Raw genomic sequence first — 115,343 nt, 5'->3', positions numbered from 1 at the left:
TCCGGTTCCTCAACGACCTCCCAGCCTTCGGTAGGCGCCTTTATAGAAGTCTACAAAGCAGTGCTGGCTGAAGGCTATGACGAGATTATAAGTATTCACCTGTCCGAAAAGATCAGCGGTACTTATGCCTCAGCCATCATGGCCAAAGATTTGCTGGAAAACCCGCATATCCATATTTTTGATTCAGGTTCTTCAGCCTTAGGATTAGGCTTGCTGACCTGGGCGGCTGCTGATTGGGCCGGGGAAGGGCTTGATGCCCAGGAGATTTTGGGAAAACTGGAAACATTGCGCCCCCTCTGTGAGCTTTATTTCATTGTCGACACATTGGAATACCTGCACCGGGGAGGGAGAATTGGCGGGGCTTCAGCCCTTTTCGGCACCTTGCTGCAAATAAAGCCTATTCTCTATTTTAATACTGAAGGTATTATTGATGTCTTTGATAAAGTTCGTTCAAAAAACAGGGCCTTGCAAAGAGTTTATAAAGAGCTGGAACGAGCCTTAGCTTCACATAAGCCCCACCGGATTGCGGTGATGCATGTTGACGCCGAGGCTGAAGCGGCCAGCATAGCCGAAGAACTGTCCCAGAAATACCAGGGTCAGGATATTCGGATTTTTGAGGCAGGTCCTGTTATTGCTACTCATGTAGGCCCGGGGGCAGTCGGCCTGGTTTTTCACCCCTGGCCGCACTGATCTTGAATGAGGCTGCTGGCAATGATCAAGGGTGAACTGGTTGACTTGAATGGAAATTGACAGTATATTGCCAATACTTTAAGTCAAGTATAGGCAGAATAATTGGTGGGAAGATAGAGGCAGGAACCTTTTGTGGAGGTGTTAACCCATGCTTAAAATCCCGCGCCGCTTGTTTTTTCAGGTTCAATCTCCGGCAAGACCCTGTGAACCCTTTGCTCCTGCAGAATCCGGTGATTTTTATGATGAGGAGATACCTCTGACATCTTTAGATGATATCGAATGGGCAACCAATGTTTTAGAACCGGAACAGCAGCGGGGGCCGTCGGAAAATCCCTGAACTATGGCTTTTCTGCTCGCTTTAGAATGACAGTAATTAAGTCTCAGCCCGTTCTTGGGCTGAGACTTTGTATATATTGCGGATTTCTGAATATTTAAATTTTAGTTATTTCTATATTTTGAGAAGGAGTTATTGAAAATATAGGGAATATTATAATCATTAGAGCTTTATTTCACAATTTAAAAATATTTGTTAAAAAAATAACTAATCCATTTAATAAAATTTTCTGAATTTTTGAAGGAATTCAGTAAATTACGAAGAATACACTCTATACAGTTGTTGTATCATATTTAAATTAACAACAGTCATATAGTGGGAACATGTAGTAGGAAAAATTATTGTGAAACTATGCACAGAACCAGATGAAATAGGAGATGAAGTCAATGAAGATTGCGATTTCAGGCAAAGGCGGGGTCGGCAAGACAACATTTGCAGCTAATTTGGCGCATTATTTGTCCGAACGGGGGATGAGAGTCCTGGCGGTTGATGCGGATCCGGACGCCAGCTTAGGAACGGTCTTAGGTATTGCGGAGGACGATTTGAACCGTTTACGCCCCATTGTTGACATGAAAGAGCTCATCGAACAACGCATGGGCGGAAGCGGTGCCTTTTATCCTTTGAACCCCCAAGTGGATGACATTTTGGATGATTACTCCGTTCAAGTGGGTCCCATCCGCTTTTTCCGCATGGGCAATGTCAAAGGGGGAGGTACAGCCTGCTATTGCAAAGAGAACAGTTTTTTGCATGCTTTGGTCAACTCCTTAATTCTCTCTGAACAGGATACCGTCATTTTGGATATGGGTGCCGGCATCGAACAGCTTACCCGAGGAACTGCCCAGGGAGTTGATGTTTTAGTCATTGTCACAGAAGCCAGTACAGTGAGCGCTCATACTGTCCGGGTCATTCAGAAGCTTGCCCAGGAATTGGGGATTCCTAAAGTCTCTGTCATCGGCAACAAAATCCGCTCCACCAAAGACGAGGATTTTCTCAAAGCACAATTTACGGAAGATGAGTTGCTCGGCTTGATTCCTTTTAGCGAGGAATTACTCGATATGTCTATTCATACGGATAATTCTTCTTTTCCCAAGGGTGCTCCAGGTTCCCAATTAGAATCTGTCTATAGAAAACTAATGGAGGGGAGGGACATCTAAAACCTAAAGGTGAGCACAGTTGCATGGTGGAAATCTACAGGTCAAAAAGAGGAGGTTAAACAATGCCAAGATATCGGGATTTGACACACACCTCACGGCCTTCCAACGCGCCCCGTGTGGTGGAACCCAAAAATCCATTGCGCACAACAGATCCAGGCACCATAGAGATGCTGAAAGTTGCGCAGGAAAACAAACTTGAGACAGTATTTGATCGCTTTGTCGCCCAGCAGCCCCAATGCGGCTTCGGGTATAAAGGCATCTGCTGTCGTATTTGTCTTGCCGGACCCTGCCGGGTCAAAGCAGAGGATGGACCGGCCAGCAGAGGTATTTGCGGTGCAACCGCCTATACCATTGTCTCCAGAAACCTTGTTCGTATGATCGCAGGAGGAGCAGCGTCTCACTCCGAGCATGCCAGACATGTGCTGCACACTGCCCATGAACTTGTGGAAGGAAAGACTAAAGACTATGAAATCAAATCCCCGGAAAAACTTCATAAACTAGCCGAAAAACTGGGAATCGAGACGTTAAACAGAGATAATATGGAGATTCTTGGCGACGTAACCGAATTAGCTTATGAAGATTTCGGCAGATATAAAGATCGTCCGGCAGCATTCCTTGACTCTTTCCTAATTGAGCAGCGTCATAACAAGTTTTTAAATACGAATATTATGCCGCGTAATATTGATGGTACGGTAACGGAACTTATGGCGCAGACCGCTCAAGGGGTGGATGCTGATCCTGTTAATATAATTTTCGGTGGCCTAAAAGGCTCCCTCGCCGACTTAGTGGGAGAATATATCGGCACCAACCTCAGTGACGTTTTATTTGGGATTCCGGAGCCCATTGTTTCTGAAGCGAACCTGGGAGTTATTGAAGAGAAGATGGTCAATATCGCCGTTCATGGACATAACCCCGTTCTTTCCGAAATGGTGGTAGGGGCTGCCCGTGAGTTAAAGGCAGAAGCTCAAAAAGCAGGAGCAGAAGGGGTCAATATCGTCGGTATCTGTTGTACCGGTAATGAACTCTTGATGCGTGAAGGGGTCTATCTGGCCACATCATCCGCCTCTCAGGAAATGGCCATTTTGACCGGTGTCCTTGATGCGATGGTTGTTGACATTCAATGTATTTATCCATCCCTCACCCAATTGTGCGATTGCTACCATACCAAGATGATCACTACGGAAGCCATTATGAAGGTTCCCGGTGCGCAACATTTAGCGTTTAATTCAGAAACTGCCATGGAAGACGCTAAAAAATTAGTGAGAATAGCCATTGAAGCTTACAAGAGAAGAGATCCCAAAAAGATCGCTCTCTCCAAGACGCGCAACTCCCTTGTGGCAGGATTCAGTATCGAAGCCTTGACCGATATTTTCGGCAAGATCAATCCTGAGCGCCCCTTCTCCGTTCTGACCGATGCTATTCTGAGCGGACAGATCAAGGGTGTTGTTCAGATGGCCGGCTGCAACAACCTGAAACGTCAGCAGGATGAATCCCATGTCGCCATTCTTAAAGCGCTGGTGAAGAATGATGTCTTTGTTGTAGCGACAGGCTGCTCGGCCGGAGCCTTTGCCAAGATGGGCCTAATGAATTCAGAAGCGGTGGAAGAATATGCCGGAGAAGGCCTGAAGAGCTTTATCAGACAGCTTGAAGAAGCCAATCCTCAATTGTCCACTAAATTACCTTTGGTATTCCACCTCGGATCTTGTGTGGATAACAGCCGCGGTATGGATTTGGTTCAAGCTATGGCCAAAGAACTGGGTGTCGATACACCTAAGGTTCCCTTTGCTGCCTCTGCACCTGAAGCCATGCATGAAAAGGCGGTAGCGATCGGTTCCTACTGCGTTTCCATGGGTATTCCTACTCACGTAGGCACCATGCCTTACCTGGAGGGCAGTGATCTCATCTATGGCATTGCCACCCAAATTGCCCATGATGTCTTCGGCGGCAACTTTATTTTCGAAGTGGATGAGAAAGTAGCTGCCCAAAAAATCTTGAATGCACTTGAATACAGAACATGGAAGCTTAGAATCCATAAGCAAACCGCTGAAAAATTCGATACAGCCATTGCCCAAGGGTGGTAAGGAAAGGAGGAAGTGATTATGTCCATGGAGCAAATTTACGCTGATGCGATCAAGGATCCCTCAAAAGAGCCCAAAAAATTACTTCGTAAGGCCTACGATGGAACGATTACGGCTATGAGTTATGCGGAGATTCTTTTAAACCGTGCCCTTAAAGACTATGGTCCCCAACAAACGGTTGGCTATCCGGACACCGCTTACCACCTTCCGGTTATTACCTGCCTCTCCGGGGATAAGGTAACCACGCTTGGTGAGCTTGTACCGCTTCTTAACCGCGTGCGGAATCAGGTCAAAACAGAATTGACCTTTGAGAACGCCCGCCTCTGGGGGGAATCCGTTCTCTATGCTGCGGAGATTATTGAAATTCTCCACTATTTGCGCAACGACGAGCCCAAGGTAGCCCCTTGGACCGGTTTCCTGGGTGACCCTATTGTGCGTAAGCATGGGATCAAGATGGTGGACTGGACCATCCCAGGTGTTGCCGTTATCTTAGGCCGTGCTAAAGATTCCCCGTCGGCGAAGAAAATTGTCGATAACCTGATGGGCAAAGGCTTCATGCTCTTCCTCTGTGATGAAGTCATTGAGCAGCTGCTGGAAGAAAACGTGAAGATTGGTGAAGACTATATTGCTTTCCCCTTAGGAAACTTTACTCAGGTTATCCATGCAGTGAACTATGCCTTCCGGGCCGGCTTGGCCTTCGGGGGAATTCCTGCCGGACAAAGAGAACAGCATCGTGATTACCAGCATCGCCGGGTACGGGCTTTTGTGCTCCATCTCGGAGAGCTGGATGATGTTAAAGTAGCCGCTGAGATGGGAGCCATTTTCATGGGCTTCCCTGTACTGACGGACCAGGAACTGGGCGAAGATATGCAGATCCCGGATTGGTATCTCTCTGAGCCTGATTATGAAAAGATCGTGCCTCTGGCCCTTGAGGTGCGGGGAATTAAGCTGACCAATATCGAGATTCCTATTCCGGTCAACTTCGGACCTGCCTTTGAAGGGGAAACCATCCGCAAAGGGGATACCTATGTGGAGTTTGGCGGCGGCAGAACTACTGCCTTCGAGCTGGTAAGCATGGTGGGACCTGATGAGGTTGTGGACGGTCAGGTAACCGTCATTGGACCGGAGATCGATACGGTACCGGAAGGAAGTCGGCTTCCCTTGGGAATTAAGGTGGATATCTATGGCCGTAAAATGCAGGAGGACTTTGAAGGGGTTCTGGAGCGCCGGATCCACTACTTTACCAACTATGGTGAAGGAGTCTGGCACGTTGCTCAGCGTGATCTTTGCTGGGTGCGTATTTCCAAGGATGCTCGGGCTAAAGGCTTCCTAATGAAGCATATCGGAGAATTGCTGCTGGCTAAATTCAAGCAGGAATTCCCGGCTATTGTCGACCGGGTCCAGGTTACCATCTATACGGATCAACAAGCCGTCGAGGAAAATCTGGTCAAGGCCCGGGAGCGTTATCGCGCACGGGATGCCCGCTTGAAGAGCCTGACCGACGAGAATGTAGAAGAATTCTATTCTTGCCTCCTCTGTCAGTCCTTTGCTCCCAACCATGTCTGCATCGTCAGTCCGGAGCGGGTTGGTCTCTGCGGTGCTGTCAGCTGGCTTGATGCCAAAGCAGCCTTCGAAATTACCCCAACCGGCCCGAACCAGCCTATTCCTAAGGGTTTGGCCATTGATGAAGTCAAGGGAATGTGGCAGAGTGTCAATGATTATCTGCGGCCTTCTTCCAATAATACTCTTGATGAAGTCAATCTCTATACCTTAATGGATCGCCCCATGACATCCTGCGGTTGCTTCGAGGCGATTATGGCCATTGTTCCTGAGGCCAACGGCCTGATGATCACCACCCGTGAGCATAGTGGTATGACGCCTTGCGGCATGACCTTCTCGACCCTGGCCGGCACCGTTGGCGGTGGCTTGCAGACACCAGGATTTATGGGAATCGGCCGCAGCTATATTATCAGCAAGAAGTTTATTCCGGCTGACGGCGGCATCTCGCGGATTGTCTGGATGCCTAAAGAGCTGAAGGAGTTCTTAAAAGAAGATCTTGTAGCCCGTTCGATTGATGAAGGTTTAGGCGAAGACTTTATCAATAAGATTGCCGATGAGAGCGTTGGCACGACGGTGGAAGAGATCATTCCGTTCCTCGAAGAAAATGGTCACCCATGCTTCAGTCTGGACCCATTAATGTAAGATAAACTGTTGGAGACAGAGCATCATGCTCTGTCTCCGGTGAGAAAAAGTAATGATGGAAAGGGGTCACTGTTATGGCTTTAACAGGCTTAGAAATTTATAAACAACTCCCCAAAAAGAACTGCGGTGAGTGCGGTACTCCTACCTGTCTCGCTTTCGCGATGGCATTGGCTTCCGGTAAAGGATCCTTAGATGCTTGCCCTTATGTTACGAATGAAGCTCGGGAAGCCCTGGATTCCGCATCGGCACCACCGATTAAGGCTATCAAATTCGGCAACGGCTCGATTTTAGGAGATGAAACGGTTCTTTTCCGTCACGATAAAACCTTTTATCATCCTACCACCTTGCTGATTGAGATTGCCGATACGTTATCCGACGAAGAAGTTCAAGCGAAGCTTCAAGAAATCGAAGGCTTGGAATTTGATCGGGTGGGATTGCATTATACCATCGACGGAGTGGCTGTAGTCGAGGCCTCCGGTTCCCCGGAGCAATTTGCTAAAGTGGTCGCTCAGGTGGCCGCAGGAACTGAGCGTTCTTTGCTGCTTTTAAGCGACAACGCAGATGCCCTGAAAGCCGCTTTGCCTGGAGTTGCCAGCCGCAAACCTCTCATCGGCTCGGCTACTGAAGCCAATTATGAGGCGGTTGTCAACTTAGCAAAAGAGCATAATGTTCCCGTTATTATTAAGGCTGAAGGCCTGGACGCTTTAGCAGCCCTAGTGGAAAATGCTCAAAAACTTGGCCATAAAGAATTCGTCCTGGATCCGGGCACCCGGACACCGAGCCAGACTCTTGCTAATCTGACTCACTGCCGCCGCCTGGCGATTAAAAAGAAATTCAGACCGTTCGGCTATCCAGTGATTGCCTTCACCAGCAAAACAGAACCTCTGGCCGAAATCACGGAAGCCTCGGTTTATGTGGCCAAATATGCCAGTGCCATTGTCTTAAAGGCATCGGCTAAGGCTCATATCCTGCCCTTGATGGCACTTCGTCAGAACCTGTATACAGATCCGCAAAAACCCATTCAAGTGGAGCCTATTCTGCATACAGTGGGTGAAGTCAACGAGAACTCACCGATTTATATTACGACGAACTTCTCCTTAACCTATTACAGCGTTGAGGGAGAAGTGGAAGCCAGCAAGATTCCCAGCTATATTCTCCCCATCGATACAGATGGTACTTCTGTGCTTACAGCTTATGCAGCAGGCAAATTTGAGCCTGAAAAGATTGCCGATATATTGGCCAAGAGCGGTGTAGGCGATAAAGTAAACCATCGCAATCTGATCATCCCCGGCTATGTGGCTGTTATCTCCGGAAAATTACAGGAAATTTCCGGCTGGAAAGTCATCGTCGGACCTCGCGAATCCAGCGGGATTGTTTCCTTTACACGGGCAATGTAAGGTTGCAACGGCAAGAGGGTAGAGGAGGATACCATGGAGAAATTCCAGGTAAAATTTATGCCGGATCAGCAAGTGATTGAGGTGGAACAAGGAACATCCCTGCTCAAAGCAGCTTCTCAGGCAGGTATTTTTATAAAATCCAGCTGCGGCGGCAAAGGGACCTGTGGTGCCTGTAAAGTTACGGTGATATCCGGTGAAGCCAAAAGTGAAAGAACGGGAAATTTATCTCCGGAACAACTGAGCCGTGGGGTACGCTTAAGCTGCCATACCTTTGTTGAAGGGGATCTGACCGTTGAGGTCCCACCGGAATCACGCCTGCAAGCGCATCAGGTTCTCCTTGAGGATGCCAATGCAGCATTGCTCACAGAGACCAGTAAAGATCTGTTAACTTATTATGGGTATCATCCCCTGGCCCGCAAGGTCAATATCCGTTGCTCTGAACCTACCCTAACGGATAATGCCGGCGACTGGACTCGTTTGTCCATTGAGTTAAAGCGGGTGCTTCAATCCGATAAACCTTTGACCATTCCCTTATCCGTATTGCAAACTTTGCCGGAAACCTTGCGTCAGGCTCATTGGGACCTATCCGTTATTTTAACGGATTTAGAATCAGGGTACACAGTGCTCCATGTGGAGCCTGCCAATGACCGACCGTGCTATGGTTTGGCAATTGATGTGGGTACCACGACCGTGGTTGTCTACTTGGTCGATCTGGATAGCGGAGAAATAGTGGATAAACAAGGCTCCTACAATAAGCAAGCCCAATTTGGGGATGATGTCATTTCGCGGATTGTCTATGCGGTTGATAGCACGGAGAACATGGCTGAGATTCAAAAGGCCGTAGTGGATACCGTCAATGTCCTCATTGAGGGAATTCTTGAGCGGCAAAGCCTGACCAGCCAGAATATAGCCAGTGCGGTGATCGCCGGCAATACAACCATGTCACAGCTCTTCTTGGGCATCAATCCCCGTTACATTCGGTTAGAACCCTACATCCCAACCGTCAATTCAACACCGGCGGTATCAGCGCGGGAAATAGGGCTTAGACTTCTTCCTGAGGCACTCATTCACACCTATCCTTCGGTGGCCAGTTATGTGGGAGGAGATATCGTTTCCGGTGCTTTAGCCACAGATATGGCCAACTCCGACGAGATTATTTTATTTATCGATATCGGAACCAATGGGGAGATAGTGCTGGGGAATAAGGATTGGCTTGTTTCTTGTGCGTGCTCGGCCGGACCGTGTTTTGAAGGGGGAGGAATTCTCTTTGGCATGAGAGCCATGCCCGGGGCCATTGAGCGGGTGGATATTGATCCGGAAAGCCTTGATGTCAAGCTGAAGGTAGTCGGCAAGATTGCTCCTGTTGGCATCTGCGGCTCGGGATTAGTGGATTGCCTGGCCAAGCTGCGCAAGGCAGGAATTATTGATCGTGCCGGGAATTTCCAGTTGGAACATCCTTCTCAATCGGCGCGGATTCGTGCCACGGAGGATGACAAAGAGTTTGTTTTGGCTTGGGCTCATCAAGCAGGAGGAGATAAGGATATTGTCATTTCCGAAAATGATGTGAAGAATCTGATTCGGGCTAAAGGGGCGATCTATGCAGGGATTCGTTCATTGCTGCAAACAGTGGCCCTGGAAATTGATATGATCGAGCGAATCGTCATTGGGGGTGGCTTCGGCAATTACCTCAATGTTCACGATTCGGTAGAAATAGGCCTGCTTCCTGACCTGCCTCAAGAAAAGTTTGAGTTCATAGGCAATTCTTCTGTTAAAGGGGCACGTCTTGCCTTGCTTTCGCAGAAGGCTTGGAACGAGGCTGCCGATCTTGCCCGCAAGATGACGTATATCGAACTGTCCATTGGCACCACTTTTATGGATGAGTTTGTATCGGCCTTGTTCCTGCCCCATACTGATTTATCGTTATTTCCTTCTGTAGAAGGAACATTTTAGGAAGCATTGGAGGGAAGAATCATGACAAAATATATTGCAGTTGCAGGTAAAGGAGGAGTAGGTAAAACAACCTTCACAGCTCTTTTACTGCGTCAAATGGTCAAAGGATCGCAGAGTAAATCCATCCTGGCGGTGGATGCAGACCCCAATGCCAACTTGAATGAAGCTCTTGGCCTCGAGGTCACAGCAACGATTTCCGAACTTCTCGAAGATACGAAGAATCCCAAGGCCATTCCCACAGGAATGCCCAAGGATGTTTTTGTGGAATACAAACTCCAACAAAGCCTCATTGAATCTCAGGATATTGATTTACTGGTTATGGGGGGCCCCCAGGGTCCCGGCTGTTATTGCTATCCCAACGACCTGCTCAGAAAGTATCTGGAGACCTTAGGCGACAATTATGATTATGTGACAGTGGATACCGAAGCGGGTCTTGAGCATATCAGCAGGAGAACTATTCCCCGTGTGGACGTGATGTTCGTCATCAGCGATTCTTCCGCACGAGGGATTCGTTCGGCGGGGAGAGTCCACGAACTGATTAAAGGGTTGCGCTCTGCGGTGGACGAGGTGTACTTGGTAGTGACGAAAACCACAGAGGGAAGCCTGGATTCTTTATCAGGAGAGATTGAAAAAACCGGTCTGCAACTGATCGGAGATATTCCACTTGATCCTATGGTAGTAACTCATGATTTGGAGGGGCGTCCGCTCTATACTTTGCCGGATGACTCCCTTGCCGTTCAAGCAGTGGAAAAGATTATGAAAAAAGCCTTTAAATGAAACTAGAGAGGAGAGAGGTTCAAATGGCCGTAGCCCTCGTCAAAGAAAGATACCAAAGTAAAGTTGGAGAAGTAGTCATCGGTGCAACCGCTGCGGAAGGTGGCACCCGTACTTCTGTTGTTAAAGTAGGTGGAGACTCCACCTTGCCGTTTCTTCATTTTGAAGGAAAAGTGGAGAATCGTGCTGCTATCGCCTTGGAAGTCACCGATGTTCCTCCCGCATGGAGCGATACTGTCAAGGGTCAATATGGTGATGTCATCAATGATCCTGTAGCTTGGGCCAAGAAATGCGTTGAAGAATACAATGCCGATATGATCTATCTCAAACTGATCGGAGCTAATCCGGAAGGTGAGAATCGCAGTCCTGAAGAATGCGCTAAAGTGGTGAAAGATGTCTTAGCCGCTGTTGGTGTTCCTTTAATCGTTGCTGGGTGCGAAGATCCGGAAAAGGATAATGAAGTATTGGCTGCTGTCGCAGAAGCTACTTCAGGTGAAAATCTTTTAATCGGTATCGCTGAACAAGATAATTACAAATCCATTACCGCAGCCGCCATGGTGCATAAGCATAATCTTATCGCCCGTTCGCCGCTGGACATTAACATTTGTAAGCAGCTGAATATCTTGATCTCAGAAATGGGCCTGCCCCTGAACCGTATCGTGATTGACCCCATGATCGGCGGTCTGGGGTATGGTATTGAGTATGCTTACTCGATCATGGAACGGGCACGGTTAGGATCCTTAGCCAATGATAAGATGCTGTCCATGCCGATGATTTGTACAGTGGGTTATGAAGCAAACCGTGCTAAAGAGGCCAATGCCTCGGCAGAAGAGTTCCCAGGCTGGGGAGATCTGAACGATAGAGCAATCCTCTGGGAAGCTTTAACAGCGGCAGGGCTTTTGCAAGTCGGTGCCAGCATTCTCTTAATGAGAAATCCTGCAGCCGTTAAACTTGTTCAACAGAATATAGCTGATCTCATGGAGATGAATGCCTAATCGGAGTGTCGATCTATCCGGCCGATAGGGATTATCCCTTAAATATGAAAGGATGTGGCTCAATTGATTATTATTGGTGAACGGATTAATGGAATGTTTAAGGATATCGGAGATGCTCTTCGCAATAAGGATGCTAAGCCCCTCCAACATTGGGCGTTGAAACAGGAAGAAGGCGGAGCCCATTACCTTGATGTCAACTCCGGTCCGGCAGTTCCCAAAGAGGAGCGTCCCGAAGCCTATGAGTGGATGGTTAAGATTATTCAAGAAGTCTCTAATTTGCCGCTGTGCCTGGATTCCACGAACTATGATGCTATTGAAGCCGGTTTAAAGCATCTCAAACGCCCTGGCATGATCAATTCAGTTCCTGCCGAGCGTGACAAGATTGAGCGGGTTTTCCCCATGGCTGTCCAATATAATGCATCTTTAATCGGTTTGACCATGGATAAGGTAGGGATTCCCAAAGATGCCGAAAACCGCATTGTTTTCGCCATGGAATTGGTGGCTGCAGCAGATGAATTCGGCTTGCCTACCGATGAACTCTATATTGACCCCCTGATCCTGCCTTGTAATGTTGCCCAAGAGCACGCACCTGAGGTTTTGGAAGCCATCAGAATGGTCAAAACTCTGTCCAATCCAGCCCCGAAAACTGTTCTGGGCCTTTCCAACGTGTCCCAGAAATCCCCGGACCGTCATCTGATCAATCGCACCTATTTGGCCATGGCTATGGCTGCCGGCCTCGATGCGGCGATTATGGATGCTAACGATGACGATTTGGTTGACGTAGCTGCAACTGGTCAAATCCTCTTAAATAAGAGCATCTATGCCGATTCCTATCTGAAGGTTTTCCGCCAGCGCTAGGAAAAGCCTGTGCTTCTTCAATGATGATGCCGTTAGCGCGACATACTCAGGAGAGCTCTCTCACGTTTAAGGTGAGCAGGGCTCTCCTTTGTGTGCGCTATTGGGTTTTTATGTGGTATGGGCGGTATCACTGATTAGTAAAAGACATTGCTCGGGTCGCGTAGCGTTACGCACAACGCGTACTCCATAGCTCCGGGGCTGGTTCACTCGCTTTCTTAACAGCTCCCGCCAAACCTCCTGGTAATACCTGATGTGAACCGTGGCTCCGCTACGTTAAGAAAGCGACCTTCACCTGACCGCCCCTCCGCTAAATCCGTCCGCTTTTGTACGTAAAGCTACGCCTTGCGGGTCTCTTTTAGCACTGCTTTTGGGAATCTTGTGGGCATTTTTGAGGGTCATCTTCAGGGCCTTTCCCAGGCTAGCTGGCCATGCCGCCGCAAGCGGCGCCGGTAAAGACGAAAAAAGCGGCTCAGGTCAGGCAACTTGCTCCACATTTCCCACAACGCCCCGCTTATTCAGACCCGCAAAGCAGCCCAAGGATTTTGCTTTACGATAGGAAGCGAATTTAAGCGAGCGGAGACAAAACTTCGTGAAAAGCCTGCAGCGGAGAAAGGTTGGAAACAGGACGTTTCCAACCGCCCATTGAGCAGGAGCGATTTGGGCGGGCACCTTTCGAAGCGGAGGGCTTTTTGCGTTAGTTTTGTCCGCGCAGCTTATGGAGCGACCGGTGTAAAATCAAAATCCTGGAGACACCTGCCTAAGAGAATCTGCATAAAGTAGCTGTTTTTCCGGCCAAAAATCAGACATACTCTGCCGCCAAACCGCATAGCTATCATGGAAAAGATGTATGCGGAGGTGGACAATCTTGGAAGCCTTTTTCAAAGAGGATCAAGAAATTCGCGAATGGATCGACTTATTCGTGGAAAAATTACTTACTGTGAATCTGTTATCGGGAAACGAAGCTGATGGTGAATTTCATCAAGGCAGGCAGGCCATTGAAAAAATCGCATCATCATTTCAGGAGATGCTCGATCTGCCAAAAGAAGTGCTCATGGATGGGATTCGTCAATTGGTGGAACAGAGATTACCGGACCATCGGGTCATAGAGAATTTTCCTGATTTTTACCGGCTTATGAATGATATGATCAGCGCAGGACTACAAAACGTAGAAACGCAGGAACCGCAGTATTTTCCCCAGCCGCTGGCTCATTTAAGGGTCCTGGGCAGTCAGGCGGAAGGTATCACTGTGCCCAGCTCCAAGGTGCCCCTTAATGGCGGGGGAGCACAAACGCAGGAATTGGATTCCTTTTTTTCGCTTAAGCAGCATGTGTTGAAAACTACGGATTCACCACAAACCCTGAGCCCTAAAGAGCCTCTTAACAAGGGACCGGCGACGAATACAGAGCCCCCTCCCACTTATACTGAGATTGATCAGAAGAAGGAGCTCAAGCAAGAGCTTATGAAGCAAGAGCCTATAGCTCAAGAATTGGGTGAGGATATTAAAAATAAATCAGGTTCGGATGAGCTTGGCCTTAGTCCAAACTCAAACCCAGGCCCAGATCCAGGCGAAATGGCCAAAGGTATCGATGATGCAATCGACGAAGTGATCAGCGAACCCCTCACAGATCCTATTGCCAAATCCCTTCATGAACTCATTGACGAGTCCTTAAAGCAGCTCTTGCTGGAATCACATAGTGTCATTGATGAATATACTTCGGTCTATACCCAACCTCTGGAAAATCTTGAAGCTAAGATAAAGAATGAGGTTCACGAAGAAGCTGTGCCGGCTCTAAGTGTTTTGACCGCCATGCCAAGAGAAAATGAACCCGTGAAAAGTCATGGTGTGCCGCCGGCCAGGGATCCATTTCGCTTTAATGCCAATAAAAAGAAAAATAATCGGGCTGTGATTGAGCCGGCAGTCAAACCTGCAGCTGAGCCCCAGGAAATTCCTCAGAACGGTAAAGCTCTTGCTCAAGTTCTGAAGCATCTCTGCGGAGATTCATCGATTCAATGGAATGTCTCGGTTGATGAATATAGCTTTTTTGCTAAAATAGATAATATACTCATTCGGGTGATACCAGAGGATGACCCGTCTTTAGACGACGGCCTTACGAAAGAGATAACTATAAAAATGAAAAAACAAGGCTATAAGGTCTTTGTTTGCAGTCAGGGGGATTTAATGTATCCGCGGCGTCTAGAACGGGAAATTCGACGCGTACTACGTTAAAAGATTGAATTCAGCACCACTTTTGCTCAAAATTAGTAGGAGATTACAGAAATCATGTCGAATACTACCAAGAGTATTGTGGTGAAGAGAGGGACGAGAGTGGCAGACCGATTGGGTCTCATAATGAGCAACACTTTAAAAGCTATTGAGACAAGCAAAGAAGAGATTTTCTACATAGCAGAAACGACACGTGCAGAAGCCCAGCGGCTTATTCAAGAGCTGGCTCAGCTCAAGGAAGAAATTGTCTATACCATTGCCGAGGTGGATAAATACCAAAAATTAGAGCGCCGGCTCCGTCAACGTTTAATGGAAGTAAGCAGAGAATTTGGTAATCATTCTGAGCAAGAGATGATAAAATCTTATACTGAAACGAAGGATGTCCAAGTTCAGCTTCAACTTCTGCAATCCAAGGAGATGCAATTGCGGGCACGGCGGGATGAAATCGAACGTTCTCTGATACAGATGGAGAAGACTATCGAGCGAGCCGAAAATTTACTTAATCAGGTAACCATGGCGATCAATCTTTTACATGGTGGAATTTCTGAACTGAGTCAAAACAATAATCCTGAACATCGGCAGGAAATTGCCCAAAAGATCATCCGTGCTCAAGATGAAGAACGACGTCGGGTTGCCCGGGAGATTCATGATGGACCGGCCCAAAATCTGGCCAATATTGTTTTGCGCTTAGAAATTGCTGAAAAACTGCTCGCACTGGATCCTACTCGAGTGCGAGCAGAGATCACGGATTTAAAAGGATTGGTCCGTTCAAATCTGCAGGATATTCGACGGATTATTTTTGACCTGCGCCCCATTGCGCTGGACAACCATGGGTTTATTTCTGCTTTGGAAAAGTATCTCATGACGTTTCAGGAAACCTATCATTTAACCTGTGATTTTAAGGTGATCGGCAAAGAGAGACGTTTATTGCCGGCAGTGGAGGTAGCCTTATTCCGTTCCCTTCAGGAGGGATTGACGAATATCGCCAAGCATGCCCGTGCTGATTGGGCCAGGGTCCTTATCGAGTATGAGGAATGTCAAATTAAGGTTCAAATCACGGATCGGGGGATCGGATTCAATGTGGAAGAGGCATTTGCCAATCCCGGTGACCATTTTGGGCTGGTGGGGATGAAAGAGAGAATTGAGATGTTCAATGGCCAAATGAACCTTACCTCAATTCCCAAAAAAGGGACTACGGTAAAGCTCATTGTGCCGAATTATGAGGAGGGATGGGAATGATAAGAGTCGTTATCGCAGATGATCATCCGCTCCTTCGTGAGGGATTAAGACGAATTCTTGAATTTGAAGAAGGAATCCAAGTTGTCTGTGAAGTAGGAGACGGCCAAGGTGCGATTAATGTTTCACGCACCTTGGATTTTGATATTTTATTAATGGACTTAAATATGCCTGGGGTTAATGGTTTGGAAGCCTGTCGTGTCATTCGCCGTGAAAACGAGACGATTGGCATTCTGGTGCTGACTGTGGATGATTCCGATGAAAAAGTATTTCAGGTTCTTCAATTGGGGGTTGCAGGCTATCTGTTGAAAGATGTGGATCCCAAGACTTTGATCGATTCCATTCGCAAAGTCCATGCGGGCCAGCCGATTCTTTCACCTGCAGTTACCGGTAAATTGCTGGGACAGCTTGTTCATCCTACCCAGAACAGGGATACCTGTGGATTAAGTGACAGAGAACTGCAAATCCTAACTTATGTGGTTAAGGGGTCATCCAATCGTGAGATTGGACAGGCCTTATTCATCAGTGAAAAAACCGTCAAAAATCATCTCTCCAGTATTTTTCGCAAATTAGCGGTGGAGGATCGCACCCAAGCCGCTCTCAAAGCAGTGAAACTTAAACTTGTTCAACTGGATTAAGATCCGGATTGAACGTCCATAAAGCAAAGTCAGCTCTGCAACGGGATCGGGGTGAATAATTGCTTTAAAACAGGAGGATTTCATGAAACTATATTTCTATGGAGCCGCTCAAGTCGTCACCGGATCATCTTATCTGGTTGAATCCGAAGGCTATCGAGTCCTGATCGATTGTGGACTCTTTCAAGGCTCAAAAGCCTTGAAAGAGCTGAATTATGGTGGTTTCCCCTATAATCCTGCGGAACTTAATGCCGTGATCCTGACCCATGCTCATACGGATCATTCGGGCTTAATTCCCAAGCTCATCAAATATGGGTTTCAGGGAAAAATTTATGCCACCCCGGAAACCATTAAATTGTGCTCGGTGATGCTCCCGGACAGCGGTCATATTCAAGAGATGGAAGTAGAGCGCAAAAATCGCAAGCTGAAGCGGGCCAGTCAGGATTTGTTAACACCTATTTATACTGCCCAAGATGCCCAGAATTCCCTTAAATTCTTCACACCGGCTCAATATGATCAAAGCACTCAGCTTTCTCCGGAGATAAACTTTATCTTTCACGATGCGGGCCATATCCTGGGTTCAGCATTTGTCCAAATGACAGTCAAGGAAGGTGAACTGGAAAAGACCCTTGTGTTCTCCGGGGATGTGGGGAATTCCGAGCAACCCTTTATTGAGAATCCCCGCATTATTTGCGGCGGAGACATTGTCATTGTTGAAACAACCTATGGGGATCGCCAACATGAGAATAGGGCCAATCGCATTCAGCATTTAGCTGAAATCATTCGCGAGGCTCACCAAGCGGGGGGAAATCTTGTCATCCCGGCTTTTGCTATCGAACGTACGCAAGACCTTTTGTTTTATATACGTAAACTGCAGACTGAAAACGAGATCCCGGTGATGCCTATTTATGTGGATAGTCCCTTGGCTATCGCCGCGACCAAGATTTTTCAGGAAAATCCTCAGAATTTCGATCAGGAGACTCTGGATATGATCCAAAGGGGCGAGCACCCCTTATTAATGCCCAATGTTCATTATAGCTTAACCAGCGAAGATTCCATGGCCATCAACTCTATTCAGGGCGGCGCCATCATCATTGCCGCCAGCGGTATGGCTGACGCTGGGCGGATTAAGTATCATCTCAAATATAATCTATGGCGGGAAAATGCCACCGTATTATTTGTCGGCTACCAAGCTCAGGGAACGTTGGGGCGGAGAATTATTGAAGGGGCCAAAGAGGTAACCATTCATGGGGAAAAGGTGGCTGTTCGTGCGAATATCCGCCGCATGGAAGGTTTATCTGCCCACGCCGATCAGCCTCAGCTCTTGGAATGGTTGTCCTGCCTGGGTGAACAGGCTGAAAATATTATCTTAGTCCACGGTGAACCTGATGTCCAAAAAATCTTTGCCCAGAAAATCCAAGAGAAGTTTGGGAAAATCCCCTGGATTCCCCAGTTGGGCGAAGTATTGGAAATTAAGAACAGGGAAGTTATCCCCTATCCGCCGTCAAAACCCTGGCTGCAGATCATTGAGGCAGAAGCCCAACAAGCCTCAGAAACCAGGCAGGCCATGGCTCATGGCGGTGCGGAAGTAACTCAGCTTCCAACCTTAAGCAGAGGAAAATCCGGTCAGGCTAAGATTACTCAGGCCCAGATTAATAGGGCAATGCAGCGGCTTCGCCATCGCTTGAAGGTTCTGGTGGATAACGGAAGGCGGTCCAATAATCTGGAGCATACCTTAGCTGTGATCGATACGATCACCCGCTGGCTGGACGATATGGACAACAAGAAAAAGAAATAGGGCGATGAACAGCCTATAAATTCACAAATTCAGCAGTTTGTTTCCTGATGCCGGAGAGGAATCTTAAGATCTCCTCTCGGCGTTTTACTGCCAGTCGTTTCCCCGTTTTCGTATAGACCTTATTAGGTAAGGCTTCGGCAAAGGTTCTGGCCCGCTCCAAGGCATCTTCAGGTGTACGGATCAACTCATCCTGGCCGATCAAACTGAATAGTCGGGTGATCCCGATATTGCCCAGGTTATCCAGAATATCCGAATCTCTTAGATAAACGGCTTCATCGCTGCGGCCCGGCTCGGAATAGTACATGTGAGATTCGATAGCTTCCAGGACGATGGGCAGTTTATCGCTGGGAAAGGCCATTCGCTGCAGTATATTGGCGGCAACCCCTTTGGAACGAAGAGAATGGTCCACATTGGCTAAGGCATAGGCGGGATATCTTCCCGTATCATGAAGCATGGCTGAAAAAAAGAGGATGTCATCATCAAGATCTAAATGCTGGGATAGTTCTTTGGCCAGAAGGTAGACCCGGTTGCAGTGCTTTAAACCCCAGGCGGAGTGAGCACCGGATTGATTAATGATATGAACAAGTTCTTTTCTTTGCTCCATATTGATATCGACCTCCTAAAAATTGTATAATTATATATACGCCAGAGAGCCACAGGAGTCCTTCATACTTTTACAAGTAATGGTATTATTTACCTCATATCTTTTCGCGCTCATCAGCTTTATTGCCTTAAATAGGGCAAATATAAGGAAGAACTTTCGATAATTCGTAGCAATAGCTTATATTAATTGCTTAAGGAGTGAATTTCGTGCCTAGAGCCAATGTTTTCGGGAGCTTTGTACAAGCTCTTTTCTTTTCTGGTACGGTAGGAGTACCGAAGTATTTTCTGAATCACTATTCTGAACTGGAGATCAGCCATATCGAGGCCTTATTGATTATTCAAATTATGGGAGAAATCGAGAGCAACCCCTATCCCTCTTCCCAGCTTTTAGCTCAGCGCATGAATCTTGAGGTGACCCGGGTGGAGGAGATGATAGCTCATTTAATAGCACGCAATTATCTTTCGCTTGAGCAACAGTGGGATTCTGCAGCGGGGAAATCTACCTTGGGCTATAGTTTTGTCGGTCTCATCGATGAATTATCAGAACGATGGGCCATTGAGCAAGTGAAGCGCTATGAAGCCGAACAAAGTCAGCAGAAAGAGCGTCTTGGCCAGCAGGAAAGCTTATCCTCTCCTAACACCACCATCGGCCAGATCATCAAAACCTTTGAGCAGGAATTAGGCCGCCCTCTGACTTCGATAGAATGCGAGGTCATCGAGACCTGGATTGCCTCTAAATTCTCTGAAGAACTCATTCTGGCCGCGTTTAAGCGCGGCGTCCTGGCGGGCATTCGCAACTTCCGCTATATTGACTCCATTTTGAGAGAGTGGGAAAAAAAGGGATTAAGAACTTTGCATGAGGTTGAGGCCGATGATGCCTATTTCCAAGCCAAGCATGAGAAATCCCGAGGGAAAAAGACTCCACAGCAACAGCCGGCTCGGAAAGTATCTCCGGGTAAATATGAGGATTTTTACCTTTCCTAGGCTTATGGCCACGATTGAGTAATGAAAGGGGAGAGAGCGCCCATGAAATCCGTTAAACATATTATGCAAGAGAGTTATCTTGACGAACTTAAACATAAACGCGAACAATCTGAGTCGCCTCATGGAACCTTAGCCCAGGATAATTATCAAGTGAATGCAGCTCATAGCGAGCTCAAGCCGTCTGTAAACTGCCCCCTCTGTGAAGACCGGGGGATAATTTTCGATGGGGAATCGGCGCGACCCTGTGCCTGTATGCGGCAAAAACGGATGGAGAATCTGTTCCGCCACGCGCGCATGGCCCGTGGATTGCTTAATTGCCGTTTTGAGGCCTTCAGACAGGAGTATTATCTGAGCCAAGCCAATCCCCAGGACCGGAGTTATCTGGAGGGAGCCTTAACGGCCTTGCATGCTTCAAAGGAGTTTGTGGCCCGTTGCCTTGATGATTATCATGGCTTAGGTTTGATCCTGATCGGGCCGGTGGGAGCAGGGAAAACCTTTCTGGCGGCAGCCATTGCCAATGCCTTAATGGAACAGGAGCATCAAGTCCTTTTCCTGGTTGTTCCGGACCTTTTGGACCAACTGCGCGCCACCTATAAAACCGATGAGAATGAATTGGATCTTTTGGATACGGCTCGGGAAATTCCTATTCTCATTTTGGATGATCTGGGGGCCCATAATTACACCGACTGGACTCGCAATCGTCTTTATTCCATTATCAATTATCGTTTAAACCAGCAGCTGCCGACGGTGATCACCTCCAATTTGTCTTTAGAGGAGATGGAAGAGCATTTGGGGGCGCGAACCACCTCGCGGCTCATTCAATCCTGCCGGATCTTCAGAATGAATGTTGAACAGGATATTCGGCTGCGCCAATATCAGGACAGAGAAAAAGAACGAAAAAAATAATAAATAAGTTTAAGAAAGTATGCATGTCTTCTTCAGGACATGCATACTTTTTCATAGAGAAGAATCCGAATGGAGGTGCCTGAAATGGCCAAAATTATTGCGATTAATCGCAAATACTTTACGTTGATTTTAAGTGCTTTGTTAGTCTGCTTAATCGGGATTGCCGGAGTAACCCTCTGGAAAACGGCACAAGTAAGTGCAAATGGTCCTGTCCCAGAAGTAAAGATGCTGGGGGTTGCCGTCGAACCCGGTTCTTTTACCCAGGATTTAACTTATGGAACCGTCACAATTAAGTCCAGCCAAGTGATCAATGCCAACAAATTCGACCTCATTGCCACGGTTCAAAATACAACAGGCGGGAAGATGGCGAATATACCTGTTGAGCTGGAAGTGTCATTAGTAGGAGATAACGCGCAGAAAGTCAGCAAAATTGGCACACTGCCCTCGCTCGATCCTGGCGCTACGGCAAGAGTAGCCTTCCGGGATATTAAAGCATTAGGGGATGCGGCCGGTAAAAGCGCCACAGCCGGACAGCATAAAATCACCCTGAGAATTAAGCCCAATGCAGAAGGGGGCATTACCCAAGCCACTGAGGCCAGTTTTTTCTTTAATGTAGATTCCACTGTAAAAGCGCCTAACGCAGCGAAATAATGGCATTCTTAGCTGATTTGAGACGACGATATCACAAATGATAAAGATATCATAAATGATAACGGTACTGCAGGTGATAATAGCAGTGATGGTAGTAATGATCGTAATAATGTCAATTTATTTATAAGTGCTAAACATGATAACAATACAAAATAAGATAATAATTATTAAATTCAATATCTGATATCGGATGTGAGACTAATATCAAGTATGATATTGATATTGAAAATGATACTAATATCAAAGGTGATAATAGCATCGAACATGATAATAATTTCTAATATGATTAATAAAAACTGTTGAGGTGCAAAAAATTTGCACCTCTTTTTCTATTTCTTCTCTAATGGGACATAATAGGCATAGAAGTATATTCCTTCAGAAAAACCATCTCCGGCTGCCAAATTTTCGAACAGGACAATAGCAATTACCATATATTGCTAAGGAGAGGAGAGGGTGGCTAAATGAATCTCCATGAATTTCTAATTTCAGATCAATGCGATACTTCGCAAGATGATGGGCTGCAAAATATTATTGCGGGATTTGCACTTCTAACCCGTATCAGCGCTATGCCGGGGAGCCCTGTCTTGTCATTTGTTCAACCTCTCATTATCAGTCGCTTGTTTCAGGCTTCTTGGGTTCTCCTGGGCTCCCAAATTCTCTTGCTTTTGGCAAAACATATTTTTCATCTTGAAAAATTGCCTGTTCTCGATCTGGCCAGAGGACAAAAGCTCCAGATACCTATCGAGGAATTGCAGAATTTAATTCAATATTTAGGCACCAGGCAGAAAGCTGCACCATCCAATCAGGGAGCCGCTTTTAATAACACCCTCAACGGAACCGGCGCACTTGCTTTTCCCACGGAGCTGCCGCCTGACAGCCCGATTTATGCAGCTATTTTTATATCTGTAGATTATGCAAATGAGGTGTACACGCCAACCCTGCTTGTTTATGTACCGATATTAAGTTTTCCTGGCTTAAGAGGGGCATTGCCTTTTCTTATCCTGGCCCTTTTGGCTGTTATCTTGGTGCGCTGCGTCGTTCCCCCGGAGACCACAGGGGCGAAACCGGTTCCAAAACCGAGAACAGGACAGAATCAATCCTTTAATCTCTCCTCAGAGGACGTGATGGCAATTCTAAGGCGTTTTGGCAGGTTTTTTGGCTCTCCGTAATTTGTTCGCTCTGCGAAATTAGTGTAGAATTGAGCCTGGAATAAGAATGTAAATATATTGTTAAGAATGTATGTTAAGAATGTAAATATATTATAAGGAAGTGTATGGCTTCATGGTACAGGATAATAAGCTCGGGCGGGAACGTCTATCCAGCTTGATCATAATTTTTTGTCTATTCCTTACTGTTTTGACTTCAATAGGAGTAAATTATTTGGATGTAAAAGTACTCAATATTGAGCTCATAGATCGTGAACTCTATACAGTAATAACGGAAAAAGGCAATGTGAATATTCATCCGGATAATGTCCTGCGGATTGAACGAACCTATACCAAGGAAGCTTTCACCGGTGAACCGGTGGAATTGGATAAGATTTACACTGACAAAGGCTTTGTTTATCTTTCTTCGCAAGCGCCTTACGCTGAACTTGGTAAGAAATTGATGGATACAGTGGATTATTATGGCCTTCCTCTATGGGAGCGTTCAGGGCTGGACTGGAATTCTTTGAAAAAATACAGCTATGCTGTGGGGACTCCTGCCCAGCAGGTTCCGCTGCTCTTTTTCCTGATTTCGCTTCAGTATGCTGTCTTAACCATAGGCGGGATTGCCTTAATTGTCCTTGTTTTTCCTCTGCGCTTAGGGGAAGAGGAGTGGGAGAGTTCTTCAGCTTTTGCTCAGGGTGAGGAGGAATCAAAGCAGGAGGAACAGGATGAACTTCGGCAGGAAGTTATGAAATCCCTGGCTAAATAATAATTCCTAAAGGGTAAAAAAAAGAGCCTGACGGCTCTTTTCCTTATATCTGGCAACTGACATATTCGACAAGGTCGACGACACGGCAGGAATAACCCCATTCATTATCATACCAAGAGATGACCTTAATAAGGCTATCTTCCATAACCATGGTGGACAGACCATCGACAATGGATGAGGCAGAGCTGCCATTAAAATCGCTGGAAACAAGGGGCAGATCGGTATACTCCAGGATTCCCTTCAGCTTATTTTCGCTGGCGTGGCGCAAGACCCCGTTGAGTTCTTCAATCGTGGTATTCTTCTCAATTTCTGCCACTAAATCAATTACAGAAACATTGGGTGTAGGGACACGCATGGAAAAACCGTTGAGTTTTCCCTTAAGCTCAGGCAGCACAAGCGCTACAGCCCTTGCCGCTCCTGTGGTGGTGGGGATGATGGAAAGTCCCGCCGCCCGGGCCCGGCGTAAATCTTTGTGAGATTGGTCCAAAATTTGCTGGTCATTGGTGTAAGAGTGAACAGTGGTCATTAATCCCCGTTTGAGTCCGAAGTTTTCGTGAATCACTTTGGCTACAGGAGCCAGACAATTGGTTGTACATGAGGCATTGGATATGATATGGTGTTTTTGCGGATCATAGATTTCTTCATTGACACCCATGACAAGGGTAATGTCTTCTTCTTTAGCGGGAGCAGAGATAACAACTTTGCGTGCCCCATTGTTAAGGTGTTTTTGGCAGTCCGGCCCATTATTGAACCTGCCGCTGGATTCAATGACAATGTCTACACCCAATTCACCCCAAGGAATATCTCCGGGATCTGTGTGGGAAACTACTTTAACCAATTGTCCATCCACAGTGAAGCCATCTTCAGTGTGCTGGATCTGAGCAGGGAAGATACCATGTACGGAATCGTATTTTAAGAGATGAGGTAAAATCTCACCTGTCGATCGATTATTCACTGCAACGATTTCAATGTTTTCTCTTCCAAAAGCCGCTCGAAAAACGTTTCGTCCAATTCGACCAAATCCATTAATCCCAATTCGAATTGTCAACTTACCGCACTCCTTTAATCTAAATTCATTATGTCCATGTGATAGTTTAACATCTTTTTCAGTATGACACAATTACTTTTAAGCGGTAAATGTGACATACTTGTGTAACTTAAAGGCAAAAATTATTGGCATATTTTTACTTTGAGGCGTTCTCGTTGTTTACATGCCTATAAAAAAGGAGGTCGTTTAATGCAAGTCACGGTAAGCCATATTAAAGGAATGCACTTTGAAGGAGAAGGCCAGTCCAAGCTAAAGACACAAATAGACAGCAGCGTAACCACAGGGGGGTCAGGGTACGGCTCCAGCCCTATGGAGCTGGTTCTGATGGCCGTGGCAGGCTGCAGCGGCATGGACATTGTCACAATCCTGGAGAAAATGCGGATTACCTATGAACGATTGGAAATCTCGGTAGTAGGAGAGCGGGCGGCAGAGCACCCCCGTATTTTTACCGATGTGGAATTGATATTTAAATTCTGGGGCAGTAACCTACCCCAGGAAAAACTGCTCAGGGCCATTCAATTATCCATGGAGAAATATTGCAGTGTGGCCAATATGATCGATAAAGTTGCCAACCTCACGTACAAATTGGAAACTTATCCAAATTAAAGGGGTCGTTAATAAATAATTAATATTGAGAGAGTTGAACCAATAGTGAGCATTTGCTATACTAATCGTGTTTAGGTTACCATTAAGATAAGCATTCTACTTAAGCCGCATTGAAACTGCGGCTTGTTTTTAGCTGTTCAGAAGGAAATTTCATGGTGCACAAGGGCAACCAAGGACTTCGCCTTTTTGCGATACGTGGAGATAAAACTCGGCGAAGCCGGGTTTTCTTTCACTGTTGAGAAGTGTAATTAATTTTCTTTACACTCTGCCCCAATATGATAAAATAATCGATGCTGAAAGATAGTAATGAAAAAGAACACAATTAAGGAGTGATCAGGGCGCATGATCAAGAAAAAGCGCAGGGTCCGTTGGAAAATGATTGTCGCATTTCTGGTTTTTAATATCATCTTTGCCGGTTGCCTCGTGCCCTTTGTGCTGTTTTGGGGACCCTTTGAAGCTTTAAAAGTTATGGCTGTAGGTGCTGTAGAAACATCACGTCACCCTCAGGTGGTGCGCTTCTTTCTTTCCGAGGAAAAAATCAGTGAGATTATGCACACTTATGATGATCACGGTAACCAAGTGGGCGGGAATATTGACAGACAAACCGATGTTGAGGATACTTCTTCCGGTATTGTCATTGAAGATATACAAGGTAAAAATTTTAAAGGGAAAGTTATGCTGATCAGCGATCCCAAGCGGGTTAAATTAGCTGTTACTCAGGAAATCGGTGTTGCTGGGGAGAGGCTTTCGGATATGGTGAAACATGCAGGCGCCATTGCCGGTATCAACGCCGGAGGCTTCTATGATCCCGATGGATCAGGCAATGGCGCGTTTCCTGACGGAATCACAGTCCAGAATGGGGAAGTCGTCCACAACAATGCCGGGAATAAAGTGGTTGATTTTATCGGAATTGATGCCGAGGGTAAACTGATTATTGGGCCTATGGATGTTAATCAGATCAAAGAAAAGAAGATTCAAGAAGGGGTAAGTTTTTACCCGCCTTTGGTTAAAAAGGGCAAACAGGCTGTCTCTGGGGACGGCGGTTGGGGGATTGCCCCCCGTACCGGAATCGGACAGCGTGCGGATGGGACCATTATTTTTGTAGTGATCGATGGCCGCCAGCCGACCTGGAGTATCGGAGCAACCTTAAGGGATATGATGAATGTCTTTTTGGAGTATGACGCAGTAGAAGCGGTTAATCTGGATGGCGGATCCTCTTCGGAGATGGTCTATAATGGCAAGATCATTAATAAGCTCTGGAATATTTTTGGTGAACGCTATATCCCCACCGGATTTGTGGTGACGCCTTAATGTGGGAAAGAATGAAGGGGGTGGATTCGTGAAACGAAAGACGCGCGCTCTGCTCAGAACAATAACCAGTTGGATTATGGTTTCATTAATGCTGCAGTTTGCTTTTTACTATTTTCTCAATTATAAAGTTGAAGGAATCATGGCACCGGTTAATGCTCAACCCATTGTCGTTAAGAGTTTGGAAACAGAGATACCGGGTACCAATCTGGAGAACCTTCAGATCTCTTATGGCAAAGATTATTTAGCTTACCAGGAGAATGGTGTACTCAAGGTCTATAATCTGCAACAAGAAAAAGTTATCTTTGAGAAGTCTCCCCAGGGGGAGAGTGAATATGATATGGGGCCGATCTATTATCAATGGCTCCCGGACCGTGACACCCTTGTCTACTTCTATGCCCGCAGGAACCCCAATCCTACTACGACTGTGGTCGTTCCTGTCGAAGAGGAGCCCACGGAACAAGGCAGCTCTGGCAGCAATAACACGTCTGCCGAGCCTGATGCCGTGGAGGATCCCAATCAGGCGCCGCCCCAGAATCCCGTCAAAAAGACCCCCAAGACTCGTACAGAAGTCCGCTATAACAATCCGCAAATTACTGAGGTGTATACGTTAGAGCTGCCTCCCAGCGACGAAGAGGAGACAGCACCCGATGATCGGTATAACCGCAGCATTGATAGTTTTCCTGCGGTTGGGCAGATCAAGCAGATGGTGGTATCCACCTTTACTAACCTGCTCTACCTTGCGATTGAGGACAATGGGAAGTTTCAGCTGATGGAAATCGATATTATGAAAAATGTCCGCACCTTAAACCAGGCGGGGGAAGTCATCACCCAAATGGCCGCTTCGGATAAGTTCGGCACCCTGTATGCGAAAAGCACTTCCGGGAAATCAGAGCGAATCATTGCTTTACAAGGCTGGAACAGGGAAGTGGTGTCTGATGATGCTGCTGATGTGATTTTAGGCAACCGGGGAGGCATGCTCTACCTGGGCAATATTAAGGATGATAAGTTGGTAAGCATCCGCAGCGGTGAGGAAAATTCCGAAGAAAAAAGCCTGAAATTCAAAACCATTTGGGAAGGGTCCATACCTTACGATGATGCCAAAGATGTTATTATCGGGGCCAATGGTGAAATTATTGTCTATAACGATTTGACTGCCTATATTATCAAGGAAGGCAGAGATAAAGAAATAAAACTTGATGGGGAAGAAAACTATATCTCTTCCGATGGTGTGGAAGTCATTCAAGTTACACGGGTAGGGATGTCCACCAAAGTAAAACTGCATCCTCTGCAATAAAGAAAACCCGGCTTCGCAGAGCCTTAAACGCATGCTGGCAAATGAGGCGAAGTCGCTGGTTGCACTTATGCTTAGAAAGTATACAGCGCAAGTTTATACTTTCTGATAGTGTAAGCTAAAAGGCGGAAGAATAACATCTTCCGCCTTTGGCAATCATGGGTTGGTTTTCGACTGCTCTGAGTTCACAGAGTCCTCAGAATTAGGTTGAACATCATGAGCATCCTCATCGGCACTTTTACCGTCTTCCACATCCACAGAGTCTCCGGTTATCTTTTTGAATTGCTGCTCCAACTGATTCAGCATTTCCCGTATCTGTTCGATTTGCTTTAAGAGAGCTTGAGTATCCTCCTGCGGGCCGATGGGTTCTTCTGTCTCTCCGGTCTCTTCCGCTTTCAGTTCGGCGTTCATGGGGGAAACTGCTAAGGCAGATACATTAGCCGGAGGAGGAGGAGAGAGCTTCAAACGAACCCCAAAGAGTTGGGCAAGGGCTTCTTCGAAAGTCTCGCTCATCACAATTTTATCCCCATAAGCCACAATAACCCGTTTCATTTCCGGAATGCTGCCGGCTTTTTCTGATTGCAAATAAATCGGCTCAACATATAAAAAATTGCCTGCCAGCGGAAGGACCACAAGATCGCCGCGAATGACACTGGAGCCCTTTTGATCCCATAAAGCCAGCTGTCTTGAGATTTCAGGATCCTGGTCAATTCGTGATTCAACCTGCAGAGGGCCATCCACTTCCGTATTTTTCGGGACTTTATAGAGTCTTAGTTCTCCGTAATGTTCACCATCCATGCGGGCCGCCAGCCAGGCAACCATATTGTTGCGGATATTGTTGGCGTTGGATGAGGGAGTAAAAGGAATCATCAGGACCAACTCGGGCTGTTCGCTGTCAGAGAGACGCATCACGCTGTAATAAGGGGCAATATTCTGAGGCTCGGAACCAAAGAGTTCTTTGGCAATATCCCAAGTGTCTTCCTTATTATAGAATACCGTAGGATCCGTCATGTGAAAATTTTTCAGCATGGTGCTCTGAATCTTAAAAAGGGTCTCCGGATAGCGAAGGTGTGTCTGGAGAGTGTCAGGCATGGCGGATAAATCCTTAAAAACCCCGGGGAATATTTTGCGATAGGTCTGTAAGATCGGATCCTTGGTATCCACGGCGAAGAACTCAACTGTGCCATCATAAGCATCCACGACGACTTTCACTGAGTTGCGGATATAATTGAGCTCCCGTTCGGGGGACATGCTGGAATAAGGAAAGGTCTTGGAAACAGTATAGGCATCAATTATCCATTTGAGTTGTCCTTCATCGACAACCAGATAGGGGTTATCATCATATTGCAGAAAGGGCGCCAGCTTTTCCACACGGTCCATGATGTTGCGATGAAGGAGGATGCGGCTTTGGGAATTGATCTCATTGGCTAAATAAAAGCGCAAGGTGCCATGCTTTAGCGAAAGCATAAGCCGATTGAAGGGAGTCAGTTTAATGCCCGATTTGCCTTCATAGCGTGTTTCCGCATTGGCTTTGCCTTCCGGATAATCGAATTCTTTTAAATCCGTATTGACCACGACCCAGTCATGGGTCATTTCTCCGAAATAAATGCGGGGCTGACTGATTTGAAGCTCCTGGTAATCCGTAGTCGGCGGCACATCCTTAATAGCAAAGGCGGGAAGCCCTTCCGGTGTGACCGCATTGGCGAAGGAGGCCACCACACCAAAGCCATGGGTGTATTTGAAGCGTAAATTAACGAAGGTTTGAGCGGTGTTTTCTAAATCCTGATAGGAGAACTCACGGGGAGCAAGCATGACTTGCCGATATTCCCCATTGATCCGATAGCGATCCATATCGATATTATAGAATTTGTAATAAGGCCGGATGCCCTGTTTCTGCGTATAGGTTCGGAGCAGGGGGTGAGGGTCATTAAGGCGGACATTATTCAAAGTTGGCAGCTCTTTCTGGAGAGTTTCCGGAGTCAGAGGCTGGTCGGCTTGATAGTCTTCTTCGCTGATTTGATCAAGGCCATAAGCAAAGCGGGTTAAAGCGATTTCGTTTTGGATATAGGGTGTTTCTTTCTCCAATTCATTGGGAATGACCACCATGGATTGAAGGACCATCGGCCCGAGACCGGAAAGAAGGGGAGTGCTGATAAAAATTACCAGAATAGGGAGAGTCAGCAAACGCACTTCGTTCTTAAAAAAGGATAAGCCTCCCCCGATAACGCCCAAGGCACATAAAACCATCAAGGCCTTTAAGGCCGGCAAAGTGGCATGGAGATCTGCGTAGCCGGCACCTAAGACTAAGCCATGCTGAGAATACAGTAAGCGGAAGGTATCGAGATAGCAGCCAAATCCTTTGAAGAGAAAAAGCACCGTAATGAGCAGGGCAAGATGGCGTCGTGCAGCAGAATTGATCTCTATGGCCTGTTTCTTCCAAATAAGCAAGGATTTAAAATGAATAACGCCGGCAAAACTATAGAACACTATCGTAAAAAAGGTGAGAAAAAAAAGCGGTCCGAAAAAAGCATTATAAATGGTAAAGAAAAAAGGTAATTGAAACACATAAAAGCCTAAGTCTTTAAAGAAGATAGGATCTCCCTGCCCGAAAGGAGTGGCATTCAAAAAAGTCAGGACCTCAAGCCAACCGGTGAAACCGGTAACGAAACTGACCCCAAAGCTGATCAGGACTGAAATAATAATGAGCCAAAGAGTCATTTTGCGCTGGCTTAAGTGATAAAGAGGACGGTCCATTTCATGGACCAAACGGAGGCGCTTCCGTAATCGTTCATTGACGAAAGTCAAAATTGCGTGACGTATGGAAAAAAGAGTGCCCGCTATGAACGTGAAGAGAATGGTCCCATTGATAATTTGAATGATTCCTTTGCTGATTAAGGGGGTCCAGAAAAGTTGACTATACCCCAGGTCGGAGTACCATAAATAATCTTCGAACAGGCCGCTGAGTGCAATAAAAAGAATTAATCCTATTCCCAGTAACACTAACATGATACGTGCTGTTCGTCTCAATCCCATACCCCCTTTGCACTTGAAATTGTTGCCTAATAGTATTCTGCCCAATCCTAGAAAAACCCTGCACCCCTATCTTCTTATATTCGAAAATTGCTAAAAATAGTTAGGGTTTTTATTTTCTTTGTGATATAATTATCTTTGTTTTTATTAGAATATTTGCTCTTCAGTAATTAAGTTAATTTTTATTATATTCTGTTAATTAAAAAACTTGTCTTTTTTCTCCTGTTGTACTATGCTGTACATGTGAGATTATGTATCTTTATAAGCAAAAAGGGTTAGAGGAGGGAGTTTTTTGCATTTCGTAGTTTGTCTAAAACAAGTTCCGGACTCATCTGAAGTTCGGATTGACCCCAAAACGAACACGCTAATGCGTGAAGGGGTACCGTCTATTATTAATCCATATGATGCCCATGCCCTTGAAGAGGCAATCCGTCTTAAAGAGAAAATGGGTGGGAAAGTTACTATTGTCACAATGGGTCCTCCCCAAGCGAAAGAAGCACTCCGGAAAGCCATGTCCTTTGGGGCGGATCGCGCTATTCTGTTAAGCGATCGGGCCTTCGGTGGTTCAGATTCTTTGGCAACAGCTTACATTATCACTCAAGCCATTCTTAAAATCAATGAAACAGATCCTGTCGATTTGGTATTGGCCGGTAAAGAGGCTATCGACGGGGATACTGCTCAGACTGGCCCTGGCATTGCCTGCCGTTTGGGTTTTCCGCAATTGACTTATGTTATTAAGGTTACCGATATTAATAAAGACACCATAACCGTTCAGCGCAAGCTGGAAACAGGTAAAGAAGTGGTGCAGGCCAAATTACCGGCCCTGCTCACCGTTGAAAAGGAGCTTAACGATCTGCGTTATGCATCCTTGCCCAACATGATGAAGGCCGCTTCTTATGAGCCGGAGATGATCGATTCCAAATCCTTTGAGTTCGATGTGACTCAAATGGGACTTAAGGGATCACCCACCAGCGTGAATAAGATTTTTGCTCCGCCGGCTCGTTCAGGCGGAGAAACATTCGATGGCACCAAAGATCCACAAGGTGTAGCCGCCCAAGTGGTAGAGAAAATGTTCCAGCATAATATTATCATGGTTAATCCCGCTGCGAAGGGAGGCAATCGGTAATGGCAGTTATTATTGGACCTGGTTGTATTAGTTGTGGACTCTGCGTGGGGGAATGCCCCTCTGAGGCCTTAGAATTAGGGGATAGCGGCGTAGTCGTCGATGCCGGAAAATGTACTGAATGCGGAGACTGCGTAAGCGTTTGTCCCAGCAATATCCTCTCTTTACCTGAGGGAGCCGGAAAAAGTGCCGGGGAACCCAAACAAACCTCCGCTGAACCGTCTTCAGCAGCAACTGCGGCAAAGGTGGAGAAGAAAGCAGCGCCGGTTCCCGGCGGCGACGTTTGGAGCGGGGTATGGGTCGTCATCGAATATAACCGTGGCGAAGTAGCCCCTGTTTCCTGGGAACTTTTGGGCGAAGGACGCAAGCTGGCCAATGATATTGGTTGTGAATTAGCCGGTGTCCTGGTTGGGCATGATGTGGAAGCCGTGATTCCGGAAGCCTTTGCTCATGGAGCAGAAAAAGTCTATGTGGTGGATGATCCCGTTCTCAAGGATTATCGGACACAGCCCTATGCTGAAGCAGTTGCCGATCTGGTGCGCAGATATCAGCCGGAGATTATCCTCATGGGTGCTACGGCCATGGGCCGTGATATGTTCCCCGTGGTGGCCACCAAGATGCAAACAGGCTTAACCGCCGATTGCACCGTGTTGAGCATCGATCCTGATTCCAAGCTGTTGCTGCAAACCCGTCCCGCTTTTGGCGGCAATATCATGGCGACGATTCTTTGTAAAACCCGCCGTCCCCAAATGGCCACGGTCCGTCCCCGGGTTATGGCTATGCCTGAACGAGTCGAAGGACGCACAGGGGAAGTGGTTCGCGAAGAACTGGGCATGACGGAAGATCAAGTGCTGACTAAAATCGTCGATTTTATAAAAGGGGATGCGAAGAGTATCTTTTTAGACAAAGCCGAAATCCTTGTGGCGGTCGGCTTAGGTCTTGGTTCTAAGAAAAACATGGTTCTGGCGGAAGAATTAGCCGAAGCCTTGGGCGCGACCCTGGCAGGAACCCGTGGCGCGGTGGAAGCAGGCTGGATTACCCATGACCGGCAAGTCGGTCAAACAGGTGTAACAGTCCGGCCCAAGCTCTATATTGCCATTGGTATCTCCGGAGCCATCCAGCATTTGGTGGGAATGGAAACATCCGACAGCATTATTGCGATCAATAACGATCCCGAGGCAGCAATCTTCCGTGTTGCTACTTATGGAATCGTAGGAGATCTTAATGAGGTCGTACCAGCTTTAACAGCTGAGTTTAAGAAACGCCTACAGCACGGCTTGGCGAAATAAGGAGGGCCAACATGGAAAAGTTTGATGTAATCGTCGTTGGCGGCGGTCCAGCCGGCCTATCTGCTGCCATTAGTGCTGCACAAGCCGGCATGAAGACTGCTGTTATTGAACGGGGAGACTATCCCGGTACTAAAAATGTCATGGGTGGGGTACTCTATACTGAGGCTACCAATGAAGTTGTACCTGATTTTTGGAAAGAAGCTCCGCTGGAGAGACCGGTTATTGAGCAGCGCTATGCTTTCTTAAGCAAAGACGAAATACTCACCGCCGGTTATCGCGATCCGGCCTGGGGACAATCGCCTTACAATGCCCATACCGTATTGAGAGTAAAATTTGACCGCTGGCTGGCCGATCAGGCGGTCAAGGCCGGAGTTATGATCATCACGGAGACGTTGGTTGAGGATCTCCTCTATCACGGTGATGATGTGGTCGGCGTTCGCACCGGTCGTGCTGAAGGAGACCTGGGAGCGCAAGTGGTCATCTTAGCGGAAGGGGCGAATAATTTCCTCGCTTGCAAGGCTGGACTGGCCAAACCTCTGCGCCCTGAGAATATGGCCGTGGTCGTCAAAGAAATTATTGAACTTCCTCCTGAGAAAATCGAAGACCGCTTCTGCCTGGAACCTCATGAAGGGGCAACCATCGAACTTTTCGGTGATTCGACAGATGGCATGATGGGAACATCCTTCATCTATACCAATAAAAACTCCCTTTCCATTGGGGTGGGGGCCATGGTTCACTCCATGTCTGAAAAAGGCTGGTCCCCTAATGATCTCCTGGAAAACCTAAAGGCTAAACCTTATGTCAAAAGATTGCTGCAGGGTGGGGAAACCAAGGAATACCTGGCTCACCTGATCCCGGAAGGCGGTTACAATGCTATACCCAAGCTTTATCGGCAAGGGGTTATGGTCGTTGGTGATACAGCCATGTTCGTTAACGGCTTGAACCGTGAAGGCTCTAACTTAGCTATGATTTCCGGTAAAATTGCCGGAAAAGTAGCTGCTGAAGCCATTCAATCCGGAGATATCAGCGCCCATGGTATGAGTGTCTATGAGAACCGTCTCCGTGACTCTTTTGTGATCAAAGACCTCTACAAGTTCAGAAAGCTCATGCCTTTCATCGAGTCTAATCCCCACTTGCTGGGCCAATATCCGGAAATCCTTAACCAGGCAGCCCGGATGTACTTCACAGCAGATGGCACACCCAAGGCACAAGTGTTCAGCAATATTATGGATATGATGTTTAAGAAGCGGACCAAGACCGGACTTGTCAAAGATATGTTTAATGCTTGGAGGGCACTGAAATGAAATTAGATGATAAATTGTATTTGGTGCGCTTTAACACAGACAAATTAAATCACATCAAAATAATCAACGGCGAGCTTTGTTTAAAGTGCAAAGACAAAGTATGCACCTTTATTTGCCCGGCCCATGTCTATGATTGGGATGAAGAAGAGAATCGCATTGCTGTCGGTTATGAAGGCTGTTTGGAATGCGGTACCTGCCGTGTGGCCTGCCCCCATGGCAATATTCAATGGGATTATCCACGGGGCGGTTTCGGAGTCTCCTGGAAAAACGGCTGAGCAAGCTTCATATTTTTAACGCGTACAAAGAAAGAGGCAGCGGAAATTCCGCTGCCTCTCTACTATTTTGACAAACCCCCCGTCATCCCTATAAAATAAGATCATCAGAGAGAAAGACATTAAATTTTGGTAAAGGAGGGGCTTGTTATCCTCGAGCGCATTATTCAAGGGCTTCATGAGGATCTCTGGTCCATTGAAAAGGATGGGAATCAGTGGATTATTGCTCGTAAAGGGGAAAATGGACTGCTTTTTGCTTTCTTAAGGAAAGGGGCCCCCTTGGAAGGACCGCAGGGTTCATTCTTGGCGGATTCTGCCATAAAGCATTGGGAGGCGATTATCTTATGTCCGGAAGGTTTGTCTTCCCAGGATTTAAAACAGCCTGCCTTAAAAAGCAGCCAAGCCTGGTTCATTGACCTGCAGACGGGTTCTATTTTTGCTGCTCCGGCAACAGACAAACGAGAGCATTTAAATAGGGTGTTATCCTATCTTGAAGTCAATTCTTCCTCATCAGCCTCAGTGTATGAGGCTTCAGAATCCACACCCTCTGCCCGGAGGGGTCAAGGACCTCCCTATCTTACTTACACACTCATCGCCATAAACCTGATTGTCTTTGGCCTGATGACCTTAGCCGGCGGCTCAACCCGAACCGGAGTTCTTATTTTCTTTGGTGCTAAAGTCAATGCCCTGATTATCCAGGGTGAATATTGGCGGTTATTTACCAGCATGTTCCTCCATATTGGTTTTCTTCATCTCGCCTTCAATCTTTATGCTCTCTGGGCCTTAGGAGCTATCGCCGAAGAATTGCTGGGACGGGCTCGCTACATCACGGTTTATATTCTCAGCGGCATCCTGGGTTCGGTGGCCAGCTTCTTCTTTACGGATGCCATTTCGGCCGGGGCTTCCGGAGCAATTTTCGGTATCCTGGGCGCTTTGGTGGTGTATTCCCGCCGCAAGCCCTTCCTCTGGAAATCAGGTTTTGGCAAAAGTCTGGCTGTCGTTGTTTTAATCAATTTAGGTCTGGGCTTTTTTCAAACCGGGATCGATGTCTATGCTCATCTGGGCGGTCTGGTGACCGGCATGCTTTTCACCTGGTTAATTTCCATGAAATAACACTGAATGAACGGTATGCAATGATTGATAAAGGACAAAATAATGACAAAGCTCATGGTTTCTTAGCAAGGTGGTCCTTACAAAACCATCGATAGTTAAGAAAACATGGGCTTTCTTTATAAATAGTTTCTTAACTCTGAGCAAAGAATGATATAATAGTGTTTGCATGAAAATAGGTTAGAGACGGTGGGAAGGGTTATGAAACGCAGCTACTTTGCTCGGGAAAAAGTTCTTTATCTGGTCTTGGTTCTCATGGCGACGGTCATCGTCGGCCGGCTATTTATGCTTCAGGTTATTGACGCCGCCGAACTCAAAGCCAAAGGGATCGAAAGAAGAACCAGCAGTGCCAGTCTGCTGCCTGAACGGGGAAAAATCCTGGATGCCCAAGGCAATGTCTTGGCCCAAAGCATACCTGTCAAAGAAGTCTATGGAGATCCCCGGGCGATCAATGAACTTATAGAGAACAAACAAACGAAGTGGACCAAAGAAGAGATTGCCGCCAAACTTAGTGAAATCTTGTCGATAGAGCAAGAAGTTATTCTGGAAAAACTTAATAGAGACCTGGCTTGGGTAAATATTGCCAACCATGTGGAGCTGGAAAAAGCGGATCAGATCAAGGCCCTCAAACTGCCGGGCATTGGCTTCAGCGATCAGCAGAAACGTGTTTATCCTATGGATAGACTGGCCGCCTCCGTATTGGGTATTGTGAACCTAGCCGGGAATGGTGCTGAAGGGCTGGAAAACTTTTATGATAAGGAACTCTATGGCACCCCGGGCTATTCCTCACAGCAATCTCTCCTCAATCCCTCTCAGCTCAATGAGCCCGCTCTGAAGGGGGCCGATCTCCGGCTTACCTTAGATTCCACCATTCAATATCTTATTGAGCAGCAGTTGGATCAGCTTTTGGAGACGACCCAGGGAAAAAATATCGCCATTTTAGCTATGGATCCCATGACGGGGAAGATCCTGGGAATGGGGTCACGGCCTTCCTATAATCCCAATGATTATCTTACCACTAATGCTGAAGAGCGCCGCAACCTAACTATCGGTATGCCCTATGAACCCGGTTCCACCTTTAAAATCATTACAGGCGCTGCTGCCTTGGAAGAGGGAACGGTGCAGCCGGATGATCTCTTTGAAGATCCGGGTTACATTCAAATCGGTCCCCGCTACATAACCAACTGGGATTCTGATTTCCGGCCCCATGGTAAAGTGACCTTTACTGAGGGCATGATGCTGTCCTCCAATGTGGTCCTGTCTCAAGTGGGGATGAATTTAGGCAAAGAAACCTTCTACACTTATTTAAAAGCTTTTGGCTTCGGCAGCCGAACGGGGATTGATATTACCGGGGAAGACGGCGGTCTTCTTGTACCACAGGATCAGGCCCGGGACATCGATATGGCCACCATGTCCTTCGGGCAGGCCAACCTGGTTACGCCTATTCAGCTGTTGACAGCCATATCCAGTGTTGCCAATGGGGGGACTCTCTACAAACCCTATATCGTTGACAAAATCACCTTTCCAGACGGAACGGTTCAAGAAAAGAAGCCGGAACCTGTCCGCCAGGTTATCTCCAAAGCAACGGCAGAACAGATGACGGCTATTCTGGAAGCGGTGGTTAATGAAGGTACCGGAGGGGCAGCCAAAATTCCCGGTATCCGGGTGGCCGGTAAGACAGGAACCGCCCAAAAAGTGGACTCGACCGGCGGCTATTCCAAAACGGATTTTATTGCTTCCTTCGCAGCCTATGCTCCGGCTGATAATCCGAAGATCGCGCTCTTGATTCTCATCGATACCCCTCAGGGAGAAAGCCATCAGGGGGGAACTTTAGCGGGGCCTGTTGCCAAAACGATTATCGAAGGGACGCTCCAATATTATGGTATTCCTGTGTCTGGTGAGACCCCAAGTGAAGTGAGTGAGATCCCGGAAACAAGCTTTGAGCGTCCGGCACCGGGGGAAGTCGTTCCGGAACGAGCACCTCTGAAGGGTGAGAGCGTTGTTCCCGACTTAACCGGGTTAACCATGCGGCAGGCAGGGGAAAAACTGGCGGCAGCGGAGCTTCATTTTCATTTCTCCGGAACCGGCCTGGTCCGCGGACAAAACCCTCAGCCCGGTAAAGTGGTTAATGCGGGTACCGTGATCAATGTGGAATTTGCTACTTTGGAGGAAATTTTGCAGCAAGGCTCAGAGGCAGAGCCGCCGCCCAATCCTTAAACTTTACTATAATTTCTTGGTTAAAAGGGGTATCCTATCATAAGATGCAGTTTGCATGATTCAATGAAGTGGAGGAAATGACTATGCGCGATGAAAACCTGAACCAACATATTGACGGCCTTAGAGATGAACTGATTAAGGCCGTCCAGGACTGCGTCCAATTTAAAAGTGTCAAAGATATGGACCATGTTTCCCCGGGGGCTCCCTTTGGGCCCGGGATCAGGGATTGTCTGGAATGGACCTTGAGTCTTGGCGAACAGTTAGGATTTGAGGTTAAAAATATTGATGGTTATGCCGGTCAAATTGAGATGGGCAGCGGGGAACTCCTGGGCATCCTGGGGCATTTGGATGTGGTTCCCGAAGGTGATGGCTGGTCTGTCCCGCCTTATAGCGGAACCATTAAGGACAACAGAATATATGGCCGGGGAGCCCTTGACGATAAAGGACCGACGCTGGCAGCACTCTTTGCTATGAAAGCTCTTAAAGATGCCAACATCCCCCTTAAGAAGAAAATCCGCCTGATCCTGGGCACCGACGAGGAATCAGGATGGGAGGATATGGATTATTACAAAACGAAGGAGGATATCCCTGTGCAGGGGTTTGCCCCGGATGCGGAATTCCCCCTGATCCATGCTGAGAAAGGTATCTTTCACCTGGAATTGAGCAAGCAATTCAACTCCTTGCCTCACCTGATCAGGATCCAGGGCGGAGAACGGGCCAATGTGGTTCCCGATTCCTGCCAGGTTGTGCTCAAAGGATTTACCCGGGAGGAACTGGCCCGGAAGCTTTCCCAGTACACTTTCCCGGAAGGTGTCACAGGAAATCTGGAATCCCTTTCCGGAGAAGCAGAGGAGAGTCTGGTCCTGATCTTTAAGGGAGTGGGGGCCCATGGCAGCCTGCCCCAAAAAGGCAAGAATGCCGTACTCTATGCTCTGCAATTTCTTGCCGGCCTGGATCTGAGCCAAGAAGAAACTGAACTCATAGATTGGTTAAATAAAAGGCCGGGTACGGGATATTTCGGGGAAGGCTTTAATATTGCTTTTGCCGATGAGCCCTCAGGAAAGCTGAGTTTAAACTTAGGCATTATGGATCTGAACCCTCAAGGTCTGCGTTTTGTTATTGATATAAGATATCCTGTCACTTTCCAGGGTGATCAGATCCTTAAACCTGTCGAAGCATGCGGGCAAGAGATCGGCTTGGAAATGAAGGCTCTTACCCATCAGAAAGCCCACCATGTCCCCAAGGACAGTCCTTTGGTAACTTCTTTACTGAAAGCCTACTCCGATGTAACCGGTCTGGAAGGGTACGCTTTTGCGATTGGCGGCGGTACCTATGCTAAAGTATTGCCCCAGGGAGTCGCTTTTGGTCCCTTGCTTCCCGGGGAACCGGAAGTTATTCATTGCCCGGATGAATATATGGCCATTGACAGCCTGATCCTGGCGTGCAAGGTTTATGCCCAGGCTATTCTCAATCTGGCAGGGGAGTAAAGACGCTTATCTGGGTCCGAGAGCCGATCTGGGCCGCGTAGCTTTACGCACAACGCGTACTCCATAGCTCCGGGGTTGGCTCACTCGCTTTCTTAACAGCTATCTGCGGCGGATAAGTATGCTATGTAGAATGCCGCCTTGAGCGAAACTGTCCACTGGACACTTTCGTGCCAAACCCCTGGGTAATACCTGATGTGAACCGTGGCTCCGCTAAGTTAAGAAAGCCTCGTTCACCTGACCGCCCCTCCGCTAAATCCGTCCGCTTTTGTACGTAAAGCTACGTCTTGCGGGTCTCTTCTCGTTTTTCCTTAGGGTCCTGAGGCTTAAAGCTTTCTATGGGGAATTACTGGAGTCAACTTTGGGGATCTTCAGAGCCTTTCCCAAAGAGCCGGCCCTGCCGCCCCAAGCGGCGCCGGTAAAGACGGAAAAAGCAGCTTGGGTCAATCACTTGCCCCACATTTCCTGCAATCTTACAACCTTACAACGCCCTGCATGCAAGCCAGAAAAGCAGCCCAAGGATTTTGATTTACACAAGGGAAGCGACTTTAAGCGAGCGGAAACAAAACTTCGCGAAAAGCCTGCAGCGGAGAAAGGTTGGAAACAGGACGTTTCCAACCCGCCATTGAGCAGGAGCGATTTGGCGGGACGAAACCCGGACGAGGGTTTCGCCCAAGCCGCCACGCCACAGAGAATGGCTTAGCGGCGCAGGTCCTTTCGGAGCGGAGGGATTGAGCGTTAGTTTTGTCCGCGCAGCTTATGGAGCGACCGGTGTAAATCAAAATCCTGGAGACTTAGCTTTCATGCTTTTTCAGTAGCAGTAGAAAGCATAAGTCTGCGCTTATATATGCGACGACTACATAGGCAAGATAGGAGGCTGAGTCTATTGAATAACGCGCAATTATCCAGCGCGAAAGAATTCCTAAAACAACTCTCGGAAAATTCCGGTGTATCAGGATATGAGGAAACTCTTGCTCCCTTGGTCTTGGCCGCGTTCACCCCCTTAGCCGATCAGGTCGGCCAGGATGCCCTGGGCAATATTTATGCCCACAAAAAGGGGACCCAGGGACGCTATAAAATCATGCTGGCCGCCCATATGGATGAAATAGGCCTCATGGTCAAAGGGATCGAACCCAGCGGATTCCTGCGTTTTACTCCAGTAGGGGGTGTGGACCAGCGTACCTTGCTTTCTCAGGAAGTCATCGTCCATGGCAGAAAGCCCGTCCTGGGGGTCATAGGCTCCACTCCGCCCCATTTAATGACCGCGGGTGAAGAAAAAGCCGTGAAAACAGAGCAGATGGGAATCGATGTGGGAATGACTTTTGAGCAGATCAAAGAGGTCATTCAGGTGGGGGATATCATTACCCTGCGGCGCAATACTTTGGAATTACTGAATCATGTCCTGGCCGGCAAGTCCTTTGATGATCGGGCGGGAGTGGTCGTTATGAAAATATGCCTGGAAGAACTGCAAAGGCTGCAGCATGCTCATGATGTCATTGCCGTCGCCACCACTCAGGAAGAGGTTGGCTACAGGGGGGCAACCACCAGCGCCTATAGCTTAAATCCGGATTTGGCCATCGCTATCGATGTCACCCATGCCAGCACTCCGGATACCAAGGGGCAAGTGGAAAAAGAGCTGGGGAAAGGCCCGGCCATTGCCCTGGGGCCCAATATCCACCCCTTAGTCTATGAAGAATTGGTTAAAGCAGCCAAAGAAGCCCGTATCCCTTATCAAAACCATCCCGTTCCGGGACGCAGCGGCACAGATGCCTGGGCTATTCAGGTGACTCAAGCCGGTGTGCCTACGGGCTTAGTGTCCATACCCTTGCGCTATATGCATACCTCTGTGGAAACCATTGATATGCAGGATGTGATCCTGACCGGAAAACTGCTGGCCTATTTTATCGCCGGACTTCCTGAAGACTTGGAGGGAAGAGTATGCTACTAAAGATATTGTCAGAACTTAATGGCACCTCGGGAGCGGAAAAGGAAATACGCCAGGCCCTGGCCGCGGAGCTGGAACCTTGCGTGCATTCTCTGAGCACGGATAAAATAGGCAACCTTATCGTCCAAAAAAATCCCTCCCTTTCCGGTCCCAAGGTGATGATCGCCGCCCATATGGATGAAGTGGCCCTGATGATCACCGCCATCACTGCAGATGGTCTTCTTAAATTTCAACCTGTAGGCGGTATCGATCCGCGGATCTTGGTCTCCAAACCCCTGAAGCTCAACACCCTGATGGGAGTGATCGGTGCCAAAGCGATTCATCTGCAGAAACCTAAAGAGCGGGAGCAGGCTTTGACCACCGAGCAATTGTATATTGATATCGGCGCTAAATCGAAAGAAGAAGCGGAAAAACATGTGAAGATCGGGGATTATGCCTATTTCTTTACGGAGATGGAAAGACTGGGCCAAGGCTATCTAAAGGGCAAAGCCTTTGATGATCGGGTGGGCTGCGCCATACTGGCCCAGCTGTTAAAACGGGATTATGCCCTTAATCTGATCGGTGCTTTCACCGTACAGGAAGAAGTAGGGCTCCGGGGGGCGACAGTAGCCGCTTATCATGTCCAGCCGGATTTTGCGATTGTCCTGGAAGGGACTGTGTCCGCCCAGATGATGGAAGTGGAAGAAGGGGAGTGGGTTACTGAACCGGGAAAAGGTCCCGCCCTCTCCATGCTGGATAACTCTACTCTGTATCAGCCGCAGCTGCTCCGGCAGGTCATTGATCTTGCCGAAAAAATGAACATCCCTTACCAGTTGCGCAGAGGGCACAGCGGGGGAAATGACGCCGGCAGAATTCATCTGAGCCGTGAAGGTATTCCCACTATCGCCCTCAGTGTCCCTTGCCGGTATATTCATTCCACAGCCTCTGTCCTGGCTGAAAAGGATATTGAGCATACCCTCAATTTAGTGGATGGTATCTTAAAGGCGATTCCTCATGAGTTTTCTTTCCGTTGAATGAGATTAAAGGAGGACATTCCATGCCATACGATCACAAACCTTTGGATTATACACTTTTGGAACGATTAACCCAATGCTTTGGTCCATCGGGTGTTGAAGGCAATGTAAGTTCGCTGATTGCTGAAGAAATCCACCCCTACTGCGATGAGATAAATACAGATGCCTTGGGAAATCTTATGGCCGTACGTCGGGGAACAGGCAAAAAAATTATGATCGCCGCCCATGCCGATGAAATCGGAGTGATGATCACACATATTGATGAGAAGGGGTTTTTGCGTTTTGCCCCCCTGGGCGGTGTCTCGATTCAGGGGTTGCCTCACCGCCGCGTTCAGTTTCAAAACGGGCTCATGGGCACCATTGGCGTCGAGAAGCTTGAAAAACCCACCGATTTAAAGCTGAATAAGCTCTATATTGATATCGGAGCCACTTCCTTAGAGGAAAGCAAAGCTAAGGTGCAGGTGGGAGAAAGCGCTGTCTTTGTGGGAAGCTTCCACAAACAAGCAAAGCGCCTGACTTCCAAAGCTATGGATGACAGGGTGGGCTGCTTTATCGCTATCGAAGTGCTGAAACGCCTCCAAACCCAGCATGAAGTGTATTTTGTCTTTACAGTACAGGAAGAGGTGGGGGTTCGTGGTGCCCAAACGGCAGCCTTTGCCCTGGAACCCGATCTAGCGCTGGCGGTGGATGTTACCGGAACGGGGGACACCCCCAAGTCCCATCCGATGGATGTGAAGCTGGGCCAAGGGGTAGCGATCAAGGTATTTGACCGTTCCATGATTACCCATCCCAAGATCAAGTCCTGGATGGCGCAAACCGCTGAACAGCATCACATCCCTTATCAATGGGAGGTTCTCGAATTTGGCGGTACCGATTCCGGAGCTATCCATCTCAGCAAAGGAGGGATCCCTTCCGGGGTCGTGTCCATTCCTACCCGCTATATTCACAGTCCCTCGGAAATGGTGGATCAAGGGGATATCGAGGGAGCGGCTCAATTGCTGCTGGCTCTTTTGGAAGGACCTGCTGAATTGTAAGTTTATCCGTCATTGGTTGTTCTGTTCAGCATTCATTATCGAGAGTGCAAAAAGCCGGATTCCCACTATAGACTTGGTGGGAGTCCGGCTTTTTGTTTTTAAGATCTCCAGGACAGGTAAAGGGCAATATCATACAAGAACGCCCTTGCGGCCTGTGGTACACTAAAGAGCAGATACCTGAGAAAGGAGGATAAGTTTTATGAAACAGGAAATGAGAATCGTAAAATATGACCCTGAATTGAAGGTTGAAGCCTATCATTTTCAAGGGATTATGCAGAAGTTTCCCAACCATTTTCATGAGTATTATGTGATTGGGTTTATTGAAAAAGGTCAGCGGTTTTTATCCTGCAAAAATAAGGAATATACCATTGAGCCGGGTGATCTTCTGATCTTCAATCCCCGCGACAATCATACTTGCGAACAAATGGACGGCAAAACATTGGATTATCGCTGTATCAATATCCAGCCGGAAATTATGAGCAAGGCGGTCTTGGAAATAACAGGTGAAGAGTATTTGCCTTATTTTACCTCTCAAGTCGTTTTTCATAGCGAATTGGTTTCTATACTCCGGGAGCTGCACCAAATGCTTATGGAGGAAGAAAAAGATTTCAGGAAAGAGGAACTATTCTTCTTCCTTTTAGAGCAGCTCATAGCAGACTATACAGAGCAGGCCATAACGACTGCAACTGCAGAGCAAAGCGCTGAAGCACGAGCTATCTGTGAATTCTTAGAAAAACACTATATGGAAACTATCACCCTGGCTGACTTAGGCAATTTGACCGGGCTGAGCAAATACTACCTGCTTCGTTCCTTTACAAAGCAAAAAGGTATCTCCCCCTATAGCTATTTGGAAACGATACGGATTGGCAAAGCAAAGAAAATGCTGGAGCAGGGGATGTTGCCCATTGACGTGGCGCTGCAGACCGGGTTTACCGATCAAAGCCATTTTTCCAACTTCTTTAAAAAGTTTATCGGGCTGACTCCAAAACAATACATGAACATTTTTAAGAATGCTCAAAGCTGATTTTTGGAATGGAAAGGATTTTCATGGACACAAAGAAAGAGATTCAGGGACATTTGTTGGCATTTATGACGATTTTTATTTGGGGTACAACCTTTATATCCACCAAGTTGCTTTTAGAATCAATAACGCCTGTGGAAATACTCTTCCTAAGGTTTGCGATTGGTTTTCTTGTCTTGCTCCTCGCTTATCCTCACAGGCTCAGGCTCAGGGAACGAAAGCAGGAGCTATATTTTGCCGCTGCCGGTTTATGCGGGGTTACCCTGTATTTCCTGCTCGAAAATATAGCCCTGACCTATACCTTTGCCGCCAATGTAGGGGTAATTGTCGCAATCTCACCGTTTTTTACCGCCCTGTTGGCTCATCTGTTTTTAGAGACAGAGACCTTGCGATTGCGGTTTTTCATGGGTTTCAGCGTTGCGGTTGTCGGGATTATCCTGATCAGCTTTAACGGAAGCAACAACCTGCAACTGAATCCGTTGGGAGATATCCTGGCCGTCTTAGCTGCCGTGGTATGGGCCGCCTATTCTGTTTTGACAAAGAAAATAAGCGGGTTTCACTACAACACCATTCAGGCAACACGGAGAATTTTCTTCTATGGGTTGATGTTTATGATACCCGCTTTAGGCATAGTTGGGTTCAATCCAGACATAACTGAACTAACACGACCGGCTAACCTATTCAATATCCTGTTTTTAGGGTTGGGAGCATCGGCGCTTTGCTTTGTAACCTGGAACTCGGCGGTGAAACTATTGGGTGCAGTGAAAACCAGCGTTTATATTTATCTGGTTCCCGTCATAACCGTTATTACTGCCGTTATTGTGCTGCATGAGGAAATTACCGGAGCTTCAGTATTGGGAATTGTGCTGACATTAACAGGGTTATTGATTTCGGAGAGGAAAGGCAAGCATATCCCTCAGCAGACAGACGCGAGTAAGGCTTAACAACACAAATGATAGTTTAAGCATAGTCAAATGGCTATGCTTTTTATTTGCCGCTATGAATTTGAGAAGTGTGACCCAAAACACAGCACCAGAGCCTGAGAATGGTACAATAGGTTCAAATGATGAGCAATGGAGGAGGCATAATGATCGATCATCCTGGCTTTGTCCTGGAGCATTGTCGGAAAAATTGCGGTAAATCTGCTCAGGACTGGTCTTTATTACACCAGCAGTTAGAGCAGATGTTCAAAGATCTGGATTTATTATCCCATTTGCAGCAGAAGTTTCCGGTGATTCATTATCATCATTTACCGAAGATAAGCATAGCCGGTTGTCCTAACGCTTGTTCCCAGCCTCAAATCAAAGATATCGGTCTGACCGGTTTTCTTATGCCTAAGCTTACAGAGGCAAGGTGTACGGGCTGCCAGGCCTGCTGCCGTTCTTGTCAGGAAGGTGCCTTATCCTGGCAGGGAGAGCTGGAATTTGAACCGACGAAGTGCATTGGCTGCGGGGATTGTGTGCGTTCCTGCCCCACAGGCAAAATCCTTCCCGGGGAATCGGGATGGACTCTTCATCTCGGTGGACGCCTGGGAAGGCATCCCCAATTGGCGCGATTGTCCAGGGAAAAGCTTCAGACTTCTGAACTTCCCCGGATCATTGGCCGCATCCTTGAAGACTATATAGACAATGGCCTGCCTCAGGAAAGGCTTACTCATTTTCTGGACCGTCGACCACATCTGTAAGGTTTTATAAAGAGTTTTGGCGTTCGTGAATCCAGCCCCTCAGCTGGTCTAAATCGCTGATGGTGATTTGTTTTTTCTCCATTTTAAGTATTCCTAAATCCCGCAATTGGCTTAAGATGCGGCTCACGGATTCCCGCGCTAAGCTGCACATTCCCGCCAGCTCGGTAGCGGTAAGAGGAACAGTGATCAGAATTCCCTCAGGGGTCTCCTGGCCGTGGACATGAGCCAGAGCAAAGAGTTTGGCCCCCAGCCGGGAACGAGCATCCCCCAGGGCGATGTTTTTAATTTGCCGGTAGGCTCTGCGGAGATCCAAAGCCATGTTTTGATAAAAAGGCAGGAGGGTGGAAGGATTCTCCTTAAAATACTGGACCAGTGCCTTGCGATCCAAAACGAAAACATCGGAGGCTTCAGCAGTGAGGGCTGCATAAGGATAAGCTTTATTATCTAAAACAACTTCCGGAAAAAACGCGGGCGGCTGCAGAATCCGGAAAATTTTTTCGGTAAATTCACTCATAAGCAGGATTTGAATGCGGCCTTTGAGTAAAAAATAAACTGAATTGCTTTCTTCACCGAAAAAGAAAAGGAATTGCTTTGCCGCATAATGGCGCACCCGCCCGTGAGCAGAACAAAACTCCCAAAATGAATCGGGCAGTTCCTGCCAGTTAGGATTGCTTTTAAATATTTCAAACCCGGTGATATTACTAGCCATACTTCTCTTCCTCTCATAAACTATTGAAGTATATTATGAAGAAAATTCTCTATCCCTTGGCAGAAACCCTTTAAAATTCGAAAAAACCATTTTCTTGAGCAGTGAGACATTCCCTGATCGCTGCTTATGGTTTATAATAGGGAATGGCCGAGCCATATTTCCTACTGACTGAAGCAAGTCTCACGCTATCTACGGAATTTTGGCCGTTTCAGAAATGTCTGAAACCAGGGTGTGCTTAGAAATGAACATGCCTTCCGTAAAGAAAAGGAGGAACCCCTATGCAGAAGATTAAAGTACAGGATGCGATCGGATCGGTGCTTATGCACGATCTGACACAAATTATCCCAGGAAAAACAAAAGACGCCCGCTTTAGAAAGGGGCATGTGATCAAAGAGGAGGATATCCCAACCCTGCTTAGTATGGGAAAAGAGCATATTTTTGTGTGGGATCAGACTCCGGGTCTTATTCACGAAGATGAAGCAGCGGAGCGTCTGGCCAAAGCTGTGGCCGGTCCGGGGCTTTCCTTCAGTGAAACGAAAGAGGGAAAGGTCAATTTGATTGCTGAAGAGGATGGCTTAATCTATGCTTCGGAAGAAGGGATCTATGCCCTGAATTCGTTAGAATATATTATCCTCGCTACTCTTCATAATCATCGCCCGGTGAAGAAAGGGCAGAAGATAGCCGGGACCAGAGTGGTTCCTTTGATGATCGATGAAAATGTCGTGATCGAAGCGGAAGGAATCGCCCGCCGCTTTGGGGAACCCATTCTGCAAATCCGCCCCCTGCAATCCAAAAAGGTTGGGGTGGTGACCACGGGAAGTGAAGTATACCATGGCCGGATCCAGGATAAATTCGGACCGGTTCTTCAGGGAAAAGTGGCCGAATGGGGTTCTGTCCTGCTGGGGCAAACCTTCGCCGACGATGATGTGGAGATGATTCAGGAACGCATCCGCGAGCATATCGAACAAGGCGCGGAAATGGTTCTGGTCACCGGCGGCATGTCCGTGGATCCCGATGATTTAACCCCTACAGCTATCAAAGGTCTGGGTGGAGAGTTGATCACTTATGGTACTCCTGTTCTTCCCGGAGCCATGCTGTTGCTGGCTTACCTGGATGATATCCCGATTCTGGGCTTGCCCGGATGTGTCATGTATTCAAGAAAAACGGTCTTTGATCTGGTGGCCACCCGCATCCTGGCCGGTGAGCGGCTTACCCGCCTGGAAATTGCCAAATACGGTCATGGCGGCTTGTGCCTGGAGTGTCCGGAATGTACCTATCCCCACTGTTCCTTCGGCAAATAAGTGTTAAAGAAAACCCGGCTTCGCCGTGCCTTAAACGCATACTTACGAAGGAGGCGAAGTCGCTGGTTGCCCTTATGCTTAGAAAGTATATAGCGCAAGCTTATACTTTCTGATAGTGCAAGGTAAGGGAGCCTCACCCAACGGCTTTAGGTAATTTAAAGCAGTCGGTGAGGCTCCCTTTTTTACAACCATTGCTCAGCCAAATTACCAACCGGTTGGTAATTTGGCTGAGCAATGGACTGTTGATAAAAGAGCTGGCGCTTCTTCAGGAGAAGACTTTTTTAGAGATTCGCCATAAATCGCTGAGGTTCCGGCAGGGAAAAACCCGGGTGCAATAGTTCCTGTACTCACCCATAAGATTGTCCGGCAAAGTCCAATCCTTTTCAGCCAAGGGGTTCAGCCAGAAGACATGCTTAACCTTCCCTTGGATCTCCTGCAGATAGTCCGCTTGGGCAGGGCGGAAATTGTTGCGGCCATCTCCCATAATCAAGATGGTCCCCCGAGTGGAAAGTGAGGGCAAAACATCCCGGGCAAAGTCTTTAAATACCTTGCCATAATCGGTAAAGCCGGAAGAATGCTTACGGCCCCAGGAACGGATCTCGGCCATGGAGTCACCGCTTGCCAGCCATTCTTCATGGGTGATATCCCAGAGTCCATCAATAAAAAGGTAAAGCCGCACTTTACGAAAGCGGGATTTCATGCGTTGGCATAAGTAGAGAAGGAATTGCGAGAAGGGAGCCACGGAATTGGATACATCGCATAAGACAATGAGCTCGGGATGCTTTAAGGCAGGGGTTTCATACTCGAAGCGAAAGACAGAGCCATTACCCCGCACCATTTCTTTGAGCAAAGAGGAGAGGCGTAGTCTGCCCCGGGGAGCCTTTTTTTTCCGCAAGCCCCGGTGAACGGCCAATTGGTTGCCCATCTGCCGGAGCGCTTGCTGGACCATCCCTTCTTCAGCGGCGGTAAATGAATTCAGGGGCTTAAAGCGCCAATTTATTTCACGGAAGCTGTCCCAGCGGTTTTGCTCGGATAAGCGTTCCTGCCAAAGGACCTGGTGAATCCGGCGCTGCCAGAAGTCCCGATAAGCTTCAAATTTGAGCCACTGATCTTCCGGGACTTCCCCCCGGCCTTTAGCCAGCTCCAAAGAATTGGACCAAGTCAAAAACCCTGACTGTCCCAGGATGAATCTGACCTGCTTTCCCAAATCGAGTTCCTGTGTTTCTTCTTCCTCGATGGTACTGGGGAACCCTTTAAGGCCCATCAAATAGTGGAGATCCGGCATTTGAAAGGAAATTGCCCGGGATGGAGAGGACTCTTCCGCTGATTTAAGGTGCAGGGTGATTCCTCCTTGCCCGGTACCGATGCCCTGATGGGAGCCATCCCCAGCCTCCTCTTGATCTGAGCCTGTACATTGCCCCGGGGCGGTAGGTTCTGAATCCGGAGAGGAGGATGGAGCTGAAGCCAAGAGTTCATAGATCATGTCGAAAAGCGGCTGATCTTCTTGGCGATGGATGAAGAGAGATTTAAGCACGAGCTTAGGTGCCAGGTCCGGGTACCGGGTTAAGGCCTTTAAAGCATCCTGAACCTCGTCCAGCGTGATATCGATGCCCACTGAGCGCAGTGCCGAGATAAGCTTCAGCAGCTGCCAGCCGTTGATCGTTAATTCGTTCATGACTGCACCCCGTCCTAGGCCTGGGTTCTTCTGGCAGCTTCCTGTTGCCAGGCTTTTAAACGATCCTCAAGTTTCGCCAAATCACTGGGATATTTTAAAAGTATGGATAGGGTACCTGACAATTGCTGCATATCGAGGGAGTCCTGGCGCAGAATATGGAGGGCACGGGCAAAGTCCATGCTTTCGGAGACACTGGGCAATTTGCGCAAAGGGATCTTGCGGATTTTGGCCACAAATTCACAGACATCCTGAATTAAGGCCGCGGCAATTTCCGGACACCGCTGAGCGAGAATCCTCATTTCCTGTTCCACATCGGGATAAGCTAAAAGCAGATGAACACATCGCCTTCTTAAAGCTTCGGAAAGATCCCGGGTGTTGTTGCTGGTTAAGAGGACTATGGGGGAATTTTGGGCTTTAAAGGTTCCTACATCCGGGATGGTGACTTGAAATTCGGCAAGCAGCTCCAGCAAAAAGCTTTCAAATTCTTCATCGCTTTTGTCCAGTTCATCAATTAAAAGAATAACAGGCTCTTCCGCAAGCACAGTTTGCAGCAAAGGCCTGGCCAATAAAAACTCCGGCCCATAAATATTCTCCTTAATCTCTTCCCAGCCGGAGATTCCCACCTGCAGGCGCAGCAATTGTTTGGCATAGTCCCATTCGTAAAGGGCTTTGTTTAAATCCAGCCCTTCATAGCACTGGAGGCGGATCAGTCTGCAGCCGGTGCTGCGCGCCAGGGCCAGGGCCAGCTGAGTTTTGCCGACTCCCGCCGGTCCTTCAATAAGACAGGGCTTGTGAAGGGCCAGGGCCAAAAATAAAGTGGTCCCTTTATCCTGATCAAGGATATAACCTTCCTGTTCCAAAGCATTCATTAATTCATGAGGAGATTCCCACATTATGAATCCTCCCTTCCAGACTTTACTAGAATTTTACACGCTTTATCAAAGATTGACAATTGCAAATAAGGGAGTTAGGATAAGCTTGACATCCCCCGGTATTCTGTAACACTTAAACTATTGAGGGGTTATCTAACATACATATCGAAAGGCAGGTAGAATTTCATGAACAAAAAAATTGCCATCCCTACAGAAGGGGAGAAGGTTAATGCTCATTTTGGCCGCAGTCAGGCCTTTACCCTTTTCCTCATTGAAGAGGGTAAGGTGTCCGGTCAGGAACGGATTGACACGGCTGATTTCCAGCACCAGCATGAAGGAATCGCCCAGCTTCTCAAGTCAAAAGGCGTGGAAGCTGTTATCTGTGGCGGGATTGGCCCCGGAGCCATCACCGGTTTGGAAAATGCCGGAATAGAGGTGTTAAGAGGAGCCAATGGCCCGGCTTTGGAGGCAGCTCAATCTTATGGGGCAGGGACCTTCGTCTCCACCAATGCTGTCTGCAATCATAGTCATGACCACGATCACCACGGTCACGGTCATGATCACCATCATCATCATTAATGAGATTAATCTTTAACTTTAGGTAACTGCATATTGATCAGCAAATTAACTCAGAATAAATCATGGGTGCTCAAACTATAGCGTAGAAAGGGCGGATTACGGCATGGGAAAACATAAAAAAGTCTCACGTCCAAAATCTCCTGTTACCGTGAGAGACCCCCATTATCAGGAGTATGATAAGCAAAAAGAGCGGAACATCTACGACTACAAAGGATACAGGCATCCGTAAACCATGGGAGGGGACAGTCCAACTGTTCCCTCTTTTTTTCACTGTTAGAAAGTATAACTTCGTTTATACTTTCCTCCAGCATAAGTGCAACCAATGATTTCGCCTTTCTGGATGCGTGATTAAAAGGCAAACAAGCGGGTCGGCAGTGTCTTCGGGTGAAACCGGGTTTTCTATACATTCGACAGGGATTTTCGTCACGCTTGAACCTGTTCATGAATATACTTAGTGTTGCAGGAATATAGCATGGAAAGGGGAGTCCTTATGGCCAAGAATCCAGTTATTAGAAAAATGTTCCCCGGTGGTGTTACTTATCTTGGTTTTTACTCCTATTATCATTACCTGGCGGACGCTACCGCCCGGCATATCTATGTGATCAAGGGTGGCCCAGGTGTGGGAAAATCGACCTTCATGAAAAAAATTGGGGAAGAAATGCTCAAAGCAGGTTTTGATCTGGAGTATCATTGTTGTTCCTCCGATAATCAGTCCATAGACGGTATTGTTATTCCGGAGCTGGGGATTGCTTTACTGGACGGTACTGCTCCCCATGTGGTGGACCCCAAGATCCCCGGTGCAGTTGACGAGATCATTAATCTGGGCGAATACTGGGATGAATCCTTGATCCGGCCTTACAAAAAAGAGATTATTGCTTGCAGTCAGGAGATCAGCGGCTGCTTTGAAAGCGCTTATTTTGCCTTGAAGGATGCCAAAAACGCCATGGATGAGTGGGAATTCTATATTAAGCCCTATCAGGATTGGCAAACGATCAATCAAATCTACCTTAAAACGAAGCATGAGCTTTTTAAAACCCCGTCAAGCCAAGGCACCGGCAAAACCCGTCATTTATTTGCCTGGGCTCATACTCCTCAAGGCAGAACCCAACATATTGACAGCCTTATTCAAGGCATGGATTTTCTGTATTCTTTAAAGGGGCAGGCCGGAACAGGAAAATCGACCCTTTTGGCACGCCTGGCCGAGGAGGCTGAAGTTCTCAATTATGATCTGGAAATCTATCATAATGCCCTTGAGCCGGATAAGATCGATCTGCTCCTTATTCCTGAGCTGTATACTGCTTTGGTGATCTCTTCAGAGCATTATCCCTATCATCCGGAATTCAGCGGTACCCATCATGCGCTTGATTTCGACAGTGGCCTTGATAGAACAGGATTGGTCAGCACCTTAGAGTTTATTGATTCGTGCCGAAGCAGGGTTGAAGAGAGCATACTGCGGGCCCAATCCCACTCGCAAAGGGCCAAAACCCTCCATGATCAACTGGAAGAATATTATATCCCAGCCATGGATTTTGAGGCTATAGATGAGAAACGCCGTTCTATTTTAAAGTCGATCATGGAAAATTATTCATAAAGTCTGGACCATAGACATTTTATCAGGTATTCTATAGATAAGGGGCAAGACTTACTAATGCAGAGCAACAGGCTGTGCAATTTTTTTATCTTGCTGGGGAACTATAACTTGGATATGAAGGTTGATTTTAAGGAGGGTTTTCCTGAATGAGTGTGCGAATTGCAATTAACGGCTTTGGGCGAATCGGTCGGCTTTCCATGCGGGCAATCCTGGAACGAAAAAGTTCCCTGGACATTGTTGCTGTTAATGATCTGGGGAGTCCGGATCTGTTAGGTCATTTATTCAAGTATGATTCAATTCACGATATCCTGCCTTATGATGTTGAGGTAAAAGAAAATACTCTTGAAGTTTTGGACCAAAAGGTGACTTTTTTGGCGGAAAAAGATCCCGGGAAACTTCCCTGGCGGGAGCTGGGGGTAGATCTGGTGATTGAAGCTACGGGACGCTTTACCAAGCGGGAGCAAGCGGCGTTGCATCTCCAGGCCGGAGCGAAAAAGGTGATCATTTCCGCTCCGGGAAAAGACGAAGATATCACGATTGTCATGGGGGTAAACGAACAGCTCTATAACCCCGCTGAGCACCATATCCTCTCCAATGCCTCCTGTACCACCAATGGTTTGGCTCCCCTGGCCAAAGTTTTACTCGAAGAATTTGGGATCGAGCAGGGCATGATGACCACCACCCATTCGGTGACCAATGACCAACGGATTCTGGATTTGGAGCATAAGGATTGGCGGCGGGCCCGGGCGGCTTACGAATCGATGATTCCTACAACCACAGGGGCTACCAAGGCGGTGGAACTGGTGCTTCCCGACTTAAAGGGCAAGCTCAAAGGATTAGCGGTGAGGGTTCCTACCCCTAATGTTTCGCTTATTGATTTTGTGGCTAATTTAAGCCGTTCCACCACCAAGGAAGAAGTAAATCAAAAACTTAAGGAAGCCGCCGAGGGAAGCCTCAAAGGCTACCTGGCTTATTCCGAGCTGCCTTTAGTTTCCCACGACTTTAATGGCAACCCTCACAGTGCTATTGTTGACGGGCTGTCTACGCTGATGCTGGGAGAGCGCATGGTCAAGGTCCTGGCCTGGTATGACAACGAGTGGGGATACTCCAATCGGATTGTGGACTTGGCCGAATACATCGCCGGCCAAGGACTATAAGAAGCCTCTATCTTTTTGTGGAAAAGAATAGTAAACTTTTTATGATGGTTTTTTATAGCAGATTTCTGACATTCTACAAAATAAACGACGGAGGTAATCTATGCGCCGCACCAAAATAGTATGCACCATCGGACCGTCCAGTGAATCCAATGAGAAGATTCGCCAATTACTTAAGGCCGGCATGAATGTAGCCCGTTTAAATTTCTCCCATGGAAACCACAGTGAGCATGGCAAGCGAATGCGCACCTTAAGAGAAGAAGCACAGAAACTCGGTGTTCATTTGGGGATTCTTCTGGATACCAAAGGCCCGGAAATCAGAACGGGAACGGTTCCGGAGGAGGGAGTTCAATTAAACAGCGGTGATACATTTATTCTTGATACCGATCTATCGACTCTGGGGTCCGCGGAGCGAGTGGGTATAACCTACCTTCAGCTTTGGCAGGAGGTTCATCAAGGTACGCATATCCTTCTTGATGATGGGCTCATCGACCTTGAAGTCATTGCCAGCGAAGAAGGAAAGATCATCACCAAAATCCAAAATGGCGGAGTTCTTAAATCGAAAAAAGGGGTCAATGTGCCGGGCGTTCCGATTCAGCTGCCGGCGATTACGGAAAAAGATCGTGATGATATTATCTTTGGCTTAAGAGAAGGAATCGACTTTATTGCTGCTTCTTTTGCCCGCAAAGCTGCCGATATTTTGGCCGTAAGGCGTTTGGTGGAGGAAGAAGGAGCCAATGTCAAGATTATCGCTAAGATTGAAAACCGCGAAGGTATCGAGCATTTAGATGAGATCCTGGAGGTTGCCGACGGACTGATGGTAGCCCGCGGGGATCTGGGAGTGGAGGTGCCTGTAGAAGAGGTCCCCATTCATCAAAAAGACATGATTGAAAAATGCCATCGTTTGGGTAAACCCGTCATCGTGGCTACACAGATGCTGGATTCCATGATCCGCAACCCGCGGCCGACCCGGGCGGAAGCCAGTGATGTGGCTAATGCCATTTTAGACGGTACCGATGCCATAATGCTTTCCGGGGAGACGGCTGCCGGACAGTATCCGGTGGAAGCTGTCGAGATGATGAATAAGATAGCTCTGCAGATCGAAAAGCATTATGAGCCGCGGAAGATTTATGAGCCCCATATCAACATTGCCGAAGCGATCAGCCATGCCAGCTATACCGTAGCCAGAGATCTGGAAGCGGCCGCCATTCTTACTCCTACTCATTCCGGGTTGACGGCCCGCATGATCTCGAAGTACCGTCCCACCTCCCTGATTATTGCTGCCACACCTTTTGTTCATGTAGCCCGCCAACTCTCTTTGACCTGGGGCATTTATCCTTTGCTGATTCCCGAGAGCTTAGGCACGGACCAGCTCTTATCTGTTTCTGTGAATGAGGCGATTTCCCATCACCTGATTAAGACCGGTGATGTGGTTGTCATTACCGCAGGCGTTCCCGTTGGTAAAGTAGGGACCACCAATATCATCAAAGTCCAGGTCATCGGAGATGTGATCGCTAAAGGAACGGGGATTGGGCGCAAAGCTTATTCCGGAACGGCACGGATAGCCACTCCGGCTGCCCAAGAGCTTTTTCAAAAAGGAGACATCCTGGTAGCGCCTTATACCGATAAAGAGCTGGTCCCCTTAATCGCTAAAGCCGGGGCAATTCTGGTGGAAGAAGGGGGACTTACCTCCCATGGGGCCATCGCCGCCTTAAACTATGGCATTCCGGCTATTGTCGGTGCCGCCGATGTGCTGATGAAGGTTAAGGATGGGCAAGTGCTGACTGTGGATGCTTTGGCAGGTGTGGTTTATGAGGGCACCGTCAGTATTATCTAGTCAGATCGCAGCAACTCAAACCAGGTAAGCTGCAACTCAAATCAGGTAATCTATACAAATGCTCCCTCAAGGCCGCTGTTTTGTCAAACAGCTGACCTGGAGGGAGCATCGTTGATCGGGAAGGGCTTCCTGTTGTATAGATGTCGGGTGCTATAGATGCCGATTGCTTTCCTGCACTTCTTCAGTGTTGCCCCCGGCATTGGGAGTCTGCGTATCCACGGTATCCTGATCGATAGTGCTTTGTGTGCGTTCATTCAGTATTTCAATCATCCCTGCATCGCTCAATTCCCCGGCGATTTCAAAGAGTGAGTCCTTTTGATCGGGAGCCAGCTGATTAACAAAGCGGTTGATTTTGACTGGAGGCACAAGATTACGAAATTTTACTCCACCATATTTCATGACTCGTTCCGGCAAAGACAATCCCTCCTCAAGAAAGCATAATCATGTGTTTAGAATTAGTATGCTTGCTTGAAGATTTATCATACGTTGGCGAGAAAAAACAATCCGGTCCCCTTAGGATTTTTCAACCTTTACCTGACTGAGAGTATCAATAACCTGGCCGCGAATAAAGCCCAGATACTCCTGCCGAAGAGCTTCCTGCTCAGCCTTTTCCCATTCTTCCAAGCCAATTGTTCTCTGCTTCCGTGAAAGCTCATTAATGCGCTCAATAAGAGTATTGATTTCCATGGTTGTAACTCCTTTTTCTTTTCAACCCTCAGCCAAGGGCAAGATAATTTTCTTTAATCGTGGCGATTCTATGATATAATATTTAATGAGACTTGTCCAATTGGAAAGGGGGCTTAGACGGTATTAGTCAGAGCATAAAAGAGAACCTGACTAAGGTGTTGGGAAGGTTTTCTGAGTCAAAGGTAGCTTGGGAATTCCCTAAAATCGTCCTTGGGGTGATGGGACTGATGGTAGTGTTAGGTGGCAGCCTTTATTACAGCCAGACAACCACGGCAGCCGCATTGATGCTTAATGGTCAGGAAATTGGGTATGTAGCATCCCCGGACGCAGGCAAACAATTGATGGATTCTGTCCTTGTTTCCCAAGGGGACTCCTCAGGTCTTGTTGCAAAGACTCATGATCAAATTGAGTTCCAGGATACGCGGATCAGGAAAGGGACTCTTCAGGAGAACTCTGTAACAGAAGCTAAGCTGAACAATTTAATAAGTACATATTTTGAAGGAGTGCAATTTTCTATCGAAGATGCTCCTATAGCAATCCTGCCCAGTGAAGACGATTTCCAGAAGATTCTCCAATCTTATCAGGAAATCTATGCCAAACCCAGTGAGAATAATACCATCACTTCCGTAGAATTCAAAGAACTGATTTCCTCTCAGCCTGTGGAAGTGCAGCGGGTGGAATTTAGTTCGCCGGAGATGGTTCTGGAAACCTTAACGAAAGGGCATGAAGCCAGAGCAGAGTATGTGGTTCAACCCAATGACTCCTGGTGGCTTATCGCCCGCAAAAACGATATGCTGACCAAGGAAGTATTGGCCGGGAATCCAGGTATGGATGAGGATAAGACTCTTCAGGTTGGTGAAAAAATAGACTTGGTCAAAGTGACCCCTTATCTCACCGTAGTAAGTAAGGGGATCTATACAGGTACGGAGACGATTCCCTTTGATGTTGAATCGAAAACCGATTATAGTTTGCCCAGCGGTTCTTCAGTGGTTCGCCAGGAGGGAAGCGATGGCAGCAAAAAGGTCACCTATTCCTATGTTCAGGAAAATGGCAAGAACATAGAAAAAGAAGTGTTGGAAGAAAAAATCATCCAACAGCCGGTGACTCAAGTGATTGCCAAAGGCCCCACTTACGCATCGACCAATGTGGCCCTTTCCCGCGGGGGCGGAAAAGTCAGCGGCTTGGGTTGGCCACTAAGAGGAGGACTTAACTCCTATTACGGCTACCGCTGGGGAAGTTTTCATACCGGTTTGGATATTGGCGGCGATACAGGACAGCCTTTTGTGGCTGCAGCCGGTGGCACAGTATCCTCTGTGGGCTGGAGCGGCGGCTATGGCAATATGATTCTGATCGATCATGGCAATGGTGTGGCTACCCGTTATGCCCATGCCTCCAAAGTAAGCGTCTCCAATGGACAACAAATAAGCAAAGGGGAGTCCATAGGCCTTGTGGGCTCAACCGGCCGATCAACAGGACCTCATTTGCACTTTGAAGTAATCATTAATGGCGATACAGTCAATCCTCTTAACTATTTACCGTAAAAATAGTATGAAAAGCGAACTATTCACATAAACACTGGACTTATCACACTTTATCAAGGATAAAACAAGCCGATTTACCACTAATTTACTACTTGTGAATGGCTTTGCTACGACGATTTTTCCTTGAAAAGTGAGGAAACAAAGATACTTCCAATAAAAATTGAATATGTAAAAGGTAGACACTTCAAAAATGAGGTGTCTATTTTTTTACCCAATTCTGGAATAAATCATTGGGTATTCATACTTAGCAAAACGGGAACAGCTTCTTTTATATATTACTGTTATAATAAAGCAATCCTATGGGAGAAAGGCACAGGTGCTGGGCATTGAATTATAGGAATGAAGTTGAAAAATGTATTGAATTCATTGAAGACCATATAAAAGAAGATATTACTATTGAAGAAATCGCCAATCAATCAGGGTATTCTCTTTACCATTTTTGTAGAGTTTTTAGTCTATGCAAGGGTATATCTGTTATGGAATACATACGAGGACGCAGGTTAGCTTTAGCAGCAACAGAATTATTCAAGGGCAGAAAAATTATTGATATTGCTTTTGATTATGGATTTGAAACACCCAGCGGATTTGCTAAAGCTTTTCGTAAAGCTTATGGTCATAGTCCCACACAGTATATGATGCGGATGGCTCAATATGCTGATACAAAAACAACATTTGAAATTGGAGGTTATATTATGAAGCCTGTTATTGTTAAAAGACCTGCATTTAAAGTTGCTGGTTATGGAATCAAAACCAATATTACCGGGGTTACCTATACAAAAGATGTCGCATCTTACTGGAGCAATTATGAAGGCGAAAATTTAGAAAGTAAAATGTACAAAATTTTAAATCCGGCTGAACACGGTGAAGTGGGATTGTGTATTCCGTTATCTGAAGATGGAAATGTAATATATCTTTTAGGTGTAATTGTTGATGACTTTTCAAAGGTAGAGGAAGATATGCTGACAGTAGAGGTTCCGGAGGCGGAGTATGCAGTTTTTACAACGGTTCCTGTGGATACTTCAAATGACAAAGAACAAATTGAGTTTGCAGAGATTATTGCAAGTACATGGAAATATATTTTTGAAGATTGGTTTAAAGACAGTGAGTATATTTACGATGAAAGTAAAATTGATTTTGAATTCTACGATGAACGTTGTCATCACAGAAAAGATACCGTTATGGATATTTATATTCCCATTAGAAAAGGATTAAAAGTAGATGGATTTGACACTTTTGAGGCTGTGGCTATTAGGTAAAAATAATACTTTCAGAATCCTGAAAAAACTTTGAACAAAAATAGCATTCTATGGTAAAATAAAAAATAGAATGCTATTTTTATAGTAAACAAAAAGCGCCATGGGGGCGCTTTTTGTTTACATCACAGCCCAGCCGGGATGAGGTTCTTGAGAAAGTGCGCCGCCTCTGCCGTCGCCGCAAGGGTCAGGAAAGGCTGTCCTGAAAAAAATCAAAAAAGCCCCTAAGCGTTGTAAACCCAATTAAAGATAAGAATAGAGAGTATTAAGGAGGACGTGTTATGTTTTTAACCCATCAGACTCCGGTACGAGTCCGTTATGCTGAAACAGATCAAATGGGCGTCGTCTATCATTCCAATTATTTCATCTGGTTTGAGATAGGCCGGGCCGAACTGCTGCGCAATGCCGGACTAGCCTATACCACATTTGAAGAACAAGGCCTGGCCGTTGCGGTGGTTGATGCCGGCTGCCGTTATCGCCGCCCGGCACTCTATGATGATCAGTTGGTCATTGAAACAAGTCTGGAAAGCTTTTCCTCGCGCAAACTCACTTTTACCTACAAAGTGCTTAGAGACGACATCTTGTTAGCCGAAGGAACAACGATTCATGTCTTTGTGGATCGCACAGGGAGAAGCACCGATGCCCGGAATTATCCCATCTGGAAAGAATTTGAAGAGATTATCAACGAAAACAAAGAGAGCGAAAGGGCAGAGACAGGAGCGCAGGTTTAATTCTATCTACCGCTTAGTTGAGGGGCATCGTCACTACTTCAGTATAGGTAGCGACGGTGCCCCTTTTAAGCCACGCGGTTAGAAAAAGGCCAGGAAATTCTCTCCGTTCAGGATGAGGATATTGAAATAGTTAAAGAATTATGGTATTATGTATACACAATACAATGTGCTAATAAGCAAGGAGGGATTTCCATGTTTCTGGTCACATGGATAGAAGCGGAAGAAATCAATTATCGTTTGGTTAAGAAACATGAACTCTCACAGTTTATTTCGACACATCTCATTACTCCTTTGGATAATCATCTGATGGTTCAGGAATTAATTGTCTAGTGAGTATTTAAAATGGAATATTGTGCATAAAATAGGATAAGCCCACGTAAATGTGGGCTTTTTTGTATAATAAAGTATTAGCAAAGAATAAGATACAAAGCAGGAAAAGCCCTTAATTTTCACGAATAATATTTACTTAGTACTAAAGGAGGTAAAGATATGAGTTATATAGTCCTTGTCGACAGTTCCTGTGATTTGCCAAGAGACTTAAGCCAAAGAGAAGGCATTGTGGTCGTTCCCATGCCTGTTAGCATAGAAGGAAAAACATATTCTGAAGGAATTGATATTTTCCCAGATGAGTTTTATCCTCGGTTTTCTGATTTCAAGGAACTGCCGAAAACATCGCAGCCGAATCCGGGGACGCTCAAAGATGCCTATGAAGAAATCCTGGCCCAGGGGCATGAAGTGGTGGCCATTCATCTTTCGTCAGGTTTGAGTTCGACCTTCAGTACGGCCCAGATGGTTCGCGAGATGTGCTCTCAGCCGGAAAAGATACATGTTATCGATAGTTTAGGGGCATCCTTAGGTTACGGGCTATTGGCTCTGGCGGCCAATCGGCTTGTGAAAAAAGCAAATTCCTGGGAAGAAGCTGAAGCACAAATTTTCCAGGTACGCCGGCAAATGCGGTATGTTTTTACTCCCGATACTTTGGATTATCTTGTCAAAGGCGGCCGGGTCAGCAAGACGGCCGGTTTTATCGGCGGCTTACTGGATGTCAAGCCTATTCTCAATATTACTCCCGAGGGCCGCATCGAGCCTCTGACCAAAGTGCGTTCCCGGAAAGCTGCTCTGCGCAAATTGGTTGAATTGATTCAAGAAGAAATTCGTCATCCGGAAGAGCAGGAGATCGGTATTTCTCAGGCGGCGTGTCTGGAGGAAGCCAGGGCACTGGCTGAGGAAATTAAAATGAAAGTACCTGTCAAGGATGTTATCATTAGTGATATAGGTTGTGTGGTAGGAAGCCATACCGGTCCTGGTACTATCGCATTATTCTACCAACGCTAATAGGGGGAACATCATTGAAACGCATAATTGCTCTTATCACCTTATTATTATATTTTTTCATCTTTGTCCCGGCTCTGACGGCGGCGCCTGAAACACAAGCAGCAGCCCCTCCGGAAATCAGCGGGGAAGCCGCCTACCTGATCGATGTGCAATCAGGACAGACATTGTATAGTAAAAACGGTGATCAGCTTATGGCTCCTGCCAGTACGACTAAAATCATGACAGGGCTTTTAGGGATAGAATTGGGGAATCCTGAGGATATCGTTACTGCCAGTGAAACTATGTTGGATTATACAACAGTTTATGGGACACGGATTTATTTGGAACCCGGGGAGCAGCTTTCTCTGGAGGATATGCTTTACGCACTCCTGCTCAATTCAGCCAATGATGCCGCAGTAGCCATCGCCGAGCATATCAGCGGCAATACCTCCGCTTTTGTCAGCTTAATGAATCAGAGGGCCGCAGACCTGGGGCTGAAAAATACCACCTTTAAAAATCCCAGCGGCTTGAATGAAGAAGGGCATTTAACCACAGCCCATGATCTGGCCCGCATTGCTCAAGCTGCTTATGCCAATCCAGTGTTTAGGGATTATATAAAAACCAAGTCCCATGTTATTCCCAGGGCAAAAGAAAATGTACCCATCGAAATGATCAATGAAAATAAGCTCCTGTGGCGTGATGATACGATTACAGGAATGAAAACGGGATATACCTCCGTCGCCCAAAATTGTTTGGTCGCCTCAGCATCCCGGGACGGCCGTGATGTGATTGGGGTGATTCTCAAATCTCCCGGCCGGGAAATCTACACAGATATGCAGGCTTTATTGGACTATGGATTTGAACAGTTTGAGAACACTCTCTATAAAGGAGTGGGGGACTCTTTGGGTCAGCTGGAAATTCAAGGTCAGCCGGTTAATCTCCTCACCGATCAAGTCCTGTGGATTACGCAAAAAAAGGATAACACCTTACCCCAGCCGCGCATCAACATTCTGCCTATAGATGGGGAATTGGCAGAAGTTGCAGAGGGACAAGTTCTTACCCGCCTTGAGGTGTGGGAAGATGAAGAATGTTTAAGAGTCGTTCCTTTAGCCGCGGATCGGAATATCATAACTGAAGCCGCCGTTGAAAAAAAATCCTATGCTTTATTCACCGGTTTGGGACTCATGGTCAGCGGGGTTATACTTTACGGAGCAGTGCAGCAAAGAAAACATGCGGAACGGAGAAGAGAGCGGGCTAAACTGCGGCAAGACAGAATTCATGATGCTAATCGATGCCAACGCCGATGAGAGTATTTCAAAAAATGAGATACTCTCATTTTTTGTCAACTAAAAAGGCACATGATATTTAGAAATGTTCGTGAAAGAACTTGCAAATTTTCGTGAATATTTTAACTTAGTCTGAAAAATCTAAAAATTATAGCAAACTTTGCAGGATTTTATGCGGTGATACCGAATATAGATTTTTATAGATTAGAAACCCTACAGATTCTGAGGTCTACAAGGGGTATATGGAGGTATTGTAATGGGAAAATCAGATTTTCTTCAAGCCCGTGGAATCAGTCGTCGTGACTTCATGAAGCTTATGGCCGCCACAACCGCAGCTCTCGGCCTGCCTGAAGTCCTGGCTCCGCAAGCGGCAAAAGCTGTGGAAGCAGCAATGGAAAAACCCCCTGTCATTTGGCTGCATGGTATGGAATGTACTGGCTGCAGTGAATCCTTACTGGCAACGCTTAATCCCAGTATCGAATCATTAGTACTTGATACTCTTTCCATTCGATACCATGAGACCATTATGGCTGCATCCGGCCATGTCGCAGAACAAGCTTATCAAGATACTCTTGATGAGAAGTTTGTGCTTGTCGTGGAAGGTTCTATTCCGGCGTCGGAAGCAACCGATTCGTACTGTATGGTGGGAGGGAAGCCTTTCCGGGAAACAGTGCTGGAAGCCGCTGCAAAAGCCCAGGCGGTTATTGCAGTTGGAAGCTGCGCCACCGACGGGGCTGGGATCCCTGGTGCATGTGATATTAAGCCCATTGGCGTCAGAGAGCTTTTGCAAAAGCACAATGTAGCTACTCCTGTGATCAATCTTCCCTGCTGCCCAGTCAAACCCAATACTCTGATTGGCACAATTGTTTATTATCTGACCTTTAGCGCGGTTCCTGAACTTGATGAGCAAGCACGCCCACTGATTTACTACGGAAAGCTGCTTCATGACAACTGTCCCCGCCGTGGTCAGTTTGAAGCCGGAAATTTCTTGGCCGATTGGAATGATCCTGCTCAAAAGGATTATTGTCTGCTCCTTAAAGGGTGCAAAGGACCGAAAACCTATACGGATTGCGCCCAAGTCTGGTGGAATGACAATGCGAATTTCTGCATCAACGCCGGTTCCCCTTGTTCCGGATGTTCGGAATCCGGTTTCTATGGACAATTCAGTCCTCTTTACGCTAAACAAGAAAACTTCTCCTTGCCGGGACTCGGTCAGATTCATGCTGATACCGTTGGCAAAGTTGTAGGTGGGGCAACTGTCGTAGGGCTTGGTGCACACCTGATCGCCACGGTTGCCAGCGGCAGACTAAAAAATAATGACTCGGAGCAGAAGAAGGAGGACTAAGAGATGGGTAAAGTAGTTATCGATCCTGTGACTCGAATTGAGGGTCACTTAAAAGTAGAAGTAGAAGTTACCAATGGTGTGGTTACGGATGCGAAATCAATCGGCACTATGTATCGCGGCTTTGAACCCCTGTTAAGAGGAAGGGATCCCCGGGATGCCACTTATGTCACGGAGAGAACCTGTGGTGTATGTGCGGGATCTCATGGATGGGCATCTTCCTTGGCCTTGGATCAAGCCTTTGGAGCAAAAGTCCCCACGGGGGGCCGGCTGATCCGCAATCTGATGATCGGTGCCATGTGGCTCCATGACCATCCGCTGCATTTTTATCATCTAAGCGCTTTGGATTATTTGGATATTACGGCGGTAGCAAAATATCAAGGACAAGATCCCGGCCTTTTGCGTGTTAAAGACAAAATCAGCAAATTGATTGCGGCTGGGGATACAGCTCCTCTGACACCACGCTACGAACCTGATGCGTTTTGTGTCAATGATCCTGAACTTGTTACTCTCGCTGTTTCCCACTATCTGCATGCTTTAAATATGCAGGCGAAAGCCAAAAAGATGTCGGCTTTGTTCGCCGGCAAACAGCCTCACCAATCTTCCATCGTAGCAGGCGGCGTAACCATGCTGCCCAATATTGAAGTGGTGGAACAATTCCGTTCCATGCTGCTGGAGCAAATCGATTATCTTGAGAATATCTATTTGCAGGATGTACTAACCTTTGGAACCGGCCCCTTACTGCCCCTTGCTCAAGCCGGAGTTGGCGGCGGCTATGGCAACTTCCTCGCTTACGGCGGATTTGGCCTGGATGATGAAGGTAAAGACTTTCTCTTTAAACAGGGAATTGTCTTGGACGGCAACCTCAGCAATGTGATGCCTGTGGATCAAAGCAAGATTACTGAAGGAGTAACTCATGCTTGGTATAAGGATAATCCTAATGGGGATCATCCCTATGATTCGGATACGGTTCCCGATCTGGCCAAAAAAGATGCCTATTCCTTTGTTAAAGCTCCCCGCTATGATGGGAAACCTATTGAGGTTGGCCCCTTAGCCCGAATGCTGGTTATGCAGCCTCAAGGGCTGATGGATATCATTGCCAAATACAACATTAAACCAGGTGCTGTGGCCCGTCACGCTGCCCGTGCTTTTGAAACGGTCATTCTGGCTAAAGAAATGATCAATTGGGTTAACCAGCTGGAAGCAGAAATGGGCAAAGGCCTGAGAATTCATGATACCGAGCACTGGAATCCACCGGCAACAGGGCAAGGTATTGGGTTGACGGAAGTTCCCCGCGGCGCCTTAGGCCATTGGATTAAAATCAAGGATCATGTTACCGAAAACTATCAGATGGTCGTTCCTACTACTTGGAATTTCTCACCTAAAGACGCCCAGGGAAATTATGGCCCCCTTGAAAAAGCTCTGATCGGTGTGCCTATTCCTGATGAGAACAATCCGATTAATATTGTGCGGGTTATCCGTTCCTATGACCCTTGCCTGGCTTGTGCTATTCATCTTATTGATCCCCAAACCAATGAAATCCGCAAATTTAAAGTCAACTGATTTTTTCCGCTGACGGCTCATGAGGATTTAATGAAGGGATCAATAGAAATGGAATAGAAAGCGAGGGAAAACTATGGCGAATCCAGCCGACCATCCGTTGTCTCACCGGATCACCCATTGGATTAATCTGATCAATTTCATAGCCTTGATTATTACCGGCATGATGATTCATTCTCCCTATCAGGGGATGCCGATGAATCTTGTCCGCAATATCCACTTTATCTTTATGTTTAGTTTAATTTTCACCGGTATCGTGCGTTTCTATATCTCTTTTTTCACCAAGCAGCGGGATTACCGGAAATTTCTTATTGATTCCCATGATATCAAGACCTTCATTCCCCAGGTTAAGTATTACTTGTTCTTGCAGAAGGACCATCCTGTTAACCCCAATCCCTATAATCCTTTGCAGAAGCTTGCTTATATCGGTCTGCCTATTCTGGCTGTGCTGCAAATCCTTACGGGGGTACTTCTTTATCTGCCCACGGTCTTTCCCGGTTTAGAAGCCACCCTGGGCGGTCTGGCAGCTATTCGTGGCTTCCACTATGTGATTACCTGGCTGTTCATTGCCATTATTGCAGTTCATGTCTACATGGTATTCACGGAAGCCGTGGATCAATTCTGGTATATGTTTTTCGGCAAAACCCGCAAGAAAGATCAAGCCCCGCATTCTGATAAGGCGACCACAGCCCGCTCTTAACCCTGCCCTTGACGGTGCAGCCTGAGCCGCGTATCATTATAGAAAAGACAAAGGTTTTCAGAAAGGGTTAAATGCCATGCTGCAACCAAAGATTATGGTTATGGGAGTAGGGAATGTGCTTCTTTCCGATGAAGGGCTCGGAGTTCAGTTCCTCACCGTATTAGCCCAGGAGACTCTGCCGGATCATGTAGAGCTTCTGGAAGGCGGAACCGCAGGACTTGAGCTGGTCCATCTCATTAAAGAAGTAGACTATCTCATCATCGTCGATGCCGTGAATGCTAAGGATGAACCTGGTGCTATTTTCCGGTTTGAACCGGAGGATATCCGGGTTATGCCTTCTCAATTTGAAGTTTCTTTCCATCAAGTGGGGATCCTGGAGGTATTGGCTATGGCTAATATCCTGGGGAATGCACCCAAAACCCTTATCTTTGGTGTTCAGCCGAAGAGTCTGGAGATGGGATTGGAATTGACCCCTGAGATTCAAGGGGTATTGCCCAGGGTCAAGGAGCTTGTTCTGGAAGAGATAGAGAACATCACTCAACATGGGGAATTCCGTCAAGTGACCTCTTAATCCCAACCTATGGGCAAACAACTTTATTAAAATTACTAAAGGGAACCGGAATTTCCGGTTCCCTTATCACGTGCTTAAACTTTTTCTTTTCCGTCACCGAATTCAAATGTACTACAGTCGGTCGCTTCGGTAGTACGAGCCTCGGCATGATGCTTGGTTACTTGGATTTCCCCGGCATGACATACTTTGGCGGCTTCATTGTACTTACACTCCACGACATTGCACATAACTTTTGGATTAGCCATTCTTATCACCTCCCTAATTAAGATACCCAAATAAATCACCTTCTACACCCAAAAAGAAACTTGAAAAATTCGTAAAAAACCCCACCCGAGCAGCTTTCATCAATGTTTAAAAACCTTTCACGGGATACCTTGACTGGCGGCCTTTATTGAAGTATGTTATCCTTTATGAAGAATACTACTTTTCAGGAGTGAGACGATAAGTATGTCAATCACGAAACCCCCTAAGAAGGTCGTCACTTTAGCCTATGGGTGTCAAATGTCGGAGCGTGATGCCGATACCTTGACCGAGATATCCAGTCAAAAAGGGTATGTCCGCTCTCAGGAGCTGGAACAGGCTGACCTCATTATTGTGAATACCTGTTGTGTTCGCGAAAGCGCAGAAAATAAAATCCTGGGTAAAATCGGCGAGCTCAAACATTTGAAAGAAGCCAATCCTCAGTTGAAAATCGCCATCTCCGGATGTATGGTTCAGCAGCCGGGCGCTTTAGAACGACTTAGAAAAAGAGCCCCTCATGTGGATATCTGGGCGGGAACCCATAATATCCATGAGTTTCAGCGTCTCCTGGAGGAATCTGAAGAAAAGGGGAAAGTGGCTGAGGTCTGGGAAAAGCCGCGGGAAACCCAGGAATCGGTTCCTCTGGCAGCCAAGGGCAAGCTTAAAGCTTATGTCAATATCAGTTATGGCTGCGATAACTTCTGCACGTATTGTATTGTACCCCATGTCCGCGGCCGTGAGCGCAGTCGTCAGCCGGAAGAGATCGTGGCGGAGATCAGGGCCTTGGTCGAAACAGGCTGCCGGGAAGTGACCTTGCTTGGTCAGAACGTAAACTCCTATGGCCAGGACCTGGACAAAGCTTATGATTTTGCCGATTTGCTCAAGGACGTAGATAGCATTGACGGGTTGTGGAGAGTGCGGTTTATGACCTCCCATCCTAAAGATCTATCCGATAAATTGATCGAAACCATTGCTGCAGGCACTCATCTTTGCGAGCATGTTCATCTGCCTTTTCAGGCCGGCAGTGATGAAATTCTCAAAAGTATGAATCGTAAATACACCCGGGAATACTATTTAAGCCGGATTGCCCAAATTAAGGCTATCATTCCCCAGGCCAGTTTAACAACGGATATCATCGTCGGTTTTCCCGGGGAGACGGAAGAGGATTTTGAACAAACCTTGGAGCTGATTAGGCAGGTGCGATACAGCCAAGCCTTTACTTTTATGTATTCCAAACGCTCCGGCACGCCGGCAGCCCAAATGGCGGAGCAAATTCCTCTGGACATCAAGAAACGTCGCCTGCAGCAGTTGATCACGGTTCAGAATGCCCAAAGCCTGGCCTGGCGGCAGGAAATGATCGGCAAAACCTACGAAGTTCTTGTGGAAGGGCCGAGCAAATCCAATCCTGATCGTCTTACCGGGCGAACCCGGGGCTATGAGCTGGTGGTCTTTCCCGGAGAAGCCCAATTGATTGGCACCTTAGTCCAAGTATTGATTGAGGATGCCAATTCCTGGACGCTGTTTGGGAAATGCTGCAAAGACATGCCTAAATAATAATTGAAGGCTCAAAGCAGGAATCAAGAAAAACGTGTAGAATCAATCGAAGATGGAGGTGTTGTAATGACGGCGGAAATTATGGAAAAAGCCGAGATTCTAGCTGCAGCTATAGCCAAAAGTGTCGAATTACAAAATTTGCGCAGCACAGAAGAAGCCATGATGGCTGACGAACAAGCTCAGCAAATCATTGCTGATTTTCAAAATGAGCAACAGCGAGTGTATGAGCTCCAGGCCCAAGGTCAAGAGTTGACTGATGAAGTACAGCAGGCCATTGATGCCATGGAAGCGAAAGTGGAAGGATATCCTCCCATTGCTGCTTATCTGCAGGCTCAAGAGCAATTCACAAAGATGCTGGATACCATCAATGGTGTTTTAGCTCAAGCAATTGCCAATGATCCCAATGGCGGAAGCTGCTCCTGTGACACAGGCTGTTCAGGATGCGGAGGAAGCTGTTCATAAACTCGCGATACAATAGAAATGAGTGGACAAGATCACTTTATTTAGATTGGGCGCAGCAAGGGAAGAGTGTACACTCTTCCCTTTCGAATATACGTCTGACGGTCATGCCGCTCAGGGGGCATCGGCAGTGACAGCACCGGCAGTGGGTGAAAGGGGTGTCCGGGTCGCGTAGCTTTACGCACAACGCGTACTCCATAGCTCCGGGGCTGGCCAACTCGCTTTCTTAACAGAATCTGCGGCGGATGAGTATACTTTGGGGTATGCCGCCTTGAGCGAAACTGTCCACCGGACACTTTCGTCACCAAACCTCAGGGTAATACCTGATGTGAACCGTGGCTCCGCTACGTTAAGAAAGCCTCGTTGACCTGACCGCCCCTCCGCTAAATCCGACACCTTCGGGCGTGAATCCTAAAACCTTCCACCGGAAGGTTTCTTCTCCGGAGTTCACGGCTTTTGTACGTAAAGCTACGTCTTACGGGTCTCTTTAGCTTTTCTTTGGTGTTCCAATTGCCTTTTTTGAGGACTTTTGACTTAGCTTCGGAGCCTTTCTTGTACTTAGCCCGCATAGCCTTTCCCAGGGGATAGCCGGCCCTGCCGCCGCAAGCGGCGCCGGTAAAGACGGAAAAAGCTGCTTGGGTCAGTCAACTCACCCCACATTTCCTGCAATCCTACAACGCCCTGCATGCAAAAGCCTGAAAAGCAGCCCAAGGATTTTGATTTACAGCAGGGAAGCGAATTTAAGCGAGCGGAAACAAAACTTCGCGAAAAGCACGCAGCGGAGAAAGGTTGGAAACAGGACGTTTCCAACCGGCTATTGAGAACAAGTGCGAAAGCAGTGCTTTCGAGGAGCCGATTTAGCCGGGGACCTTTCGGAGCGGTGGGCTTGAGCGTTAGTTTTGTCCGCGCAGCTTATTGAGCGACCGATGTAAATCAAAATCCTGGAGACCCCTCTTTCATAAATCTTGCCAAGATAATCTATCTCTAAGGAGTTAGCAACCATGACTACACCGATGATGCAACAATATAAATCCATAAAATCTCAAGCTCCCGACGCGATCCTTTTCTTCCGTCTAGGAGATTTTTATGAAATGTTTGGCGAGGATGCCCGGACCGCCGCCCCTATTCTGGAAATTGCCTTAACCGGCCGTGATTCCGGAGGAGGGGAGAGGATTCCCATGTGCGGCGTTCCCCACCATGCCGTAGACGGCTATCTGCTCAAGCTGGTTTCTGCCGGCTATAAAGTGGCTTTATGCGAGCAAGTGGAGGATCCCCAAGCCGCTAAAGGGATCGTCAGAAGAGAGATTATCCGAATCATTTCTCCCGGTACCCTGACGGATTCCTTAGTGGAGCAAGCCAATAACTTTTTAGCCGCGGTCTATCATGAGCAAGACTGGGGATTGGCCTTTGTGGATGTTTCCACAGGGGAGTTCACGGTTTTTCAGACTGAATCCCTAGATATCTTAACCACCGAGCTTTCCCGGATTCGCCCTTCTGAATTGCTGCTCCCGGCGGAACTCCTCAAAGCAAAGCACTGGCGCCCTTATTATCTTACTCAGCGGGAAAAGAAAACCTATCAACACACCTTGCTGGAGCAGCGCTTTACGGAACAAACTGAGTTGTTTCAGGAATTTCCGGTGGCGATGAAAGCCGCCAATGGGCTTTGGCAATATATCCTGGAGACTTCACCCGGCATCGATCCCTCCCATATTCTGAAGGTCAATGCCTACCGTCCTGAGCACTGGATGCTCCTTGATCCCTGGACCCGCAGAAATCTGGAGCTTACCGAGTCCATTCGCGGCCAAGGGAAAAAAGGAACTTTATTATCTGTTCTGGACTTTACCAAAACCGCCTTTGGCGGCCGCCTGCTCAGACGCTGGATCGAGCAGCCTTTGCTCCTCAAAGGGGAAATCGAAAAGCGTTTGGACTATGTGGAGGCCTTGGTTGAGGACAGCTTTTTACGGGGGGACCTGATCCAGCTCTTCAATAAAGTGTTTGATCTGGAGCGTCTCATGGGGAAGGTTTCCTATGGTACCGCCAATGCCCGGGACTTGTTATCCTTAGCTCAGACCTTAGGGGTGCTGCCCCAGCTCCGGGCGTTGCTGGCAGAAGGCAAGTCGGAACCCCTGCAAGCTTTCATTCCGGCTTTGGAAGGTCTGGACCCTTTGGCCGCAACCTTGGAGCAAGCCATCAATCCGGAAGCCCCCATCTCCGTCAAGGACGGGAACCTGCTGAAAGCCGGTTACTCAAAGGAAATCGACGAATTGCGCAGCATATCCTCCGGGGGAAAAGCCTGGGTAGCCAAATTAGAAAGCATGGAAAAGGACCGGACCGGAATTCGCTCCCTTAAAGTTGGCTATAATAAGGTATTTGGCTATTATATCGAAGTGACGCATGCTAATTCCCATCTGATACCTGCTGAATACATTCGCAAACAAACCCTAGCCAATGCTGAGCGTTTTATCACCCCGGAACTGAAGGAATATGAGCAAAAAATCCTGGGCGCCGAAGAGAAAGTCACTCAGCTGGAGTACCAGCTCTTTCTCGAACTCCGGGAAAAAGTCCGTCAACATGCCGCTAAGATTTTAGAAGCCGCCCATGCTCTGGCTGAAATCGACGTCTATACCAGTCTGGCGGAAGCCGCTGTGCGCCATCATTATTCCCGTCCTGTGATGAAGGGAGAAGGGGGGCTCACCATCATTGAGGGGCGGCATCCTGTGGTGGAATCTATGCTCCAGGATACTTCCTTTGTCCCCAACGATACCATCCTGACTGAGGATAAACATCTGGCCTTGATCACCGGCCCCAACATGGCCGGTAAATCCACCTACATGCGTCAGGTAGCTCTGATCGTCCTGATGGCTCAGATTGGCAGCTTTGTGCCTGCTCAGCAAGCCACCATCCCCATCGCCGATCATATCTTTACCCGGGTGGGGGCTTCCGATGATTTAGCCTCAGGACAAAGCACCTTTATGGTGGAGATGTATGAAGTGGCCCATATTCTGCGCCATGTCACACCCCATAGTCTGATCATTCTCGATGAAGTGGGACGGGGGACGGCCACCTACGACGGTCTCAGCATTGCCTGGGCTGTGGCTGAGTACTTAGCCGGTCAGGAGAATAAGCCCAAAACTCTCTTTGCCACCCATTATCATGAACTGACCGATTTGGAGGAAACCCATGCCGGTATCTTCAATCTTCATGTCGGGGTTCGGGAGCATGGAGAAGAGATTGTTTTCCTACATAAGATTATCCCCGGCCGTGCCGACCGCAGTTATGGCATTCAAGTGGCAAAGCTGGCCGGTCTGCCTGCCAACCTTCTGCACAGGGCCAAAATTATTCTGCATGAATTGGAATCCTCCGCCAAGGAAAGCCGCCAGGAGCATTTGCTAGATAAGGAGAAAACCACCCAACTGTCCTTGTTTGAGGTTCAGCCCCTGGATCCCTTGTTACAGGAAGTCAGCGAGCTTTCTGTAGAGGATTTGACCCCCAGGCAGGCTTTAGATTACCTGTTTGATTTAAAAGAACGGATTAAAGCAGCGGGTTCTATTTAAATTTAGTAAGTTCATAAAAAAATACAAGGGTAGGTTTAAGCAGAGGAGAGAACTCATGGCAACGAAGGGACGTGGAGGGGAATGTGATGAACGTAAAGCTGCACGGCCCGGACAATAATGTGAATTGAGGAGGGCAATTATGTCATACCAAGTTGGAATTGATGTCGGAGGGACGTTTACTGATGGGGTGCTTATTCACAAAAACAACCTAATCAAAAAAACAAAAGTTCCTACTCAACACGATAATTTATTGGACACCTTGCTCCATGCTCTGGAACATCTCGATGTCTTTAAACAGCCTGTTGAGCAGATTACAGTCAGTACTACTTTGGTGACCAATGCCATTCTGGAAAACAAATTACCCCCCATCGAGCTGTTTCTCTTTCCCGGTTCCGGGATGAGGCTGGACGCTCTACCCTGGCCGGTGCCTTATCACGCCCTTATGGGTGAAATCGACTATCGGGGCAGGGAAGTATCTCCCCCGGATGAGCTGGAGTGGCGGCGGCTTTGCAACCAGTTGGATTTTGAAGCCGTCCCCCAGGCGGCCATTGTCAGCAAGTTTTCCCACCGGAATCGGGTTCTGGAAGATGCTTTGGCTCAGTTTTTGAGCAAAAAATATCCTCAGCTGGACATTGCTTTGGGCTGCGAATGGGGGCATGCCAATTTTTACCGCCGCAGTCTCACCACCTATCTCAATACTGCCAGCAAAAATCTCTATAAAACCTTCTCCTCCCAGTTGCATCAGGCTGTAGAGAAAAACGGTTCAAAGGCTGAGATTACCGTCTTGAAAGCTGATGGGGGCATCTTGCCCATCGATCAGCTCCGTCCGGTGGAATCCATTAATTCCGGCCCCGCTGCCAGCGTCATTGGCGCCCTGGCCCAAACGGATCCCCAGCAGTCTTTTGTGGTGGTGGATATTGGCGGCACCACCACAGATATCGGCCTGATTCTATCGGGGGAACCACTTCTCAGTGCCCAGGGTGCCCGGATTGGTCCTTTTTTGACCTTGATCCCTACTTTAGCCACCCGCTCCATCCCTGTAGGCGGAGATTCTGCCGTGCTGCCTGCACCTGATGTGCCGGAAGGCTTTACTCTCGCACCTTATCGCCAGGGACCGGCCTATTGTTTGGGAGGGGGATACCCAACCCCCACTGATGCCATGCGCTATTTAAAACGGGTGGAGCATGGGGATTATGCCCGTGCTGAAGAAGGTTTAGCATCCCTGCTGCCCCCTGAGGCCCGGAATCCCCGGGCCCTTCAGGGATTAGCCCTGAAAATTCTGGAGAAGTTTGCGGAAGAGGTAGCCAATGCTTTTTCGCTCTTGCATAAGGAATGGCAGGAGGAACCCGCCTATAAGGTGTGGGAGGTTCTCCATCCTCATAGTGCCAAGGATTTCTATATCTGGGTCAGCGGGGGCAGCGCCCGGGGGATCGCACCTTCCCTGGAGGATAAAGTCCACTTGCCTGTGCGCTTTACCCAGCATGCCGATGTCTCCAATGCTATCGGTGCGGCCTTAGCCCGGCCGACCCTATCCTGCACCCTGCATTTGGATACGACGATCCGCTCTTACCGGATTGAGGAATTTGGAGAACAGAGGGAATGGCTGGGTTCCAAACGCCCTCATAAAGAGGTTCAGGAATTCCTGCAGGAGATTGCCCGGGAGCGGGCCCGCACCATTGGCTTGAATCTCCATGAACTGGAGTTTAAGACTCAACCTTTTGATTTTTTCCCAGTTGTTAAAGGTTACGCAACCGTTGGTCAAATAATCCGGGGTTCTGTGGTGGTACCTCCGGGAGTGGTTGGGAGGCTTGAGGTATGAAGCAGACAGGATTATTGTTTTTCCCTGCGTTTGACTGGTCTTTAGGAGATACCCACCCGGAACGGGAAGAAAGACTTCTTTATACCCAGGAACAATTGTTTGAAGAAGGGGTTATGGATTTACCCCAGATCAAGCACTATGCTCCAGGTCTCGCTTCATTAAAGGATGTCCAACGGACCCAAGGGATTTTTCCCGCCCCGGAAAGCCATGATTTGGATGCTCATTTGATCGCCGCCGGAAGTTCTCTGGTTCTGGGTGAGGCCTGGGCCAAAAAGGAGATCCATAATGGCTTTGCCCTGGTGCGCCCGCCGGGACACCACTCCGGGGCTACGGTTTTAGGCAATCGGGGGTTCTGCACCCTGAACAATGAAGCGATCCTGATCAATCATCTCCGCACCTTCCATGGGATAAAAAAGGTGGCCATCGTGGATACGGATGTTCATCACGGGGACGGCACCCAGGATATCTTCTATCATGATCCTAATGTCCTCTTTATCTCCATTCATCAGGATGGACGGACTCTCTATCCCGGCAGCGGTTTTATCTACGAGAAAGGGGGACCCAATGCTTGGGAGACCACTTTGGATATTCCTCTGCCTCCCGGTACGGGAGACGAAGATCTTCACCATGTCCTGGAAAACTGGGTTCTCCCCCGGGTTCATGACTTTCAACCGGATCTGATCATTAATTCAGCCGGTCAGGACAATCATTTCACGGATCCTTTAGCCTCCATGAATGTGACAGCCCGAGGCTATGGGCGAATCACCGAGCTGCTCAATCCGGACTTAGCCGTCCTGGAGGGGGGCTACTCCATTGAAGGAGCTCTGCCTTATGTGAATCTGGCCATTGTCCTGGCCTTGGCGGGAGAAGACTATCAGGGAGTCATCGAGCCTCAAAAGCCCCGTCATCCCCACAGCGGTTCCAATGCCTTCCGGGGCTTCCTTAAGGAGCTGAAAGAGCAATACCGCCGGGCCAAACCAGACTGGAACATCCGCACCGACAGCTTCCTTCCCGAAGGAAAATGGATTTACATTCCTCATTCCGTATATTATGATACGGAAGGCTTCCAGGAGGGGCGTAAGGATTGGATCCGCCAGTGCAACCATTGCGGGGGAACGGTGCTCATTGAAAGCCAGCATACCGTAACCGGCAATACTTTCGCTTTAGTGCGGATTCCTTTTGCGGCCTGTGAGCAATGCACCCAGGCGGGATATGATCTATGGGAGCATTTGATCGGGCGCAAAACATCTGTATTACTCCAGGATCAACAGAACAATAAGGTTGAACTCTGGCATCTGGATAAGGGGGTAACTCATTTTTGACCGCTAAAATCCACATCCTTGATATACAAGCCGCCAATCAAATCGCCGCCGGTGAAGTGGTGGAGCGCCCTGTTTCCGTGGTAAAGGAGCTGATTGAAAACGCTCTGGATGCCCAGGCTACTCAAATCGAAGTGATCATTGAGGGAAGCGGGGTGGAAAGGATCAGGGTCCAGGATAACGGCCAGGGCATATCTGCCGAGGATCTGCCCCTGACCGTTCTCCGTCATGCCACCAGCAAAATCCGCACCATTGATGATTTGAACCGTTTACGCACCCTTGGTTTCCGCGGGGAAGCTTTACCCAGCATTGCCTCCGTTTCCAGGCTGGAAATCATCAGCCGTCCCCCTGAGGAAATTTCCGGGCGGGTATTGCGGATTCAAGGGGGAGAGCAGCTGGAGTTCTCCGAAACCGGCTGTCCGCCGGGAACCACCATTACCGTCGATGATCTGTTTTATAATACGCCCGCCCGGCGGAAATTCCTGAAATCCAAAAACACGGAATTTGGCCAAATTTCTGATCTTATCGGGCGGCTTTCCTTGGCACGGCCTGATGTTTCCTTTACCCTGAAGCATCCGAAAATCCTTGTCCTGCAAACCCCGGGCAAAGGCAATCTGCTGGAGAGCATCGGGGCAGTTCTTGGCCAAGCTACGGCCCGCCGTCTCCTGCCCCTGTCCTGCTCCCTGGGGGATTGGCAGCTGGAGGGTTATATCAGTCCGCCGGATCTGGTTCGTTCCACCAAACAAGGGGAGACCCTGATCGTCAATGAGCGGATTATCCGTTCCAACAGCATCAGCCGTGCTATTTCCGAAGGGTATCACACCTTGATTCCCGCTAAGCTTTATCCCATCACCATCTTGAAGCTGCATATCCCGCCCCATGAATACGATGTCAATGTTCATCCCACCAAAATGGAAATCCGCTTTCACAAAGAGAAAGAACTTATGGAGTTTATTGCCGAGGGAGTTCGCAGGACCCTTCTCCAGGCCCGTCCTATCGCACCCTTTGTCAAGGTCAAGAACTCCCCATCCTATAAAGAATCGCTTCCCAGCGGTGACAACGGGGACAGGCCTGTTCAGGCGGCCCTCAATTTTGCCTCTAAAAGCCCTCACAGCCCGTCTCAGGGCAAAACTATCCCCATACCTTACAAACACTCTAACCTCCCACCCTTAGGGTTGGTAAAAGGGCTTTCCGCTTCGCAAAGGGATTATGAGTTGAATGCAGACAATGAATTTAAGACGGGCCATGAACTTAAGGCGCATGAGTTTGCTGGGACAGCAAAGCTCCCCATCAAGAACTTAAATCCTCAGGAAGCGCGGCCGGTTAGTGAGCACAAAATCTTTCTTGAGTCTCAGGAACCTTTTCAAGTCACCCCTCTGAAAGCTGATACGTTAGAACCTAATCTTTCTTTAGAGCCTATTCTTTCTTTAGAATCTGATATTTTTTCAGGATCCGATACTTTTGGGAGAGCTGATGCTCATTTGGAGGAAGAAGAGGTGGGGGCAGGGTCAACCGCTGAGCTGGAACTATCCGTTGCCGAAGAGAACTATGAAATCACCGATGAAATCAAGGAGCAGAGTCCTCTTTTGGCTTTGCGGCCCGTCGGGCAGGTTTTTAATACCTATATCCTGGCTGCAGAGGGTGATCAGCTGGTTATCTTCGATCAGCATGCCGCCCATGAGCGCATTAATTACGAACGCCTGCTGGCAGAACACCAAAAAAATCCCGGCAACAGCCAAATGCTCTTGATTCCCCTGACCATGGAATTTACACCTGGGGAAGAAGAGGCTCTGCTGGAGCATTTTCTGCTGCTCAACGATATGGGATTCATCCTTGAGCACTTTGGGACACGAACCTATCTCCTGCGCGGCATCCCGGCCTATAGCGGCCCCTACCAGGGAGAGCATCTCCTGCGGGACTTTCTCGACCAGGTCATGCTCAATCACATTCCCCCCACTATGGATAAATTGTTGGAGGAGTGGATCTATATGCTGGCCTGCAAAGCATCCATTAAGGCCAAAGAGAACCTGACCCTGTTTGAAATGGAGCAGTTGATTGTTCAATTGAGTAAGACTCTGAATCCCTATACCTGTCCCCATGGCCGGCCCACCATGATTCAACTCACTAAAGAAGAGCTGGAACACCGCTTTTATCGTAGTTAGGAGCAGCAGGCAATGAACCACGCGACGGTCATCGTTAACATCACCCATCCCAGGGATCCGGATTTGCAGAAAAAATCTCTTTGGTTTTCTGAACAACCCGGCATTACCTTACTGACTTCCTCCCCGAAGTCCCTGGCCGGGGCGGTTGAGGAGCCGCCTTATCCGATCCTCCACATTACCCGCAAAGGAATCTATCTGGAAGCAGGGGACCATCCTTTGCATTTTCATCCCAGTATGGCCTTGCTGCGGGTTATGCAAATCATTAGAGGAGAAGGGGATCGTTTTCTGGAGGCCGTTGACCTCCAGGCAGGGGATGTCTTTTTAGATGCCACATTCGGTTTGGGAACGGATGCTTTGGTAGCTGCTGCTCAAGTCGGAGCTCAGGGTAAGGTCATCGGCATAGAACATTCGCCCATTTTAGCAGCTCTGGTGAAGGACGGGTTAAAGTCCCTGGCGCAGGGGGAGTATCCCCGCGTCCAAAACCCGGACAAAGTCAAAGCCTGGCAGGCCTTGGCTGAAGCGGCTCAGCGCATTGAGGTTCTGTGGGGTAACCATCTTGAACTGCTGACCGGCTATCCGACCGCCTTTGCCGATGTGGTCTACTTTGACCCCATGTTTCGCCACACCAGGGAAAAAAGCGCCTCCATCCGCCCTTTGCATGAGGTTGCCAATTCGGGCTCCTTACAGGGTGAAACTGTTGTCGAAGCCTGCCGTGTAGCCAAAAGACGGGTGGTGCTGAAAGAGCGGAAAGCAAGCCGGGAATTCAGCCGCTTAGGGTTTGCAATTCAAGAAGGGGGGAACTATAGTCATGTAGACTATGGGATAATCCACAAAGAAGGAGCCGGTTCATGAAACCCTTGATCATCATTGTAGGACCTACAGCCGTAGGCAAGACAGCTCTTGGGGTTGCCCTTGCCCAAGCTCTCCAGGGTGAGATTATCTCCGGGGACTCCGTTCAGGTCTATCGCAAACTGGATATTGGGTCAGCCAAGCCAACTTTGGCCGAACAAGGCAATGTACCCCATTATCTGCTGGACGCTTTGGATCCGGCTGAACCATTCACAGTGGCTCAGTTCCAGACTTTGGCCAATCAATCTATCCAGGATATCCAAAGCCGGGGCAAGGTGCCGATTGTTGTCGGCGGGACAGGTCTTTACATCCGCTCTTTAATCGACCCTTTCCAATTTGCCGAGCACGGCTCAGAGTCTATCCGCAGCTTCTGGACCGCCTTTCTCTCTGAACAAGGGAAAGAGGCTCTGCACCGGGAGCTGGCCAAAAGGGATCCTCTCAGTGCCCAGCGTCTCCATCTCAATGATACGGTCCGGATTATCCGGGCCCTGGAAATGTGTCAATTAACCGGTAAGCCCTTTTCCGAAATCCGCGGCAATCAAGACATGAATTATCCGCCTTTGCCACCTTCGCTTCTCTATGTAGGACTAACTGCACCAAGGGAAATCATTTATGAGCGCATCAATCGCCGTTGTGAACAGATGGTGGCCGCGGGGCTGATCGAGGAAACCCACAATTTAATCAAAGAAGGCTATTCCCCAAAACTTAAGCCTTTGCAAAGCATTGGTTACCGGCACGCTTTACTCTATCTTTATGGTAAGGTAACCCTTCCGGAGATGATGAGAATTTTTCAAAGGGATACCCGGCATTTTGCCAAGCGTCAGCTCACTTGGTTCCGCAGGGATCCGCGGGTGGTTTGGTATGATACTTACAGCGGGAATTTGACAAATATTCTTGAATCTTTGATTGGCACTTGCAGTGGGATGGAAAGTCGTGTAGAATAGGAAAATAGAAATAGATGGTGGTGGAGGGAAAAAAATGAATAAAGCGCCCATCAATTTACAGGATACCTTTTTAAACCAAGTCCGAAAAGAGAATATGCCGGTCACGATTTACTTAGTGAATGGCTTTCAATTAAAAGGTCTGGTCCGCGGATTTGATAATTTTACAGTGGTCATTGAATTCGAAGGTAAACAGCAAATGGTCTACAAACATGCTATTTCAACCGTCATGCCGCTTCGTCCTATTAATTTGGTCGCTGCTTCCCAGGCCTCGGCAGAGGAACGTTAAGAATAAGGTCAATATACAAAGCCTGATTCCCATCAGGCTTTTTTCGTGTTTCAGGTTTGCTGGCGGTGGGTTAAGCGGTATCTGAAGCATAGAAAGCATTGCTCGGGTCGCGTAGCTTTACGCACAACGCGAACTCCATAGCTCCAGGGCTGGCCAACTCGCTTTCTTAACAGCTCCGCCAAACCTCTGGGTAATACCTGAGGTGAACCGTGGCTCCGCTAAGTTAAGAAAGCCTCGTTCACCCGACCGCCCCTCCGCTAAATCCGTTTCGCTTTTGTGCCTAAAGCTACGTCTTGCAGGTCTCTTTAGGTTTTTCTTTGGGGTTCCGGGGCCTTTTGCGGGGACTTCCTGGGTTTAGCTTCAGGGTCTTTCTTAGCCCTCATAGCCTTTCTCAGGGGCGCCGACCTTGCCGCTTAAGCGGCGTCGGTAAAGACGGAAAAAGCGGCTCAGGTCAGGCGATCTTCCCCGACATTTCCTACAACGCCCTGCATGCACAGGCTCGAAAAGCAGCCCAAGGATTTTGCCTTACACAAGGGAGCGAGTTTAAGAGAGCGGAAACAAAACTTCGCGAAAAGCACGCAGCGGAGAAAGGTTGGAAACAGGACGTTTCCAACCGGCTATGAGGCAGGAGCCGATTTAGCCGGGGACCTTTCGGAGCGGAGAGCTTTGAGCGTTAGTTTTGTCCGCGCAGCTTATTGAGCGACCGGTAGTAAAGCAAAATCCTGGAGACTCCGGCCCAGCGAACCGAGCTTTCAGACCTTTTTTCACTGTCAGCTTCAGCCTAACGCGGAAAATATAACTAAAAATAATTTATTGTAGAGATAATAAAGGCATGGTATATTTAAGGATAGTGTAATTTATTCATGAAAGGGAAATTCTTAATGAAATCAATGAATATTCGTAATATCGCCATCATCGCTCACGTTGACCATGGCAAAACAACCCTAGTTGATGCAATGCTCAGACAAAGCGGAACCTTCCGCGCCAATCAAAATGTTATGGAGCGGGTTATGGACTCCAATGACCTGGAACGGGAGAGAGGGATTACTATTCTCTCCAAGAATACAGCGGTTAATTGGTTGGATACAAAAATCAATATTGTGGATACACCAGGTCATGCCGATTTTGGCGGTGAAGTGGAACGGGTCTTGAAGATGGTGAACGGGGTGCTCCTGATTGTGGATTCCTTTGAAGGGCCCATGCCCCAAACACGCTTTGTGTTAAGAAAAGCTTTGGAGCTGAAGCTTGTTCCCATCGTCGTGATTAATAAGATTGACCGTCCTGATGCTCGTCCTGCTGAAGTGGTGGATGAGGTCCTGGACTTATTTATCGAATTAGGTGCCGATGAGGAGCAACTGGATTTTCCCGTGGTCTACGCTTCGGCCCGGGATGGGTTGGCCGGACTGGATCCCGACCAACTCACCGATAGCCTGGAACCCCTTTTCAGTGTGGTGCTGGAGCATATTCCCGCTCCCAATGTGGATGTGGAAGCCCCTCTGCAGCTCCTGGTTACGACCCTTGATTATGACGACTATGTAGGCAAGATCGTGATCGGCCGCATTGTCCGCGGCAAGGTCCACCAGGGAGAAAGTATCACCCTGATCAAACGGGATGGTGTTTTGGAGCGGGCTAAAATCGGCAAGGTCTATACCTATGAAGGGTTGAAACGTATCGATGTGCCCGAGGCAGAGGCTGGAGAGATCGTGGCCCTTACCGGCTTGACCACTGCCAATATCGGGGAAACCGTAGCCGATGCCAATAATCCGGAAGCTCTGCCGGTGATTGAAGTGGATGAACCCACTTTGAATATGAATTTTATTGTTAATAACAGCCCTTTTGCCGGACTGGAAGGGGAATTTGTAACCTCCCGTAAATTAAGGGAGCGCTTATTCAAAGAGATCGAGACCAATGTGAGCCTTCGTGTGGAAGAAACAGATTCGGCCGATTCCTTTAAGGTATCCGGCCGGGGGGAGCTCCATCTATCCATTTTAATTGAGAATATGCGCAGGGAAGGCTATGAGCTTCAGGTTTCCAAGCCCGAGGTGATCTATAAGATGATTGACGGGGAGAAATGTGAACCGATTGAGTATCTTATCTGTGATATTCCGGAAACCGCTATGGGAACGGTCATTGAATTGCTGGGGAAACGGAAAGCGGAAATGATCAATATGGCCCATATTTCCCAGACCCAGATGCGGGTGGAATTCAAAGTTCCCGCTCGGGGGCTGATCGGCTTTCGGGGGGATTTCCTGACCGAAACCCGGGGGGAAGGGATCATGAGCCATGTTTTCCACGGTTATGAGCCCTATAAAGGCGAAATACCGGGTAGAAGCCGGGGGGTTTTGATCGCGTTTGAGACCGGCGAGGCGACAACCTATGGGCTGCATTCCGCTCAAGAACGGGGCATCATCTTTATTGACCCCGGTACCAAGATTTATGAAGGCATGATTGTGGGGGAAAGCAACCGGGAACAGGACATCGAAGTCAATGTGGCCAGAAAAAAACATGTTACCAATATGCGTGCCAGCAACTCTGAGGAAGCCCTTCGTTTAGAGAAAGCAAAAGTCTTTACCTTGGAGCAGGCCTTGGAATATATTGATGATGATGAGCTGGTGGAGATCACACCGAAGAGCGTTCGCTTGCGGAAAAAGCACCTCGACAAGAATGCCCGTGTCCGCTATGCTAAATCCCTGGCCTCCAACAGCGCAAAATGAGCTAATAATTAAGGCACCTTTCCCGTCTTGCTGCGTATAGTAGTAAAGACGGGAGGTGTCACATCTTATGGGAATACGCATTACCTTTCCGAGTGAAAAGAATCAGGCTCCGATCGTCCAAACACCACGGACTGAGAGAAATGCGGCCATCGTGGATTCATCTTCTGAATTATCCCGTGGACGCAAGGCTGCTCATCATTCATCGGAAAACGGTACCATGGCTGAGATTATCGCTGAACTCAATGCCCTTGTTGGCTTAAGCACAGTCAAACGTCTCATCCACGAGATTCAGGCTTACATAGAGATCCAAAAGAGAAGAACACGGGAAAAATTAGTGGCGGAGCCCTTGGTTCTCCATATGATTTTCCGGGGCAATCCGGGAACAGGCAAAACCACGGTGGCCCGTTTAATCGGCAGACTCTTTAAGGAAATGGATGTTCTGCAAAAAGGGCATATTATTGAGTGTGAGAGAGCGGACTTAGTGGGGGAATACATAGGTCATACGGCACAAAAGACCCGGGACATGGTTAAAAAGGCTTTGGGAGGGATTCTCTTTATCGACGAAGCCTATTCTTTAGCCCGGGGCGGGGAAAAGGATTTTGGTAAGGAAGCGATCGATGCCTTGGTGAAGGCTATGGAGGATCATAAAAATGAGCTTATTCTGATCCTGGCCGGTTATAAACACGAGATGGAATGGTTTTTACAGACCAATCCCGGCTTAAGATCCCGCTTTCCCATCCATATTGATTTTCCCGACTATTCCATTGAAGAGCTGCTGAGTATCGGCGATTCCATGCTCAAAACACGCCAATATCAGTTCACCTCTGAAGCCCGTGATGTTTTCCGGTTCATGATGCAGGGAGTGCTGAATTCCCATCCTTATGCAGGTAATGCCCGTTTAGTACGCAATATGGTTGAGAAAGCTATTCGCAAACAGGCCGTACGGCTCTATGCCAAACCCACCTCATCCCGTGAAGAACTTATGGGGATTCTGCCCTGTGATTTAAATCTGGATGACGATGACTTAAAGTAACGGACAGTGACATATACAGCGGAGGTTCAAATGGATATTTTGGGTGATATCTCTGGGATCCGCGGAACCCAGCTCAAAGAACTCAAGGATTTGACTTCGCTCCGGACGGATCGTCCGGAGCTTATCCATGATGATTTATTAATGGGAATTTGTCGTCTGACCAGCCTTTGGAATAAAGAAATCGCTCTTTATATCAATCGCTCGGGAATGGTCAGTGCTGTGGCCGTCGGACAGCATGCAGCAGTTAAACTGCCCCCTCTGCCAGCCCGGCAAGCGGGGCGTTTGCGTTGTCTCCATACCCATCCCAGCGGCAATCCTCAGCTCAGTTCTATGGATCTGAGCGCCCTGAGTTCTGCCGGGCTGGAAAGCATGTGCAGTATCGGGGTCAGCAATGGACAGATTACCGGCGTTGAAATCGCCTTTTCAGGAGATTCAGGCTATCAAATCCTGGCCCTAAACCCTAAGGAATTTGCGAATTTTTCCTACGACGGGGCAGTTAACGATTATCGCTTGCGCCCCGCCAGCCCAAGCCTCAAGGTCTCGGAACAGGAGAAGGCCTTTCTGGTCGCTTTGGAGGAAGAGGAGCTGGGACTTGAGCTGCTGACTGAGCTGACCGAACTTGCTCACTCTTCAGGCGTTGAGGTGGTGGGACAGCTTCTTCAGCCCAAACGGTACGGGAGCCCGGTGAGTTACCTGGGCAAGGGCAAGCTGCAGGAGATGACCCAACACTTGCAAAACAGCGGCGCCAATGTTCTGATCTGTGACGATGAGCTTTTGCCCGTACAACTGCGGACTCTGGAGCAGGCTACCGGAGTTAAGGTGCTGGACCGCACCACTTTGATCCTGGATATCTTTGCCCAGCGGGCCAAATCAAGAGAAGGTAAGCTTCAGGTGGAATTGGCCCAGCTTAAGCATCTGCTGCCTCGTTTAACCGGTCAGGGACTCAGTCTTTCCCGGCTGGGCGGGGGAGTAGGAACCCGTGGTCCCGGAGAATCCAAACTGGAAATGGATAAGCGGCGGGTAAGAAAGAAAATTAATCTCTTGGAAAATGAACTGGGTGAAATCCGCAAGACCCGTACGACCCAGCGGCGGCAAAGAGAAAAAAGCGGCATCCCTCTTATCGCTTTAGTCGGTTATACCAATGCGGGGAAGACCACCTTTTTGCAAAAAGCTATGGAGCAGACCCGTTCCAAGGGGGAGAGTGTTAAAGGAGAGGACAAGCTCTTTGCCACTCTTGATCCCATCGTACGCGGGATACGCCTGGATCAACGGACGGAGATATTGCTTAGTGATACGGTAGGCTTTATTCAGAAATTGCCCCATCAGCTTCTTCACGCTTTTCTTGCTACTCTTGAAGAGGTGCAGAATGCCGATGTTTTAATTCATGTTCTGGATGCCAGCCACTCCAGAGCTCTGGAGCGCGCCGATACGGTCCATAACATTCTGGAGCAGTTGGAGTGTCATCATAAACCACGTCTTACCTTACTGAATAAAATCGATCAGCTGGATCATCCTTCCGATTTAAGCCGCTTGGCTCAAGAGCTGTCTCATCCCATACCGGTGTCCCTTATTGCCAACACTTCACTGACTCCTGTCTGGAATAAAGTTCTTGAACTTCTCTAGTGCAGTGGCAGGCTTTAGTCTGTAAGGCGGAAAAGTGAGGCGCAGTGGTGCTGCGTCCATGGGCGACACACGGCTCGGCGACAACGCAGCAGCTGGAAATTCAGACTGCCGCGGGGGCGGAATGGGGACGTGGCGCTATATTAGGGAAGCTATATTAAGGAAGTGGATACAGCGAGGAGGTTTCATCATTGTTTTTGGATCATCTGCCCAGTAAAATTATCGAGGCGAAAAATCAGGCCGAGCAGCTTTTAAAGCTGCAGGAAAAGCCTGTTCTTGATATTGCCGAATATAATCATGCCAAAGTCCTGGCAGCTTTTCAGGAAGAAAGGGTAAGCACCTATCATTTACAGGGCACTACAGGCTATGGCCTGGGGGACAGCGGCAGAGAAACTCTGGATCGGGTGATGGCCCGCATCCTGGGCACGGAAGCCGCTTTGGTGCGGGGACAATTTGTATCGGGAACCCATGCCATTGCCACAGCCTTATTCGGTGCTCTCCGGCCCGGTGATCATTTTATTTCCGTTACAGGAGATCCTTATGATACACTGGAAGAGGTGATTGGCATCCGGGGAACAGGGCAGGGGAGCCTTAAGGATTTTGGGGTATCCTATGACTCGGTTCCTCTCAGTGAAGAAGGAACTGTTCAGTATGCTCTGGTGAGTCAAGGGATAAAGCCCAATACAAAAATGCTTATTCTCCAGCGTTCCCGGGGTTATGCCTGGCGCAATTCCCTTCATATGGAGCAAATCGCCGCCTTTGTGGCTTATGTCCGTGAGCATTTTCCTCACCTGATTATTTTTGTGGATAATTGTTACGGTGAACTTGTGGAAAAATGTGAACCCGGGGATGTGGGAGCCGACCTCATGGCGGGATCCCTGATTAAAAACCTAGGGGGGAGTTTAGCTCCTACAGGAGGATATATTGCCGGCAAACAAGAGCTTGTTGCGAAAGCCGCCTGCCGCTTAACTGCTCCGGGGATTGGCGGAGAGGTGGGGGCGACCCTCAGCTGGCAGCTGCAGTTCTACCAAGGGCTGTTCTTCAGTCCTTTGACCGTAAGTGAGGCGATTCGGGGAGCGATTTTTTCCGCTGCCTTTTGGCAGGCCTTAGGGTTCGAAGTCAATCCTCTTCCCGATACCCCGCGGACGGATCTGATTCAAGCTGTTAAACTCAATTCCCGGGAGGCGATGATTGCTTTTTGTCAGGGTTTCCAGAAGGGCTCGCCTGTTGACAGCCATGTCCTGCCCATTCCCTCGGGAATGCCGGGGTATGAAGATGAAGTCATTATGGCCGGGGGAACCTTTATCCAAGGCGCGACCAGCGAGTTCTCCGCGGACGGCCCTATGCGTGACCCCTTTATCGCTTATCAGCAAGGCGGGGTTTCCATGAATTATATTAAGTTTGGCAATCTATTAGCGGCTCAAAAACTTTGGGAACAGGGATTACTAAAGTGAGGTGCACACCATGGAAAACGAACAAGATATCAAAGAACAAGATATCAAAATAAAAGCGAAGAGTATGTTTAAAACCATTATTGAAATCATCGAGATTGTGATTATTGCCTTTGCCCTATCCTGGGTCATCCGCACCTTTGTGCTGGAGGCCAGGTTAGTTCCCACCGGCTCCATGCTGCCGACGATTCAGCTCCAGGACCGGATTATTGTCGATAAGTTCTTTTTTAAGCATTTTGGTGATTTTGAACGAGGGGATATCATTGTTTTCCATCCGCCTTCCAGCGCCCACTCTTCCGACGATTTTATCAAACGTTTGATTGCTTTGCCGGGGGATACCATTGAGATCAAGGATCATAAGACCTATATCAATGGCCAGGAGGTGGAAGAGCCATACGTTATGGAGCCTCAAATTAAAAATCTTGAGCCTTTAGTAGTTCCGGAAGGTTCTGTTTTTGTTATGGGAGATAACCGCAATAGCAGTGCCGATTCCCGGGAATGGGGCTTCCTGCCGATTGAAAACATCTCCGGAATGACCTTATTTCGTTATTGGCCGCTTAACCATATTGGAACTATCGATTGATTTAGGCAGCCTTTTCACCCCTGTGCATATAGTATAGAGTAGACCTGTTGCTTGGCTTGTGCAGCTTTATGTACATCCGTACACCCAAGCACTGTTTTCAGGTTTTCTGGGCTATTTTCTAACTAAATAGAATAGAGAGGATGGGTACGCCAATGACACGGCAAAAGATTATTATTCTCTTCGGAGGTCAATCCGGAGAACATGAGGTTTCCCTGAACTCTGCCAGTTCTGTACTTAAGGCCATTGATCAAGAAAAGTATGCTGTAGAGACGATTGGCATTGCCAAAAACGGCCAATGGCATTGGGGAATACGTCCTGAACAATGGCAGCAAGACCCCACACTACAGGGTATTCCTGTCATTCTTGCCCACGATCCTACGAACCCCCGCTTTATCGCCTTAGACGGCAGTTCCCTTCCTCAAGAAGGCAAGTTTGCTTTGATTTTTCCCGTTCTTCACGGACCCTTTGGAGAGGATGGGACCATCCAGGGCTTGTTTGAAATGGCTAATGTTCCTTACGCCGGTTCCGGGGTGCTCGGCTCCGCTCTGGGTATGGATAAAGACCGTATGAAAGCAGTTTTTACTGAAGCGGGCCTGCCCCAAGCCCCTTATCTTACCGTACTTAGAACCATGCTCCAGAAACCGATGGAGCAACTGCTTGATAATATTGAACACTCGCTGGGCTATCCTTGCTTTGTCAAGCCTGCTAATTTAGGCTCCAGTGTGGGTATTTCCAAAGCACGGGACAGAGAGGAGCTCATCCAGGCCCTCCAACTCGCCGCGGAATACGATCGCAAAATTGTCATCGAGCAAAACATCGTAGGTCGTGAGATTGAGCTGAGCGTCCTGGGCAATGAGGATGCCCAAGCCAGTGTTCCGGGAGAGATTCTTCCCGCCAAGGATTTCTATGATTATGAAGCCAAATACATCGACGCCGGCTCTCAGCTGGTGATTCCCGCTCCTTTGGCTCCCGAGGTTGTCAGGAGTTTGCAGGAAAAAGCTGTTGCTGCCTTCAAAGCCGTCGAAGCCTGCGGCTTAAGCCGGGTGGATTTCTTTGTTACAGAAGGCAGTCAGATCTACATCAACGAAATCAATACCATGCCGGGGTTCACTCAGATCTCTATGTACCCCAAGCTTTGGGAAGCCAGCGGCATTCCTTACACTGAATTGATCACCCAGTTGATCGAACTGGGCTTCCAGCGCTTCAGAGACAGCCGTTCCCGGAAAATATCCCGTTAGTATATCGGTACACAGCCCTGAAAGCCGTTTAGTCAGCGGAGTTCAGGGCTTTTTATACTATTCGCCTGCTCTTTTGGTCGTATATCATAACGGTTACCATTGAAACAAGAACAATCACAGCATTTGCGGCAATTGTTCCCGCCCAAGTCATCGTCATGGTGCCAAAGAGGGGGGATGCCGCATTGAATATGGTGTGGAATAATACGCACATAAACACACGGCCTTTTCCTGATATTTTATAGATTGCCCCGTTGAAAAACCGAAAGGCCATGAGTTGAACTGCAAACATCCAAAAGTTAATGAGTCCCTCGCCGTGATTCGTCCCCGGAATGAAGAAGAGAGGGATATGCCATAAAGTCCAAATGATGCCAACAAAGACAGAAGATAAAACAAAGCCATATTTTTTGTCAAGCTCAGGCTGCAATATGTACATCCAGCCAGCTTCCTCTAAGCCACCGATAATAAGATTACCAGGCAGGGCAAGGAAGAACGTATAAAATGGCAGCACCATTTCCGTACGGCCTGAAACTGCAAGATGTATCAAAAAATACAGTGCAAGCCCTGCAACAACGTACAAATAGAGAGAGATATTATTTTTGGCGTAAAAAACGGTTTTCAACCATTCCTTAAGATCTGCTATTTTGTTATTTTTCTTCAGAACGATATATGAGGCAATAGCGGGCGACAAAATATAGATTGCAAAAGGAATATTCATCCCAAATTCCTGTAACGAGTGAACCCAATTGTGAACCGAATATCCGAATTGCCCAAGCGCAATCAAAGCACCCGACACAAGATAAGCTATGCAAAATGTCAGCGTCGTAAATTGTACTATGATTTTTTTGTCTGTCACGATTTCTTCACCTCACGTTTTGCAGTATACATAACAATAAATCCATTCTACCATAAAAATCCTGTCTGACATTTGTATTTTTATAATAAGAAAAGCAGGCATCCACCCACATCAGTGTGGAATGGAGGTCTGCTTTGGCTGCCCTGTACTTTATAAATCAGTGTAAAATACGAAATACCCCAATAACTTTGCCCAAGATGGTGACATCCTGAGAGTAGATAGGCTCCATATAAGGATTTTCAGGTTGCAGGCGAATCAGTGTTTTTTCCTTGTAGAACCGTTTTACCGTAGCTTCTTCATCAATCATGGCCACGACGATCTCGCCATTACGGGCCACTTTTTGCTGGCGTACTAAAATAAGGTCCCCATCCATAATTCCCGCATCAATCATACTTTCGCCTTTGACTCTCAACATGAACACTGTATCTGAGTTAACCACATCAATAGGAAGCGGGAACGTATCTTCGATATTCTCCTGGGCTAAAATAGGCTGCCCGGCGGTTACTCTGCCAATAATGGGGACAAAAACAGTCTTTTTCTCATTAGCATCACTGGAGCTGTCTAATATCTCAATGGCGCGAGGTTTTGTGGGATCGCGGCGTATGTACCCCTTTTCCTCAATGGTCTGCAAATGCCCGTGAACAGTGGAACTGGACATCAAGCCAACGGCATCGCCTATTTCGCGGACAGAGGGGGGATAACCCTTTTCTCGAATAACCCGTTTAATATACTCCAAGATATCGGTCTGTCTTTGCGATAAATCTGGATACACCAAATTTCCCCCTTTCATATGTTCTAAACCTATTTTAGCATTAAATATTCTTATGTGCAAACAAATGTTCGAAAAAGTATTGACGAATCTTCCCGGTTTCCGTATACTGTTCTCAGGAACTGATGTTCGTATTTATTTAGTTTTAACGGGAACATAGAGGGGGATTAATATGAGTGCTTGTTCTTCTTCCGTCCGGAACTACAGAGGCCATTATAGAAACTATCGGAATTATCGAATGAAACAACTGCAAAGGCAGCTGTGTTCTTATATGCTGCTTTTCCTCATGGTCTTTGGCAGTATGGGCTGGTTCTTCTGGGACTGGAGCCAGGCAAACAGCAGGGTAGAGGACCTTGCTTTCCAGCCACAAATCGTTCAATCCGGGGACACTCTTTGGTCCTTAGCTGAGAACTCCGACCTGCAAATCGATACCCGTACGCTTGTTCTTAAAATTATGGAGTACAATCAGCTCACAGATACCACTATACAAACCGGTCAAGTAATCTATACTCCTATCTCAAAAAATCAGCATCAGCCCTAGTGCCCTGTCGACCCTAAACCTTATATATCCTGGCGGCCAATTTACAGCAATACTGCGTTGTCGTCAATCGCCATACCCTCGGTTTGCCTCAATCCTCCGCCTTGTCTTGCTGTAAATTGGCTCGCCATTATATTGTAATTTTAAGGTTGACAGGGCACTGGTTATACTTCTAATCCGGCCTTTCCCCCCATATTATGCATTGTAGAGAGGGGAGAGGGAAATGAGGATGCGCAAAGGCTTTAAACCGAGACAAAAGCACTGGACTTTGTTCCTGAAGCTGCTTGCGGTAATCCTGATCAGCGCGGTCGCCTGGAAGGGCATTCATAAACCGCCTAAGATCTCCGCTGATATCTATCCTTATCTCACGAATCTGCCTGCCGAACTTGTGTTGCAATGTCAGAAAGAAGGGGAGAGGATTTCCCCCGGGGCTTGGGCGGATTTAATAGCCATACGAAGCAGCGTTGAAATAGATGAAGAGCATTACCTCATCCAACAGCTCCAACAGGGCATAGCGCTTCAAGATATTGTTTGGAAAAACACGGAAATCCAAATTAGTGAAGATGTTGTTCAACAAATCCTTGGGCGGAGGCAGATTCTTTTAACTTATCCCTTTTATGAGCCGGGCCGTTTTGCTTTTCCGGTGATAGGTCAGGTCTGGTACATGGATACCTTTGGGGCAGACCGGGAGGGTGGAGTACGCAGACATGAGGGAACGGACATTTTTGGTGCAGAAGGCATTCCCATCATCAGTGTTGGCAACGGCAAAGTTGAGAAGCTGGGCTGGAATCGCCTTGGTGGAGAACGGGTAGGGGTTAGGGGAGAGGATGGCAACTATTATTACTATGCTCATCTAAACACCATAAACCCTCAACTCCAGGAAGGCCAAGAAGTTAGGAAAGGGGATTTTTTGGGGACATTGGGACATACGGGGGATGCTCTGACAACTCCGGATCATCTGCACTTTGGTATTGAACTTCCTAATGGCGAGTGGGTGAATCCTTATCCTTTCCTATATATCTGGCAGCAAAGTCAGAGTTAGAAGCAGAATGACCCTATTACCAACCAAATTGCCAATTGGTTGGTAATTTCATGATGGGCTTGCCCTTAGGGCTAAAATTCATTATTATATATAGAGGTCGATATTGTCCCGGAGTAGAGAAAGGAATTCAGTAACCTTATTGAATTCAGTAGATCTTATCACCTTATAAAGAAGGCAAGATATGAGTAAAAAATCAAGGAAAAGAGTTTTCCTTACGTTTTTAACGATGATTATGACAGGGGCAATCGTTTTAACCTTTTTTCCAGGCTTGTTGGATCGAACGGATTTAGCGAGTACTCTTCATACTCTAAGTTCTAATCTCTTAAACGGTCAAGAGAATCCGGATAAAGGGGCATCTCTTGACAAAGGTGCCGGAAAGAGCAGCCTCAACCTGACCAAGACGTCCCTGAGTCAAGTGGACGCTAATCAATTTATGCCTCCTGAAGACTCCAGCTATCTTATGCTTAACTTGCAAACAGGGGAGAGGCTTCTGGAGAAAAACGGGGATACACACCGGGCACCTGCCAGCACAGTAAAACTTTTAACCGGGCTTCTTGTTCATGAAAAGCTTCAAGCGGACGAGCTCATTATCTTAGGAGAGGAAGTTAAGGTAGAAGGCTCTGTTCTTGGCTTTAAGCCTGGGGATAAGATACTTGTCAAGGACTTATTTACGGCAATGTATGTATTCAGTGCCAATGACGCCGCCAATGCTTTAGCTGTGGCAGCTTATGGCACTAAGGAGCAGTTTATTCAGGCCATGAACAGTTATGCCGCTGAACTCGGTTGTAAGGATAGTCAGTTTAAAACAGCCGATGGTATGCCGGCAGAAGATCAATATACTACTGCCAAAGATTTAGCCATTATTGCTGCAAAGGTAACGGAAACCCCTGTACTCATGGATTATATCAATCAAAAAAAGGCATCGGTAGAATGGACCGATGCCAACGGTTGGAAGCAGATCCGGGAAATCTCCAATACGAATCAACTTTTAGGTATTTATCCGGGAGATCAGGGGCTTAAAACAGGGACCACAACCGAAGCCGGCCAGTGCCTTGTAACATATGTCACAAGTGAGGATGGCGACCTTTTGTTGGTCTTATTAGGCAGCAAGCAGCGTTATACGGATACTGTTGAGCTATTGGACCAAGGAATGGCTAAGATACGAACACGGTCGGCTTTAAAAAATATTTTAAGCAGTCCGGATGCGTTTTATAATATACCAGGATTTTTCGTACCGTAGTCTAAGATGACTAGGGTCAGTTTATTAAACATTGGAGTGCTGAATCATGAAACAATACGGTGAACCTTGTGTTCTGGAGAATCGACTTTGCAGCGAATGCGGTGAATGTGACCGCTGTGAATTAAACAGTGAAAAAATCTGTGATAATTGCTGTCAGTGTATAGAATCGACAGCCGATTTTGCGGGTATTGAAATTGAGGAAATTATAATCAACACTGAAGATATTAGAACTAAACAACCCATAAAAACGTTTAAAATTAAAAACGAAAATATTTAGTTTAACTCGGAGCTCAGTGGCTTATATATGGTGTATTTAAAGACCTTCCCAAATGGCAGTGAGGAACTCAGAAAGGGAAGGTCTTTATTTTTTTATTTTGAGTCCTATAATAGATATTATGTAAAGTAATAATTCTAAAAAGAAAACCGGTCAGGGATCTCCGGGCCGGATATGGATTACATTTACAAGGCTTTAATTTTGCTATCAATAACCTGAATTTCATCGTTGTGTCTGATGACTTCCTTGTCTAAATCCTTTATAGCTTCCCAAGTAAGTTTTTGCATTTGCGAAACATGATCCACCTTTGCTGAAGCGCGACGAACTTCATCAGAAACAAGTTCAATCTTATCATTTAAGGACTTCATTTCTGCCCTTAGGGCTCTGTCCATTGAAGTTATTCTGTCATCCATTGATGTTAATCTTTCGAGAATCAAATCAAGCTTATCCACAGCTCATTCCTCCTATTTATTTGATATTAACATAATTGCCCAATCCATACTAGCACTATTTTTATAATCGCACTCCAGGTAGCTGCCCTCAAAATTAACTCTGCGCTAAATATCGTTTTAATACAGAGTTGATTTTGCATCCTTTATCCTCTAAAATATGACTTACAAAGATAAAGTTATCAAGTTAATTTGAAGATGAATTTAAATTGGAGATGAATGAGCATGGCAAATATTTTTGATATCCCTCTCCCCTCTTATGCTTATACATACATCAACCATCTGGGGGTAATCAACAGGTCCCCCCACACTCAGAAAGCTTATGCCCAGGAACTCTTGCTCTTTTTGCAATTTATTTGTGACTACAAACCGGGCTTTCCTCCCTCCCCTTCTGCCTTGACCATCGGACACCTTCAGCAGGTTCAACATACTGATGTTGAAGCCTATTTAAATTGGGCCCGCACCCAAAGAAAAAACGGAGTAAGAGCCTTAGCCCGCAAACAAGCTGCGATCAAGTCCTTTTACCGATATTTATTGCGGGAGGATCTGATCTTAAAAGATATCACCATAAAGCTCAATCCCATCTCTCAGAATCAGAAAGCCCCCAAAGCCCTTGAGCCGGAGCAGATCGCCGATTTGGTGGATATTATTGAGACTGGCACCGGCTTAAGTGAAGGCCAACTTAAGTATCATCTCTATACAGAGAAAAGGGATTATGCCATCTTCCTGACCTTCATCGGTACGGGATTGCGCTTAAGTGAGCTATATGGCCTGAGTTTACAAAGCATCGACTTTAATAAAGGCTGTTTTGCCGTCATTCGCAAAGGAAATAAAGAAACCAATATCTATTTTAACGCCGAAGTGGCCACAGCCATCCAGGATTATATCAAGAATGAACGTCCCCGCTATGTGCTCCAGCATACCGAGGCCTTGTTCCTCTCTATCCAGGGCAACCGCATGAGCAAGCGTGCCATTCAGGATCTGATCAAAAAATATATGGCCATTCTGCAAAACTTTGGCCATAATACGGAGGGCTATAGTGCTCATAAACTGCGTTCGACCTTTGCCACCCTCCTGCTCCGGGAAACTGAAAATCTGGCCATCGTTCAGGATGCTCTTGGTCACAGCGACCCCAGGACGACAAGAATTTATGCCAAGGTCCTCGATGAACAGCTTAGACGTGCAGCGGATCATATTAAATTCAGGTAAGCATAATAACAACACCGTGCTAATTTAGTGGCAGCGTTGTTATTACCCCATTTGGCAATTTCACATTTTTTCCAAGCTTCCTTTTAGAAAATAAAAAAACTGAAAGATACTTGTGCATCTCCCAGGCTTTTGTCACGTTAAGTTTTACTTCTATCCTATTCTTCCCCGTCGTCGGTAATCTCTTCGATGGAGTCAATGGCATTAACATTAACCTGATCTCCGTCGGTAAGAGCAATATGATGCTCCGATTCAGGCGTCCCGGTAAAGCTTTCTTCAATGGCTTCCAGGTCTTTGGCCGTCAAATAGGCCTGCCCCAGGAATCTTTCCTCATTACCGGTGAGAGTATAAATAGCGTATAACTTTGACAATCGAATCATCCTTTACAAAAAACTTGAGAAGAGCATAAGCTATTCTCCTCCCCTCATTATAATTTATGAGCTTTGAACTTTCTATACCTACAAAATCCCAATTTCATATAAAAACACGAAAAAACTCCTCACAGAGGCTCTTCTTAACAGAATCTATATTAAGGGGGGATGTAATTATGATATACCTTGTACGTCAGGGTCAAACCGATTGGAACTTATTAAAGAAATTCAACGGCTGTACGGAAACCGAGTTAAATCAAACTGGAATAGCACAGGCAAAACAGCAAGCTGAAAACTTGAAGAATGTTAGTTTTGATGAGTGCTTTTGTAGTCCTCAAAAACGGGCCCGTCAAACCTGCGAAATTATCTATAAAGGGCAAATTGTATCTGATGAAAGACTTGCCGAAATAAATTGCGGCGAATTTGAGGGTACAGCAGAAACTGCGGAAGCAATGAAGTTATTTTGGCAGGCAGCTATGAACGGCGATAAGGGCACGGAAAGTTTCAAAGATTTTACGAAACGAAACAGCAGTTTTTGCGATATGATTATGGAAGAACATAGAGGAAAGAATATCTTAATTGTTACTCACGCTGCAAATACACGAGTAATAAACTATTATTTCAGCGGCAAGCCCAAAGACTATGATTTCGCTAAAGCCGTTGCCAAAAACGGTGAGGTAACTACATTTGAAAACTGCAAAATCTGACGTTGTACTTTAACACTACACTCTGTTTCTTTCGCAAAGCCGTGTGCCCTCTACCTTTTAAAGACAATGACGGGTTAAAGACAAAGACGGGCCATCAGCTTTACTCTGATAGTCCGTCTTTTGTCTACTTCATAATAATCCCTTCGGGGTCAATCACTTTGTGAAGGAGTTCCAATTCTTCATAAGTCGGAGTGGGTGTCTCGCCCTTGACTTTGGAGATATTCAGATCAAAACAGCAGTTATCGCGGCAATCTTCCGCTGAAAATCCGGGATGAACAGTATCAAGATATAGTTCGCCGTTTTCATCGAAGCGATAAATCCCCATATCGGAGATAACGGCTGCCGGGCCGCCTCTGAAGGCGGAGCCATATACTTCTTGCTTGGGGACCCATTCCCGATTGGGTCCATGGGGAAATTTCCATCCCGGTGAAGTGATATAGCTGACCTTTTCCACAAAGCGGCGTTTTTGATTGATCTGAGGCATAATCAGCACACTTCTTCTGGCCAGGGAATGGATATCCGTATTTCCTCCGCTGCCGGTGAGGCGTTTGCCGGCGGGGCCGCCCATGAAGGTTGTGTTGACATTCCCGTACATGTCCACCTCGGCTCCACCCAGGTAAGCCAGGTCGACTCTCCCTGATTGAAGCTGGCTGAAGGCATCCATCAGGCCGTCGGCCACAGCAGCCTGATAGCTGCAGCGGGCATCGGCGACCGAAGTGGGTAAATCAATAGGACGGCCATCGATTGAACCGGATTCATAGATACAAACCGCTGTAGGCGCTTGGGTTTTTTGAGCCAACATGATGGCCAGCATGGGCAGTCCTGTGCCGGCAAAAACAACTTCCCCATCCCTGACCTCCCGCGCAGCTGCACAGGCCAGGAGATCCATGGGTTTAAATTCTCCGATCTTTGAATGTTCTTTCTTGCTTTCCATGCCCTTACCCCCTTTTTAATTTTGAAGAATAACCTAAAGCAGGGTTGGCCCGCAGGTTTTCCAGTCGTGTAATCCCCAGCTTGCTTAAATATTCCCCGAAATCTTTAACCCCGAAGATCCACTCTTCAGCCCATTGGTCGAAGCCTTCCTGAGTACGGGTAGACTTAAAGAAGTCATTGATAAAAGGACCATCAGGCTCATAGGCGCCGTATAAGCCGGTGGGATGAGCGCCCCAGGGCAATTCGACGATATAATCCACGAAATAGCCGGGAAGCATATTGCGGGTTGGTTCACGCCGCAGATACTCCTCAGGAACAACTTGCTCGGCGATAATGATATTGTGCTTTGAGGCTTTGATGGCTTCTTCGTCGCTGAATCTTAAGCCATCCACCCGGACGGTTCCTTCCTCCCCGACCATCTGGACATGGGTGATGCACCAATCAGGGCTGGCCGCTGGGATCAGGGTGATTTCGGAATCCGTAAAGGGCTCTTTATAAGTGATAAATTTATGTTTGCCGATATGGCGGTTGGAGCCGTCCCGGAGCCCTGCTTTGCCCAGGTTATCATTCTCAGGATTGAGCATATCGCAGCCTATGGCCGAATAAGTGGGCAGGAAAGGAACTCCCTTAGCCGCGGCGGCTAAGCGGTATAAAGCATGAATATGGGACCAGTCTTCATATAAAATTTCTTTATTTTCGATTTTACGGGCCAGATTGCCCCCTAATTTGCCATAAAGTTCATGTCCGCTCCAGCAGGATTCCCATACCCCGACACAGCCGGCTCCCACCAGCATATCATCATGGGTCCCGCCGTTGACTTCAACCAAATGCAGACTCCGTTTCTTCTGGCGGATAATCTCGTAAATGGCGGCCATAGGGCGGCGCCAGACTGTAAAGCCACCAAAGGTCAGCATATCTCCATCCTTGATTTGGCCGATGGCTTCCGTTAAACTAACATGTTGCGGTCTTGCCATAGAACTAAACCTCCTTTTATATTACTGAATTAACCCATTTGCCTCCCGCCTTGATAGGCGGCGGGTGCTCAAGGAGGGCTAATCCAGTATGGACCCGACTAACTTTCAGTGGGGGCCGAATTCCACTTGAAAGAAGTCTTATTTAATTAATATCTTCCTAACCCTTAAATAACCCTCAAAAACGCCCAATGACTTCGCGTCCGATGATCATGCGCTGAATCTGATTGGAGCCTTCATAGATTTGGGTGATCTTAGCATCCCGCATCATGCGCTCCACCGGGTACTCGGAACAATAACCATAGCCCCCTAATAACTGCACACAATTCGTAGTGACTTCCATGGCCACATCGGTAGCAAAAAGCTTGGCCATGGATGCTTCTTTGTTATGGGGCAATTGATGATCTTTGAGCCAGGCCGCTCTGTAGATGAGCATTTGCGCCGCCTCGATTTTCGTGGCCATGTCAGCGATCATGAATTGGACCCCTTGATTGGCAGCCAAGGGTTTATCAAACTGCTGCCGCTCCTTGATATAGTTGATGGTATAGTCAAGGGAACCTTCAGCAATTCCCAGCCCTTGAGCCCCAATGGTGATCCGCCCTCCGGCCAGCAGCCCCATGGCCACGGCAAATCCGTTATTGATCTCCCCAAGGACATTTTCTTTGGGGACTTTGACATTTTCAAAATTAAGCTCTACAGTAGGTGAACCATGCATGCCCATCTTCTCGACAGGTTTGCTGATGGTAAATCCGGGCAGATCTTTTTCAATCAGCAGGCAAGTGATCCCTTTCCCTTTAGGCTGGGTAGGATCGGTCTTGACGAAAGTGCAGAAAGTTGTGGCTACCGTGCCATTGGTGATGAAAATCTTGCCGCCATTGACCAGAAAATGATCCCCCCGGTCTTCGGCTTTGCAGCGGAGCGCACCGGCATCTGAGCCGGCGTTGGGCTCAGTCAGGGCATAAGCCCCGATAATCTCCCCTGTAGCCAATCTCTCCAGGTATTTCTCTTTTAACTGCTGGCTGCCGTAGAGGTACATGCTCATACAGCCTAAACCGGTGTGCACACTGGTAATAACCGCTGTCGATGCGCAGGCTTTGGCCAGCTCTTCCACAATAATTGCAAAATCCAGGTAAGAACCTCCCCCGCCGCCCCATTCTTCAGGAATCGGAAAGCCGGTCAGCCCAAGTTCTCTCATTTTGTTCCAGGTAGCCATGGGAAACTCATGGGATTTGTCCAATTCCGGGGCAAGAGGTGCCAGTTGATTTTGGGCAAATTTTCTGACCATGTCTCTGATCATCAACGTTTCACTGCTCAGTTCAAAATTCACAGTCCCATCTACTCCTTAACTTATCTTTTTTGTTTTTGATGACAGGGTTTACTCATATTCGATAGATTTGATATGCCGATATGCCGATATGCCGATATGTTGATATGTTGATAGGTTCGATGATAGGTCCGATAGGTTCAATCGGGTATCGGTTGGATATATAATCAGGGTCCACACGTTGGATATCAATCAGGGTCCACATAGATGAGCATGGCATCACCCTGGGCATGCCCCGCACAGATGCCACACACTCCATAACCGCCCCCCCGGCGCTTTAGCTCATAGGCTAAGGTCATGACGATTCTGGCTCCGGTCGCTCCAATGGGATGCCCATAGGCAATGGCTCCGCCGTTGACATTGACTTTTTCATACATTTGTTCCTTGGTCATACCCAGAATCGTGCGGGCGCTCACCAGGGCGACCGCAGCAAAGGCTTCATTGATTTCGATGAGCTTTACATCATCAAGGGTCAGCTTGTTTTGTTCTAGGACTTTCTTGATCGAAAGCCCGGGAACGGTAGCAATATCCTTGGTGGGCTGGGAAACTTCGGCATAGTCCACAATGGAAAAAAGGGGTTTGAGGCCGAGTTCATCGGCTTTCGCCCGGCTCATCAGGAGACAGACATCCCCGCCGTCGTTTGTTCCCGGCGCATTGCCGGCGGTTACACTGCCAGGCTTCCCGGTTACAGCACTAACATGATCAAAAACGGGGCCAAGCTTAGCCAAGCCTTCCAGGGTGGTATTGGCACGGGGGCCTTCATCTCTTTCCAGGGTTTCTTTGCCCTTTTTAACGGCCACCGGAAAGATTTCAGCATCAAGCTTCCCGGCAGCGATCGCTGCCGAGGCGGCGAGCTGTGAATGGAGGGCCCATTCGTCCTGCTCCTCCCGGCTGTAGCCGAATTCATCGGCCACTTCAGAACCGTGAATGGCCATATGGCGCTCATAAAAGGAATCCCAAAGACCATCCTTGACCATCAGATCAACACAGTCGATATTGGGAAGCCCCATCTTCCGGCCCCTGCGCATGTCCGGCAGTGAGAAAGGAATAGTGCTCATGCTCTCCTGTCCGCCGGCAATGACTATTTCCGCCCTGCCTAAAGCAATCATTTGCACCCCCAGATCAATGGTCTTGACACCGGAGGAGCATACTTTATTGACCGTAATGGAAGGCACATGTTCCGGCAATCCCGCCAAAAGAGTGGCTTGGCGGCTGGAGACCTGACCGCTGCCCGCCTGCACGACATGACCCATGATCACATAATCCACTTCACCTGGGGCGACTTTTCCCCCCGTCCGCCGGAGAACTTCTTTAATAGCCAGTGCTCCTAATTGAGCCGCATCGTACTCCAGCAGGGCCCCCAGCGACTTGCCATAGGGTGTCCGGCAGGCTTCCACACAGACGACTTGACGCTGCCTGGCATAGGTATTCTCAATTTTTCTTCCCAGGGTCGAGTAATCCGGCTTTCTTTCACCGTAAGCGGCAATTTCAGCATCTTTGTAATAGTTTTTTCTGGTGTGTTCAAGTTTCTGAATCACTTTTTCTGACATCGTTGGCTCCTCCCCCGTGACTGAGATTGTCTCTTTGTTATATTGGTAAAATTAATATTGGTAAAAACCACGACCGGATTTTCTTCCGTACCAACCGGCTTTAACATATTTGCGCAGAAGCGGGCAGGGACGATATTTGTCCCCCAGACCTTCATGAAGAATTTCGGAGATGGACAGCACTGTATCCAAGCCGATTAAATCTGCCAAAGCTAAGGGGCCCATGGGATGATTCATCCCCAGTTTCATCACCTGATCAATATCTTCAACCGTGGCAATCCCTTCATAAAGGGTATAAACGGCTTCATTGATCATGGGGATTAAGATACGGTTGGCCACAAATCCAGGGGCATCATTGACCTCCACAGGGGTTTTTCCCATTTCCTGACTTAAGGCTTCAATGGTTTGATAGACTTCGTCGCTGGTGGCCAGGCCGCGAATGACTTCCACCAGCTTCATCACCGGAACCGGATTCATAAAGTGCATACCGATAACCCGGTCGGGACGTTGAGTAAAGGCAGCAATCTCCGTTATGGGGAGAGAGGATGTATTCGTTGCCAGAATGGTATGCTCCGGACAAATCTCATCCAGTTGAGTAAAAAGCTGACTCTTGATCACCATATTTTCTACGGCTGCCTCAATAACCAGGTCAGCTGCGGCTGCATCCTGCAAAGCGGTGGATTGGGTAATGCGTCCTAAAATTGCTGCACATTCTGTGGCTTCAAGCTTTCCTTTTTCCACATTGCGTCTCAGGTTTTTCTCAATCACACTCAGCCCGCGGGTTACGAATTCTTCTTTAAGATCATTGAGAATAACTGAATAGCCTGCTTGGGCAGCAACCTGTGCTATGCCACCACCCATTTGTCCTGCACCAATAATCATGATTCTTTTCATTGGCCTTCCTCCTTTCTGGAGCATGGTTTGTTAAGCAGGGAATAGTGTATCGTTTTTAATATTCTGAATTATCTTGCAACAATGATGCCAAACCTTTCGCTTTGCTTACGAATGGCCAATGGATAAAGGATGCAACCGATAAAGACGCCTGGTGTCACAGGGTTTAAGGATTAAATCCTCGGCAAGAAAATTTTTGACCTTACCCGTTCAGGAATATGGGATAAGAAAACCATGGAAAAGTAAAAAACAACTGTCCCGAAAGCAGGCATTTGTGTGCACAATGCGTCCGCTTTCGGGACAATTTTAGCAATGATTAGCCTTGTTTTTGCTCAACTCTATCCTTGATCCACTGAATAATATCGGTTGTCGGTGTGCCCGGAGTAAAAAGCGCTTCCGCGCATCCGCCTTCAATTAATGCTTTAACATCTTCTTCAGGCAGGGTTCCCCCTCCCATGACAATAATATCTTCAGCATGCTGCTCCTCAAGAAGTTCTCTAACCCTTGGAAAGACAGTCATATGGGAACCGGATAAGATACTGAGCCCGATCACATCCACATCCTCTTGAATCGCCGCTGCGACAATTTGTTCAGGAGTTTGATGCAGTCCCGAATAGATGACTTCCATTCCCCCGTCACGTAAGGCGCGGGCGATGACTTTCGCACCCCGGTCATGGCCATCTAAACCTGGTTTGCCCACCAAAACACGAATGCGCGCTTGTTCCATGGCTAATCCCATTGTCTAACCCTCCCTATATTTACCTTTAAAATACAGACTGTTCCCTGTATTCCCCAAAAACCTCTTTGAGGACAGCGACGATTTCCCCTTCGGTGGCGTAAGCCCGAACGGCATCAATGATTTTCGGGATAAGATTATCTGAGCTCAGGGCAGTTGCTTTTAAAGCGGCTAGAGTGTTTTTGACGTGTAAGTTATCCCGGGTGGTTCTCAGTTCTTTAACCCGTTGAGCCTGGTTTCTTTCGATTTCAGGATCAATTTTTAAAAGGTCAATTTCCAGGGCCTCTTCAGTTTGGAACCCGTTGACCCCAACGATAATGCGGTCTTTTCCTTCGATTTCCTTTTGATAGCGATAAGCTGCATCGGCAATTTCCTGCTGGAAAAAGTTCTGATGAATTGCGGCAAGAACCCCGCCCCGTTCTTCAATTTTACGGAAGTATTCTTCAGCCCCCTCCTCCATTTGCTGGGTTAAAGCCTCTACGAAATAGGAGCCGGCCAGGGGATCAATGGTATTGACGATCCCTGTCTCATAGGCCAGAATTTGCTGAGTCCGTAAAGCGATCTGAACGGCTTTTTCCGAAGGTAAGGCCAGAACTTCATCCATAGAATTAGTATGCAGGGACTGTGTTCCTCCCAGCACCGCCGACATAGCCTGATAGGCTGTGCGAATGATATTATTCTCAGGCTGCTGTGCCGTCAGTGAGCACCCTGCAGTCTGTGTATGAAAACGGAGCAGCAGGCTTTCCTCTTTTTTGGCGCCATAATTTTCTTTCATATGCCTTGCCCAAATCCGGCGGGCGGCACGATATTTAGCGATTTCTTCAAAGAAGTCGGTATGAGAGTTAAAGAAGAAGGAGAGCCGCGGTGCAAAATCATCCACATCCAGGCCGGCCTTGATTCCTGCTTCAACATAGGTGAAGCCATCCGCCAGGGTAAAGGCTAACTCTTGAAGAGCCGTTGCCCCGGCTTCCCGAATATGGTAGCCGCTGATGCTGATCGTGTTCCATTTAGGAACATGATCCCGGGCAAAGGCGAAAATATCTGTGATCAGGCGGAGAGAAGGTTCCGGTGGGAAAATCCAGGATTTTTGAGCAATGTATTCTTTTAAGATATCGTTTTGGATGGTTCCTGTAAGTTTGTGGGCAGGAACTCCTTGTTTTTCCGCCGCGACAAGATACATAGACCATAAAATAGCCGCAGGAGCATTGGTAGTCATCGAGGTGCTGACTTGATCCAGGGGGATATCTTTAAATAAAGTCTCCATATCCTGAAGGGAGTCAATAGCAACCCCTACCCTGCCCACTTCGCCATAGGCCCGTGGGTGGTCGGAGTCGTAGCCCATGATGGTTGGCATATCGAAAGCGACACTTAATCCGGTTTGACCTTGACTGAGCAGGAACTTATACCGCTGATTGGATTCCACAGCAGTGGCGAAGCCGGCAAATTGCCGCATTGTCCAAAGCCGGCCACGGTACATGTTGGTGCGGACACCCCGTGTATAAGGGTATGCCCCCGGGTAGCTAATATCTTTTTCAAAATCGATTTCAGGAGTGTTATCCGGAGCATAAAGAGGAGCGATTGGGGCGCTGGAAACAGTCATAAAGGGCCCTTGGCGCTCTTTCTGCTCCTGGTAGGATTTTTGCCAACGGCTAAAATCTTCTTGCATACCTTCACCTAACCTTTTTCAGAATCACTCCCTAACCCTTTCACCCTAATATCTATAAAAACCCTAAATTTTTAATGAGCGGAACGGTCGGTAAACCTCCCGGAAACAATAGATGCCCAGATCTCTTCGGCAAGTGTGTAAGGATTGCCAGGTTCAAGGTCATCTCCCTCAGACTTGGGCAGGTTTTGCCAGGCTGTGGCAAAGGCCTGCCGCGCAATGGCTTCCCAGTGCCGCCAAACCTCTTGTTTGAAAGCATTGTGACGGCGTTCGCGGCATTTTCCCGACTCGGTCAGAAACTCTTGGTGCTTGGCAATGTGCTCGTGAAGCTCATTAAGTCCACGCTGCTCAAGCGTGCTGGTCATGACGACAGGTGCCCGCCAGGCTCTGGCACCATTCAGATCCAAAGCCATTTCAATATCGTTCTTAAGGCGTTCGGCTCCTGGTAAGTCGGCTTTATTGACAATAAAGATATCGGCAATTTCCATGATACCGGCTTTGATGGCTTGAATGCCATCGCCGGTTCCCGGGTTTAAAACAAGCAGGACGGTATCGGCACATTCCATGATTTCTAATTCTGATTGTCCTACTCCGACGGTTTCCAGGATGAGACGTTCATATCCGGCAGCTTCCAATATTTTTAAGACATCGGTTGTAAACCGCGCCACTCCGCCTAAGTGCCCCCGGGTTCCCATACTCCGTATGAACACTCCCGGATCCGTGCCATGGGACTGCATGCGGATTCTATCGCCCAGAATGGCCCCTCCGGAATAGGGACTGCTGGGATCAACGGCTACGATGCCAACCTTATCACGCTGTTCCCGATAGAGCTGAGTGAGTGCTCCGACTAAGGAGCTTTTACCTGCGCCCGGCGGTCCGGTTATGCCGAGGACCATGCGTTGACCGGTTCTGGGCAGGATGCGGCACATAATCTCCACTCGTCCCTGGTCATCCTCCACGTGAGACATGAGTTTAGCCGCGGCCCGTTTATCCCCCTGCCAAAGGCGCTCTAACCAAGGCTCCCATGCGCTGGTTTTCAAAATTCCATCCCTTCCTTTGCCACAACCCCTTGCTGATAAGCATGCCGGTGTTCCTGCATGATGGTTACGGTATCGGCAATATCCAAAAGCTCATCAGGTGCATAACGCCCGGTTAAGACAAGGGTTAAATGGGGCGGATGCTGCTCAATCAGGTCTAAAACTTCTTGAACTGTGACTAAATTAAATCCCAGGGCGACCAAAAGTTCATCCGCGACAATCAAATCAAAACGATCCTCTTTGAACCATTGGGCTAAAACAGCTAAACCCTCACGTGCCATGGCAATGTCCACTGGCTCGGGATTCTCAAAGGAAACGAAACAATCCCGGCCGGTTTATACCAGGGTTAAATTGGGAAGTTTTTCGGAAATCTTAACCTCCCCGTAATTTTTGCTTCCTTTCATGAATTGTAAGAAGCCTACCTTTTGCCCGTGGCCTAAAGCTCTAAGACTCAGACCCAAGGCGGCGGTGGTTTTTCCTTTGCCGTTACCGGTGTAGACAAGCAAAAGCCCTTTCATCGTTTTCACCTTCTTCCTGTATCTCAAGTAAGGCCAACTCTTCATGCTGTGTTAAATCGTCTTTACTATTGGACATATTTACTCCCCCTCAGCCTGACTATTTTCCTAAACGAATGTCATTGCCCTCCTTGCTTAAAATTTTCTGAATTATTAGATTATTTATGCAATAATTATGCCAAATCTTTTTAACAGCCTCTAGTGCCCTGTCAACCTTAAAATTACACTATAATGGCGAGCCAATTTATAGCAAGACAAGGCGGAGGATTGAGGCATACCGAGGGTATGGCGATTGACGACAACGCAGTATTGCTGTAAATTGGCCGCCAGGATAGGTGAGATTTAGGGTTGACAGGGCACTAGGTTAAGAAACCTTTCCGATTAGTATAAAAAAACGTCCCGGAAGCGGACGCTTTTGTTTAGCCATTATCCGCTTTTGGGACGTTTTTCTGGATGAGCGCTCTCTTAGAACACGTTTAAGTATTGAGATCGTATTTATTTAATTTGTCGTAAAGTCTTGAACGGCTGAGGTTTAAAAGTTTTGCTGCTTTGGTCTTGTTGCCCCCTGCTTTCTCAAGAGCGGCAGCGATCATATCCCGCTCAATCTGGCCAAGTCTATCCTGATGACGAACCGTTTTCTTGTTGATTACCTGACCTAAGGCCGTATTACCGCTGATAATCTGGTGGGGTAAGTGAATCAATTCGATTAAGCCGCTGCGCGTATAGTTGACCGCCCTCTCCACCACATTTTCCAGTTCGCGGATATTCCCCGGCCATGAATATTGGAGCAAATTTGCCATGGCATTAGGGGTGATGCCGCTCACATTGGCCTTAAGAATATCATTAAATTTAGAGATGAAAAAATGGGTTAAGGGTTCAATATCCTCAAGGCGTTCTCTCAGGGGAGGTAAGTGCAGATTGATGACATTTAATCGATAGTAAAGATCCTGCCGGAATTCCCCTTTGGCAATAGCATTGCTTAATTTTTTATTCGTAGCGGCTAAGATACGAATATTGACCTTGATTGTTTCCGTGCTTCCCAGCCGTTCAATTTCCCGATCCTGTAATACCCGCAATAACTTGGCTTGCAAAGCCAGGGGCATTTCCCCGATTTCGTCTAAAAAAAGGGTGCCGCCGTCAGCCCGTTCGATGCGTCCCGGTTTCCCATGCTTCGCCGCACCTGTAAAAGCGCCGCCGACATAACCGAACATTTCTGATTCCATAAGGCTTTCGGGAATGGACGCGCAATTTACTTTGATAAAAGGCCCTTTGCCCCGATCGCTGCCAAGATGAATGGCATGTGCCACCCCTTCTTTGCCGGTCCCGCTTTCACCGGTGATCAATACGGTTGAGGTGCTGGTAGCGACGATGGAAATTTCATCTTTAAGTTTTTTCATTTGGGGACTTTCGGCAACCATATCTTTCATGATGTCCTGAGCTGTCCTGTTTTTTTGTAATTCTTCCTGGAAAAACGTGACCTTATGCTCTAAGCAGCGTACTTTTTCAGCAAGTTCCTGAGCCTCGGCAAGGTGAGGAAACACAGCCTTGCCTACAGCGCCCACAACCTTGCCCTCTTTGATGATGGGCGAGTTGGAAACAATCAAAGGCTTGCCGCGTATGGTCAATACTTCACTGGTTTCGGATAGTCCGGTGCAGGCGACATGATGCAATTGATTTGAGGACATGATTTCGGTAATGGGTTTGCCGATCATCTCTTCAGGAGGGATGGTTAAAAAATCCGCCATGGCTTGATTAACAAGAGTTATCTTTCCTTTTTCATCGACAACGACGATGCCATCACGGATGATATTAAGAACGGTATCAAAGGTTTCATTGAGAGCCTTAACTGTTTCCAATTCCTTGGCTGTATGCTCCAAATCCGTGAGATCCTGTTCGGAATGCCTGAATAAGGTCGTGACCATTTTGGCTTTGCATAAAAGCCCGATCACTTTTCCTTCTTTATTAAGAACGGGAACAGAACCGACTGGACTCATTTTCACGAAATTGGCTAATTGTTCGTCCGGTATGTCATTGGCGATACTTACGACATCGGTAATAAGGTAGGGATCGATCCGATCTTTGGATCTTGCCCCAGCCAAAACAGCGCGATAAAGGCTGCTGCGGCTGAAGATGCTCAACAAGCGGCCTTCTTGATCTAAAACAGGAATGATGGCGATCTTTAAATCCAAAAAAATACTTACAGCTTTTTCTATGGTGTCACCAGGGTTCAGATAGGAAAAGCAGGTATTCGTACCTTCCTGGAGGAGCATGTGTTATCCCTCCTTGTAAAGTTACAACAGATAAGTATTTTCAGTTATTTCTAAATATTCCACCAATATTATAGCATAGATTTGACTATTAGATCAGTCAGGTTAGCATCAACCGGCGAAAAGATTGTTATAATATTGCAGTCCTTCCTACGGATCCTCTTTATTTATCCTCCGGCTAGGGTAACCTGATGACCTTCCGCCCTCAAGGCAGCAAGGGCTTTATCCAGCTCTTGCTCCTTGATCAGTAGATAATCGGTGTCATAAGTCGAGATCACAAAGATGCTAATCCCTTGACTGGCCAATAGTCCGCTTAGATAGGAGAGGACGCCAATCAGCGAAAAGTCCAATATCCCTTCAATTCTGAAATAGCGCCAATTCCCCTCGCATTCAACATGTTGAGGAATATGCTTTTGACTGCAGACAATGGACAATTCATCAGCAGTCCTGGTTATAGACAAAAACTTTCCTTCCGCCCACTCTGGTACTTGGGCATTGCTGTCTAAGCGGCAAATCCCTAAAATTTCTTCAAATACTTTAAGATTAAACTGTTTTAACATGTTAAACTCCTGCCTTAAACTATTTTCCGGCTTATCACTTTGTACTAAAGCCAATCTGATGTTTATTTCTTATCTGGTAAAAGCACTTCGTATGAGCCATTAACTCACGTATTAATCGATCCATAACCCCATGCAGCAGAAATCATAAAACTTGCCTGATATTATCAGTTCTCCGGTTATCAACCCTTCCTGAACAAAGCCGAAGCTCTTATAGAGCTTAATCGCCCGCTCATGATCGCTTCTGACCCGAAGGTTAAGTTTTTTAATCGTCTGCCCATCCCTGGCCCAGCGAATTAATTCCTCGATCATTGTCCGGCCGATGCCTTGTCCCCAATAATCCTTTGAGACTGAAACGCCTAGCTCACCGGTATGCTGGGTACGTACCCTGGCCCCATTAGTAAAGTTCAAACAGCCAACCACTTTGCTGTCAGCTAAGGCGAGGATCATGATCTTATTCCCGGTACTGCGGTTTTTTTCGATTAGGGCTTCCTCATCACTTATGGATACACGAAGCTCACCAGGCCCAAAGGTCAGAAAATCGGATTCCCCGCCAATCCTGGCTAAATAATTAACTACTTCCCGAGCATCTTCTTTGACTGCTTCTCTGATTAAAATGAGCTGCCCATTTTTCAGCTGAATTGACTTCATCGGCATCAATCCTCTTCCCTACTCTCTCTTTATAAAGATATTCTTTGCAAATCTGATTTTTTCCTTTACGAGAAACCACCCACTGTTGTATAGGTAAACATGGAAAAGAAAAAAGGAAATCATTGGATTGAGTTGTCACACCGGCAGCCTAGCCTCATATACTATAGTAGAACCACAGGAAACTATATGAAATCACCAGGAAGTGCAGACTGGTGATGGGCGGCGCCTTGGGCGAAAAAGGGTGCAAAATCTGATACGTTTCAGATTTTGCCTTACTCCCGGACCTGGTGAATTCAATATTTACATTATAGTCTAATAGGAACAAAAAGGAGCTTTACGCTTGGCGTAAGCTCTTTTTTGTCACATAACAATGTCAACATTTAAGTTCTGGCCCGTAACGTATTGTGCACATCCTATCCGATGTCAAAAAGGCAGTTATCCTTTTAATTTTCGAAAACCTTAAAATCCTGCTTGAATTACTGCCACCACAGCCTTTTCCTATCCTGCGGTATGATGTAAGCAGCAATCTGGCTATAATCCAATTTAACCGCCTTTTGTTCGAAGGTATTTTCCAAGGCCTCCTTATGGCTTATTTTGCTGCTTATTGGAAAGCTGCCTAAGTATTTTGGAGCGGACTTATGGATAGAGATCTCTTTCCCTCCCTCTTTACAATAAGGCTCTCCTAATCCACCGCTGATGACGACATGCTTTTCAATGTTGCCATTTTCATCAAGCTGCAGACAATAGCTTTTTGACATCTGGTGTAGAGAGGGATTATAGCCATAGGAAGCCGCTAGTGCGTTATCTACCTGATCATAGCTGTTTTTCCAATCAGAAATCTTTTCCCAAATATGCCCCGCATATACCGGATCAGCGTCCATTTTTTGCTGCAAACTGGTTGGAATTAAAATACTGATTGCCCCGAAAGCTATTTGCTTCAGCTCTTTTTGGACACACCAATCTGTTGCCCGTGGCTCTGGTCCTGTAGGTGTCCACGAATTTAGACAATCAGCCTTGGTGTTGTCCTTAAAATAATTCCAAACTGGAAAATTATTTCTATCCCAATTGCTTTTGGATATAGCACACTTTCCGGTTTTTACATAAACCTTCATATTAGGGAAACAGTTGCCCATCTGATGTTCTGTAGCTGTGGAAATAGCTTTTGTTTGGTTACTCAAGATCTCAGAAAAGCTCAGACTCCCTGCTGCTTTTTTTGAATAGCCTTTATTTATAACGTCATTATGCTCTAATAGACTTACCCAGGATATATTCATGTTCTACCCCAACTTTCTAAGGTTCTTCGGGTGATTTCATTCAGCCTCTTTTCTTCTGCCCGCTTTTTGGCTTTAGCTTCATCTTGCTTGTGGGTCAGAAGCCATTTTTTCAAGAATATTAGAGGCTATGATCACATTCCCCGATCCGGTTGTTAAACTTCCGATATGATTTATATTCGCTTTGCTATACTCCATGTTCTGCACTGATATTTTAGTCCCAAACTTAAGTTGTAACAGCGATAGATAGGCATTGACATTCGTCGTGTTGCTTGATAATTCCGTTGCCGAAGCAGTGGATGCTGATATGCAGCCAAATACAGCCTGGGATAATGTATCCTTAAAGCTAACATTAGAAGTATCAGCACGGTTTTTTCTGCTTATATCATTTTGCTGTAAGGTGCAAGCCATTGGTTTGCTTACAGAAGATAACATCATGGGTATTCCTCCCTTGTTTATATGCTCTTGGCTTTTGTTCGTCCCGTTGCTCCTTTCCAATCATCCCTTTAACATGATGGACAATGTAAATTTTTTATCTTCGACAATGCAATCCATATCGCCGGCATATTTCTTCGCGCAGTTTTTGATGTTCCTAAGTCCGATACCATGTATCTCGTTATCCTCCTTTGTTGACACAGGATAACCGCTTTCCTTATCGAGCTGCAGCACATCATCAAAACTGTTTTCTATTTCGATAAAGTACAGATTCTTTTTCCGGAAAGATTTTATGGTGATGTATACTTCTGCGTCCGGCTGCTTCTGGCGCATTTTCAGACACGCCTCAATGGCATTATCCAAGCCGTTATTTAAGATAATTCCTATATCGTAAGCTCCTACCCGGACGGCGTCAGTCAAGATAAAGTCACTTGCCTTCAGCTTGATGTTGTCGATTTCTTTTTCCGCATAGCGGAATTTACTGCCGATTACTGCGTCACTAACCGCATTTCCTGTCCGTACTTTCCTTTCCAATTGTTCCACTGACTGATACATACCCTCAAAATAGTGCCTGACTTCTTCATCCTCTCCGCTATCTGACAGGAATTTCTTTTCCAGCAGGAGTTGTAACACCGCCATGTGATTTTTCATGTCATGCTTGACCGAGCGTATGCCGTCATATAAATGCTCCATTTCCACCATGGAATGCTGCATTTGTGTTATCTGGTTTTCCAAGATTACTTTTTCGGTCCGCTCTTTTTGCAAGCCGATCATGTCCTGATAGAGTTGAAAACTGAATAGGATTGCTCCCAGCAGAACCATAGCAATCATCGGAATGATAAGGTATAGTGCCGGGTACTGATGATAAAGCAATACAGGAGTTCCATCTTCCACTGAAATCAATAATAGGCGTATCAAAACCGCTACCAGTACCCCTGCCACCGCTGGGAGCAGATAAAAGAGCTGCTCTTTTTTCGGTCTGTCCCTTTCCCGGTGGCGATAGCTTTTCACTAGTTTTTGAATAGAAAAGTAAAGCAGGGCCCCCTGTACGATTTCCATAATCAGCATAAACACGATCATGGTAATATCTACTGCTGTAAAAAATCCTCTTTCTGACAGGGTCCCTGTACTCATTCCCTTGGCAAACAGATCAATAAAACAGCCGCTTACGTACAGCAGACTATAGCCTGCAAAAAATGCCAACTCACGTAGCGCCATAAACTGGATCGCCAGAAAGACGTTTAATAGGCTGTTCCCTTGATACCAGCATATACAAAAGACAGCCAGGGCAATTGCCTGAAACAGCAGTTTCTCAATTAAGCTTATGCCATCTGTAGCCTGCAATAACACGCCGCAGCTTATTCTGGTAGCAATCCAAACAATACCAACGAGGGAGTTACTCCATCTCCAGTTTGGCAGCCGCGGTTCTGCAAAGGCACGAAACAGGAGTTGGAGGCAATATCCCTCAAACAGATACAGCATTAGCTTAAAAAGAGCTGCCAACAGATCAGACATAGGGCACATCCCCATTCCGCAAATATCTCATATACTGTTTTACAAAATCCTGATATCTGTCTTTTGCTAAATAGACCTTTTCCCCATTGCTCAATAGAATAGTATCGGTATCGTATTCGGAAACATAAGCCATGTTTACCAAGTAGCCTCGATGGCAGCGATGGAAGCCTGTTCCGACCAATTTTTCCATTTCTGACATCACACCATAAAAAGCAATCGTTTCCTTTTGGGTGTGTGCTAAGATTTTTCTCATATCATTTTCCAGATATAAAATATCGTCCACATTAAGCGTGCTGTTCTTTTCCCTTGTTTTTATGAAAAGCTGCTGCTTTTTTTTAGCCGTGTTTTCCCTGACTGCTTTTACCGCCCTGTCAAGAACCTCTTTCAGCTTTTCTTCATCGACAGGCTTTAATAGATAGTGCAAAGCGGCTACGTCAAAGGCGGCAAAGACATACTCCTTGATTCCGGTTATAAAGATGATGACAGCATTTTTGTTATGCTTGCGGAGTTCTCTGGCAACTTCGATACCGTTCTGTTGTTCCATCTGAATATCCAAAAAGAAGATGTCAAAAGCTTTCTTTGCCGACAACACATCCTTTCCTGATAAAAATTCCTCTATTTCACAGTCCGGCAAGTGCTTTTTTATCATGTCACTGAGCTGTCCGGCAATCACTTTTTCATCATCACATACCGCTATGTTTAACACAGCCGCACCTCTGCTTTCTGTTTACATCTGCTCACTATATATATATCGGCTCTTTTTTAATCTATTTTTACCCGGATGTAACAAAACCCCTTTTGAAATGTAACCAAACTCTTTTTCCCGTTAATCGGCAATCAGGGCAAGTGTAGTGTCACCAGCTGATTCAAAAACAAAATTAAAAAATTGGCATTTTCTGGCTTGAGTTGTCACACCAGCAGCCTCGCCTCATATACTATAGTAGAAACACAGGAAAATATATGAAATCACCAGAAAGTACAGACTGGTGGTGGGCGGCGCCCTGAGCGAAAAAGAATCCAAAATCTTCAACGTTTCAGATTTTGCCTTACTCCCGGACCAGGGGTGTGCTGGATAGAGTACATAAATACTCATAAAGAAAAAGCTGGGGTTCCTCAGAACCCTCAGCTTTTTCCTTCGAAGATTGATGCTTAATTTTATGGCAATTCTAATGAGAACTTGCCTGGGAAGGACCAACCGGCGCTGCCGGTTTTTTCATTGAAAAGAGAACCAAAAAGAAGATCAGAAGAGCCGCAAAGCCGACTATGCCGCTGTAGTATTGGAATCTCAGAGTTGTGATACCCAAGGCTCCCATAACGGCAGCGTAGATATAGCCGGAAAGGAAACCGCCCAGATTCATGCCGGTGACAATAATGGACATGGCCATCGGCGTCTGGCTGGGGTGTACGGAGGCTCCGGCCATCATATTGATGGAGGTCATGGTGAGAGTCAAGCCAATTCCCATCAGCGCTTCACCGATAATAAAGAGGGGCACACTCTGGCTGAAGGCAAAGAGGACTTGGGATAAGACGAAAAAGAACAGGCCGAAACTGAGAGTCTGCCGGCCAAATTTTTTAAAGGTTTTGCCAAAAACTATTCCTGCCAGCATACCGCCTATGGTCATGAACATTAAGACGATCCCGGCCACTGCGGAATTGGCTCCGATAGTTTGAAGAACAGAAGACATATTGGTCAGAGATGGGTAGTAGAGGATAGTGGCGACTCCAAAGGCAATTCCCCAGCCAAAGATCGAAACAGGCATTTTTAGTTTTTGGGCCGGGGCATCTGCCGTACCTGCAGGAAGTTCATGCTTTTTAGGTTCAGGCAGGAAGAAAAGCGTGAGCAAAAATGTGATTAAACCAAAACCGTGGGCCAGGAAGCTGTAATTCCATTGAACTGAAGCAAAAACGCCACCCAGCAATTGCAGGACGATCCCGCCGATATTCATGACCACTCCGTTGATTCCCATAATGTTGGCCTGCTTATCCGGTGGGATCAGGTTGAAAATCAAAGCGGTATTAAGAGGCATGATCAGACCGAGCCCTAAGCCAAAGAAGGCTCTGGATACCAGGATTAGGGTAAAATCATTTATGAAATAGGGAATTATACCGCCAATGGTAAACATCAGGGCTGCAAAGAGCACTAAAGTTCTGTACTTAACCGATTTACCGGCAATGCTGCCGCCGATAATAGCTACCGGAATTGAAACAAGGGAAGGAATTGTGGAAACTAATAATAAAGTGCTGAAACCAATCTGGGGAAAGGCTGCTCCAATCGCAGCTATGGCAGGTGTAATCGTCCCTACGCCCATCGCGATAAACGCAAATGAAAAAATGGCCAATAATACTAGGGATTGTTTCTTCTCGCTCATACTTACCAACCTTTCCGTAATCTAGTGGATTCCACTCCAGAGCTTATTGTTCCTTAGCAATAATTCAAACGCCCCTGTTTCTCTACCCTCCTTTCATATATCCATATCCTTGTGAACTTGAATATATGTCTATACAAATTATATATCTTTATCTTCATAATAGTATGAATATTGCTGCTGTCAAGAGAAATTTTCCTCTTATTTGTAGAAATAAATTTTCCAATGGTCGTGATGAAGCTTAAACGGCATGAAATCAATACTTTCTCCAGTACTTCCCTCACTGAAATGAATGACAGCAAAAAGCCATGACTTGGAGCAATCCATCTCCAAATCATGGCTCATATTCTATGGGTTATTGTCTATTATGACTGACTGCTTGAACTATTTCTTTCACTATTGCTTCAGGGTTATTAAAATGCATGCTATGACTCGTACCCTGAATGACTTCCCTTCGGCTGTTTCCCGACCAAATGAGCAGCTTCTTTTGAGTCTTATCCCATCCAGTTACTCCCTTGA

At 47.3% G+C, this 115,343-nt stretch carries 102 protein-coding genes, 1 pseudogene and 1 riboswitch (2 of these 104 cut by a window edge); of the genes and pseudogenes, 72 read left to right on the top strand and 31 right to left on the bottom strand.

Features of this window, described 5'->3' with window-relative positions:
• The 14 genes from BUA14_RS21205 to BUA14_RS21135 all read left to right on the top strand — a co-directional run.
• Positions 1–690, top strand: the 3' portion of a protein-coding gene (locus BUA14_RS21205) for a DegV family protein (protein ID WP_072774427.1). The gene continues 165 nt to the left of window position 1, outside the view; 690 of the gene's 855 nt are visible here — the last part of the coding sequence; its start codon lies off the left edge, out of view; it ends in the stop codon at positions 688–690.
• 148 nt (positions 691–838) lie between these two features.
• A complete protein-coding gene (locus tag BUA14_RS21200; RefSeq protein WP_072774426.1) occupies positions 839–1,027 on the top strand; it encodes a hypothetical protein in 189 nt (62 codons plus the stop codon).
• A gap of 383 nt (positions 1,028–1,410) precedes the next feature.
• Positions 1,411–2,178, top strand: a complete 768-nt coding sequence (locus tag BUA14_RS21195; protein ID WP_072774425.1) for an ATP-binding protein — start codon at positions 1,411–1,413, stop codon at positions 2,176–2,178.
• A 62-nt stretch (positions 2,179–2,240) separates the two neighbouring features.
• Positions 2,241–4,259 (top strand): anaerobic carbon-monoxide dehydrogenase catalytic subunit, encoded by a 2,019-nt coding sequence (gene cooS / locus BUA14_RS21190; protein ID WP_072774424.1) that lies wholly within the window; start codon positions 2,241–2,243, stop codon positions 4,257–4,259.
• 18 nt (positions 4,260–4,277) lie between these two features.
• On the top strand, positions 4,278–6,458 hold the full coding sequence (acsB, locus tag BUA14_RS21185; RefSeq protein ID WP_072774423.1) for an acetyl-CoA decarbonylase/synthase complex subunit alpha/beta: 2,181 nt from the start codon (positions 4,278–4,280) through the stop codon (positions 6,456–6,458).
• A 74-nt stretch (positions 6,459–6,532) separates the two neighbouring features.
• Positions 6,533–7,855: an acetyl-CoA decarbonylase/synthase complex subunit gamma gene (gene acsC / locus BUA14_RS21180; RefSeq protein ID WP_072774422.1), complete on the top strand. Its 1,323-nt coding sequence runs from the start codon at positions 6,533–6,535 to the stop codon at positions 7,853–7,855.
• 33 nt (positions 7,856–7,888) lie between these two features.
• Positions 7,889–9,805 carry an ASKHA domain-containing protein gene (locus BUA14_RS21175; RefSeq protein ID WP_072774421.1) on the top strand — a complete coding sequence of 639 codons (1,917 nt, stop codon included), beginning with the start codon at positions 7,889–7,891 and terminating at the stop codon, positions 9,803–9,805.
• Positions 9,806–9,826: 21 nt separating this feature from the next.
• Positions 9,827–10,582: an ATP-binding protein gene (locus BUA14_RS21170; protein WP_072774420.1), complete on the top strand. Its 756-nt coding sequence runs from the start codon at positions 9,827–9,829 to the stop codon at positions 10,580–10,582.
• Positions 10,583–10,605: 23 nt separating this feature from the next.
• Positions 10,606–11,574, top strand: coding sequence for an acetyl-CoA decarbonylase/synthase complex subunit delta (locus tag BUA14_RS21165; protein ID WP_072774419.1), 969 nt, complete (start codon positions 10,606–10,608; stop codon positions 11,572–11,574).
• A gap of 63 nt (positions 11,575–11,637) precedes the next feature.
• Complete coding sequence (locus BUA14_RS21160) at positions 11,638–12,432, top strand: methyltetrahydrofolate cobalamin methyltransferase (protein WP_072774418.1); 795 nt, start codon at positions 11,638–11,640, stop codon at positions 12,430–12,432.
• A gap of 847 nt (positions 12,433–13,279) precedes the next feature.
• The gene (locus tag BUA14_RS21150) at positions 13,280–14,659 is read left to right on the top strand and encodes a hypothetical protein (protein WP_072774417.1); all 1,380 of its coding nucleotides are present in this window, start codon (positions 13,280–13,282) and stop codon (positions 14,657–14,659) included.
• Between the two features lie 54 nt (positions 14,660–14,713).
• Complete coding sequence (locus tag BUA14_RS21145; protein ID WP_072774416.1) at positions 14,714–15,895, top strand: sensor histidine kinase; 1,182 nt, start codon at positions 14,714–14,716, stop codon at positions 15,893–15,895.
• Positions 15,892–16,530 (top strand): response regulator, encoded by a 639-nt coding sequence (locus tag BUA14_RS21140; protein ID WP_072774415.1) that lies wholly within the window; start codon positions 15,892–15,894, stop codon positions 16,528–16,530. Before BUA14_RS21145 ends, BUA14_RS21140 begins: the two co-directional genes overlap by 4 nt.
• Positions 16,531–16,612: 82 nt before the next feature.
• Entirely contained in the window at positions 16,613–18,325 is a 1,713-nt protein-coding gene (locus BUA14_RS21135) for an MBL fold metallo-hydrolase RNA specificity domain-containing protein (RefSeq protein ID WP_072774414.1), read from the top strand.
• A 13-nt stretch (positions 18,326–18,338) separates the two neighbouring features.
• Here the strand turns inward: BUA14_RS21135 and BUA14_RS21130 are convergent, their stop codons facing one another.
• Positions 18,339–18,929 (bottom strand): HD domain-containing protein, encoded by a 591-nt coding sequence (locus BUA14_RS21130; RefSeq protein ID WP_072774413.1) that lies wholly within the window; start codon positions 18,927–18,929, stop codon positions 18,339–18,341.
• A 206-nt stretch (positions 18,930–19,135) separates the two neighbouring features.
• On the opposite strand from BUA14_RS21130, the gene BUA14_RS21125 reads away from it, so the two are divergent.
• The 5 genes from BUA14_RS21125 to BUA14_RS21105 all read left to right on the top strand — a co-directional run bounded on the left by BUA14_RS21125 (position 19,136) and on the right by BUA14_RS21105 (position 23,386).
• Entirely contained in the window at positions 19,136–19,912 is a 777-nt protein-coding gene (locus BUA14_RS21125) for a DnaD domain-containing protein (protein ID WP_072774412.1), read from the top strand.
• 42 nt (positions 19,913–19,954) lie between these two features.
• Positions 19,955–20,818: an ATP-binding protein gene (locus BUA14_RS21120; protein ID WP_072774411.1), complete on the top strand. Its 864-nt coding sequence runs from the start codon at positions 19,955–19,957 to the stop codon at positions 20,816–20,818.
• Positions 20,819–20,902: 84 nt separating this feature from the next.
• Positions 20,903–21,469 carry a hypothetical protein gene (locus BUA14_RS21115; protein ID WP_072774410.1) on the top strand — a complete coding sequence of 189 codons (567 nt, stop codon included), beginning with the start codon at positions 20,903–20,905 and terminating at the stop codon, positions 21,467–21,469.
• Between the two features lie 461 nt (positions 21,470–21,930).
• Positions 21,931–22,638: a hypothetical protein gene (locus tag BUA14_RS21110; protein WP_072774409.1), complete on the top strand. Its 708-nt coding sequence runs from the start codon at positions 21,931–21,933 to the stop codon at positions 22,636–22,638.
• Between the two features lie 112 nt (positions 22,639–22,750).
• On the top strand, positions 22,751–23,386 hold the full coding sequence (locus tag BUA14_RS21105; RefSeq protein ID WP_178371760.1) for a hypothetical protein: 636 nt from the start codon (positions 22,751–22,753) through the stop codon (positions 23,384–23,386).
• Positions 23,387–23,429: 43 nt separating this feature from the next.
• Here the strand turns inward: BUA14_RS21105 and gap (BUA14_RS21100) are convergent, their stop codons facing one another.
• Positions 23,430–24,434, bottom strand: coding sequence for a type I glyceraldehyde-3-phosphate dehydrogenase (gene gap, locus BUA14_RS21100; protein WP_072774407.1), 1,005 nt, complete (start codon positions 24,432–24,434; stop codon positions 23,430–23,432).
• Between the two features lie 189 nt (positions 24,435–24,623).
• Between gap (BUA14_RS21100) and BUA14_RS21095 the strand changes: the two genes are divergently transcribed.
• The 3 genes from BUA14_RS21095 to BUA14_RS21085 all read left to right on the top strand — a co-directional run bounded on the left by BUA14_RS21095 (position 24,624) and on the right by BUA14_RS21085 (position 27,645).
• Complete coding sequence (locus tag BUA14_RS21095) at positions 24,624–25,040, top strand: OsmC family protein (protein WP_072774406.1); 417 nt, start codon at positions 24,624–24,626, stop codon at positions 25,038–25,040.
• A gap of 342 nt (positions 25,041–25,382) precedes the next feature.
• Complete coding sequence (locus tag BUA14_RS21090) at positions 25,383–26,351, top strand: phosphodiester glycosidase family protein (protein WP_072774405.1); 969 nt, start codon at positions 25,383–25,385, stop codon at positions 26,349–26,351.
• Position 26,352: 1 nt separating this feature from the next.
• Positions 26,353–27,645 carry a hypothetical protein gene (locus BUA14_RS21085; protein ID WP_242954712.1) on the top strand — a complete coding sequence of 431 codons (1,293 nt, stop codon included), beginning with the start codon at positions 26,353–26,355 and terminating at the stop codon, positions 27,643–27,645.
• Positions 27,646–27,798: 153 nt separating this feature from the next.
• Here BUA14_RS21085 and BUA14_RS21080 read toward each other — a convergent pair whose 3' ends face one another.
• Positions 27,799–30,669: a UPF0182 family membrane protein gene (locus BUA14_RS21080; RefSeq protein ID WP_072774403.1), complete on the bottom strand. Its 2,871-nt coding sequence runs from the start codon at positions 30,667–30,669 to the stop codon at positions 27,799–27,801.
• A gap of 295 nt (positions 30,670–30,964) precedes the next feature.
• Between BUA14_RS21080 and BUA14_RS21075 the strand changes: the two genes are divergently transcribed.
• From BUA14_RS21075 to BUA14_RS21010, 14 genes are all read left to right on the top strand, one after another.
• Entirely contained in the window at positions 30,965–31,798 is an 834-nt protein-coding gene (locus BUA14_RS21075; protein WP_011459802.1) for an electron transfer flavoprotein subunit beta/FixA family protein, read from the top strand.
• Positions 31,798–33,084, top strand: coding sequence for an electron transfer flavoprotein subunit alpha (locus BUA14_RS21070; RefSeq protein WP_072774402.1), 1,287 nt, complete (start codon positions 31,798–31,800; stop codon positions 33,082–33,084). The genes BUA14_RS21075 and BUA14_RS21070 overlap by 1 nt, the downstream gene beginning before the upstream one ends.
• 11 nt (positions 33,085–33,095) lie before the next feature.
• On the top strand, positions 33,096–34,388 hold the full coding sequence (locus BUA14_RS21065; RefSeq protein WP_072774401.1) for an FAD-dependent oxidoreductase: 1,293 nt from the start codon (positions 33,096–33,098) through the stop codon (positions 34,386–34,388).
• Positions 34,385–34,663 carry a ferredoxin family protein gene (locus BUA14_RS21060; RefSeq protein WP_058491367.1) on the top strand — a complete coding sequence of 93 codons (279 nt, stop codon included), beginning with the start codon at positions 34,385–34,387 and terminating at the stop codon, positions 34,661–34,663. The genes BUA14_RS21065 and BUA14_RS21060 overlap by 4 nt, the downstream gene beginning before the upstream one ends.
• A gap of 126 nt (positions 34,664–34,789) precedes the next feature.
• Positions 34,790–35,773: a rhomboid family intramembrane serine protease gene (locus BUA14_RS21055; RefSeq protein WP_072774400.1), complete on the top strand. Its 984-nt coding sequence runs from the start codon at positions 34,790–34,792 to the stop codon at positions 35,771–35,773.
• Between the two features lie 198 nt (positions 35,774–35,971).
• The gene (locus BUA14_RS21050; RefSeq protein ID WP_072774399.1) at positions 35,972–37,987 is read left to right on the top strand and encodes a penicillin-binding protein; all 2,016 of its coding nucleotides are present in this window, start codon (positions 35,972–35,974) and stop codon (positions 37,985–37,987) included.
• Positions 37,988–38,070: 83 nt separating this feature from the next.
• Positions 38,071–39,474 carry a dipeptidase PepV gene (pepV, locus tag BUA14_RS21045; protein WP_072774398.1) on the top strand — a complete coding sequence of 468 codons (1,404 nt, stop codon included), beginning with the start codon at positions 38,071–38,073 and terminating at the stop codon, positions 39,472–39,474.
• Positions 39,475–39,832: 358 nt separating this feature from the next.
• The gene (locus BUA14_RS28085) at positions 39,833–40,174 is read left to right on the top strand and encodes a hypothetical protein (protein ID WP_242954711.1); all 342 of its coding nucleotides are present in this window, start codon (positions 39,833–39,835) and stop codon (positions 40,172–40,174) included.
• A gap of 183 nt (positions 40,175–40,357) precedes the next feature.
• Positions 40,358–41,419: a M42 family metallopeptidase gene (locus BUA14_RS21035; RefSeq protein WP_072774397.1), complete on the top strand. Its 1,062-nt coding sequence runs from the start codon at positions 40,358–40,360 to the stop codon at positions 41,417–41,419.
• On the top strand, positions 41,410–42,429 hold the full coding sequence (locus BUA14_RS21030) for a M42 family metallopeptidase (RefSeq protein WP_072774396.1): 1,020 nt from the start codon (positions 41,410–41,412) through the stop codon (positions 42,427–42,429). The genes BUA14_RS21035 and BUA14_RS21030 overlap by 10 nt, the downstream gene beginning before the upstream one ends.
• A 23-nt stretch (positions 42,430–42,452) precedes the next feature.
• Complete coding sequence (locus tag BUA14_RS21025) at positions 42,453–43,463, top strand: M42 family metallopeptidase (protein ID WP_072774395.1); 1,011 nt, start codon at positions 42,453–42,455, stop codon at positions 43,461–43,463.
• Between the two features lie 199 nt (positions 43,464–43,662).
• Positions 43,663–44,487, top strand: a complete 825-nt coding sequence (locus BUA14_RS21020; RefSeq protein WP_072774394.1) for an AraC family transcriptional regulator — start codon at positions 43,663–43,665, stop codon at positions 44,485–44,487.
• A 23-nt stretch (positions 44,488–44,510) separates the two neighbouring features.
• Positions 44,511–45,428: a DMT family transporter gene (locus BUA14_RS21015; protein WP_072774393.1), complete on the top strand. Its 918-nt coding sequence runs from the start codon at positions 44,511–44,513 to the stop codon at positions 45,426–45,428.
• Positions 45,429–45,571: 143 nt separating this feature from the next.
• Positions 45,572–46,168 carry a 4Fe-4S dicluster domain-containing protein gene (locus BUA14_RS21010; RefSeq protein WP_072774392.1) on the top strand — a complete coding sequence of 199 codons (597 nt, stop codon included), beginning with the start codon at positions 45,572–45,574 and terminating at the stop codon, positions 46,166–46,168.
• Positions 46,169–46,172: 4 nt separating this feature from the next.
• Here the strand turns inward: BUA14_RS21010 and BUA14_RS21005 are convergent, their stop codons facing one another.
• On the bottom strand, positions 46,173–46,877 hold the full coding sequence (locus BUA14_RS21005) for a Crp/Fnr family transcriptional regulator (protein ID WP_072774391.1): 705 nt from the start codon (positions 46,875–46,877) through the stop codon (positions 46,173–46,175).
• 133 nt (positions 46,878–47,010) lie between these two features.
• Positions 47,011–47,163: riboswitch (molybdenum cofactor riboswitch) on the top strand.
• Here BUA14_RS21005 and BUA14_RS21000 point away from each other — a divergent pair.
• On the top strand, positions 47,156–48,178 hold the full coding sequence (locus tag BUA14_RS21000; protein WP_072774390.1) for a molybdopterin-binding protein: 1,023 nt from the start codon (positions 47,156–47,158) through the stop codon (positions 48,176–48,178). It overlaps the preceding riboswitch by 8 nt.
• 265 nt (positions 48,179–48,443) lie before the next feature.
• On the opposite strand, the gene BUA14_RS20995 is transcribed toward BUA14_RS21000, so the two are convergent.
• Both BUA14_RS20995 and BUA14_RS20990 read right to left on the bottom strand, forming a co-directional pair.
• Positions 48,444–49,853, bottom strand: a complete 1,410-nt coding sequence (locus tag BUA14_RS20995; RefSeq protein ID WP_072774389.1) for a VWA domain-containing protein — start codon at positions 49,851–49,853, stop codon at positions 48,444–48,446.
• A gap of 14 nt (positions 49,854–49,867) precedes the next feature.
• Complete coding sequence (locus BUA14_RS20990) at positions 49,868–50,746, bottom strand: AAA family ATPase (RefSeq protein WP_072774388.1); 879 nt, start codon at positions 50,744–50,746, stop codon at positions 49,868–49,870.
• 165 nt (positions 50,747–50,911) lie between these two features.
• Between BUA14_RS20990 and BUA14_RS20985 the strand changes: the two genes are divergently transcribed.
• The 4 genes from BUA14_RS20985 to pyk all read left to right on the top strand — a co-directional run bounded on the left by BUA14_RS20985 (position 50,912) and on the right by pyk (position 55,886).
• Complete coding sequence (locus tag BUA14_RS20985) at positions 50,912–51,304, top strand: NifB/NifX family molybdenum-iron cluster-binding protein (RefSeq protein ID WP_072774387.1); 393 nt, start codon at positions 50,912–50,914, stop codon at positions 51,302–51,304.
• Positions 51,305–51,794: 490 nt separating this feature from the next.
• The gene (locus BUA14_RS20975) at positions 51,795–52,895 is read left to right on the top strand and encodes a PRK06851 family protein (RefSeq protein WP_072774386.1); all 1,101 of its coding nucleotides are present in this window, start codon (positions 51,795–51,797) and stop codon (positions 52,893–52,895) included.
• Between the two features lie 146 nt (positions 52,896–53,041).
• On the top strand, positions 53,042–54,052 hold the full coding sequence (gene gap / locus BUA14_RS20970; protein ID WP_072774385.1) for a type I glyceraldehyde-3-phosphate dehydrogenase: 1,011 nt from the start codon (positions 53,042–53,044) through the stop codon (positions 54,050–54,052).
• A gap of 100 nt (positions 54,053–54,152) precedes the next feature.
• A complete protein-coding gene (pyk, locus tag BUA14_RS20965) occupies positions 54,153–55,886 on the top strand; it encodes a pyruvate kinase (protein ID WP_072774384.1) in 1,734 nt (577 codons plus the stop codon).
• A gap of 150 nt (positions 55,887–56,036) precedes the next feature.
• Here the strand turns inward: pyk and BUA14_RS20960 are convergent, their stop codons facing one another.
• Together BUA14_RS20960 and BUA14_RS20955 are read right to left on the bottom strand one after the other, a co-directional pair.
• Positions 56,037–56,300, bottom strand: coding sequence for a hypothetical protein (locus BUA14_RS20960; RefSeq protein WP_072774383.1), 264 nt, complete (start codon positions 56,298–56,300; stop codon positions 56,037–56,039).
• A gap of 99 nt (positions 56,301–56,399) precedes the next feature.
• Entirely contained in the window at positions 56,400–56,573 is a 174-nt protein-coding gene (locus BUA14_RS20955; RefSeq protein WP_072774382.1) for a DUF896 domain-containing protein, read from the bottom strand.
• 92 nt (positions 56,574–56,665) lie between these two features.
• Here BUA14_RS20955 and BUA14_RS20950 point away from each other — a divergent pair, with 92 nt between their 5' ends.
• The 10 genes from BUA14_RS20950 to BUA14_RS20910 all read left to right on the top strand — a co-directional run bounded on the left by BUA14_RS20950 (position 56,666) and on the right by BUA14_RS20910 (position 66,871).
• Positions 56,666–58,114, top strand: coding sequence for a M23 family metallopeptidase (locus BUA14_RS20950; RefSeq protein ID WP_072774381.1), 1,449 nt, complete (start codon positions 56,666–56,668; stop codon positions 58,112–58,114).
• A 326-nt stretch (positions 58,115–58,440) separates the two neighbouring features.
• Positions 58,441–59,370 (top strand): AraC family transcriptional regulator, encoded by a 930-nt coding sequence (locus BUA14_RS20945; protein ID WP_072774380.1) that lies wholly within the window; start codon positions 58,441–58,443, stop codon positions 59,368–59,370.
• Positions 59,371–59,648: 278 nt separating this feature from the next.
• Positions 59,649–60,098, top strand: a complete 450-nt coding sequence (locus BUA14_RS20940; RefSeq protein WP_072774379.1) for an acyl-CoA thioesterase — start codon at positions 59,649–59,651, stop codon at positions 60,096–60,098.
• Positions 60,099–60,290: 192 nt separating this feature from the next.
• Positions 60,291–60,428 carry a hypothetical protein gene (locus BUA14_RS28080; RefSeq protein WP_005811620.1) on the top strand — a complete coding sequence of 46 codons (138 nt, stop codon included), beginning with the start codon at positions 60,291–60,293 and terminating at the stop codon, positions 60,426–60,428.
• 159 nt (positions 60,429–60,587) lie between these two features.
• Positions 60,588–61,433: a DegV family protein gene (locus BUA14_RS20935; RefSeq protein ID WP_072774378.1), complete on the top strand. Its 846-nt coding sequence runs from the start codon at positions 60,588–60,590 to the stop codon at positions 61,431–61,433.
• Between the two features lie 14 nt (positions 61,434–61,447).
• On the top strand, positions 61,448–62,719 hold the full coding sequence (locus tag BUA14_RS20930; RefSeq protein WP_072774377.1) for a D-alanyl-D-alanine carboxypeptidase family protein: 1,272 nt from the start codon (positions 61,448–61,450) through the stop codon (positions 62,717–62,719).
• A 235-nt stretch (positions 62,720–62,954) separates the two neighbouring features.
• The gene (locus BUA14_RS20925; protein WP_072774376.1) at positions 62,955–64,043 is read left to right on the top strand and encodes a hydrogenase small subunit; all 1,089 of its coding nucleotides are present in this window, start codon (positions 62,955–62,957) and stop codon (positions 64,041–64,043) included.
• Between the two features lie 3 nt (positions 64,044–64,046).
• Entirely contained in the window at positions 64,047–65,603 is a 1,557-nt protein-coding gene (locus BUA14_RS20920) for a nickel-dependent hydrogenase large subunit (protein WP_005811612.1), read from the top strand.
• Between the two features lie 73 nt (positions 65,604–65,676).
• Positions 65,677–66,300 carry a Ni/Fe-hydrogenase, b-type cytochrome subunit gene (gene cybH, locus BUA14_RS20915; RefSeq protein WP_072774375.1) on the top strand — a complete coding sequence of 208 codons (624 nt, stop codon included), beginning with the start codon at positions 65,677–65,679 and terminating at the stop codon, positions 66,298–66,300.
• Between the two features lie 76 nt (positions 66,301–66,376).
• On the top strand, positions 66,377–66,871 hold the full coding sequence (locus BUA14_RS20910) for a HyaD/HybD family hydrogenase maturation endopeptidase (protein WP_072774374.1): 495 nt from the start codon (positions 66,377–66,379) through the stop codon (positions 66,869–66,871).
• Between the two features lie 74 nt (positions 66,872–66,945).
• Here BUA14_RS20910 and BUA14_RS20905 read toward each other — a convergent pair whose 3' ends face one another.
• The gene (locus BUA14_RS20905) at positions 66,946–67,116 is read right to left on the bottom strand and encodes a DUF1540 domain-containing protein (protein WP_072774373.1); all 171 of its coding nucleotides are present in this window, start codon (positions 67,114–67,116) and stop codon (positions 66,946–66,948) included.
• A 202-nt stretch (positions 67,117–67,318) separates the two neighbouring features.
• On the opposite strand from BUA14_RS20905, the gene miaB reads away from it, so the two are divergent.
• The 15 genes from miaB (at position 67,319) to BUA14_RS20815 (ending at position 88,696) form a co-directional block, all read left to right on the top strand.
• A complete protein-coding gene (gene miaB / locus BUA14_RS20900) occupies positions 67,319–68,665 on the top strand; it encodes a tRNA (N6-isopentenyl adenosine(37)-C2)-methylthiotransferase MiaB (RefSeq protein ID WP_072774372.1) in 1,347 nt (448 codons plus the stop codon).
• Between the two features lie 66 nt (positions 68,666–68,731).
• Positions 68,732–69,127, top strand: coding sequence for a YlbF/YmcA family competence regulator (locus BUA14_RS20895; protein WP_072774371.1), 396 nt, complete (start codon positions 68,732–68,734; stop codon positions 69,125–69,127).
• Between the two features lie 998 nt (positions 69,128–70,125).
• The gene (mutS, locus tag BUA14_RS20880) at positions 70,126–72,678 is read left to right on the top strand and encodes a DNA mismatch repair protein MutS (protein ID WP_072774369.1); all 2,553 of its coding nucleotides are present in this window, start codon (positions 70,126–70,128) and stop codon (positions 72,676–72,678) included.
• 139 nt (positions 72,679–72,817) lie between these two features.
• On the top strand, positions 72,818–74,497 hold the full coding sequence (locus tag BUA14_RS20875; RefSeq protein ID WP_072774368.1) for a hydantoinase/oxoprolinase family protein: 1,680 nt from the start codon (positions 72,818–72,820) through the stop codon (positions 74,495–74,497).
• Positions 74,494–75,819 (top strand): histone deacetylase family protein, encoded by a 1,326-nt coding sequence (locus tag BUA14_RS20870; protein WP_072774367.1) that lies wholly within the window; start codon positions 74,494–74,496, stop codon positions 75,817–75,819. Before BUA14_RS20875 ends, BUA14_RS20870 begins: the two co-directional genes overlap by 4 nt.
• Complete coding sequence (gene mutL, locus BUA14_RS20865; protein ID WP_072774366.1) at positions 75,816–77,978, top strand: DNA mismatch repair endonuclease MutL; 2,163 nt, start codon at positions 75,816–75,818, stop codon at positions 77,976–77,978. Before BUA14_RS20870 ends, mutL begins: the two co-directional genes overlap by 4 nt.
• 12 nt (positions 77,979–77,990) lie before the next feature.
• Positions 77,991–78,830 carry a class I SAM-dependent methyltransferase gene (locus tag BUA14_RS20860; protein ID WP_072774365.1) on the top strand — a complete coding sequence of 280 codons (840 nt, stop codon included), beginning with the start codon at positions 77,991–77,993 and terminating at the stop codon, positions 78,828–78,830.
• On the top strand, positions 78,827–79,771 hold the full coding sequence (gene miaA, locus BUA14_RS20855) for a tRNA (adenosine(37)-N6)-dimethylallyltransferase MiaA (protein WP_072774364.1): 945 nt from the start codon (positions 78,827–78,829) through the stop codon (positions 79,769–79,771). Before BUA14_RS20860 ends, miaA begins: the two co-directional genes overlap by 4 nt.
• Positions 79,772–79,805: 34 nt before the next feature.
• Positions 79,806–80,057 (top strand): RNA chaperone Hfq, encoded by a 252-nt coding sequence (gene hfq / locus BUA14_RS20850; RefSeq protein ID WP_005811582.1) that lies wholly within the window; start codon positions 79,806–79,808, stop codon positions 80,055–80,057.
• 881 nt (positions 80,058–80,938) lie between these two features.
• On the top strand, positions 80,939–82,771 hold the full coding sequence (typA, locus tag BUA14_RS20840) for a translational GTPase TypA (protein WP_072774363.1): 1,833 nt from the start codon (positions 80,939–80,941) through the stop codon (positions 82,769–82,771).
• Between the two features lie 67 nt (positions 82,772–82,838).
• Entirely contained in the window at positions 82,839–83,804 is a 966-nt protein-coding gene (locus tag BUA14_RS20835) for an AAA family ATPase (protein WP_072774362.1), read from the top strand.
• 30 nt (positions 83,805–83,834) lie between these two features.
• Positions 83,835–85,427: a GTPase HflX gene (gene hflX, locus BUA14_RS20830; protein ID WP_072774361.1), complete on the top strand. Its 1,593-nt coding sequence runs from the start codon at positions 83,835–83,837 to the stop codon at positions 85,425–85,427.
• Between the two features lie 188 nt (positions 85,428–85,615).
• Positions 85,616–86,878 carry a methionine gamma-lyase family protein gene (locus BUA14_RS20825; protein ID WP_072774360.1) on the top strand — a complete coding sequence of 421 codons (1,263 nt, stop codon included), beginning with the start codon at positions 85,616–85,618 and terminating at the stop codon, positions 86,876–86,878.
• Between the two features lie 10 nt (positions 86,879–86,888).
• Positions 86,889–87,458, top strand: coding sequence for a signal peptidase I (gene lepB / locus BUA14_RS20820; RefSeq protein ID WP_072774359.1), 570 nt, complete (start codon positions 86,889–86,891; stop codon positions 87,456–87,458).
• A gap of 152 nt (positions 87,459–87,610) precedes the next feature.
• Positions 87,611–88,696 (top strand): D-alanine--D-alanine ligase, encoded by a 1,086-nt coding sequence (locus tag BUA14_RS20815; RefSeq protein ID WP_072774358.1) that lies wholly within the window; start codon positions 87,611–87,613, stop codon positions 88,694–88,696.
• Between the two features lie 52 nt (positions 88,697–88,748).
• Here the strand turns inward: BUA14_RS20815 and BUA14_RS20810 are convergent, their stop codons facing one another.
• Both BUA14_RS20810 and lexA read right to left on the bottom strand, forming a co-directional pair.
• Complete coding sequence (locus BUA14_RS20810; RefSeq protein ID WP_072774357.1) at positions 88,749–89,549, bottom strand: CPBP family intramembrane glutamic endopeptidase; 801 nt, start codon at positions 89,547–89,549, stop codon at positions 88,749–88,751.
• Between the two features lie 157 nt (positions 89,550–89,706).
• On the bottom strand, positions 89,707–90,321 hold the full coding sequence (lexA, locus tag BUA14_RS20805) for a transcriptional repressor LexA (RefSeq protein WP_072774356.1): 615 nt from the start codon (positions 90,319–90,321) through the stop codon (positions 89,707–89,709).
• 169 nt (positions 90,322–90,490) lie between these two features.
• Here lexA and BUA14_RS20800 point away from each other — a divergent pair, with 169 nt between their 5' ends.
• From BUA14_RS20800 to BUA14_RS20785, 4 genes are all read left to right on the top strand, one after another.
• On the top strand, positions 90,491–90,859 hold the full coding sequence (locus BUA14_RS20800) for a LysM peptidoglycan-binding domain-containing protein (RefSeq protein ID WP_072774355.1): 369 nt from the start codon (positions 90,491–90,493) through the stop codon (positions 90,857–90,859).
• A 220-nt stretch (positions 90,860–91,079) separates the two neighbouring features.
• Positions 91,080–91,898, top strand: a complete 819-nt coding sequence (locus BUA14_RS20795; RefSeq protein ID WP_072774354.1) for a M23 family metallopeptidase — start codon at positions 91,080–91,082, stop codon at positions 91,896–91,898.
• A 181-nt stretch (positions 91,899–92,079) separates the two neighbouring features.
• On the top strand, positions 92,080–93,138 hold the full coding sequence (locus BUA14_RS20790; RefSeq protein ID WP_072774353.1) for a D-alanyl-D-alanine carboxypeptidase family protein: 1,059 nt from the start codon (positions 92,080–92,082) through the stop codon (positions 93,136–93,138).
• A 46-nt stretch (positions 93,139–93,184) separates the two neighbouring features.
• Complete coding sequence (locus BUA14_RS20785; RefSeq protein WP_072774352.1) at positions 93,185–93,415, top strand: hypothetical protein; 231 nt, start codon at positions 93,185–93,187, stop codon at positions 93,413–93,415.
• A gap of 182 nt (positions 93,416–93,597) precedes the next feature.
• Here the strand turns inward: BUA14_RS20785 and BUA14_RS20780 are convergent, their stop codons facing one another.
• Entirely contained in the window at positions 93,598–93,864 is a 267-nt protein-coding gene (locus tag BUA14_RS20780) for a hypothetical protein (RefSeq protein WP_242954710.1), read from the bottom strand.
• A 222-nt stretch (positions 93,865–94,086) separates the two neighbouring features.
• Between BUA14_RS20780 and BUA14_RS20775 the strand changes: the two genes are divergently transcribed.
• Positions 94,087–95,070, top strand: coding sequence for a tyrosine-type recombinase/integrase (locus BUA14_RS20775; RefSeq protein ID WP_072774351.1), 984 nt, complete (start codon positions 94,087–94,089; stop codon positions 95,068–95,070).
• A gap of 155 nt (positions 95,071–95,225) precedes the next feature.
• Here the strand turns inward: BUA14_RS20775 and BUA14_RS20770 are convergent, their stop codons facing one another.
• Positions 95,226–95,447: a hypothetical protein gene (locus BUA14_RS20770; RefSeq protein WP_242954709.1), complete on the bottom strand. Its 222-nt coding sequence runs from the start codon at positions 95,445–95,447 to the stop codon at positions 95,226–95,228.
• A 167-nt stretch (positions 95,448–95,614) separates the two neighbouring features.
• On the opposite strand from BUA14_RS20770, the gene BUA14_RS20765 reads away from it, so the two are divergent.
• The gene (locus BUA14_RS20765) at positions 95,615–96,145 is read left to right on the top strand and encodes a histidine phosphatase family protein (RefSeq protein ID WP_072774349.1); all 531 of its coding nucleotides are present in this window, start codon (positions 95,615–95,617) and stop codon (positions 96,143–96,145) included.
• Positions 96,146–96,269: 124 nt separating this feature from the next.
• Here BUA14_RS20765 and BUA14_RS20760 read toward each other — a convergent pair whose 3' ends face one another.
• The 18 genes and pseudogenes from BUA14_RS20760 to BUA14_RS20675 all read right to left on the bottom strand — a co-directional run.
• A complete protein-coding gene (locus tag BUA14_RS20760; protein WP_072774348.1) occupies positions 96,270–97,079 on the bottom strand; it encodes a CoA-transferase subunit beta in 810 nt (269 codons plus the stop codon).
• A gap of 4 nt (positions 97,080–97,083) precedes the next feature.
• Entirely contained in the window at positions 97,084–98,052 is a 969-nt protein-coding gene (locus tag BUA14_RS20755) for a CoA transferase subunit A (protein ID WP_072774347.1), read from the bottom strand.
• A gap of 175 nt (positions 98,053–98,227) precedes the next feature.
• Positions 98,228–99,376 (bottom strand): acyl-CoA dehydrogenase family protein, encoded by a 1,149-nt coding sequence (locus tag BUA14_RS20750; RefSeq protein WP_072774346.1) that lies wholly within the window; start codon positions 99,374–99,376, stop codon positions 98,228–98,230.
• Positions 99,377–99,561: 185 nt separating this feature from the next.
• Positions 99,562–100,923 (bottom strand): thiolase family protein, encoded by a 1,362-nt coding sequence (locus tag BUA14_RS20745; protein WP_072774345.1) that lies wholly within the window; start codon positions 100,921–100,923, stop codon positions 99,562–99,564.
• A gap of 51 nt (positions 100,924–100,974) precedes the next feature.
• Positions 100,975–101,814, bottom strand: a complete 840-nt coding sequence (locus BUA14_RS20740) for a 3-hydroxybutyryl-CoA dehydrogenase (RefSeq protein WP_072774344.1) — start codon at positions 101,812–101,814, stop codon at positions 100,975–100,977.
• A 313-nt stretch (positions 101,815–102,127) separates the two neighbouring features.
• Positions 102,128–102,550 carry a cobalamin B12-binding domain-containing protein gene (locus BUA14_RS20735; protein ID WP_072774343.1) on the bottom strand — a complete coding sequence of 141 codons (423 nt, stop codon included), beginning with the start codon at positions 102,548–102,550 and terminating at the stop codon, positions 102,128–102,130.
• Positions 102,551–102,575: 25 nt separating this feature from the next.
• Positions 102,576–104,213 carry an acyl-CoA mutase large subunit family protein gene (locus BUA14_RS20730; RefSeq protein ID WP_072774342.1) on the bottom strand — a complete coding sequence of 546 codons (1,638 nt, stop codon included), beginning with the start codon at positions 104,211–104,213 and terminating at the stop codon, positions 102,576–102,578.
• A gap of 71 nt (positions 104,214–104,284) precedes the next feature.
• Entirely contained in the window at positions 104,285–105,250 is a 966-nt protein-coding gene (meaB, locus tag BUA14_RS20725) for a methylmalonyl Co-A mutase-associated GTPase MeaB (RefSeq protein WP_072774341.1), read from the bottom strand.
• Positions 105,247–105,765, bottom strand: a pseudogene (locus BUA14_RS20720) (cob(I)yrinic acid a,c-diamide adenosyltransferase). The gene meaB and the pseudogene BUA14_RS20720 overlap by 4 nt, the downstream one beginning before the upstream one ends.
• Positions 105,766–106,238: 473 nt before the next feature.
• Complete coding sequence (locus BUA14_RS20715; protein WP_072774340.1) at positions 106,239–108,032, bottom strand: sigma-54-dependent Fis family transcriptional regulator; 1,794 nt, start codon at positions 108,030–108,032, stop codon at positions 106,239–106,241.
• Positions 108,033–108,196: 164 nt separating this feature from the next.
• Positions 108,197–108,589 (bottom strand): ACT domain-containing protein, encoded by a 393-nt coding sequence (locus BUA14_RS20710; RefSeq protein ID WP_072774339.1) that lies wholly within the window; start codon positions 108,587–108,589, stop codon positions 108,197–108,199.
• Between the two features lie 111 nt (positions 108,590–108,700).
• Positions 108,701–109,237 (bottom strand): GNAT family N-acetyltransferase, encoded by a 537-nt coding sequence (locus BUA14_RS20705; protein WP_072774338.1) that lies wholly within the window; start codon positions 109,235–109,237, stop codon positions 108,701–108,703.
• 476 nt (positions 109,238–109,713) lie between these two features.
• Positions 109,714–110,511 carry a hypothetical protein gene (locus BUA14_RS20700; protein ID WP_072774337.1) on the bottom strand — a complete coding sequence of 266 codons (798 nt, stop codon included), beginning with the start codon at positions 110,509–110,511 and terminating at the stop codon, positions 109,714–109,716.
• Between the two features lie 78 nt (positions 110,512–110,589).
• Positions 110,590–110,946, bottom strand: a complete 357-nt coding sequence (locus BUA14_RS20695; protein WP_072774336.1) for a DUF6033 family protein — start codon at positions 110,944–110,946, stop codon at positions 110,590–110,592.
• Positions 110,947–111,006: 60 nt separating this feature from the next.
• Positions 111,007–112,458: a sensor histidine kinase gene (locus BUA14_RS20690; RefSeq protein WP_072774335.1), complete on the bottom strand. Its 1,452-nt coding sequence runs from the start codon at positions 112,456–112,458 to the stop codon at positions 111,007–111,009.
• Entirely contained in the window at positions 112,451–113,164 is a 714-nt protein-coding gene (locus BUA14_RS20685; protein ID WP_072774334.1) for a LytR/AlgR family response regulator transcription factor, read from the bottom strand. The genes BUA14_RS20690 and BUA14_RS20685 overlap by 8 nt, the downstream gene beginning before the upstream one ends.
• Before the next feature lie 460 nt (positions 113,165–113,624).
• Positions 113,625–114,827, bottom strand: a complete 1,203-nt coding sequence (locus BUA14_RS20680) for an MFS transporter (protein WP_072774333.1) — start codon at positions 114,825–114,827, stop codon at positions 113,625–113,627.
• Positions 114,828–115,179: 352 nt separating this feature from the next.
• Positions 115,180–115,343, bottom strand: the 3' portion of a protein-coding gene (locus tag BUA14_RS20675) for an alpha/beta hydrolase (protein ID WP_072774332.1). Its footprint extends 769 nt past the window's final position; only the last 164 of its 933 coding nucleotides appear in the window; its start codon lies off the right edge, out of view; its stop codon occupies positions 115,180–115,182.

It is taken from the genome of Desulfitobacterium chlororespirans DSM 11544 (genome assembly GCF_900143285.1).
Classification (GTDB): Bacteria; Bacillota; Desulfitobacteriia; order Desulfitobacteriales; family Desulfitobacteriaceae; genus Desulfitobacterium; species Desulfitobacterium chlororespirans.
Note: the sequence above shows the minus strand (reverse complement) of the source record. Positions and strands in the feature narration are given on the sequence as shown.

Bases quoted from the DNA above. Each gene is read 5' to 3' on its own strand.
- BUA14_RS21200 (WP_072774426.1), top strand. From the start codon at position 839: ATGCTTAAAATCCCGCGCCGCTTGTTTTTTCAGGTTCAATCTCCGGCA.
- BUA14_RS21195 (WP_072774425.1), top strand. From the start codon at position 1,411: ATGAAGATTGCGATTTCAGGCAAAGGCGGGGTCGGCAAGACAACATTT.
- cooS (WP_072774424.1), top strand. From the start codon at position 2,241: ATGCCAAGATATCGGGATTTGACACACACCTCACGGCCTTCCAACGCG.
- acsB (WP_072774423.1), top strand. From the start codon at position 4,278: ATGTCCATGGAGCAAATTTACGCTGATGCGATCAAGGATCCCTCAAAA.
- acsC (WP_072774422.1), top strand. From the start codon at position 6,533: ATGGCTTTAACAGGCTTAGAAATTTATAAACAACTCCCCAAAAAGAAC.
- BUA14_RS21175 (WP_072774421.1), top strand. From the start codon at position 7,889: ATGGAGAAATTCCAGGTAAAATTTATGCCGGATCAGCAAGTGATTGAG.
- BUA14_RS21170 (WP_072774420.1), top strand. From the start codon at position 9,827: ATGACAAAATATATTGCAGTTGCAGGTAAAGGAGGAGTAGGTAAAACA.
- BUA14_RS21165 (WP_072774419.1), top strand. From the start codon at position 10,606: ATGGCCGTAGCCCTCGTCAAAGAAAGATACCAAAGTAAAGTTGGAGAA.
- BUA14_RS21150 (WP_072774417.1), top strand. From the start codon at position 13,280: ATGCGGAGGTGGACAATCTTGGAAGCCTTTTTCAAAGAGGATCAAGAA.
- BUA14_RS21145 (WP_072774416.1), top strand. From the start codon at position 14,714: ATGTCGAATACTACCAAGAGTATTGTGGTGAAGAGAGGGACGAGAGTG.
- BUA14_RS21140 (WP_072774415.1), top strand. From the start codon at position 15,892: ATGATAAGAGTCGTTATCGCAGATGATCATCCGCTCCTTCGTGAGGGA.
- BUA14_RS21135 (WP_072774414.1), top strand. From the start codon at position 16,613: ATGAAACTATATTTCTATGGAGCCGCTCAAGTCGTCACCGGATCATCT.
- BUA14_RS21130 (WP_072774413.1), bottom strand. From the start codon at position 18,929: ATGGAGCAAAGAAAAGAACTTGTTCATATCATTAATCAATCCGGTGCT.
- BUA14_RS21120 (WP_072774411.1), top strand. From the start codon at position 19,955: ATGAAATCCGTTAAACATATTATGCAAGAGAGTTATCTTGACGAACTT.
- BUA14_RS21115 (WP_072774410.1), top strand. From the start codon at position 20,903: ATGGCCAAAATTATTGCGATTAATCGCAAATACTTTACGTTGATTTTA.
- BUA14_RS21110 (WP_072774409.1), top strand. From the start codon at position 21,931: ATGAATCTCCATGAATTTCTAATTTCAGATCAATGCGATACTTCGCAA.
- BUA14_RS21105 (WP_178371760.1), top strand. From the start codon at position 22,751: ATGGTACAGGATAATAAGCTCGGGCGGGAACGTCTATCCAGCTTGATC.
- BUA14_RS21095 (WP_072774406.1), top strand. From the start codon at position 24,624: ATGCAAGTCACGGTAAGCCATATTAAAGGAATGCACTTTGAAGGAGAA.
- BUA14_RS21090 (WP_072774405.1), top strand. From the start codon at position 25,383: ATGATCAAGAAAAAGCGCAGGGTCCGTTGGAAAATGATTGTCGCATTT.
- BUA14_RS21070 (WP_072774402.1), top strand. From the start codon at position 31,798: ATGGCAGTTATTATTGGACCTGGTTGTATTAGTTGTGGACTCTGCGTG.
- BUA14_RS21065 (WP_072774401.1), top strand. From the start codon at position 33,096: ATGGAAAAGTTTGATGTAATCGTCGTTGGCGGCGGTCCAGCCGGCCTA.
- BUA14_RS21060 (WP_058491367.1), top strand. From the start codon at position 34,385: ATGAAATTAGATGATAAATTGTATTTGGTGCGCTTTAACACAGACAAA.
- BUA14_RS21050 (WP_072774399.1), top strand. From the start codon at position 35,972: ATGAAACGCAGCTACTTTGCTCGGGAAAAAGTTCTTTATCTGGTCTTG.
- pepV (WP_072774398.1), top strand. From the start codon at position 38,071: ATGCGCGATGAAAACCTGAACCAACATATTGACGGCCTTAGAGATGAA.
- BUA14_RS21030 (WP_072774396.1), top strand. From the start codon at position 41,410: ATGCTACTAAAGATATTGTCAGAACTTAATGGCACCTCGGGAGCGGAA.
- BUA14_RS21025 (WP_072774395.1), top strand. From the start codon at position 42,453: ATGCCATACGATCACAAACCTTTGGATTATACACTTTTGGAACGATTA.
- BUA14_RS21020 (WP_072774394.1), top strand. From the start codon at position 43,663: ATGAAACAGGAAATGAGAATCGTAAAATATGACCCTGAATTGAAGGTT.
- BUA14_RS21015 (WP_072774393.1), top strand. From the start codon at position 44,511: ATGGACACAAAGAAAGAGATTCAGGGACATTTGTTGGCATTTATGACG.
- BUA14_RS21010 (WP_072774392.1), top strand. From the start codon at position 45,572: ATGATCGATCATCCTGGCTTTGTCCTGGAGCATTGTCGGAAAAATTGC.
- BUA14_RS21005 (WP_072774391.1), bottom strand. From the start codon at position 46,877: ATGGCTAGTAATATCACCGGGTTTGAAATATTTAAAAGCAATCCTAAC.
- BUA14_RS21000 (WP_072774390.1), top strand. From the start codon at position 47,156: ATGCAGAAGATTAAAGTACAGGATGCGATCGGATCGGTGCTTATGCAC.
- BUA14_RS20995 (WP_072774389.1), bottom strand. From the start codon at position 49,853: ATGAACGAATTAACGATCAACGGCTGGCAGCTGCTGAAGCTTATCTCG.
- BUA14_RS20990 (WP_072774388.1), bottom strand. From the start codon at position 50,746: ATGTGGGAATCTCCTCATGAATTAATGAATGCTTTGGAACAGGAAGGT.
- BUA14_RS20985 (WP_072774387.1), top strand. From the start codon at position 50,912: ATGAACAAAAAAATTGCCATCCCTACAGAAGGGGAGAAGGTTAATGCT.
- BUA14_RS20975 (WP_072774386.1), top strand. From the start codon at position 51,795: ATGGCCAAGAATCCAGTTATTAGAAAAATGTTCCCCGGTGGTGTTACT.
- gap (WP_072774385.1), top strand. From the start codon at position 53,042: ATGAGTGTGCGAATTGCAATTAACGGCTTTGGGCGAATCGGTCGGCTT.
- pyk (WP_072774384.1), top strand. From the start codon at position 54,153: ATGCGCCGCACCAAAATAGTATGCACCATCGGACCGTCCAGTGAATCC.
- BUA14_RS20955 (WP_072774382.1), bottom strand. From the start codon at position 56,573: ATGGAAATCAATACTCTTATTGAGCGCATTAATGAGCTTTCACGGAAG.
- BUA14_RS20940 (WP_072774379.1), top strand. From the start codon at position 59,649: ATGTTTTTAACCCATCAGACTCCGGTACGAGTCCGTTATGCTGAAACA.
- BUA14_RS28080 (WP_005811620.1), top strand. From the start codon at position 60,291: ATGTTTCTGGTCACATGGATAGAAGCGGAAGAAATCAATTATCGTTTG.
- BUA14_RS20935 (WP_072774378.1), top strand. From the start codon at position 60,588: ATGAGTTATATAGTCCTTGTCGACAGTTCCTGTGATTTGCCAAGAGAC.
- BUA14_RS20925 (WP_072774376.1), top strand. From the start codon at position 62,955: ATGGGAAAATCAGATTTTCTTCAAGCCCGTGGAATCAGTCGTCGTGAC.
- BUA14_RS20920 (WP_005811612.1), top strand. From the start codon at position 64,047: ATGGGTAAAGTAGTTATCGATCCTGTGACTCGAATTGAGGGTCACTTA.
- cybH (WP_072774375.1), top strand. From the start codon at position 65,677: ATGGCGAATCCAGCCGACCATCCGTTGTCTCACCGGATCACCCATTGG.
- BUA14_RS20910 (WP_072774374.1), top strand. From the start codon at position 66,377: ATGCTGCAACCAAAGATTATGGTTATGGGAGTAGGGAATGTGCTTCTT.
- BUA14_RS20905 (WP_072774373.1), bottom strand. From the start codon at position 67,116: ATGGCTAATCCAAAAGTTATGTGCAATGTCGTGGAGTGTAAGTACAAT.
- miaB (WP_072774372.1), top strand. From the start codon at position 67,319: ATGTCAATCACGAAACCCCCTAAGAAGGTCGTCACTTTAGCCTATGGG.
- BUA14_RS20895 (WP_072774371.1), top strand. From the start codon at position 68,732: ATGACGGCGGAAATTATGGAAAAAGCCGAGATTCTAGCTGCAGCTATA.
- mutS (WP_072774369.1), top strand. From the start codon at position 70,126: ATGACTACACCGATGATGCAACAATATAAATCCATAAAATCTCAAGCT.
- BUA14_RS20875 (WP_072774368.1), top strand. From the start codon at position 72,818: ATGTCATACCAAGTTGGAATTGATGTCGGAGGGACGTTTACTGATGGG.
- BUA14_RS20870 (WP_072774367.1), top strand. From the start codon at position 74,494: ATGAAGCAGACAGGATTATTGTTTTTCCCTGCGTTTGACTGGTCTTTA.
- BUA14_RS20860 (WP_072774365.1), top strand. From the start codon at position 77,991: ATGAACCACGCGACGGTCATCGTTAACATCACCCATCCCAGGGATCCG.
- miaA (WP_072774364.1), top strand. From the start codon at position 78,827: ATGAAACCCTTGATCATCATTGTAGGACCTACAGCCGTAGGCAAGACA.
- hfq (WP_005811582.1), top strand. From the start codon at position 79,806: ATGAATAAAGCGCCCATCAATTTACAGGATACCTTTTTAAACCAAGTC.
- typA (WP_072774363.1), top strand. From the start codon at position 80,939: ATGAAATCAATGAATATTCGTAATATCGCCATCATCGCTCACGTTGAC.
- BUA14_RS20835 (WP_072774362.1), top strand. From the start codon at position 82,839: ATGGGAATACGCATTACCTTTCCGAGTGAAAAGAATCAGGCTCCGATC.
- hflX (WP_072774361.1), top strand. From the start codon at position 83,835: ATGGATATTTTGGGTGATATCTCTGGGATCCGCGGAACCCAGCTCAAA.
- lepB (WP_072774359.1), top strand. From the start codon at position 86,889: ATGGAAAACGAACAAGATATCAAAGAACAAGATATCAAAATAAAAGCG.
- BUA14_RS20815 (WP_072774358.1), top strand. From the start codon at position 87,611: ATGACACGGCAAAAGATTATTATTCTCTTCGGAGGTCAATCCGGAGAA.
- BUA14_RS20800 (WP_072774355.1), top strand. From the start codon at position 90,491: ATGAGTGCTTGTTCTTCTTCCGTCCGGAACTACAGAGGCCATTATAGA.
- BUA14_RS20795 (WP_072774354.1), top strand. From the start codon at position 91,080: ATGAGGATGCGCAAAGGCTTTAAACCGAGACAAAAGCACTGGACTTTG.
- BUA14_RS20790 (WP_072774353.1), top strand. From the start codon at position 92,080: ATGAGTAAAAAATCAAGGAAAAGAGTTTTCCTTACGTTTTTAACGATG.
- BUA14_RS20785 (WP_072774352.1), top strand. From the start codon at position 93,185: ATGAAACAATACGGTGAACCTTGTGTTCTGGAGAATCGACTTTGCAGC.
- BUA14_RS20775 (WP_072774351.1), top strand. From the start codon at position 94,087: ATGGCAAATATTTTTGATATCCCTCTCCCCTCTTATGCTTATACATAC.
- BUA14_RS20770 (WP_242954709.1), bottom strand. From the start codon at position 95,447: ATGATTCGATTGTCAAAGTTATACGCTATTTATACTCTCACCGGTAAT.
- BUA14_RS20765 (WP_072774349.1), top strand. From the start codon at position 95,615: ATGATATACCTTGTACGTCAGGGTCAAACCGATTGGAACTTATTAAAG.
- BUA14_RS20760 (WP_072774348.1), bottom strand. From the start codon at position 97,079: ATGGAAAGCAAGAAAGAACATTCAAAGATCGGAGAATTTAAACCCATG.
- BUA14_RS20755 (WP_072774347.1), bottom strand. From the start codon at position 98,052: ATGGCAAGACCGCAACATGTTAGTTTAACGGAAGCCATCGGCCAAATC.
- BUA14_RS20745 (WP_072774345.1), bottom strand. From the start codon at position 100,923: ATGTCAGAAAAAGTGATTCAGAAACTTGAACACACCAGAAAAAACTAT.
- BUA14_RS20740 (WP_072774344.1), bottom strand. From the start codon at position 101,814: ATGAAAAGAATCATGATTATTGGTGCAGGACAAATGGGTGGTGGCATA.
- BUA14_RS20735 (WP_072774343.1), bottom strand. From the start codon at position 102,550: ATGGGATTAGCCATGGAACAAGCGCGCATTCGTGTTTTGGTGGGCAAA.
- BUA14_RS20730 (WP_072774342.1), bottom strand. From the start codon at position 104,213: ATGCAAGAAGATTTTAGCCGTTGGCAAAAATCCTACCAGGAGCAGAAA.
- BUA14_RS20715 (WP_072774340.1), bottom strand. From the start codon at position 108,032: ATGCTCCTCCAGGAAGGTACGAATACCTGCTTTTCCTATCTGAACCCT.
- BUA14_RS20710 (WP_072774339.1), bottom strand. From the start codon at position 108,589: ATGTTAAAACAGTTTAATCTTAAAGTATTTGAAGAAATTTTAGGGATT.
- BUA14_RS20705 (WP_072774338.1), bottom strand. From the start codon at position 109,237: ATGAAGTCAATTCAGCTGAAAAATGGGCAGCTCATTTTAATCAGAGAA.
- BUA14_RS20700 (WP_072774337.1), bottom strand. From the start codon at position 110,511: ATGAATATATCCTGGGTAAGTCTATTAGAGCATAATGACGTTATAAAT.
- BUA14_RS20695 (WP_072774336.1), bottom strand. From the start codon at position 110,946: ATGATGTTATCTTCTGTAAGCAAACCAATGGCTTGCACCTTACAGCAA.
- BUA14_RS20690 (WP_072774335.1), bottom strand. From the start codon at position 112,458: ATGTCTGATCTGTTGGCAGCTCTTTTTAAGCTAATGCTGTATCTGTTT.
- BUA14_RS20680 (WP_072774333.1), bottom strand. From the start codon at position 114,827: ATGAGCGAGAAGAAACAATCCCTAGTATTATTGGCCATTTTTTCATTT.